Origin of the sequence: Agathobaculum butyriciproducens, assembly GCA_003096535.1 — a bacterium.
Lineage (GTDB): Bacteria > Bacillota > Clostridia > Oscillospirales > Butyricicoccaceae > Agathobaculum > Agathobaculum butyriciproducens.
Genome location: QEKJ01000001.1, coordinates 173,014 through 288,356, shown reverse-complemented (window position 1 = coordinate 288,356; position 115,343 = coordinate 173,014). Strand labels below are relative to the sequence as shown.

The window sequence follows — 115,343 nt, the reverse complement described above, 5'->3', positions numbered from 1 at the left end:
GGTCAGGACGGCGCAAAGCTGCTCGGCATCACGGGTGCGCCGACCACTGAGCATTACCGTAACAAGGCGCAGTATCCGGTCGGACGGGACAAAGAAGGCAGCATCGTTACCGGCTTTTACCGTCCGCGCAGCCACGACATTGTGCCGGTGGAGAAATGCCTCATCCAGTCGGAGACGGCGGACAAGATTGCCGCCGTGGTGCGTGAATGGATGACGGAATTTTCGGTCATGCCGTACGATTATGAGAAAAAACGCGGTACGATTCGGCATATTTACGTTCGTGTGGGCGAAAAAAGCGGCGAAAGCCAGCTGACGCTTATTTCCGCGACGAAGAAAATGCCCAAACTAGATGTGCTGGTCGAGCGTCTGCGCGCGGCAGCGCCGTCGCTGACGGGTATTCTGCTCAACCACAACCAGCGCGACGACAACGTGATTCTGGGTAACCGGACGGATGTTCTCTGGGGTGAGCCGATGCTGGAGGACCGCCTGTGCGGGCACACGTTTTTGCTCTCGCCCGAGGCGTTTTATCAGGTCAATCACGCGCAGGCCGAGCGTCTGTATGCGTGTGCGGTGGACTACGCCGGTCTGACCGGCGAGGAGACCGTGCTTGACCTCTACTGCGGTGCGGGTACGATCACGCTGGCGCTGGCCGAGCACGCAAAGACTGCCATTGGCGTGGAAATCGTGCCGGAGGCCATCGAAAACGCCAAGCGCAACGCGCTCCGCAACGGCATGGAAAACACAGAGTTCTTCTGTGCGGATGCGGGTCAGGCAGCGCAGCGGCTGGCCAAGCGCGGTATTGATGTGCTGGTGGTCGATCCGCCGCGCAAGGGTCTGGACGCGACTGCACGCGACGCGATTCTTAAAATGCAGCCGCCTAAGGTCGTGTACGTTTCGTGTGACCCGGCAACGCTTGCGCGCGATGTGGCGGAGCTGTGCGGCGCAGGCTACACACTCGAGAAGGCACAGGCGTTCGATCTGTTCCCGAGAACTTTTCATGTGGAGACGGTTGTCTTGCTTTCCAAGGGAGAGGTCGACTCGAAAAAGATTCGGGTTGAGTTCTCTTTGGAAGATATGGATATGTCCGAATTTCAGGATGGGGCAACCTATCCGCAGATCAAGGAGTATGTGTTGGAGCATACCGGGTTAAAGGTGTCCAACCTCTATATCTCACAGATTAAACGAAAATGTGGGATTGGGGTTGGTAAGAACTATAATCTGCCGAAGTCCGAGAATTCCAGACAGCCCCAGTGTCCGCCGGAAAAAGAGAAAGCAATCCGAGAAGCATTCAAATATTTTGGGATGATCTAACATCCAGCAAAGTGGAGGTTTCTTATGGATAGGTTGATTTCTTGTGAGTTCAACATGGATAATGCCTGTGTGGAACTGAAATTCTTAGATGGCAGTATGATTGCTATTGATACAATAGCCGTGGAGAATGAGGTTGCTGACAATATGTATCAGCGGTCAGAGCTGGACTATCTAATCTACAATGACCCGATTGGATATGCAGACCTTGTTTTGAACGGAAACCCCGAAATTTATCTAAAAACTGTAACTGAATGTAAACCCTTAGATTAAAACTCAGCCCTCTGCCTTTTTCATTGGCAGAGGGCCGTTTTTTGCCTAACAGTTATTGAGCATCCCTTAATTGCTCTACAACACTGCATTTCGCTGCGTTGTCATACATCATGCAAGGAATCAGCCACCCCAGCAGAAGAAATACCGGAATTGTCAGCAGGACAGGCAGAATGGTGAATCGATACTCAAAGAACCAGAACATACTGCCCAGCATTTTTCCCGCAAGAGGTCCCACCGCCAGCGACAGAATAAAGGCCGCCGCTACAGAAGACATTGCGTAAAACAACCCCTCGTAGATCAGCATGGTTTTGAGTTGCCGGTTCGTCATTCCTACAGCCTGAAGCACAGCAAATTCACGGCGGCGGGAAAGAATACCGGTCATCATGGCGTTGAAGAAATTTAAGAGTCCCACCAGCCCGATGATAGCACAGAGGATACCACCTATCAGAAGAAACATCTGCCGGAACTGAGCAAATTCAGAGCGAGCCGTGGCCTTGCTTTCATACATCAAGGGCGAAAACTCACCGGCAGTGAGCTTCGATAGATACTGCTCTGCTTCGGCCTCGTCAACTTCGTCCGCTGTGTCGAACAGGTAGAGCATCGGAATGGCCGCACCACCGCTGTCCCGCTGTGCGGTATCCACAGACAAAACTGCATCATAGCCAACGCCGCTATAACGATAACTCATGGAATTCGGAAGATTTACCAAGGCGCAGACCGTGTACTCTACATCTCTGGCTCCATACAATTTTTTCATGTACCCCTCCGGTGTATCTTCGGTGCGGAGTTCTCCGGTGCGGCTGTCGATATATTTCACATCATCCGCATAGGTAGCGGTGATCGTGTCTCCCACCTTGGGGTAGTATTCAGGATTGAGCAGATTACCGTAGTCATCTAAGGAAACCGCAATGGCAATAGCGTTATTGTCCGGCTCCAGCATAGGAGAAATATCTCCGTCGAGCACTTGCAGCTTGTCAAACAGACTGTTATCCAGAGCCTCGATTCTGGTATCTCCCATCACCATATTGCCCCGGTGCTCCATGCGGCTCATATGGCTGTCCAACTGCTCGGCACTTTCGTACCTTGCATAGTCCTGTCGCAAAGCATCCTCCGTCATCCACAGGTAGGCGGGTTTTCGCACAGCATATCCCGTGCCGGAAAGACTGGCCTTTGTGTTTGCTGCGATCTCTTCGATTTGTTCTGGCGTGATGAATTCATCTGTCGGATTGTAACGGAAATAGTCGGGCGTGCTGACGATAAAATCGGCGCAGGTCATGGAGGATACATACTTCTCCATGCTGAAGCCGCCCACAAAGGCACACAGCGCATTGAACAGTGTCACCGACAGTGCCAGAGACAACACCACCAGTACCGTCTTTTTCTTGTTTCGTCCCAGATTGGCAAAGGCCATCTGATGGAGCTTTGCTCCTCGGATGCTGCGCCGTTTTTTCTTGGTCTGCATCACATCCGTATATTTGGTAGCCTCCACCGGAGAAACCTTGGCTGCCATTTTTCCGGGCTTGGAGCAGGACAAGAGCACTGTCAGCAGAGCAAACAGCACGGAGCCAACAAAGATCACAGGCGAGGTGCTGATGGTAGTGATGCCCACCTCCAACTGGGTGGAGCGCAAGACAACAGGTACCAGAACAGCGCCGATGCCGTAGCCCAGCAGCAGCCCTGCCGGAATGCCGATCAGACAAAGCAGAAGTGCCTGCTGGCGAATGATACGTTTGAGCTGCCGGGGCGTTGTGCCAATGGTTTTCAGAAGTCCGTAAAACCGGATATCTCCCGCAACAGAGATCTGGAAAATGTTATAGATGATAAGATACCCAGTGAAAATCACCAGCAGCAAAAAAGCTGCTATGGCGACCATCAGCTCTGGATCGAGCTGTGACTCCAGCTGGGATGAGGTATATCCCCAATTGACGCCAATCCGGACGCTGTTGGGATCGGTATAGCTGTCCCATGTGTAACCAAGATCGGTATCCACCTGCTCCATCTGCCCTTGAATGTTTGTGCCGGAGGCCATCATGACATTCAGGTCAGTGCGGAAAGGCTGTAAACCTGTTTTCACTGCCTGCGCTTCGATGTCATCTGCGTAATCACGGCTGATGTTGATGTAATGAACAGGCATTAGTTCATCATAGTCCCAATAGCCCACCAGCGTAAAGGCATCTGTTACAGTAAAGGCGGTTTGATCCTTGTCCGTAATGGAATAGGAAACCGTGACCTCGGTGCCCAGTTCCGGCGTTACGCCAAGCAGTTGCAACGCTGCCGTATCCATGGCTACCTCTTTGCCGCTTTCGGGCATCCGTCCGGTAGTAGGGGTTGCATAGCTCCATTTAGTGCAGTTGGCATCCATGTAGCTGATCTCTGCCGGGGTTTTGGCAAAGACCCCCTCCGCAGTGATACCGATTACCTTCCGTGCCCCCGCAGCCTTCACCTTTGGGTGAGCAGCGATACGTTCCGCCTGCTCGGGGGAAACATCCTTAAAGGTGCCATGCGCATAGCCGCCTACCTGCCGAAACTGGTAGGTTTCATAACTGGCGTTCAACGACAAGACAATGGTGAACATGGACGTAAATAGCAGCGTTGTCAGCGCAATGGCAAAAATAGCGATCAGATTGCGGCGACGGTTCGCATAAAGAGATTTTAAGCTGAGCTTTCGAATACATTTTCTGTTTTTGACATTCATCGTAACCACCTCCCGTTAGTTCTGGGAGACGATCCGACCATCTTCGATACGGATAATGCGGTCTGCCATCTGCGCAATTTCTTCGTTGTGAGTGATCATCACGATGGTCTGGGCAAATTTTTGACTGCTCACCTTCAGCAGACTCAGAACATCCTGGCTGGTTTTGGAATCCAGATTGCCGGTGGGTTCATCTGCCAGAATGATAGCGGGTGCTGCCGCCAGCGCACGGGCGATTGCCACACGCTGCTGCTGACCGCCGGAGAGCTGATTGGGCAGGGCATCCAGACGCTCATCCAGCCCAAGGGTCTGCACGATCTGCTGTACGAAATCCTTATTGACCTTGCCACCGTCCAGCTCAATGGGTAGAACGATATTTTCATACACATTCAGCACCGGAACAAGATTATATGCTTGGAACACAAAGCCGATTTTCCTGCGGCGGAAGATGGTCAGGGCTTCCTCCTTCAGGGAGAAAATATCCTGTCCGTCCACCATAACCGTGCCGCTTGTAGGGCGATCCAGCCCGCCCAGCATGTGCAGCAGCGTGGATTTGCCGGAGCCGGATGTGCCGACAATTGCAACAAATTCGCCCTTCTTTACACTTAAATCAACTCCATCCAACGCATGAACTGCGTTATTGCCGGAGCCATAAATCTTTTTCAGGTTTTTTGCCTGTAAAACTTCCATAAATGAGTACCTCCATGAAAAAATCTGTATGTATGAAAGGAAATGATCCTTTGATACATACAGATTATCGCATAGGAATCTTTCCACATTCTTTCCGGCGAAAAATGAAATCTAACAGTTTTGATAGAATTGTTGTTATTTCGGCAGAAATATGGAAAACGTACTTCCTTTTCCCGGAACGGAAGCAACCTTGATATAACCGCCCTCGCCGGATATGATCTGTCGGGCAAGGTATAAGCCAATGCCGACCCCTTCTTGTTTCTGCACACTATTTGAGCGGTAAAAGCGAGCAAATATCTTCGCTTGCTCAGTTTCCGGTATGCCTAAACCGGTATCCGATATATCGATCCTTGCAAACATTTCATAGCTTACGGCAGAAATAGTAATGGTGCCATGCTCTGTATATTTGATGGCGTTGTCTACGATATTAGCCAGCGCTTCCGCTGTCCATTTGAAGTCGAATACAGCAAAAGCATCTGTATCCTGCATTTGCAAAGACAATCCTTTTTCAGAAGCCTTGGCGGCATATTGTTCTACTACGCTTTCAAGCAGCGGCTGCAGCGCTGCTTGCTGAGGGAAGAGTGAAATGATCCCGTTTTCCAGTCTGGAAAGCTTTACGAGAGAATCGATCAGAAATCGCAGCTTTTCCGATTGTTTGTACAGCGCCTCCACATTTGCCTTCGCCGATGCAGGCAGAGTTTCCTCCATCAAAAGCTCGCTGTATAACAGCAGGTTTGCAATCGGCGTTTTTGTCTGGTGGGAGATGTCCGCAATCAAGGTTTTGATTTTGTCTTTTTCCTGCGCTATGTTTTGAGAAGATGCTTCTGCGGCGGAAAGATAGTGCGCAAACTTCGTTTCCAATGCAGATAGCTGGCTTTCATCAAAATTGGTTTCAGAAAAGGAGCCGGTCATGGCAGCGTCCAGCATTCTTTCGATTTCTTCCATCGTTTTTCTGGCCTTTCTCCGCTCCCATAACACAACAGCTGCCGCCGCCAGAAAACACAGCAGTATGATCACAATGCCGGTTTTATTCATCTTTTGTCACCCAGCTATAACCGATTCCATAGACGGTTTTAATGTATTTCTGTGCGCCAAGCTTATCCCTCAGACGCTTGATCGTAACAGACAAAGCATTTTCATCCACATATTCTGCGCCATCTGTCCAGACCCGGTCGACAAGGTCTCCACGGGTCATGGTTCGGCCTCGGTTTTCAACAAGCAGGCGCAGTAATTTTTGTTCTGTTTTACTCAATTCCACTTTTGAATCTCCCACATAAAAGGTCATAGCCTCAAAGTCAAAGTGAAATAGATCCATATGGATCGGCGCATTTTTATGGCTTGACGCTTGCTTTCGCAGTTGGGTATTCACCCTTGCCCGCAAAACCGAAAGAGAAAAGGGCTTGGTAATGTAATCATCAGCACCTCTCTCCAGTCCGTCTACGATGTCCAGATCGGTGTCGTTGGCAGTCAGCAGAATAACAGGAACTCCGGGTATGTTTTCCTTGACCTCCCGGAGCAGCTCAAGCCCACTGCCATCCGGCAGATTGATATCCAACAGGATCAGGGATACACCGCCGCAAAGCAATTGCTCTCTTGCCGCTTTTAGATCATGGCAGGATATAATCTGGCGGTCATCTGCTTTCAGCGCTTTGCATAAGCCTTGATTCAAGCCGATATCATCTTCAACAATCAGTAATTGCTCCATATATCTCACTCCCTCGTTATTCAAATACCACCATTATTTCCTTGGGCAATTTTTCGTTCTCACAGTTCAGAAGATAGGCGATTGCTCTGCTTGCAAATTTGTTTGTTTTCACTGTATCCCAATCGGCAAGCAAAATGACCTCTGCCTTGCCGTTCTCAAAATCTAATGATATTTCGCCCCATTCGCCGTCGCAGTCTGCCTGATATTCGTAGATTGCGGCGGCGATTTTCTTTTTTCGCTTGATCTTGGATTTCTGTTTTAGCCGGACTGCATGGATTGCGCCCTCGGCAACCAACAATTCCGTCAACTTGTCCACTGCTTTTCGGTAGGCTCGTTCTGCACCGCTGGCTGTACTGCCCTCAAACATAACCGCCAGTTCTTCAAAGGTGGGGCGGTCTTTCCATGAGCTGACACGCCCACAGGTCATGCAAATTGCTAACCGTTTTTCAAGCAAGGTCTGTTCCCGGTAATTCAGTTTCTCAAATGCCCGCTGCACCTTTTCTGCCTGTATGCCGTTCCAGAGGATATCGGTATAGTTCCAGCTATCGTCAAGGGCTACATCCTCGCCTGTTTCCTCGCCGTTCTCGTCTGTCACATAGAATGGCTGCTGATTGCGGATTCCACGGACAACTTTCAGATATTCTTCCGCAAGGGCAAGATCGCAGTTGTATTTCTTGGAAAATTCGTTGACCGCATCCTTGGTATTGTGGTACAGCCAAGCCATTGACCGCACCATTTTGTAATTGGTCAGAGAGGACACCGACCATTTTTCTTCGCCCATGCGAAAACGGAGCATAGCATCCCGGATGAACGGGAAAATGTATGTAGCATACTCTGCACCCTTGGCAAGGTCATAGTCCATCAGCTTTTGGAGCATTTGCTCCCGGCAGGAGAGCTTTATATCTATAAATCGGTCTGTGTCATACAGATCGCCGCCATCCACACCGAGAAAGTCTTTGATGCGCTTGTTAAGCTGCGGCTCGTAGTGGTGTAGGAAGAATGAGAAATATATCAAATTCTTTTCCTGCAAGGCAGACAGGATATATTCGTTCAGATTGCCCACCGCTGGAGGCTCCGGTTCCAGTTGGAAGATGCGCTCTGCCGCATAAGGAATGATGCCGTCACCGTGCGGATTGACAGCGTGTTTTGGTATGTATCCGGTCATGTCCCATGAAAAATCACTCAGTATAGCGCACCTCCTTTCGGTTCTTTCTCTATCAATATCGACAGTAATTATGCATCGAACTTTTTGTTAGTAGTATTATTTTCGTCGTCCATCATATCACTTAGCACGGCAAAAGCTTGGCTCAGCGGCACAGCCTTAGAAGTCCAGTTTTTCAAACTAAACAAGTTGGAAGATTCATCAAACACATCAAATTCGTCTGTCCCATCAGTGATTTTCTTCAAGTACAACATTTCTATCAAATACAAAGCTCCCAAGATATTTAGTACATTCTCCTGCTTTGCTTGCTTCAACTGCTCATAGCGGTTGTGCTTGACATCTGTAAATGCTCCCCACCATTGCAACGACTGTGCGGGCTGGGTAATATCCCAATTCATAAACGGTTGTATTTCGATATCGTATTCCTGTACACTGATTTTTTGATTTTTTATATCCGGTGTGTTGGTCAAAATATACTGTGCATAGTCTGCAACCGTTTTTCGATCCGTTGTATTGAAACCGCAAAACTCTTTGAATACAGTATCCAACTCTGCCCCTATGGCTTGAATTAAGAGGGCATATCCGTTAGAAAATGCATCAAAATTGTCCTCATGTAGTTCTACAAACTCTATTGATTCAACAAAACGCTTTTCGAGCATTAAGTAGTATTTCCAATGATTCTGACTAAGTTCTTTTCTATTCATGTTTGTCCCTTTCTTTGTATATTTTTGCACTTGCTTCCTTTTTCAAAGCCGCCTGGTCCATTTCTTTTTCATAAGCTCCCTTGGCATAGGCTACATTGCTCAATGCCCGGAGCATCTTATCTTTTGCCAGCTTTTTCATAACCTCTGCAAGATCAGCGTCCAGAGTACCACGCTTCACATAGCGGTTTATGGTGTTCAGCCGTTTCTCATAAATCTGTTTCACCGGATGATCGTCCGCAAGCTCCCGTTGTTCTCTGCCTTTCAGGTTGCCGATCTGCCGACAGGTGCGGTGCAGCTTGTCCCCCGGTGCATAGCCGCCACAGTATTTGGTGTGCCGTGCGTTGGTGGTCAGAAACCACTTGCCGCAGATTTTGCATTTCTTTGGTGCATGACCAACACACAGGCCCTCAAAGAGATCAGACCGGAACATCCCTACAAAGGATACATAGTGCATCCGCTTGACCAGCTTCGCAACTTTTTCGCCGGGACGGATGACGGATACATACTGAACGGAATTGTTCAGGGTAGACATCCAGGTATTGCCTTCCGTGATGGAAAACTCCGGCGGGAAATAGCTGCCGAACATTTTTGCAAAACCCTCTGCGGTGCGGTCTGCTTCGTTGCCGTCTGTTTTTTCTGCAAAATCAAGCATGGCCGTTTGGTATTCCCCAAGGGAGTATGCCAGATGCCCGAAAACTGCGGTATAGCGTTGGAGCATCATCGCATCGGTAAAGTTCTGGATTTCTTCAAATTGCAAAGAATTGGTTGCGGCTTTTATGGCAAACTCCACATATTTCAGCGCATTGTCCACAGTAAAGACTTTTTCAATCCGTTCTCTGTGCTTTGAGATATTCATATAGGAGAACGGCGGTGTTTGACTGAGAATATCGAGCATCGTCAGAGCAGCTTCCTTTGCAATAGGACAGAGTGCAGAAGCATCCTGTCCGGCGTTTAATATTCCAAGCAGCAGATTGATTTTCTCGCATTGCTCGTTTATTTTTGCAATGGTATTCACAGGAACATTCAGTGCATCACAGGCAAGCGTACCGACAGGAAATGTTTTGCTCTCATATATGACCGTATCCTGCCAGAAATCCAATGTCATCAATTCTTGATTCATGCTTGCCCTCCTGTCCTGTTTTTTCATTTTTCTAATTATATCATGTAAATGTGAAGAAATCTACGTCCTCAGATAAGTTGTCCTGTTTTTTGAAACAGGATTGTCCTGTCATTAGCCTGTTTTTTGAAAAATCCGTCATAACCATAATAGAAGGAGCGAAGCACCTGCCAATCACGGCGGGTGCTTCGTGCTTTCCAGAATATTATGAACGGAGGGTTTTCTATGACAATCTATGAAACCATCAAGGCGGCAATCAGCGTCAAGCAAGCCGCCGAACACTACGGGCTGAAAGTGAGCCACAACGGCATGGCTTGCTGCCCGTTCCACAACGACAGGCATCCGAGCTTGAAGCTGAATGAGGACTATTTTTTCTGCTTCGGCTGCGGAGCCAAAGGGGATGTGATCGACCTTGTGGCAAGGCTGTTCAATCTGAGCAGTTATGAAGCAGCGCAAAAGCTGGCTTTGGACTTCGGGCTTGACCCGAAACCGCCCACTGCCGCAGCTATGGTCAAGCCGAAGCGTCCCTATATCCGTCAGTTCCGGGAGGATGAAATGCTGTGCTTCCGGGTGCTGACGGATTATTTGCATCTGTTGGAAGATTGGAAAGTGCGCTATGCTCCCAAGACACCGGAAGATGCTCTGGATGACCGTTTTGTGGAAGCCTGCCAGATGCACTGCCATATCGAATATATGGCAGATGTGCTGACGGTGGGTGATCTGGAAGAACGGGTGGCATTGGTGGACAAGCTGATGCAGGACGGCAAAATTGCTTTTCTGCAAGAGTATACCGCACAAAAGAAAAAGGAGGTGGCGCACCATGGCGAAGAACCGGAAAACGCCTGATATGAACTTGCCCATGTGGTTTGACGGGCAGAACATCAACGAAGCTCTGTTTTGTGAAGAATTTCTGCAAGAGCGCAGGATCATCTTCGCAAACGGAGCTTTTTTCACGCCCGATGGTCGAGTGACGGACGATCTTCCTCTGCGTGGGGAGATTTACGACAAGCTGAAATTCTGTGCCGTAAACAATATCCCCCGGAAGATCACCAACATTCTGGAAGTGCTGAAACTGGAAGCGCAAGTGCCGGACTTTCCACCGGAGCAGGATCGGATTCATTTGTCCAACGGTACGCTGCTATTGAACGGCACATTTACCGAGGGCAGACCGGCTATCGTGCGGAGCCGTTTGCCGGTTGCTTACAATCCCGATGCTACTGCGCCGGTGATCTGGCTGAACTTTCTGGATAGTTTGCTTTACGCCGAGGACATTCCAACTTTGCAGGAGTTTATCGGCTATTGCCTGATTCCCTCCAACAAGGGGCAGCGCATGATGGTGATTAAAGGCAACGGCGGCGAGGGTAAATCTCAAATCGGTGCGGTACTGTCTACCATCTTCGGCACGAATATGAAAGACGGCAGCATCGGCAAGATTTCTGAAAACCGCTTCGCCCGTGCCGATTTGGAACACATTCTCCTGTGCGTGGATGATGATATGCGGATGGAAGCTCTGCGCCAGACCAACTATGTAAAATCCATCGTGACAGCACAAGGCAAGATGGATTTGGAACGTAAAGGCAAGCAGAGTTATCAGGGCTGGATGTTCGCCCGATTGCTGGCATTCAGCAACGGTGATCTGCAAGCCTTGTATGACCGCAGCGACGGATTTTATCGCAGACAGCTTGTGCTGACCACCAAGGAAAAGCAGGTGGACAGAGCTGATGATCCTGATCTTGCAGAGAAGATGAAAGCTGAAGCCGAGGGTATCTTCCTGTGGGCATTTGAAGGCTTGCAGCGGCTTGTTGCCAACAACTTTAAGTTTACGGAGAGTGACCGCATCCGTGAAAATCGGGAAGCGGTCAAGCGTGACAACAACAATATCTTTGATTTCATGGAATCAGAGGGATATATCCGGCGCAAAGCGGATGCGTCCATCAGCTCCAAGGATTTCTATGAAATCTACCGGATGTGGTGCGAGGAAAACTCCCTTGCACCGCTGAAAGCCCGCAGCTTCAGCGACGCCATGATTGCCAATGCCAGAAAATTCAATCTGGAGCATTGCAACAACATCACCAACTCTGCTGGACGGCGGGTTTGGGGATTCATGGGAGTGGAAGCCATTGCACGACCTCATATAAATGGGTTTTACGGAGATTCGCCGTGTACGTACGTACCGGAGGACATTCCGGAGGAATGGCGGCAGGTCGAGTAAATCCCATTGCTGGTACGTATGTACGCAGCAAAAGAGCGTGAAACGCTTGTTATAGAAACAGCACACATCCTCTCGTTCGGGCTGTTTCTATGTCCACAGGCTTTTGAAAAAGTGTCTGTGGACACCGGCTGCAAGAGGAAGTTGACACAGAACAGCTTCATGCAGACGGGCTGACCATGGGAAAAGGCGCAGACATTTTCGCCTTGGTCAGCAGAGGTCACCGCAGTGACCGCATTCCCCCTCGGGAGAGCCCTCGGAGAGCCCACGGCACTTTGCAGCCAGTATGGATGAAAGTGTCATAGTGGGTTATTACACTTTGAAAAAGTGCCGTTCTCCAGCCTTCCGCTGTTGCAAATCTCAAAGAAAGGAAAAATCCAATGGCAAGAAATGATGGAATAGACCGTACCGTAGCCAGAAATCAGGACTTGGAAACACCGGCTGATGTGGCGAAGGTACAGGAACACAATGAGCGTGAAAAGGACAGCTACAGCAATCAGGACATCGTGCCGGAACGCACTTCTCTGAACGTCCATTTCAAAGCACCCACGGACGATTATGTAAAAATGTTTGAGCAGATGGAACAAGACGGCGTGATCTCCACCAGAGGTCTGAAACCGGATGCCGTCAAATACGGTGAGTTGGTATTTGATGTGAATTCCGCTTATTTCTACAATCATGGCGGCTATGAATTTGCGAAACAGTTTTATGCCGATGCCTACAAAGCTGCTGCGGAGATCGTAGGTGGTGAGCAGTATATCCTCTCTGCTGTGATGCACGCCGATGAGCGCAACCGAGCAATGTCCGAAGCTTTGGGCGAAGATGTGTACCACTACCACCTTCATGTGGTTTATATCCCGGTGGTGGAAAAGCAGATCCTTTGGTCGAAGCGATGCAAGGATGAAGCCCTCCGGGGAACCGTTAAGGAGGTCATCACACAGGTCAGCCGCAGTAAGAAATGGGAGTCCAAGCCGGTGCTTGGCGAGGACGGAAATCCCATGCTCAACGCAAAAGGGAAAAAGATTTTGAAGTCATCCTACAGTGTGTTGCAGGATGACTTTTTCAATTTCATGCGAAACGCCGGTTATACCGATGTGGAGCGTGGAGAACGTGGAAGCACCGAGGAACATCTGACTGTGACCCAGTTCAAGGTGCAGGCAGAACAGCAGCGGCTGGAAGCTGTGACCGGGCAGGTGGCACAGGCAGAACAGAATTTGGAGGATGCCAAAGCTGCCACAGCAAAACAGAAAAAGAAACTGGAATCTTTGCAAAAGGAAACCAAGGCGGCAAAGACCATTGCGCTGACAGTGCAGGACATTGAAGTAATGGGCAAAAAAGCCACATTCGGAAACAATATCACGCTGACACCGGATGAATGCGACACACTCAAACGCTATGCGGTCAATGGCATTATCGCCAATGCTGACAACAAGCGTCTGAAAGAAAAACTGGCTTCCGCAGAAAAGACGGTTTCCATCTGGAAGCAGCGGTATGAAGCGGTAAACGAAAAATATATGGAACTCAAACAGAAAGCCCAACCCTTTCTGGATGCACTGGAAATCGCATCCGAAAAGGTTCGGGCTTTTATCAATTCTATCCTCATCAGAGGAAAGCAAACACAGGAACACGAACACCCTGCCCGGAAGCGTGGACAGGATATGGAACTTTGATGGAGGAATCGCCTATTGAAGAAATATTATGAGGAAGCGAAATATAATGCGGCATTTGACCGCTGTGTGGATGTTATGAGCCAGATGCTCCAGAAATATGGACATCAGGTTTTGGATAAATTGGAACAGGACGCACCGCAGGGAGTGGAGCATTCCGAGGAAAGTAATCAAGCGCAGCTTCTGACGGATAAGGCTGCATAAAATTTGCAATTTACACGTTGCGTATTCGCTATGGCTATGCTATAATGATTACGCAACGTGTATTTTTTGCTTTTGTGGAGAAAAGACGGATGGATTGTAAAAACAGAATTATAAAGTTGCGTGAAAGCACAGGACTGAATCGGAAAGATTTTTGCAAGCTCGTCCATATTCCTTACCGGACTATGACTGAATGGGAATTGGACAACCGCCATGCACCGGATTATGTGCTGTGGCTTTTGGAGTATTATATCCGCAACGAGGGACTTATGGTAAAAGGAAGGAATGAGGGAGGTGGAGATTCTGAAAAAGAAACAACTTAAATGCTATCTTTATACAAGAGTGTCCACCTCGATGCAGGTTGACGGATACAGCTTGGATGCCCAGCGTGACAAGCTGCGGAAGTATGCGGCATACGAGGATATGATCGTTGCCGGGGAGTATTCTGACGAGGGCTTTTCCGGAAAGAACATTCAAGGGCGGCAGGAGTTTCAACGGATGCTGAATGACATCCAGGACGGCAAAGATGATGTTTCTTATGTGTTGGTCTTTAAGCTGTCCCGATTTGGCAGAAATGCAGCGGACGTTCTGAATTCTTTGCAACTCATGCAGGATTTCGGTGTCAATCTGATCTGCGTGGAGGATGGCATTGACAGCTCCAAGGATGCAGGAAAGCTGATGATCTCTGTGCTGTCTGCGGTGGCAGAGATTGAGCGAGAAAATATCCGCACACAGACAATGGCAGGACGTGAGCAAAAGGCTCGTGAGGGCAAATGGAACGGCGGTTTCGCTCCATATGGATACAAACTGGAAAATGGAAACCTTGTCATTGCAGAGGATGAAGTGGAAGTAATTCGTGTCATTTATGACCGCTACATTCACACTAATGAGGGTGTTGCAGGAGTTGCAAAATATCTGAACCGCAATGGTTATACTAAGAAACTAAGACAGAATAATACCATTCCGGGATTTTCAAGAGATTTTGTGAAAAATGTATTGTACAATCCTGTTTATATGGGAAAGATTGCTTACGGCAGACGAAGAACAGAAAAGAAACAGGGTACAAGAAACGAGATGCACGTGGTTGAGCAGTCGGAGTTCCCGGTTTATGAAGGACAACACGAAGCTATCATTTCCGAAGAGGATTGGTATCTGGCACAGGAAAAGCGCAAGATCAATTCTTTTAAGCGGGAAAAGGTTAACAATCCAGACCACGCACACATCCTGTCCGGTATCTTGAAATGCCCATGCTGCGGAAAGAGTATGTACGGCAATATCGCCAAGGCGCACAGCAAGGACAAGAAAACACGGTATTATTACTACTGCAAAAATACGGTAACACCTACCGGGCATGAGTGCAGTTTCCGTCTGAATATCGAGCAGACGGAAATCAACAAATTTGTGGCGAAGGTTATCTCCGCTATGGTCAACAATCCACGGTTTGTAGAAGCGATTCAGGCGAAAATCGGAACAGCAGTTGATACAGAAGATATGGAACGGCAGATTGCTGTCCTACAAGGGCGGCTAAAGCAAGCCTTTGGAACGAAAAGCCGCTTGGAGCGTCAGATGGATACCTTGGACATCAATGATGCCCACTATGACAGAAAGATTTTGGACTTGCAGCGCCGCTATGATGAGCAGTATGACACCATAGAGGAAATCGAAGTTCAGATTGGCGAATTGCAAAGTCAGATCCGCAGCATCCAGCAGGAGAAGATTTCCGGAGACAATATCTATCGCTTGTTGCTGGCATTTGATGAAGTCTACCATTCCGCAACGGAAGCGGAGCAGAAGGAGTTTATGAAGGCCTTTATCGAGCGAATTGAGATGTTCCCGGAGAAAAGGAAAGACGGAAGCTGGATAAAGAAGATCGTATTCAATTTTCCTGTGCCTGTTGATGGTGAGGAAGTGAAAGAACTTCCCTTGGAAACTGAAACAACTGTCGAGACGGTCTGCCTGCTGTCGAAGAAACCTTGAGTTTACGCGGGTTAACGGGCTTTTTTAGAGAATATGTACCTGGGTTCTGACAGAAAAATGCATATAAAATAAAGAAAGTTTTGATATCAATATATTCTGTAAGATTTCTAAGAAACGTCGGGATTTCGCGCAAGCGCCTTGGCAGCGTACCGGAATATCGTTTTTGCCCTGTTCGTTAAGCTCGCTCGTCTGGCGCTGCCGGTATTGCGGATACATGATTTGTCTTGTTTTCCGATGGCGGCGTTATGTTCCTCGTAATTCTCAATGTCATCCGTGCGCTGCGCGTGCACAATTGGCAGGATTGCTGTATAATAAGCATTGACAACTCCCGCTCATAGGAGAATAATAGTACACGAGTATAGAGCAAAACTGTCGACGGCATGAAGCCGCGAGGAGATATAGATATGACATTGGATAAACTGAAACCGCATGAAAGTGCGAAGATCACCGCAGTAGGCGGAAGCGGAGCCTTACGCCATCACCTGCTCGATATGGGACTGACGCCGCAGACCGAGGTTACGCTGCAGAAGGTCGCTCCGATGGGTGATCCGGTGCAGTTTGAGCTGCGCGGCTATGAATTGACCCTGCGCCTGGATGAAGCGCGGAAGATCGAAGTCGGCACGCCGTATCAGCGAACAAAAAAGCCTTCCGCCGGACAGGTACGCCACCGTCCTGCGGCGCACCCCGGCATGGGCGAGCTCAGGAAATCCAAGGACTACCACATTTATGAGCACGCCAAAGCCGCGGCTGCCGATAAAAAACTGACATTTGCGCTTGCCGGCAATCAGAACTGCGGCAAAACGACGCTGTTCAATCAGCTGACCGGTGCCAACCAGCATGTCGGCAATTTTCCCGGTGTTACGGTGGACCGCAAGGACGGCACGATCCGCAGCCATCCGGAGGCAACCGTTACCGACCTGCCCGGCATCTATTCGCTGTCGCCGTATTCCAGCGAGGAGATCGTAACCCGCAGCTTTCTGCTGGACAACAAGCCGGACGGTATCATCAATATTGTAGACGCGACCAACATTGAGCGAAACCTCTACCTGACCATGCAGATGATGGAGCTGGGCATTCCGATGGTGCTGGCGCTGAATATGATGGACGAGGTCCGTGCGAACGGCGGCACCGTCCATGTAAATGAGCTTGAGCAGGCGCTCGGCATTCCGGTAGTGCCGATTTCGGCCGCAAAGAACGAGGGCATTGATGAGCTGATCGACCACGCGATCCACATCGCCCGCTATCAGGAAACACCCAGAGGCATCGACTTCTGCCAGGACAGCAGCGACAAGAACGATCCGGTTGCCGCTGTTCACCGATGCATCCATGCAACCGCCCTGATGATCGAGCCGAATGCCAAACGAGCCGGTCTGCCGGTGCGATTTGCCGCCACCAAGCTGATCGAAAAGGACCCGCTCATCGAAAAGGCGCTCGCGCTGTCCGATGACAATCGCTCCGCTTTTGACCAGATCGTATCCGTAATGGAGAAGGATTCTGGTCTGGACCGCGAAGCGGCGCTGGCAAACATGCGGTTCAGCTTTCTGGAAAACCTGTGCAGCACAACAGTCGTCCGCCCGCACGAGAGCAAAGAGCATAAACGCAGTATGGCGATCGACCGCTTTTTGACCGGCAAATACACCGCTATCCCTTGCTTTGCCGGTATCATGGGTTTGATCTTCATCATGACCTTCAGCTGGATCGGCGCATGGCTGTCCGACGGCATGACCGTTCTGGTCGATGCCTGCATTTCGTGGATAGATGCCGGGTTATCCGCCCTGCAGATCAACCCCGTTGTTCACTCGCTCGTTGTAGACGGTATCGCAAACGGCGTTGGCAGCGTACTCAGCTTCCTGCCGACCATTGTAACGCTGTTCTTCTTCCTCTCGATTCTGGAGGACACCGGCTATATGGCGCGTGTGGCCTTTATCATGGACCGGCCGCTTCGCAAGCTGGGACTGTCCGGCCGCAGCTTTGTGCCGATGCTGGTCGGCTTCGGCTGCTCGGTTCCGGCCATCATGGCTACCCGCACACTGTCCAGTGAGCGTGACCGCCGCATGACGATTTTACTTACTCCGTTTATGAGCTGCTCGGCCAAGTTGCCCATCTACACCATGATGATCAGCGCCTTTTTCCCCAGGCGGTATCGTGCGCTTGCCATGATTGGCCTGTATCTGTTCGGCATTCTCTGCGGCATCCTGTATGCGATCATTTTGAAGGTCTCCTGCTTCAAGGGTGAACCGGTTCCGTTCGTTATGGAGCTGCCGAATTACCGTCTGCCCAGTGCCAAAAGTGTTGTGCACCTTATCTGGGAAAAGGCAAAGGGCTTTATCCAGAAGGCATTTACCATCATCTTTGCTGCTTCTATCGTAATCTGGTTCCTGCAGACCTTCGATGCACGCTTTAATGTGGTGTCTATGCCGGAAAGCAGCCTGCTGGCTGTGCTGGGCAGCATTTTTGCACCGCTGTTCGCACCGCTCGGCTTTGCGGACTGGCGCGTGTCCACCGCCCTGATTACCGGCTTTACCGCAAAGGAAAGCGTTGTATCCACGCTGACGCTGCTGCTCGGCGGCGAGGTATCCAGCATCAGCACCCTGTTTACGCCGTTTACCGCGGTCGTATTTCTGGTATTCGTGCTGCTCTACACCCCTTGTGTTGCGGCAATTGCCACCGTAAAGCGTGAGATGGGCAGCACACGGGCTGCCATCACGACTGCGCTGACCCAATGCGTGATTGCATGGCTCATTGCCTTTGCCGTCCGCTGTGTCGGTCTTGCATTTGGTCTGGCATAAGGAGGCACGGTATATGAATCTCCCTACTATTTTGATTCTGGCATTGATCGGCATCGCGCTGTTTGCCGCGCTCCGTTCGATGAAAAAGCATCCGTCCGGCTGTTCCGGACACTGCTCCGGCTGTCCCGTGCAATGCAAAAGTGAAAAACACAAATAAAACAGCAGCCTGTCCGTTCCAAGAGCGGACAGGCTGCTGTTTATCGGTTTCTGAAAAAAAGAGGGCAGGCATTTCTGCCTGCCCTCTGAATAGTCTCAATTACTTGTTGAAGTAACGCTTCAGCAGGCCCTCGAAAGCCTTGCCGTGGCGAGCCTCGTCGCGTGCCATCTCATGTACGGTGTCATGGATAGCATCGAGGTTCAGAGCCTTAGCGCGCTTTGCCAGATCAAACTTGCCGGCGGTTGCGCCGTTCTCAGCGTCTACACGCATCTGCAGGTTCTTCTCGGTGGAGTCGGTTACAACCTCGCCAAGCAGCTCTGCGAACTTAGCAGCGTGCTCTGCTTCCTCGAATGCAGCCTTCTCCCAGTACAGGCCGATTTCCGGATAGCCCTCGCGGTGTGCAACGCGAGCCATTGCCAGATACATACCAACCTCGGAGCACTCGCCCTCAAAGTTAGCACGCAGGTCAGCCATGATGTCCTCCGGAGCACCCTGTGCAACGCCTACAACGTGCTCAGCTGCCCAGGTCTTTTCACCGGCCTGCTCCTTAAACTTCTCTGCCGGTGCGTGGCAGATCGGGCACTCTGCCGGAGCTGCTTCGCCTTCATATACATAACCACATACGGAACAAACAAACTTTTTCATGATTTTTTCCTCCTGTATCGTTGAACAAATTTATTTTTGAGGGGGCAGGAAACGATCCATTGTTATCGAACAAAGCTGATCGCGCAGAGATCGATTGATCTCCGAGAACACGCGATGAAAATCACATTCCTTCTGGGTGCCCATGTGTGTGCACTGGAACTCATTTGCAAGGCAGTGATTGATAGCGATCGGACCATCAATGCATTCGATGATCGCGCCGAGACTGATCTCCGATGGGGAGTGGTTCAGCTCATAGCCGCCGGCAACGCCCTTGTAGGATTTTGTAATACCGGACTGCGTCAGCTTGCGGAGAATTTTAAGTGCAAACCGGAGTGTTACGCCGGTTACCTCGGAAATATCCTTCGCGCACTGCTTTTCGCCTGCAAGTGCCAGACAATAGGTCACACGAATTGCATAATCCGCTTCATGTGTGATTCTCAAATCGTTCCTTCCTTTCTCTCCTTGGAACAACTTTAGTATAACCGTGTTGTGCCAAAATGTCAATAGGTTTTTATAAAAATAAATAATATTTTTTATTTGATAATAGTTATCAATAAGCAACTTGATCTTCGACTCGAATTAAGGCAATACCGCCGCGGCAGCGCGACCGGAGCCTGCGCAAGGAGCCGCAGCTTTAATTGTGCGGTGTTGCCTTAACTATACCAGATAAGGACAGTATACCATGGCGGGAGACTTTTGTCTATCGGTTTAGGAATGGAGAGGTGAGGATGGAAAATGAACGTGGAGATTCAGCATTCGTCATTTATTCATTTGTATTGTGTGATACGGTGGGGAAATGTGTTTTGAATCTCTGTACCGATTTCGTTTTGTGCGCTTGTACTGTATAATAGGTAATGCAAAATGCAAGTACGAAAAATTTGCCTTTCACAAAACCATTTGCCGCACCGAACCGTCTAATAGATGAAAGCAGCAGACGGGAAGCGCTTTTTGCGAAACCTGTCTGCGCTGTCCGGACGCTTTCGGAAAGGAGAACCCGCTTATGATGGATAGAGAGCAATTTACCTCCGCGGTGCTGGCAGCCGAGCCTACGCTGTACCGGGTTGCGAAAACCATGCTCCGCAGTGAGCATGACTGTGCAGACGCGGCGCAGCAGGCAATCCTGCGGGCCTGGGAGCAGCTGGATTCGCTGCGCAGCACGCGGTATTTCAAAACGTGGCTGGTCCGCATACTCATCAACGAGTGCAGCACGATATTGCGCCGTCAGCAGCGGCTTGCGTCGTATGACGCGGCTGCTGCAGAGGCGATACCGGCGCCTGCGGCTGATGATTACAGCGACCTGTATGCCGCCATCACCGCACTGGAGGAAAAGCTGCGCCTGCCGGTGGAGCTGTACTACTTAGAGGGCTTTAAGACCCGTGAGATTGCCGGAATGCTCGGCATACCGGAAAACACAGTCAAGACCCGTCTCCGAGCGGCAAGAGAGCATTTGCGCAAGGACTTGAAAGGAGCGTGCTTCGCATGATGAACCATAATGATTTCCCGAAAATGACCGAAGAATTTGACCGCAGTGTCCGCAGAGCGCTGGACAGCCTGCCCGAGCGAGAAAGCAAGCCGGTACGCCGTTTCTCAGCGAAGAAAATCGTCTGCGCCGGACTGGCTGCCGCGCTGTGCATCGGCGGAACTGCATTTGCCGCGAATGCCCAGAGCTGGTTTCCGCTGCTGTTTCCGAATGGCGGAGACGCGAATCTCGAAGGGTATGTACAGACGGCGGACAACGCCAGGCTGACCGACGAGAACGAGCATTACCGTCTGTCGGTGGAGTCCGTGCTGTTTGACGAGAGTGCGGGTACGGGTGTGATCAGTCTGCACCTTGCAAACAAAAAGCAGGACGGTGTAAAGCCGTTCACGCTGGCGCACCTGCTCGACAGCTATCGGAACAAGCCCGACATCACATGGTCCACGCTGTCCTCGTGCTATGCCGAGGAGGGACAGCTTGATTTCGAGGTCATGTACGGCGACAGCGGCTTCTGCGGCAGTGAATTTTATCTCGATACCGTGCGTTCGACCGACAACGACTACTATTTCGAGGGCGCATTTGCGATTTCGAGCGATTACAGGCAGGGAGAGCCGCTCCGTCTGGAGGCGCTCGAGCCGGGTAAAACGACCGTGCGTGCGGACGGAGCGGGTACCGCAAAGACGGTTCTGGCGGTCGATCTGCCGGAATTTCAGCAGATGCCGTACCTGACGAGCGAAAACGGCGATGTAACGCTGTCGCAGATCGGCATCCGCATCCGCAATGCGGATATGCACTGCACGGTGGATGAGGTCGATAAGCTGAGCGTGCAGCTGAGGGACGGCTCGGAGTACGTTATTCTGGACGAAAACGCGGATGTTGACCGTACTCTGTATACCTACGGCTTCAATTCCACCGAGGACACCGACCGCATCGACACCGAGATTGCCGTGCTCGCGCGTGCGTTTGATCTGGATAATGTGCAGTCCGTTACCATCAACGGCGAGGTATATCCGCTCTCGTGATAAACGGCAGGATAGAGCAACAAAACAGACCGCAAATGCGGTCTGTTTTTGCGTTTATGCGGTGAAAAGCTGCGCCCAGTATGCGGTTCCGTTCACAACGGTACAGCCGACGCCGATCGAGGTGAAGCTGTTGCTGAGAATATTCGCGCGGTGGCCGGACGAGCTCATCCACGACTGGACAACAGCCTCCGGCGTGCTCTGACCATAGGCGATGTTTTCACCGGCACGCGCGTAGGAAACGCCGGCCTCGGTCAGCGCGGTAAAGCAGGATGCGCCGCTCGGACGTGTGTGCGAAAAGCTGGTTTGCAGTTCTCCGGCGCGGGTCTGCGCCGCCTGCTGCACCGTGGTGCTGACGGTCAGTGCGGGCAGTCCCTGCCTGGCACGCTCGGCGTTTACCAGCGAGACCACCTGCGCGGCGTAGCTGCTGTTCGCGGCGGTGCTTTGTGAGGGCTTGCTCGCAGAAGGACGGCTGACCGTCTGCGTGTAATTCGGGCGCACGACGAACGAGAAACGGTTCTGCTGCAGATATGCGGCTTCTGCAGCATTGGTGGATGCGATGGCAAGCGCAAGTGCCAGCGGCACGAGTCTCTTGAACTTCATAGGTAGATACCTCCTTGGATTTTGCGGGAAACTCCCATGCACCGTATGATAGCGGGTTTTGTAACCGTTTTGCAATGGAAATCCAAGGAGAAACTGCCGAAGCACGGAAAAAACCGACCGAAACAGGGAAAACTCGGTCGGTTTGGTGAATTTTATCCAAGCTTTTCGATGTCGTACAGGCTGTTCAGCACGAGCCACAGCTGCGGAAAATACCGCATAATATTCCAGATGCTGACGCCTGCCAGCTGATATTCTCCGGCAAGCGCCAGCTTGGCGCGGACAGAACGCGCGTCCTCGAACCAGACCTCGTGCTCGGCACGGTCACGCCAGTAGTTGTAGTGCGGAGACTGCGCCGTGGCATCATAGCGAATCGGCGCACCGACCTGAATCGCCTGCTCGACGGCCTGCACGTTGCCCAGACTGCGGGCGCGCGACTGTCCCTGCACATAGGGCAGCGTCCAGTCGTAGCCGTAGTTCGGGATGCCCATGAACAGCTTATCCGGCGGCACCTGCGACACGGCAAACCGCACGACCTGCTCTACCTTGTTAATCGGCGCGACCGCCATCGGAGCGGACAACGCGTAACCCCATTCATAGGTCATCAGCAGGGCACGGTCCGCCGCAGAGCCGAGCGCGGCATAGTCGTGCGCCTCATACAGAAGACCTTGCTGCGCGGCGGAGGTTTTAGGCGCGAGTGCCGCGAAGACCGTGTATCCGGCAGGCGAGAGCCGCTCGCGGACCGAGCGGACAAACGCGGCATATGCGTCCGCGTCCTCCGGCGGCACATACTCGAAATCAATGTCCACACCGGCGAAGCCCTGCATGGCCAGTACCTGTGCCAGATTTTCAATCAGCGCCGCGCGAGCCGTCGGGGTGTTCAGCAGCCGGTGGGCGCGTTCGCCGGAGAACTGCCCGTCCTCGCCGAGTGTTGTCAGCACGAGCAAAGGCTTCACCTGATACTGCCGCGCCATGCGCACGAGCAGCTCGGCAGAGAATGGTAAAATGCGTCCTGCGTTGTCAAAACCGACGGAAAATACGGATAAGTACGTCAGATAGGGCAGTGTGCGGCGCAGAACGCGCAGGTCGATGCTCGGATAGGCGTAGCCGTTCACCGCAAAGCGTCCCAGCTTGTTTCCATAGCTGAGTACAAGCATCTGACCCGGCTGAATGCGGTCGGTGCCGCCAAGCTGCGGATTGTTCTGCCACAGCCGCATCACGGTTGTGCCGTTCTGCGCGGCAATGCTGCCAAGCGTGTCGCCGCGGCGGACGATGTACGTCTTTTCCGGCTGCGGAACAACGATGGTCTGCCCGGGCGTAAGCCGGTACGGCTCGTGCAGCTCGTTCTGCTGGATGAGGAACGGCAGGGGAACACTGTGCAGCTGTGCAATGCGGTACAGCGAATCGCCCGGCTGAACAACATGGATCACCATAGAAAAACCACCTTTCTCCTGCATTTTATGCAGGGGAAAGGTGGTTTTGTGAATGGAGAATTAGGGTATCGCGCAAGGATAGCGACATTTTCCATTCTCCATTTTCAATTATAACAGAATTGCCGAGCCAATCGACACGATAAGTGCCGTCAGCAGACCGGCAACGCCGATTGCCAGACCGGAAATTGCGCCTTCGGTCTCACCCAGCTCAATGGCACGCGAGGTACCGACCGCATGGGAGGCCGTGCCGATGGACAGACCCATCTGCACCGGATTGCGTACGCCGATGCACTTGAGGAAGGTCGGCAGGATGATCGCGCCGATGATGCCGGTGATGACAACCGCAATCGCGGTGATGGAGGTTACGCCGCCGAGCATTTCGGCTACCGCGACCGCAATCGGAGTTGTTACCGATTTCGGCACGAGAGAAAGTGTCGTGCTTTCGCTCAGACCGAACAGATGGCTGAAGAGCAGCACGCTGCCGATGGATACCATCGAGCCGACGAACGCGCCGAGCAGGATGGGCAGCAGGTTTTTCAGCAGTACATCCAGCTTGCGGTAAATCGGGATCGCAAGCGCTACCGTTGCCGGTGTCAGAAAGAACGAGATCAGCTTGCCGGATTCCTCATAGGTCTGATAGGGGGTGCCGGTTGCGATCAGCAGCGCACCGACCAGAATCGAGGCAATCAGCAGCGGATTGCAGACCGCAGAACCGGTTTTCTTTTGAATCTCTACGCCAAGCGCATAAAAACCGATGGAAACCAGCAGCCAGAACTGCGAGGAGGAGAGAAGATCAGTCATGGTCGAACGCCTCCTCGGTTTCACGGTGCTGCAGACGGAACACGATATGTACGGTCAGTGCGGTAGCAGCGGCAGTACACAGCGTGGTCAGCAGGCAGACGGCAAGGATGGCGAGTGCTTCGCTTTTGATGTCGTTCCAGATTTCCAGCACGCCCAGCATGGCGGGCAGAAAGAAAAATGCCATGTTCTGCAGCAGAAAATCCGCTACGCTCTCTACATGGTGCAGACGAACCGCACCGAAGATGAGCAAGGCGAGCAGCAAGGTCAGACCGAGCACGTTGCCGGGCAGCAGACCGCGGAGTAAAAGGGAGAGCAGTGAGCCGCCGACACAGCAGGCAAGCAGCACACCGAGTTGCTTCATGTGTTTCAAGGTTTTTGCGCTTCTTTCTCGTTTGCGTAGTTTTTGGTCATTGCGGTGAGCAATGTTTGATAGACGGCCTCGGCGTTTTCCTTAAAGGTACGCTCGAGCATGGCAGCCTGTCCGTGACTGACGACGTTCATTTCCACCGCGAACACCTGCTCCATTTCCATGCGGACGGTCAGGTCGTTCGGACCGTGCTCGGTGACGGCGGTGTGGATGCCGGCGTCGCGCCGGATCTGGCGGACGACACGCAGCGCAGAGCGCTGTGCGGCTTCGCGGACCGGATAGGGAAGCTGCTTCTCGAAAATGCGGGTAGCCTCGCGTCCCTTTTCGGTGATGGCGTACAGGGTTTCTCCTTCGTCGGGTATCTCCTCGATGTGCCCGGTCGGGACCATCTCGTAGAAAGCCTCGCTCAGCTCGAAGTAGCCAAAGCCTTCGTCACACCAGGTCGTTAAGTCCACAATGGTGCTGAAGCTGACCGGAAATGGCAGCAGATCCATGGCGAACAGGACCAGAAACTTGATATCCTCTTTGGTATGGATAAAACCGTAGCGAACCATATGCGCGATGCCTCCTTCTCTTCCCCGGCAGGGCGAAACGCCGTTTTCGTCAGTGCTTTTCATAGTATACTACTCGGCAAGGCAAAATGCAATCGGCTGAAATGACAAAGAATATTATATAGAACGGCAAGAATTATACTGTAAAAAAATCAGCAGATACAAGGCGAACAAATGTGCGGTTTTTTGATAATCTCCTATTGAACATAAAAAATGAATGCGGTATACTTATATCGAGATTATGTCGAAACGAGGAAAAAATCATGCCGGAAGTTGTTCTGCGTCCTGCAGAGGAAGAAGATATTGCCGAGATGCTTGCGCTGTATGCGCCGTATGTTATTCAAACCACTGTGTCGAGCGAGTACGATGCTCCTTCGATAGAGGAGTTTACCCGCCGGTGGCGCACCTATACCCAAAAGCTGCCGTGGCTGGTCTGCCGCATTGACGGCGAGGTCGTCGGCTATGGCTATGCTGCGCCGCACCGTACCCGCGCTGCCTATCAGTGGTCGGTCGAAACGTCCATCTACGTTGCACAGGAGCAGCACCGCCACGGTATCGCCGGTGCGATTTACGCCGCGCTGTTTGAACTGCTGGCGATGCAGGGATACTATAATATCTACGTCGGCATCACTTCACCGAATGAGCGGTCGATGAAGTTCCATAAAGCCATGGGCTTTATCATCTCGGGCGCATATCAGGAGAGCATGTATAAATTCGGTCAGTGGCGCGATGTCCTCTGGATGGGAAAGAGCCTGCGTCCGCATGACGGCGCACCGCAGCCGACCGTTCCGTTCCCGGAGATTAAGGACAGTCCGCTGGTAACCAGAGCGCTCAATCAGGCGGTGGAGAAGATTCATTTTTAATGGAGAATTGAGAATGGATAATGGAGAATTCAGGCAACACCGCGAAGCGGCGTATTAAACAATCGCGCAGAGCGCGATACTGCTTTCAATCTTCAATTCTCCGATTCTCCATTCTCAATTTTGTACAGGGGGAGGAAATACAGATGCCGGATAACCCGCATATGGGTCATCGCCAGCGCATGCTGGACAAATTCCGCCGGTTCGGACTGGAGATCTTCAGCGACCACGAGGTGCTGGAGATGCTGCTGTATTTTGCGGTGCGGCAGGGCGACACCAACCCGACAGCACACCGGCTGATGCAGCGGTTTGGTTCACTGCATGCGGTGCTCGAGGCAACCGAGGACGAGCTACAGACGGTCGAAGGCGTCGGTCCGCGCTCGGCGGAGCTGCTGCACCTGTGCTTTGCCCTGTTTCACCGTTATCAGGCGGATGTGGCGAAAATGGAGCAGTTTACCGATAAACTGAACACCTATGACCGCATCGGCGCATATTTCGTGCCGCAGCTGTGCGCCGAGCGGGAGGAAGTGCTGCTGGCCGCCTATGTGGATGGCGCGGGGCGTGTGCTCAAGTGCGAGGAGATCGCACGCGGCGGACATGCGCGGGTGCAGGTGGACAGCTACAAGATTGCCCGCGGTGCCTTGATGGCCGGTGCGGCAGGCGTTGCGCTGGCGCATAATCATCCGAACGGCACGCCGACACCTTCGCAGGAGGATTTTGATATGACTGACCGTCTGCAGCGCACGCTCTCCGAACTGGGGTTGGAGCTGGTCGATCACTGCGTTGTGGCACGCAGCAATTTCACATCTATCGGTCGATTAAGAAGCGGCAGCCTAAGAAAACGGTACTGATTTGTAAACGGTCGAAGTAATAGAAAATTGAGAATGGAGAATTGAGAATTAAGGAACCGTGCATAGCACGGAATTTGATACGCCGCTGTGCGGCGCACATTCATTCTCCATTTTCCATTCTCCATTCTCAATTACTGCACACGCTAAAAGCAAAGAGGGAGGTCTATTTCCTTGCCTGATTTCAAGATACACAGCCCCTACCAAATGGCAGGCGATCAGCCGGAGGCGGTAGCCAAACTGGTGGAGGGCATCAACAACGGTCTGACCGAGCAGACGCTGATGGGCGTTACCGGCTCGGGCAAGACGTTCACCATGGCGAACATCATCGAGCAGACCCAGCGCCCGACGCTGGTGCTCGCGCACAATAAAACGCTGGCCGCACAGCTCTGCACCGAGCTGCGCGAATTTTTTCCCGAGAATGCGGTAGAATATTTCGTATCCTACTACGATTATTACCAGCCGGAGGCGTATATCGCCTCGACCGACACCTATATTGAGAAGGATTCCGCCATCAATGATGAAATCGACCGCCTGCGCCACTCGGCGACCTCGGCGCTGAGCGAGAGACGCGATGTGATCATTGTGTCGTCCGTGTCGTGCATTTACTCACTCGGCGACCCGATCGACTACAAAAGCATGGTCATTTCCATCCGTCCGGGCATGGAGATGAGCCGCGAGGAGCTCATCCGTCGACTGATAGACATTCAGTATGAGCGCAACGACATTGCGTTCGAGCGCAACCGCTTCCGCGTGCGCGGTGACACGGTGGAAATCTGGCCGGTATACTCGGATGAGGATGTTGTCCGTATCGAGTTTTTCGGTGATGAGGTGGACCGCATCAGCCGTATTAACCCGCTGACCGGCGTTTCTCTCGGTGAACTGGGGCATATTGCTGTTTTTCCGGCGAGCCACTATGTCACGCCCAAGGAAAAGCTGGAGGAAGCCATCAAGGATTTGGAGGAAGAACTGGAACAGCGCGTAAAATACTTCGAGGAAAACGGCAAGCTGATCGAGGCACAGCGCATCGCGCAGCGCACCCGCTACGACATTGAAATGCTGCAGGAGATCGGTTTCTGCTCGGGCGTCGAGAACTATTCGCGCGTGCTGTCGCGGCGTGCGCCGGGAAGTGCGCCGTACACGCTCATCGACTATTTCCCGAAGGATTTTCTGCTTATCGTGGACGAGAGCCACGTCACGCTCCCGCAGGTACGCGCCATGTATCACGGCGACCGCGCCCGCAAGGAAAGTCTGGTCGAGAACGGCTTCCGCCTGCCGAGTGCCTATGACAACCGTCCGCTCAATTTTGACGAGTTCAACGACCGCCTGAACCAGATTGTGTATGTTTCCGCAACACCTGCCGAGTACGAGCTGTCGCGCTCGGGTCAGGTGGTCGAACAGGTCATCCGCCCGACCGGTCTGCTTGATCCGGAGGTCGTTGTCCGTCCGGTTGATGGGCAGATCGACGATCTCATTGGAGAAATCAACGCCCGCACAGCCAAGGGAGAACGGGTTCTGGTCACCACGCTCACCAAGAAAATGGCCGAGGATTTGACCGATTACCTTGAGACCGCAGGCATCAAGGTGCGCTACATGCACCACGATGTTAAGACCATCGAGCGGCAGGAGCTGGTGCGCGATCTGCGTCTCGGCGTGTACGATGTGCTGGTTGGCATCAACCTGCTGCGTGAGGGCCTCGACATTCCCGAGGTGTCGCTCGTTGCTATTCTCGATGCGGACAAGGAGGGATTTCTCCGGTCGGAGACCTCGCTCATCCAGACCATCGGCCGCGCCGCACGAAATGAGCACGGCATGGTCGTGCTGTACGCGGACAGCATCACGCCCTCGATGAAGCGCGCGATGGACGAGACCGAGCGCCGTCGTGCGCTGCAGGATGCGTTTAATAAGGCACACGGAATTATCCCCAGGTCTGTGCATAAAAAGGTGCAGGATGTTATCGAGATCACCTCGAATGTGCCCTCGAGCAGCAAGAAAAAGCTGCGCAGCAAGGGCGAAAAACAGCAGGAGATCGCCCGCCTGACTCGCCAGATGAAGGAGGCTGCGAAGATGCTCGAGTTTGAGATCGCAGCACAGCTCCGTGATCAGATTAAGGCGCTTGAAAATGGATAATGGAGAATTGAAAATGGAAAATGTCGCTATTCTTGCGCGAGTTCCGTCCGCGCTGCGACGAGGTGCGCCGCTTTGCGGCGATAATTCTCAATTCTCAATTCTCAATTACTCAACCCGTTATGCGTAACAATAAAGGAAAATAAAAATGCAGGAATACATTCACGTTAAAGGTGCGCGAGAGCACAACCTGAAAAACATCGACATCAAGATTCCGCGCGACAAGCTGGTGGTGTTCACCGGTCTGTCCGGCTCGGGCAAATCGTCGCTGGCGTTCGACACCATCTACGCCGAGGGTCAGCGCCGCTACGTTGAATCGCTGTCCAGCTACGCGCGGCAGTTCCTCGGCCAGATGGACAAGCCGGATGTGGACTATATTGACGGTCTGTCGCCCGCCATCTCCATCGACCAGAAGACCACCTCACAGAACCCGCGTTCAACAGTCGGCACGGTCACCGAGATCTACGACTATATGCGCCTGCTGTGGGCGCGCATCGGCACGCCGCACTGTCCGAAATGCGGCAAGGAGATTCACCAGCAGACCATCGACCAGATCATCGACCGGCTGATGGCGCTCGAGGAAAAAACGCGCGTGCAGCTGCTCGCGCCGGTCATCCGCGGCAAAAAGGGCGAGCACGTTAAGGTGTTCGAGAACGCCCGCAAGCAGGGCTATGTCCGCGTGCGCGTGGACGGCGAGATTCACGACCTGTCCGAAGAATTTAAGCTGGCAAAGACGAAAAAGCACAACATCGAGATCGTTGTTGACCGTGTTGTCATCCGTCCGGATGCCCGCGGGCGCATCACGGATTCGGTGGAGACCGCCTCGGCGCTGTCCGGCGGCCTTGTCATCGCGGATGTTATCGGCGGTGAACCGCTCACGTTCTCGCAGAACTATGCCTGCGACGACTGCGGCATTTCCATCGAAGAGCTTACCCCGAGAATGTTCTCATTCAACAACCCGTATGGCGCGTGCCCGGTGTGCACCGGTCTGGGCATCCAGAAGCGCGTTGACCCGGACCGCGTCATTCCGAACCGCCACCTTTCCATCAAGCAGGGCGCTATCCGCGCGCCCGGCTGGGGGAGTGCCGACACGGGCAGCATCGCGGCGATGTACTACAACGCACTCGGCAAAAAGCACGGCTTTACGCTGGAAACGCCCATCGAGGAGTTCTCCGAGCAGGCACTCGACGAGCTGCTGTACGGCACCGGAGATGAGCCGCTCGAGCTGTCGGTCAGCCGCATTTCGGGCGGCGTGATGCGCCAGCCGTTCGAGGGCATCATCCCGAACCTTGAACGCCGCTACCGCGAGACCAACAGCGAGTGGTCGCGCGGCGAGATTGAAGAAGTGATGAGCGAAAGTCCGTGTCCGGCGTGCCACGGCCGCCGTCTGCGCCCGGAGGTGCTGGCGGTCACGCTCGGCGGACTGAATATTGCGGAGTTTGCGGAAAAGTCGGTCGTCAAGGCGGTGGAGTTCCTCCACACGCTCAAGCTGACCGAAATGCAGCACAAGATCGGTGACAGAGTAATCAAGGAGATTATGGACCGTCTCGGCTTTTTGCAGTCGGTCGGATTGGAATATCTGACGCTCTCGCGTTCGTCCGGTACACTGTCCGGCGGCGAGAGCCAGCGCATCCGGCTGGCAACGCAGATTGGCTCATCGCTGATGGGCGTGCTGTATATCCTCGACGAGCCGTCCATCGGTCTGCACCAGCGCGACAACGACAAGCTGCTTGCGACCCTGGGGCGGCTGCGTGACCTCGGCAACACGCTCATCGTGGTCGAGCACGACGAGGACACCATGTTTGCAGCTGACCACATTGTGGATATCGGTCCGGGCGCGGGACGCAACGGCGGCGAGGTCGTGTTCGAGGGCACGATAGACGAGCTGCTCAAAAGCGACAAATCCATCACCGGACAGTACCTTTCGGGCAAAAAATTCATTCCGGTGCCCGAAATCCGGCGCAAAGGCAACGGCAAGAGCATCACGGTCAAGGGCTGTGCGGTGAACAACCTCAAGCACACGGACTTTACTATCCCGCTCGGCACGCTGACCTGTGTCACGGGTGTTTCTGGTTCGGGCAAGTCCTCGTTCGTCAACGAAATCCTGTACAAAAAGCTGGCAGCGGAGCTGAACGGCGCGAAGACTCGTGCCGGTGCGCACGACGAATTCATCGGCATCGAGAATCTGGATAAGGTCATCGACATTGACCAGTCGCCCATCGGGCGCACACCGCGCTCCAACCCGGCAACCTACACGGGGGTGTTCAACGACATCCGCGATCTGTTCGCCAAAACGGCGGATGCCAAGGCGCGCGGCTACGGCCCGAGCCGTTTCTCGTTCAATGTCAAGGGCGGCCGCTGCGAGGCGTGTGCGGGTGACGGCCTGCTCAAGATCGAGATGCACTTCCTGCCGGATGTCTATGTGCCGTGCGACGTGTGCAAGGGCCGCCGCTACAACAAGGAAACGCTCGAGGTGCGCTACAAGGGCAAGAATATCTATGAAGTGCTGGATATGACAGTAGATGAAGCATGTGAGTTCTTCGCCAACGTGCCCAAGATCGCACGCCGATTGGAGACTATGCGCGAGGTCGGTCTCGGCTATGTTAAGCTGGGTCAGTCCTCCACGACGCTGTCCGGCGGTGAGGCGCAGCGCGCCAAGCTGGCTACCGAGCTGTCCAAACGCTCGACCGGCAAGACCATCTATATTCTCGATGAGCCGACCACCGGTCTGCATGTCGCAGATGTCCACAGGCTTGTGGATGTTCTGCAGAAGCTGGTGGACGCAGGCAACACGGTCGTTGTCATCGAGCATAATCTGGACGTTATCAAGACCGCTGACTATATCCTCGACCTTGGCCCGGAGGGCGGCGATGGCGGCGGCCGACTGGTCGTCTGCGGCACGCCGGAGGAGGTTGCACAGTGCAAGGGTTCGTATACCGGACAGTATCTCGGACCGATCCTCGCACGCAAAAACGGCGGAAAACGGGATAAATAAAGTCGAAATGTGTAATAAAACAGGTGTTTCTTAGCGAGACACCTGTTTTTTCCGTATTTGATAAAAATGTTGTGATTTTGGGCGTGTTTTGGTATAATAGTGATAATATAAAATCGGAGTTACCATACGCAGGCGCCGGAAGGCGTGCTGCTGCCGTGACTCAGGAAGGGATCGTTCAATATGAGAGCAAAGCGATGGGTGATCGCCTCGCCGGACACCGAGCGGGTGCGGGTGCTGTCGCGGGAGACCGGCTATACACCGCTGACGGCGGCGGTGCTGTCGGCGCGCGGCATCGACACACCACAGGCTGCGGCGGATTACCTGAGCTGCGATGTGCGCGGACTGCATGATCCGTTCGGTCTGACCGATATGGATAAGGCAGTCGAGGTCGTCCGCGAGGTAATAGATCGCGGAGAGAAAATGGTGGTCTACGGTGATTACGACGTAGACGGCATCACGGCAACGTGCACACTGGTGGATTATCTGCGCAGCAAGGGCGCAAAATGTGAATATTACATTCCCAACCGTCTGACGGACGGCTACGGTCTGACTCGTCCGGCGATGGAGCAGCTGTATGAGCAGGGCACGCGCCTGCTCATCACGGTGGACTCGGGCATTACAGCCAACGAGGAGATTGCCGTCGCACGCGAGCTCGGCATGCAGGTCGTCATTACCGATCACCACGAGTGCCACGAAAACCTGCCGGACGCGCAGGCGGTCGTGGACTGCAAGCGGACGGACGATACCTATCCGTTTTCCAGCCTGGCGGGTGTCGGTGTGGCATTCAAGCTGATCTGCGCGCTCGAGGGCGACACGCTTTCCATGCTCGACCGGTACGCCGACCTTGTAGCGCTCGGCACGGTGGCCGATGTTATGCCGATTGTCGGTGAAAACCGCATTATTGTGGCGGAAGGGCTGAAAAAGCTGTCCGTGACGGCGAATATCGGTCTGGAAATGCTGCTGCGGGAGGCCGGTATGAAGAACCGGCGCCTGACCTCCTCGACCATCAGCTATGTGCTTGCGCCGCGCATCAACGCGGCGGGCCGCATGGGCAAGGCCGAGCTGGCAGCAGAGCTGTTCCTGACGAAGGATCCGGTACGGGCACAGGCGCTTGCCGCTGAGCTTTGCGAGCAAAACAAGCTGCGCCAGAACGAGGAGAACAAGATACTCGAGCAGACGCTCACGCGTTTGCGCCGGGAATACAACCCGCTTGAGGATAAGATCATCGTGCTGGCCGGAGAGGGCTGGCATCAGGGCGTTATCGGCATCGTGTGCTCGCGGCTGTGCGACCGCTACGGCTGTCCGGTCGTGCTCATCTCGGTGGACGAGGACGGCGTAGGTAAGGGCTCCGGCCGCTCGATCGGCAGCTTCAATCTGTTTGAGGCGCTCACCTCGTGCGAGGATTTGTTCGAGCGCTACGGCGGTCATGCGCTTGCCGCAGGACTGACCGTGCAGGCGGACAGGATCGAAGAACTCCGCACGCGCCTGCGCAAGTACGCGGAAACGCATGTCACCATGGCGGAGCTCGTTCCGCAGCTGCACATCGACTGCATGGTGCAGTCGGAGTGGCTGACGCAGGAGAACATCGAATCCCTGAGCGTACTCGAGCCATACGGCATGAAAAATGCGGAGCCTGTGTTCTGCATGAAGAACATGACCGTTGAGGAGATTACGCCGCTGTCCAGCGACCGGCATGTTCGTCTGTCGCTCATCAAGGACGGCAAGCGGTTTTCCGCGATCTGGTTCGGCATCGGTGCGGGCGGTCTCGGCTTTGTTGAGGGCAACACCGTGGATGCCGCCTTTCATCTGGAGATCAACGAATTTCGAGGCCGCCGCTCGGTGCAGCTGACCATCTGCGATGTGCAGCTGAGTGACTGTGAGCATCTGGCGGATCAGAAGATTCTCAATCTGTATAATACACTCATGCAGGACGGCCCGCTCACCGCAAGGGAAGCGCGTCTGCTCCTGCCCGACCGCAAGGATCTGGTCGCTGTCTGGCGGCATGTGACCTGCCGCGCGGAGGACGGACGGCTTTCCGTACCGGACGGGGCGCTTTCCCGCCGGGTTGCGTGGGAAAGCCGACGCGACATTAACATCGGCAAGCTGTTTGTCTGTCTGGACGTTTTTCAGGAGTCCGGACTCATCAGCTATCATTTCAAGGAAGGCATGCTCAACATTTTGCTCAAACCCTACGAGGGCAAGGCCGATATTTCCGGATCGGTTGTCCTTGCCACATTGCAAAGCATGGCGGGGTGACACGAATGGGGGAAGGATCTATGCAAACGAAACTGGATTTTTTGATCGAACGCGTACAAAAACAAAACCCGCAGGCGAATATCAAGAAGATTCGCGCGGCATACGAATGTGCGGCCAAGGCACATGAGGGACAGAAGCGCCGCAACGGTGAGCCGTATATCATTCATCCGGTCGCTGTCGCCGAGATCGTTGTGGAGATGGGGCTGGATACGGATTCCATCTGTGCAGCTCTGCTGCATGACTGCATTGAGGACACCGAGTTCGGCTACAAGGAGATCGAAAACAAATTCGGCACGCCGGTCGCGGAGCTGGTGGACGGCGTAACCCGACTAGGCATGCTGCGCTACTCCAAGGAGCAGGAGCAGTTCGAGGACCTGCGCAAGATGTTCCTCGCCATGGCGAAGGATATCCGCGTTATCCTGATCAAGCTGGCCGACCGACTGCACAATGCCCGTACCTTCCAGTTCCTGCCCGAGCGCAAGCAGCGCGACAAGGCGCTGGAAACCATGGAGATTTACGCGCCGATCGCGCACCGTCTCGGCATGAGCCGCATCAAGTGGGAGCTTGAGGATCTGTCGCTGAAGGTTCTCGACCCCATCGGCTACAACGAGATTGTGGAAGGCTTAAAGGCCCAGAGTGAGCAGCACGAGGAATTCCTGCAGGGCATTCAGGACCGCATCAGCACCAAGCTGAAGGAAGCGAACATCCACAACGCGATTTCGGCCCGCGTTAAGCATATTTACTCGATCTACCGCAAAATGTATGCCCAGCACAAGACCATCAACGAGATCTATGATATCTGCGCCGTGCGCGTTATTGTCGATACCGTGGCGGACTGCTACAACGTGCTCGGCTACGTCCACGACCTGTACAAGCCGATTCCGGGCCGCTTCAAGGACTATATCTCCACACCGAAGCCGAACGGCTATCAGTCGCTGCATACGACGGTCATCGGCCGAGCGGGCATCCCGTTTGAGGTGCAGATTCGTACCGTAGAGATGCATAAAATGGCGGAATACGGTGTAGCGGCGCACTGGAAGTACAAGCAGGGTCTGGATAAGAAGGGCAACGAGGAAGCGTTCGCGTGGATTCGCCAGCTGCTTGAAGCCCAGCAGGACACCGAGGCCGAGGACTTTATCAAAAACATCAAGGTTGACCTGTTCGCGGACGAGGTATTTGTCTTTACGCCCAAGGGCGATGTGGTCAATATGCCGGCAGGTGCAACGCCGATCGACCTTGCGTATGCGATTCACTCGGCAGTCGGCAACCGCATGACCGGCTGCAAGCTGAACGGCCGTATCGCACCGATCGACAGCCAGCTGAAAAACGGCGATATCGTTGAGATCCTGACCTCCAAGGAGGCACACGGTCCGAGCCGTGACTGGGTGAAGATCGTCAAGACCACCGAGGCGCGCAATAAGATCAAGCAGTGGTTCAAGAAGGAATGCCGCGAGGAAAATATCGTCAACGGCAAGGAGGATCTCGACCGCGAGCTGCGTGCCAACCTACTGTATAACGGCTTCTATGAGAACGAAGAGGTGCAGAAGAACACGCTCAACAAGTTCTCGTTCAACACGGTCGATGAGCTGTACGCGGCCATCGGCTACGGCGGCATTATGCTGACCAAGGTCATCAATAAGGTTAAGGACGATGTCGGCAAGCTGCGCCGCCAGCGCGAGCAGGCCGAGCGTGCCGCACATCCGCAGAATGAGCAGCAGCAGCGTCGCCAGAATAAATCCAGCGACGGCGTTGTTGTCGAAGGCATTGATAACTGTCTGGTCAAGTTTGCCCGCTGCTGTACGCCGATTCCGGGCGATGAGATCGTCGGCTTTGTCACCCGCGGCTATGGTGTTTCCATCCATCGCCGCGACTGCGTGAATGTCCATATCGAGGAAGAACCCGACCGCTGGGTCCGTGCCTGGTGGGATGAGGATATGGCGGCCAATGCCGGTCATGTCAATAAGTTCTCCACCGGTCTGCAGATTTCCACGCGCAACCGTATCGGCGTGCTGAGTGACGTTACGCTGGCGTTTGCCTCGAGTAAGATCAACGTTCATGAGATTTCCGCACGCGATTTGAATGACGGCTACGGTGTTATCAACGCCATGGTTGACGTCACGAGTGTCCATCAGCTGGATAATATGATCAGCCGCCTGCGTTCCATCAAGGGCGTTGTCGATGTGACCAGAACGGTGGATACCAACTGAGAATAGGTAGGAGTGAGGAGGTAGGAGATAGGAGTTATTCGATAGGTGTAATTCGCAGGTGCCGTCCATGATAATGCGCAAACGAGTTGCGCGACACGGGTATGTCGCGCCTGCGTTGATGAAAACGCCTGTGTAGCAGTACGCTATCTGATGCTGCGAATATGTCGAGTAATGGGAGCACACTGTGCTCCCCTACGGAAGAAAAACTCCTCTGCCGTTCCTTTATAGTCTCAGTTCTCTAATTTTAGCCGTGCTTTCTTAGGAAAGGGAAGATTCACAAGAGGGTGGAAACCTTGGTGTCTACCCTCTTGTGCGCACCGCCGCGCAGGCGAGTTCGTTTCGCTTCTCAAGCGCGGATTTCACGAAATAGAACCATTTAACAAATCAAATTCATTACGAAATGAGGAAATAACTATGCGGGCGCTGGTACAGCGAGTCTCCCACGCGTCGGTGACGATCGACGGCAGGATTCACGGACAGATCGGACAGGGGTTCCTTGTCCTGCTCGGCATCACAGACGGTGATACCGTGGACGATGCAGTCTATCTGGCCGATAAAACGGTTAAAATGCGTGTATTCACGGACGAAAACGACAAAATGAACCGCTCGCTCGCGGATGTCGGCGGCGGCTTGCTCATCGTGTCGCAGTTCACGCTCTACGGTGACTGCCGCAAGGGCAACCGCCCGAGCTTCACGAACGCTGCTCGTCCGGAGACCGCCATCCCGCTGTATGAAGCATTCATTGCGCGCTGCCGCGAGAGCGGCCTGCCGGTCGAGACCGGCGAGTTCGGCGCGGATATGAAGGTCGATCTATTGAATGACGGCCCGGTAACGCTGTGGATGGACACCAAGGACATGCGGCATTGACAAGATAAACCTGTTCCGTAGGGCGGGGCACTCCAGAGTGGCTTCTCTTGCCTATCGGCAATTCACCTTCTGCCCTCACCCTGCGAAATAAAACAATTTACACTGACTTACCACGGCGGGCTGAGGGCAGCCCGCCCTACGAAGAAGGCTTAAATGCCGAAGAAAGGGTATAACTGATGAAGTTAATGCAGCTCTGTGTGGGCATGGTCCGCACGAATTGTTATATTGTATATGACGAAGCAACCCGCGAAGCCGCGGTGATCGATCCGGGCGACAATGCCAAGTCGATTTTGCACGCGGTAAACGAGGAACAGCTGAATGTCAGGTATGTGCTGCTGACGCACGCGCATTTTGACCACATTCTGGCGGCGCACGAGGTACTCGAAGCCACCGGCGCACAGTATGTTGTGCCGGAGAAGGACACCTGGCTGCTGAGCCGGGACAACATGGGTCAGTTCCGCGGACTGGCACGCAATTATGTGCAGGATACGCCGGATATTCTGGCGAATGAGGGCACCGAGGTGACGTTCGGCGGCATGACCGCGACCTACATGGCAACGCCCGGTCACACGCCCGGCTCGTCCGTCATCAGGATCGGTGACTGCCTGTTCACCGGCGATACGCTGTTCCGTCACGAGTGCGGCCGCTGCGACCTTGAGGGCGGCGATTTCTCTGCCATGCTGCGCTCTTTGAAGCGTCTGCATGACCTTGACGGCGATTACAAGGTATTCCCCGGTCACGAAGGCATTTCTACGCTGAACGAGGAACGCGCATACAATCCATATATGCTGCAGGCGATGGGAAAATGATCTATACACTGGAAAATCACGAACTGAAACACGCGGTAGAGGAAATGCTGTTTCATCTGCTGCCGACCGAAACGCTGAGCAGGGCGGACACCGCCGAGCAGCTCACCGAGCCGTACTGCCGCAGCATTTTGAGCGAGGAGAACGGCGAAGCTGCCGCACGTGCGATCGTCTGCATGGACGGCGCAGTGTATGAGGCGGAAAAGCGCGCGTCCGTTACCGGACTGGAAACGCTGGACTACAAGCGCACCATCACCGAACTGGTGAAAACGACCGTGTACGACGCGGTCGTGCCGTTCCTGCCGCAGGCTCCGGTCTGGGGCAGCCTGACCGGCGTGCGTCCGGCCAAGCTGGCGCGCGGCATGATCGAGCGCGGCATGACGCGCGGCGAGGCGGCGGTCGAGCTGCGCGAGCACTTTCACGTTTCGCCCGAGCGCACGGCGCTGACGATTCGTGCAGCCGCAACTGCGATGGAGATGGACAAGACCATCGGTGAAAACGATATTTCGCTGTACGTCGGTATTCCGTTCTGTCCGTCGAGGTGCTATTACTGCTCGTTCGTATCGGCAACCACGGCGCAGTCCGGTAAACTCATCGAGCCGTATCTGGACACGCTCTGCCGCGAGATCGAGGAGACAGCCGCGCTTGTCCGCGCAGCGGGCAAGCAGGTGCAGAGCGTCTACATTGGCGGCGGCACACCGACCACGCTGGACGAACATCAGCTGGCACGGCTGCTGTCGGCGCTCGAAAATCACTTTGATTTTTCGCATTTGCGCGAATATACTGTAGAAGCGGGCCGTCCGGATACCATCACACCGGAAAAGCTGCGCGTGCTCAAAAGCGCGGGCGTTGGCCGCGTGAGCATCAACCCGCAGAGCATGAATGACGCCGTTCTGGCCGCAATCGGCAGAAAACACGGCTCAGCAGACGTGCTCCGCGCGTTTGACGAGGCGCGGCAGGCGGGCTTTGACGAGATCAACATGGATCTCATTGCGGGTCTGACCGGAGACACTGCCGAGACTTTTGCACAGACTGTGGATACTTTGCTGAATCTTTCGCCGGAGAATATCACGGTGCATACGCTCGCCATCAAGCGCGGCGCTGATCTGACCGATAAGGCGGCTGCCGCCGCACAGCGCGAGACCGTTTCTCAAATGCTGGATGGAGCATCGCACGCGCTGCAGAACGCAGGCTACGGTCCGTATTATCTTTACCGGCAGAAATTTATGGCAGGCGGCTTTGAGAACGTCGGCTGGTGCAAGCCGGGCACCGAATGCTTCTACAACGTGAGCATGATGGAGGAGCTGCAGACCATTCTGTCGCTCGGTGCGGGCGGTGTTTCCAAGCGCGTCGTGCGCGAGACCGGCTGGATCGAGCGCGCGAACAATCCGAAATATCCGCTTGAGTACATTCAGGCGGCGGACAGACTGGCCAACGGCAAGAAAAAGCTGCTGTTCCCCAAGAAATGATCAGGATAGGGAAATGAGTGAGTAATTCCGTAAGAAGGGACTGGCTATGGCAGAATACACACTGAAATACATCAATCACCGCGCAGAACACGATGCGGAGGCCTTTGTGCATGACTGCGAGGAAGGCTATCATCGTCAGCTGCATCTGGTGGCTGACCAGATCGCCGCGAACTGCAAGCGCAAGCCGGTCGTGCTGCTCAACGGTCCGTCCTCATCGGGCAAGACCACCACGAACGACCGTCTGGGCCGCATTCTCGAGCTGGCGGGTATTCACGCGCACATGATCTCGATGGACGACTATTACCGTACCTCGGGCACCTACGACATTCCGTTTGACGAGGAAAACGGCGTCAACGACCTCGAAAGCCCGGAGTGCATGGATCTTGATCTGCTGCGCGACCACCTGACCCGTCTTGTGGCGGGCGAGGAGATCATGGTGCCGCGCTTCGACTTTGAAACGCGCACCTCGCATCGCAACGAGCGTGCGGTGCAGCTGCACAAGGACGAAATTGTGATGATCGAGGGCATTCACGCGTTTAATCCGGTCATCATGGGCGATCTGGAGAAGCATGCGACAAGCGTCTATCTTTCGGTGGCGAGCGTGCTGCTGACCGACCATAACATCCGCGTTGAGCCGCACATGCTGCGCTTCCTGCGCCGCGCCATGCGCGACAGCCTGTTCCGCAGCTCGCCGGTGGAGCACACCTTAAAGCAGTGGAACTCGGTGCGGAGAGGCGAGAGACTGTATATTTCGCCGTACCGCGGGCAGGCTGACCTTACGGTGGACACCTATCTGCCGTACGAGACCAACATCCTCATGCAGTACTTGAGCGAAAAGCTGCAGGGTGAGGAGCGCATGCTCGAGCAGGCTGACCTTGCACCGCTCAGCGCGATTCTGGATCGGGTTTCGCCGATCGACTACAAGCCGTATATGCCGGAGGATTCGGTTCTGCATGAGTTTATCGGCTGAAAAATGTCCGTATTCTTGCTTTTTGGCAGGGTATGAAGTATAATGGCAATACCACATAATTGAAACTGCGGCGTTTTGCGGAAATTTTCCCGCAAATCGCCCTTGTTCCATTACGCAATATTACCATGAGACCGGAAACGGAGACATTCCGTCGGAAGGAGCGACAAGCTATGGATATGAAAATGCAGGCTTTTCTGGATAAGGTAAAGGACATGGCGGATAAAACCGGCAAGGTCTCCCGTCATGCGGCAGGCGTAGCCGGCAAAAAGGCGAACGACCTTGCACTGGCGACCCGCATCAACCTGCAGATTTTCGATCTGAACACCGAGTGCGAAGCACTGTACAAGGAAATCGGCAAGCTGGTGTACGATCTGCACCGCGGCGCAGAGGTCACCAACGAGGAAATGGACGAAAAGATGGCGCAGGTCGATGCCAAGCAGGAAAAGCTGGCTGTGCTGCGCGACAAGCTGGCGGAAATGCGCTCGGTAACGGCATGCCCGCACTGCGGCAAACCGTGCGGCAAGGATGACGCATACTGCTCGTCCTGCGGCGCAGAGCTGTAACATAATACGGTTTGATGCATCATATTGTAATATCGGGCAAGGGCAGCTATGCCCATTCTGATCAAAGGAAGGGGCGTACGGCGTTTGCAGCGTAAAAAACAGAATTTCATTCAAGGTGCGTTCATTTTGATGCTGGCCAGTCTGCTTGTCAAGGTGATTGGCGCATTCTTCCAGATACCGCTGCTCAACATGATCGGCGGCAAGGATTCGCCGGCGTTCGGCATGTTCAGTGCGGCGTACCGCGTGTACACGGCGATGCTGATGATCTCGACCGTCGGTGTTCCGGCGGCGCTGGCGAAAATGGTCGCGGAGGCCACAGCCCGCGGCAGAGAGCATGAGGTGCGGCGTACCGTCCGTGTGGCGGGAAGCATTTTCATTCCGCTCGGTGCGATCTGCTCGGTCGTGCTGTTCCTCGGCGCGGGCACGTTTGCATCCTGGATCAAGAGCGCGGATTCCCGGCTGGCGGTTATGGCCATCGCACCGAGCGTGCTGATGGTTGCTGTTCTGGCGGTGTTCCGCGGCTACTATCAGGGCCGCTCGAACATGGTGCCGACGGCGGTTTCGCAGGTGATTGAGTCACTCGGCAAGCTGTTTATCGGTCTTGGACTGGCGTATTATGCAGTTCAGCATAACTTTTCCGATCAGGCAGTCGCGGCAATGACCGTCCTCGGCGTTACCATCGGCGAGGTGGCTGCCGCTGTTTACATGCTCATTCAGGGAGCGATCACGCATCGCAGCAGCTCGGCAGTGCACGCGCTGGACGACAGCGCGCGTCCGGCGGGCCAGCTGGCGAAAACGCTGCTCAGTCTGTCCATTCCGATCACGATCAGCTCAGCGGTTATGAGTCTGACCGACCTGATTGACGTGGCGCTGATCTCCACGCGTCTGCAAAGTCCGGCGGTCGGCATGACGGCAAGAGAAGCAATGTCCACCTACGGCATTTACACCGGTCAGGCCATCAACTTCTTCAACCTGCCGCAGACGCTCATCACCGCACTGGCGGTCAGCGTGCTGCCGACCATCGCAAGCGCACGCGCGGCGGGCAACCATGCCAAGGTCTCCAAAACACTGGGTACCACGCTGCGCATGACGGTTATCATCACCCTGCCGGCTGGCGCGGGCTTCATCATGCTCGCCGGACCGATTCTGCGCATGCTGTACTCGCAGGGAACGGAGCTTGGCGGTGTGCTGATGGGTCTGCTCGGCTTTGCCGTACCGGCGGCGGCACTTGTGGCTGTCACCAACTCGACGCTGCAGGCGTTCGGCCGCATTGACCTGCCGCTTGTCTCGATGTTTGCGGGCGCGGTTGTCAAAATGCTCGGCGACTATTTTCTCATCGGCAATCCGGCACTGAATATCATGGGTGCGCCCATCAGTACAGCGCTCTGCTACTGGCTGATCGCGGTCATCAACCTGTTCCACATCAGGCGCCTGACGGGTTCGCTGCCGCCGATCGGAAAAACGGTCTGCCGTCCGCTGGCGGCCACCATCGGCATGAGTGCGGCGATTTTCATTGTGCAGCGCGTGCTGAACGGTGCGTTGAGCGCAGCTCCCGGCACCATGCCTGACAAGCTGATCACGCTCGCGTGCATCGGTGTGGCGGTTGCCGTGTATGCCGTTCTGCTGCTCGCGCTCGGTGCAGTCGAGCGGGATGATGTTCTGCTGCTGCCCAAGGGCGAGAAAATCGCAGATATTTTACATCTAAAGTAATCAGGAAGTGCAAAAATGGTTGATTTTGAAATAAAGGATTGTTACAAGTTCGATGATCTGCTCCGCATTATGGAAATCCTGCGCGCGCCGGACGGCTGCATGTGGGACCGTGAGCAGGATCATCATTCTATCCGCCGCAACTTCATCGAGGAGACCTACGAGGTCTGCGAAGCCATCGACGACGAGGACACCGAGCATATGGAGGAAGAGCTTGGCGATGTTCTGCTGCAGGTGGTATTCCACACCCAGATGGAGAAGGAAAAGGGCACATTCGACATCGACGATGTGGCGGACGGCATCTGCAAAAAGCTGATCTTCCGTCACCCGCATATCTTCGGCAATGTCGAGGTCGCCTCGTCCGAGGAGGTCCTCAGGAACTGGGATGACCTCAAGCGCAAGGAGAAGCATCAGGAGACCGATACGCAGGCGCTCGAAAGCGTAGCAAAGAGCCTGCCGAGTCTGATTCGTGCAGAAAAGCTGCAGAAGAAGGCGGCAAAGGTCGGATTTGACTGGGATAACGTGAAGGATGCACTTGACAAGGTGCAGGAGGAGCTTGACGAGGTCCGCCGTGCCATCGACGGTGACGGCGATCCGGAGGAGGAGATTGGCGACCTGCTGTTCGCATCCGTCAACGTGGCGCGTCACCTGAAGATCGACCCGGAGGCTGCCGCCGAAAAGACCTGCAACAAGTTTGTCAGCCGCTTTGCGGAGATGGAGCGTCAGGCGACTGCCGCAGGCAAAAAGCTGGCTGACCTGTCCCTTTCCGAGCTGGACGCACTGTGGGACAGCGCAAAGCACGAGGAACACGCATAAGGAGCAAAACCATGAAGAAAAGCGAACTGGTGACGCTGGTCGCAGAAAAGACCGGCTTTTCCAAGAAGGACACCGAAAAGACGATCGACACCGTGTTTACCGCCATTGCGGATATCATGGCGGCCGGTGACAAGCTGCAGATCAGCGGCTTCGGTACGTTTGAGACCAAGGAGCGCGCAGCACGCACAGGACACAATCCGCGTACCGGCGAGGAGATCAATATTGCAGCGGCCACTATGCCGGTGTTCAAGCCGGGCAAAGTTTTGAAGGATAAGGTAGACGGAAACAAGTGAGATTAGACAAGTATTTGAAGGTATCCCGCCTGATCAAGCGCCGCACGGTGGCGAATGATGCATGCGATGCAGCGCGCATCACGGTCAACGGCAAGCCGGCCAAGGCTTCGTATCAGGTGAAGATCGGCGACGTGATCGAGATCGCATTCGGTCAGCGCACGATGAAGGTGGAAGTGCTGAATATCGCGGAGCATACGCTCAAGGCAGATGCGTCTGCGCTGTATAAGGAACTGTAAACCGAACATAACGTATCCCGCTCTCGCATATATTGCAGAGTGGGATACTTTTTTGCAGTCAGGAGGGGAGTTATATGGCGCAGGAGGAACGAAGCCGTGAAATGCCGCACAGTGTCATTCTGGAGGGGAGAGAGAAGCTGACCATTTCCGGTGTGACCGACGTGCACAGCTTTGATGAGGAACAGGTGCTGCTCGAAACCGTGCGCGGCATGCTGGTCGTGCGCGGTCAGGGACTGCATGTAGAGCGGCTGCAGCTCGAGGCCGGAGAGTTGATCATTCAGGGTGAGATCGGCCTGCTCGAGTACGACGACAGCGTGCAGCCGCGCGACAGCCTGTTTCGGCGGATATTCGGCGGGTGAGCGGCCATGCCGGTGTTTACGAACAGCCAGCAGGTCACGCTCGTGCTGCAAAGCCTGCTGCTCGGTGTCGGGATCGGGGCGGTGTATGACATGCTGCGGGCACTGCGTCTGCATTTCCGGTGCGGATGGGCAGGGGCGGCGCTGCTCGATACGATGTTCTGGGCGATCGTGCTGGCGGCCTTATTCGAGTTCGGGCTGATCGCGGCCGCCGGTCAGCCGCGCGGCTTTGTACTCTTAACAGCGGCAGGCGGCATGGGATTGTACTTTGCGGCGCTGAGCGAAACCGTGCTGGAAGTGCTTATGCGGCTCCTGCAGGTGCTTGCAAAGCTGAGACGCGCCGTATACGGCCTGCGGATGCACTGTCAAACGGTGGTAAAACAGCGGTGCAGTCCGGTAAAAATTCGGTTTTTGACGAAAAAATTTGAAAAAGACTCTTTTCTTTTTCGCAAAAAAGGTATAAAATAAAACCTGTATCAGTCTGACGCGCAAGCAAACGATATGAGGTGAGCAGATGACAAGGCGCACGCGGATGATCCTTATCAGGGCAGCGGTAGTGGTGTTTCTGCTTTACGCGGTCGTCAATGTGGTAAACCTGCGCACGCAGATCAAGAGCAAGCGGGATGAACTCGCGTCTCTGACCCTGCGGGTGGAGGAATATCAGAAGGCGAACGAGACGCTCCGGCAGGAAATGCAAAGCGGCATTTCCGAGGAGGATATCGGAGAGATGGCGCGGACAGAACTGGGCTATGCGGAACCGGGCGAGCGTATTTTTGTAGATACGTCCAGCCGGTAAAAGGGAAATAATAACGGAGGCAAAACAGCTTATATGGATTTGGCAGTGGGAGCAATCGTAGAGGGCAAGGTAACCGGCATCACCAAGTTTGGTGCATTTGTTGCGCTGCCCGAAGGCAAGTCGGGTATGGTGCACATTTCGGAGGTCGCTTCGACTTTTGTAAACGACATCAAGGATTTCCTGCAGGAGGGCCAGCAGGTCAAGGTAAAGATCATCAATATTGATCAGGCAGGCCGTATCAATCTTTCGATCAAGAAGGCGCAGCCGCAGGAGCCGCGTCAGCCGAGACAGGAGCGCCGTGAGGGCGGCTTTGCGCCGCGTCAGCCGCGTTTCCAGCGTTCGTCCGCACCGCGCGGACGTGTGCAGCAGGCACCGAAGGACCCGTCCACGATGAGCTTTGAGGATAAGCTGAAGGCGTTTATGTCGGACAGCGAAAGCCGTCAGGCCGATGTGCGCCACGCAACCGATCGCAAGAACGGTTCGCGCCGCCGCAGATAAAGAAGAAAACCGAGGGAAACCTCGGTTTTGCTTTTATATGCCGGTGCACGAAGCGTCGGCAGAGCTTTTCGGCACCGGGTGAGCGGTGCATACGAACTGCGTAAGCGTGTTCGCCCTGACGGGGCGGCTCCTTTTCTGCACCGACCCAGCGGGGTGCGCGAACTGCCGCAGGCGGGTTCGCCCTTTCCGGGCGGGAAGGTTTTCGCTGAACCTCAGCGGGGGATTCGCCGTCTGCGGACGGCGGGAGCGTCGCGGCGCCCGCCGCGGGGGCGACGCCGTACCCACGGCGGTGGGCAAAAAGGAAGGACAACCTGCGGTTTTCCTTCCTCTTTGAACTCCTACCTTTCCCTTGCTTCCTAATCCGGCGCAGATTTCCTATATGTGACCGCTTCGAAAATAGGGAACGGCAGTCGGGTTACTGCAGCGTGACTTTCTCCGCCTTTACGCAGTTCACAGACAGCGTACTGCTACACAGGTGGGTTCATCTAAGCAGGCGCGACATAACAGTGTCGCGCAACTCTTTAACGCGTTATACCGCATGGCACCTGCGAATTAGGCGTTTGGTACAATTTATCTTCGTAGGTGCTATCTATCATAACGCGCTTACGATTTGCGCGGCACTGTTATGCCGCGCTCTGCGCAGAGTAAATCGCCTGTGTAGCAGAACAGTATCCGGCATTGCGAACAGGTTGCGAAAGACACGGAAGAAAAAATCCTCTGCCGTTCCCCTTTTCGCAGCGGTCACATGTCGGTAATCTGCGTCAGACCCTCCAAGGGAAAGGGGTGATTCACAAGAGGGTGGAAACCGCAGGTGTCTACCCTCTTGTGCGCCCGCGCGGCGTCAGCGCAAATCCCCCGCCGCGGGGCGCGGCGAATCCCCGCGCTCCGCAGAGCGCAACTCCCAGCTGAGGTTCAGTGAAAAACCCACCGTTCGTTAGGGGCGAATCGCCTGCGCGGTTCGTGTGCACCAGACAATCGGTGCAGGAAAAGGTGCTGCCCGGACAGGGCGTATTGCTGCGCAACTCGCGTGCCCAGCATGCTTTGTGCTGAAAAAGAAGCGCAGCTCCTGCTTTTGCGCAAAAAAAGCGCGCTCTTCCTTGCGAAAGAGCGCCAAAAGTAGGATTGTGGGGATAAAGATATGAACGGTGCATGGCGGCTTTCCCAACCGCCATGATAAATATACCATAAATTACCATACTTGTCAACAGTTTTTGGAAGAGGTTTTCCATGAATCAAACACTGATCAAAGATATCAACATTTGGACGATGGATGAGCGTGATTCTCGCTTTTTCGGCTGGGTGCTGCTCGAAAACGGCAAAATCGCGTCCATGGGCGAAGGCGAACCGCCTGCAATGCCGGTTCAAATAGACGGCGATGTCGTGTACGGCGAGGGCGGCGTGCTGACACCCGGCCTGATCGACATCCACTCGCACATCGGTCTGTACGAGGACGGCCTTGGCTTTGAGGGTGCGGACGGCAACGAGGACACCGATCCGGCGACGCCGCACCTGCGTGCACTGGACGGCGTCAACCCGTTCGACCGCAGCTTCCGCGAGGCACTTGAGGCCGGTGTGACGGCTGCCGCAGTCAGCCCGGGCAGCGCAAACCCCATCGGCGGACAGATTGCGCTGCTCAAGACGGCAGGCCGCCGTGTGGACGATATGATTCTCAAGGCGCCGCTGGCGATCAAGTTCGCGTTGGGCGAGAACCCGAAGTCTGTCTACCACGACAAGGACGAAACGCCCGTCACCCGCATGGCAACGGCGGCCATCATCCGCGAGGAGCTGTACAAGGCCAAGGAATATTTCTCGCGAAAGGCGCGTGCGGAGGACGATCCGGAGCAGGACGAGCCGGATTTCGACATCAAGATGGAAGCGCTGCAGCCGCTTCTCTGGGGCAAGGCCGAGGCACATTTTCACGCGCACCGTGCGGACGATATCTTTACCGCACTGCGCATTGCGAAGGAGTTCGGTCTGCGGGCGGTTATCATTCACGGCACGGAGGCGCACCTTGTGGCCGACCTGCTGGCCGAGGAGCACGTTCCGGTGGTCAGCGGCCCGTACATGACCGACCGTTCCAAGCCGGAGATCCGCAACCTGTCGGATGCCGCGCCCGGACTGCTGTGCAAGGCCGGAATCGAAACCGCCATTACGGTCGATCACCCGGAAATTCCGCTGCGGCTGCTGCCGATGGCGCTTATGCTGGCGGTGCGCGCGGGTATGGATAAAACGGACGCGCTGCGCGCGGTCACATCGGTACCCGCGAAAATTGCGGGCATGCAGGACAGAATCGGCAGCCTGAAAACCGGTTTGGATGCAGACTGTGTGCTGTGGAGCGGCGATCCGCTGGATATTGCAACCCAGGTGCAGGCTGTTTTTGTAAACGGCACACCGGAATATAGGAGGACAAAATGAGGACGATTGAGGTTTCGGAAGTAACCAAGCTGGTGCGTCAGCTGTGCATTGACGCCAACTACTATCTGCCCGCAGATTTGCGGCAGGCGTTCGTGGATGGTCAGAACGCGGAGGAGTCTCCGCTCGGCAAGACCATCTTCGGTGAAATGATCGCCAACTGCGACCTTGCGCGCGAGAACAACGTGCCGGTCTGCCAGGATACGGGCATGGCGATCGTGTTCGCGGAGATCGGTCAGGACGTGCATCTGACCGGCGGCTCGTTCGAGGATGCAGTCACCGAGGGTGTTCGCCGCGGCTATATCGACGGTTATCTGCGCCTGTCGGTGGTCGGTGATCCGCTGCGCCGCGAAAACACCAACGACAACACGCCGTGTATCCTGTACACCTCGGTCGTTCCGGGCGACAAGGTGAAGATCACGGTTGCCCCCAAGGGCTTCGGCTCGGAGAATATGACCCAGATGAAGATGTTCACGCCTGCCGCTACCAAGGCGCAGATCGTGGATTTTATCGCGGATGCGTGCATCCATGCGGGTTCCAACCCGTGCCCGCCGATCGTTATCGGCGTCGGTCTGGGCGGCACGAGCGATAAGGCGGCATATCTCGCCAAGCGTGCGCTGCTGCGTCCGGTCGATCAGCACAACGCCGATCCGCTGTACGCCGAGATGGAGCAGCAGATTCTTGATAAGGTCAACGCATCCGGTGTCGGCCCGCAGGGACTCGGCGGTACGGTTACCGCTCTTGCGTGCGCGATTGAGCCGTTCGGCACGCATATCGCCGGTCTGCCGTGCGTGGTTAATATTTCCTGTCACGTTACCCGTCACGCAGAGGGCGAGCTGTAAGCAACCTGGACAAGAAATTGTAAAACCTCTTGGGAAATATGCTGAACAAATTGTGAACTTCTGAAAAATTGTTGGACAAGTTGCATAGGTTGTGCTATACTGAAGATAGCAAAAACCCAATACCGTTTCCGCCACACCACGGCGGCCGCGGATAAAGCCATCAAAGGCGGTTTACGCCTGTTAGGAGATGATTTTATGAAGTTCACTATCGTCGAAAGAAAAATCAAGATCGAGGACGAGCTGCGTCAGTACGCACTGCGTAAGGTAGAGAAGCTGGATCGCTACTTCCAGCAGGATTCGGATACCACGATTACATTCAGCGAGCTGCGCGGCAAGCAGACGGTCGAGATCACGGTGCGTCAGGTTGGTTTGGTTGTCCGCGCCGAGGAAACGACGACTGATATGTATGCTTCCGTAGACGGTGCCATCAGCAGTATCGAGCGCCAGATCCGCAAGCATAAGACCCGTCTGGAGAAGCGCCTGCGTGAGGGTGCATTCGACAAGATGGCAGAGCAGAAGGCCGCACTGACCGAGGAGGATTTCGATGTAGTACGCCGCAAGCGCTTCGACGTAAAGCCGATGAGCGTGGACGAGGCTATCCTGCAGATGAACCTGCTTGACCACCAGTTCTACTTCTTCCGCAACGCCGACAACGACAATATCCACGCCGTTGTTTACAAGCGTGCGGCAGGCGGTTATGGTCTGATCGAGGGCGAGGAGTAAAATTCGCGTCAAACAGTAAAAAAGTTGCATTACATAGGGACCGGCGGCGTTCTGCCGCCGGTTCTTTTCGGTTAAAAGGGGAAAACGAATGAATTTATGTGATATTGAGACAATCCGAGCGGTTCTGGGCCGTCACGGATTCCATTTTTCCAAATCGCTCGGACAAAACTTTCTGACGGACGAAAGCGTGCCGCGCCGCATTGCGGAGATGAGCGGCGCGGCCGAGTGCGGCAACGCGATTGAGGTCGGCCCGGGCATGGGCTGCCTGTCGGCGGAGCTGTGCCAGCGCGCGGATAAGGTCGTAGCGGTCGAGCTGGATCGTGCGCTCATGCCGGTTCTGGCAGAGACACTTGCGGATTACGATAACTTCGAGGTCGTGCACGGCGATGTGCTCGAAACCGACCTTGCCGCGCTCTGCAAGGAGAAATTCGGTGACGGAAAGGCGATCGCGTGCGCCAATCTGCCGTATTACATCACCACACCGGCGATTACGGCGCTGCTCGAGAGCGGCGCGTTCGAGCAGGTGACGGTCATGGTGCAGAAGGAGGTCGCGCAGCGCATCTGTGCAGAGCCGGGCACGGCGGCGTACTCGGCGTTCTCGATTTATGTGCAGTACCACGCCAAGGCGGAAATTTTGTTTGATGTTCCGGCGGACTGCTTTGTGCCCAGACCCAAGGTGGATTCGGCGGTGCTCAAGCTCGTGCCGCTCGACAAGCCGGCGGTTGAGACCAAGGACGAAAAGCTGTTCTTTTCCCTCGTGCGCGCAGCCTTCAATATGCGCCGTAAGACGCTCGTGAACGCGCTCGGTCCGGTGCTCGGCTCGTCGATGAGCAAGGAGGAGATCACCGCACTCGTAGAAGCAGCCGGTCTGGATGCCCGCGTTCGCGGTGAGCGGCTCAGCCTTGCAGAGTATGCGAAACTGGCAGATCTCGCGGCGGAAAAACTCAGTAATTGAGAATTGAGAATTAGAGTGAAGAGTTTGTAAGATAAAGCGTGTTTGCAAAGAAATATTCGCAGGTGCCGTGCATAACAACGCGCAAACGAGTTGCACAACATTGTTATCCCCCAGGGGACCCTCTCTTGCCCCTTCGGACAATTCACCTTGTGTTGCGCCTGCGGAGACTAAACCGCATGTGTAGCAGCAAGGAATCTGGCACTGCGAAGCGGTAGAGAAATGGGCGGCCACTGGCCGCTCCTACGGAAGAAAAAATCCTCTACCGTTCCAAAATTTCGGAGCGGTCACCGGTCTCTGGTTTGCGCCAGACGAACAAATAAAGGGAAACGGGAGTTAAGAGGGTAGAAACCGTAGGTGTCTACCCTCTTGCCCCCGCCGCGGATGCGGCGAACCTCCCCGCCAAAGGTTGGCGCTCATTCCCGCTGCTTTAGCAAACAGATAAATCAAAACTATCCCCACCCTGTGGACAAAAGAAAAAGCCTGCACACGCAGGCTTTTTCTCATACCACAATGGCTCTCGGCGGCACCGGCGAGGAAAACACGATCTGTGTTTCGGTCTTGCCGAATTTTTGCAGACGTCCGATAAAGCCGTCCAGCTCCTGCGTCGAGGCGAACGACACCTTGATCAGCATGGAGTAGTTGCCGGTCACGCAGTTGCACTCGAGCACATTCGAGCACGCAGCAATGAACGGATAAAATTCCTCTTTCTGGGTGGGCTGCATATCCAGATGAATGTACGCGAGAATGTGATGGCCAAGCTGCAGCGGGTCCAGATCGAGCGTATACGCACGAATAACACCCTGTTTTTCCAGCCGCTCAATACGCGCGGAAACCGCAGGGGAGGAAAGGCGAACCTCACCTGCAAGGGCCTTGATGGGGGTGCGGGCATTCTTCTGCAGCAGCCGCAAGAGCTTCAGATCAATTTCGTCCATGGGGCAAATAGCCCTCCTTATCCTAAAAATAAAAACAGGAGTCCGACCCGCCTTCGCGGGACGAACTCCTTTGTTCACTGTTTATTATAAAGCACGACCGGGTTGTTGTCAAATAAAATAAGGCTTCGAACAAAAGTTTTTATACATCCGAGTCGGTGATGACCTTGAATTCCATCCAGTCCGGCGTTGCGGAAACGTAAATGGTATCTTCGTCAATGAACACAAAATCCCGGTTATCGCTGAAATTGGACTGGTTGTTTTCGGTCGGAACATCGTTTCGGTTTGCCGTTTTCGAGGTGATCGAACCGTCAGGCGTTCCGCAGAACGGCTCGGAAGGCAGGTTTCCGGTCTCCTGATACAGCTTGCCATCCACCATGACCATCCGCGGTACGGTGGCATCCTGCTCGAACACGATCCACTGGTTATCAATCAGCACCTCGATATGGTCGTCTATGCGCTGATAGCCGTAGCCTGTGCCGAAGTTGGACTGGCCGTTCTCGGTGGGTGCGTCCGTGCCGTTTGCCGTCTGCGAGGTGATTTCGCCGTCCATGTTGCCGCAGCGGCCATCGACCGTGCTGACCTCACCGGTAGACTGATACAGCGTGTTATCCACCATCACCATCATGGGTGCATCTGCGACCGGTTTCTGCTCAGTCGTATCGGGCAGGGCAGCTGCGTCATCCGTGCTCTGGCTGCCGATTTCGGCTTCCGTGGTTTTCGGCTCGGCATTGCCGCAGCCGGTCAGCAGCAGCGCCAGAAGTGCAAGAAGCATTGCTAAAGTACGTTTTGTCATAAAAAAACACCGCCTTTCGTAACTCTGATAGTATAGACGAAAGACGGCGTAAAAAGTTCCGTATAAAATTATTTTTTCTTTTTCGGTTTTGCCCAGCCGGTTTTTTTACCCTGATTCGGCTTGCCCTGTGCCGGACGTGAAGCCGGTCGTTTGCCGTTCGGTGCACTGTGCTTGCCGTTATTAGGCGCAGAATGACGGCGGTCGTTATTCTGCTGTCTGCCGCCGTTGGACACGCCGTGGCGGCTGACGCTGTGCTGCTTGCTGCCCGGCATGCGCTGGTCGCTGCCTCTGCCCGGACGAATGAGACATTCCCTGCCAAAGCCGATGAGATCCTCACGGTGCGCCTTTTTGAGCGCGGCAATGACGATCGGGCGCTTGTCCGGTCGGCGCCACTGCAGCAGCGCACGCTGCATCGCCTTGTCCTCGGGCGTTTTCGCCACAAAGACCGGCTTCATGGTGCGTGGATCAATCTCGGTGTAGTACATCGCGGTGGACAGCGTACCCGGCGTGGGATAAAAATCCTGCACCTGCTCGGGCATGTAGCCGACGCGGTTGAGGTATTGCGCGAGCATGATGGCGTCATCAAGCGTTGCACCCGGATGCGAGCTCATCAGATAGGGCACAAGATACTGCTTGCGGCCCAGCTTTTCGTTGATGCGGGCATACCGCTCGCGGAACTGCTCGTACACCTTGAAGGACGGCTTGCCCATGTAGTACAGGGCGTTGTCGCTCATGTGCTCCGGCGCGACCTTCAGCTGACCGGAGATGTGGTGCTCGACCAGTTCGCGGAAGAACGCATCGTTCTTCTCGGCCATCATGTAGTCGTAGCGCAGACCGGAGCGCACGAACACCTTCTTCACGCCCTCGATGCGGCGCAGCTCGCGCAGCAGCTCAAGGTAGTCGGTATGGTCTGCTTCGATGTTCTGGCAGGTGGTGGGGAACAGGCAGCGCTTGTCCTTGCAGCAGCCGTATTTCTCCTGTTTTTTGCAGGCCGGAAAGCGGAAATTCGCGGTCGGGCCGCCGACATCGTGGATGTATCCCTTGAATCCGGGCATTTGGGTGATCTTTTTCGCTTCCTCGATCACGCTCTCGTGGCTGCGCACCTGAATGTACCGTCCCTGATGGAACGCCAGCGCGCAGAAGTTGCACGCGCCGAAGCAGCCGCGGTTGTGGATGATGGAGAACTGCACCTCCTGAATAGCGGGCACGCCGCCGAGCACTTCGTAGGACGGATGATAAGTTCGCATATACGGCAGCGCATAAACGTGATCCATCTCTTCGGTGGTCAGCGGCTTTGCGGGCGGGTTCTGCACAAGGATGCGCTTGCCGTGCCGCTGGAGAATCGCCTTGCCGCGCACGGCATCCTGTTCGTCGTACTGGATTTTGACCGAACGGGCGTAGTCCGGCTTGCTGGCGCAGACATCCTCGTACGAGGGACATTCGACCGCATCATACTCCAGATCGTCCGTATCATGCACCATATAGGCAGTGCCGCGGACTCCCTTGCACGCGTCTGCGCCCTTTTTGCCGTGCTTGAGGTTGTTTGCCAGCTCAACGACCGAGTGCTCGCTCATGCCGAACATCACGCCGTCCGCGCCGGTGGATTCCAGAATGGACGGCATAACGCGGTCAGCCCAGTAATCATAGTGTGCAAATCGGCGCAGACTGGCTTCAATGCCGCCGAGATAGACCGGCGTTTCCGGGAAGGCGCGCCGCGCAAGCATGGAATAGACGGTTACCGCACGGTCCGGGCGCTTGCCGCCCACACCGCCCGGCGTGTACGCATCGTCCGAACGGCGCTTTTTCGCCGAGGTGTAGTGCGCGACCATCGAGTCGATGTTGCCGCCGTTGATGAGCACCGCATAGCGCGGACGGCCCATTTCGAGAAAATCGTGCTCATCGCGGAAATCCGGCTGGCTGAGGATAGCGACCTTGTAGCCTGCATCCTCCAGCACGCGTGAAATGATCGCCGTGCCGAACGACGGATGATCGACGTACGCATCGCCGGTGACGATGAGAAAATCGCAGTAATACCATCCGCGATCGGTCATATCTTGTTTGGAAATAGGAAGAAAACCGTTCATATATACCTCTTTGGCTTTACAAGGTGAAAATTATAGGTTACAATAAAAAAACGGGTAATCCGGCAAAAGATTGAGAGACGGTTGGCCATACTCCCTGAAGGGAGGTGGTATTATGGATCAGATTTGGCAGATCATTATGTTACTTATTCTGCTCGAGTTTGTAAAAACCATAAAAAAATAACCGCCCTCGCCAAAGATGCGGTTATTTTTTTCGTGAATAACTAAACTTTGGTCAACCGTCTTTCGTCGGATTGCCCTTTTCTATCTATAAGTATAGCAAATCTGCGGTAAAAGTCAAGCCGCAGAGCACGGAAATGTTTTGCAGAATAAAAAATAACCGCCCTCGCCAAAGGTAACGGTTATTTTTCATAAATAAGGTATACGGTTATTCTGCAAAAACTCAGTTATCCAGATAGAACTGAACCAGCTCCTGCATGAGTTCGTCGCGGTCGATCTTGCAGATCAGGCTGCGGGCATTGTTGTGGTTGGTTATGTAAGTCGGGTCCTCAGAGAGAAGATAGCCGACGATCTGGTTGATCGGGTTGTAGCCTTTCTCCTTGAGCGCATCATACACAGTGGTAAGCGTGCGCTTCATCTCCTTGTTGGACTCGTCTACCAGACTGAATTTTCTCGTTCCGTCAAGCATATTTGGTTCTCCTTTCCGATCCTACCTGTCGGTGTTTATCGTTACTTACAGCATAATACAAAAAGCAGAAAAAGTAAAGCCTTATCCGCGCAAAACTCGCATGAAAACTTTTTCCGTCTGTGGCATACACTGTATGGTGAGGGAAAAGGAGACGGTGTTTTACGAGCTGTAATTTTCCAGCAGCCGCGCCAGCTCCTCTGCGTTATCGAGCGTAATGCCGTCCGCAAGTGCCTGCTGCTCGGCGGATGGCAGCGTGCGTGTGTCGATGCCTGTGCGCAGGACCGAGCCATCGCTCTGCCGGATGACAAGCCGGTCATTTTCGCTCTGCACCGTGTAGCTAATTGCTGCGCTCGCCGGAACGGCAGGCGCGGACAGCAGCGCGCGTCCGGCGAGCACAATGCTGATGAGCGCCGCGATACACGCCAGCGCGGCAAGCAGCGTGCGCCGCCGCGCCTGCTGCATGGCAAGCAGATAAAAACCCTGCATCATAGTCAAAACTCCTTCACTCAGTGGGACTTGCTTTGAGTATTCCCACAAAAATACGGTCTATTCTAAAAGCAGTGTAAAAAATGTTTGGAATTTGCAAAGTCCTGTGGTATAATGCTATCAGAGTGCCTATTACATCGGCAGTAAGCTGCCGGAAGAAAATCGGCACAGGCAGCTATTGTACAATTCATTTAGCCTTATAAGACGGTAATACCGATGAATTTTACGGTATTGCCAACAATACACGGTGCTTCAAAAAAACAAGACCGTGTGCGGGAACAAATAGGACGTGTTCCGCGTCTTACCCGACAGGACCCTGCGGTGCATATCGTGGGGCAAGGAGGAAAACAAATTGGCAACTGGCAATCAAAAAGGAACGGGGATCGGACATCTGCTCTCCCGCATACTGATTACACTGGTATTGATCGGCGTGCTGTGCGGCTGCTTCTGCGGCATTGCGTTTGCGATGTATGTGCACATCTATATCAATCCGTCCGCGCAGGAAACTGCAGTGGAGATCAGCAAGGGACTGGGTCTGAATCTGAATTCATTCATCTATGCAAAGGAATCGGATTCCGATGAATACACGCTGTACGAAACCATCAAGGGCAAGGAAAACCGTGAATGGGTGGACAGCGACAAGATTCCGGATACCCTCAAGAACGCAGTCGTTGCAATCGAGGACGAGCGCTTTTACAAGCACCACGGTGTAGACTGGGTGCGCACGATCGGTGCGGTCAAGGGCTGGCTGCTCGGCGGCACGCAGTACGGCGGCTCCACGATAACGCAGCAGCTGATCAAAAACATCACGGCTGACAACGATTACTCGGTAAAGCGCAAGGTAAACGAGATTTTCCGCGCGTTTGCACTCGAAAAAGAGATTGACGACAAGGACCGTATTCTGGTCATGTACCTGAACACGATCTATCTGGGCTACAACAGCTACGGCGTGCAGACTGCGGCGATGCAGTACTTTGACAAGGATGTATCGCAGCTGGATCTGGCAGAATCCGCCGTGCTGGCAGGTCTCACCAACAACCCGTCGATTTACGACGTTTATAACCATCCCGAAAAGGTAAAGGAGCGTCAGGAGACCATCCTTGCACAGATGCTCGATCAGAAGATGATCTCGCAGGAGGAGTACGAGGCTGCCGTAGCAGAGGAGCTTAACTACCGCCCCTACGAGGAGTATCAGCAGGAGATCAAGTCCACCTACAGCTACTTCACCGATGAAGTCATCAAGGACGTGATCAACGACCTGATGACCGAAAAGGGATATTCCCGTCTGGTTGCGGAGAACATGGTTTACTCCGGCGGTCTGAACATCTATGCGACCATCGACACCAAGGTGCAGAATGCACTCGATGAGGTCTGGGCTAACGCAGATAATTTCCCGAACACCGAAAAGTACGGCGAAATTCCGCAGAGCGCCATGGTCATCACGGACAAGCAGGGCGATATCGTTGGTATTGCCGGCGGTCGCGGTGAAAAGACCAGCAGCCGCGGCTTCTCTTACGCGTCTGACGCACGCCGTCAGCCGGGTTCCTCGATCAAGCCGCTGGCGACCTATGGTCCTGCGATGGATGCCGGTATTGCTACGCCGGACACCATGGTTTACGACCGTGCGCTCATACAGGATGAGGAAGGCAATCCGTGGCCGATGAACGACGGCAAATATCCGACCGGCCGTGCAATGACGGTCAAGGAAGGCATGACGCGTTCGCTCAATACCATTTCGGCACAGCTGCTCAAACAGCTGACTCCGCAGAAGTCCTACGAATTCATGACGCAGCAGCTTGGCTTTAAGCTGGTAGACAGCCGCACCAACGAGGACGGTACCGTGCAGTCGGATATCGACCTTGCACCGCTGGCGCTCGGCGCACTGACGGACGGCGTTACCGTTCGTGAGATGGCGGGCGGTTTCTCGACCTTCATCAATGACGGTGTTTACGGCGGTACCCGCACCTACACCAAGGTGACGGACAGCGAAGGCAACACCATAATGGAGAATACACCCAACACGGATAAGGGCTTTACCAATGTCCGCACGGCTTATTATATGCTCGATTGTCTGCAGAACGTTACCGCACACGGTACCGCCTACGGCATTCAGCTTGACGGTGTAGAAACCGGCGGCAAGACCGGTACCACCACCTCCAATACCGATATCTGGTTCTGCGGCATCACGCCGAAGTATTCCGGTGCGGTATGGGTAGGCTACGAGCATAACTACCGTCTGGATGGTCTATACGGCCGCAATGCGGCGGAAATCTGGCTGGCCGTTATGCAGAAGGTGCATGCGGGTGATTCCGGTCTGGTATTCGATTCGCATCCGCAGGATTTCGAAGAAGTCACCTACTGTATGGATACCGGTCTGCTGGCATCCGGTGCGTGCCGCGCTGCGGGACGTGCTGCAACCGGCCGATTCTGGAAGGACAAGGTTCCGACCGAGACCTGCAGTCATCAGAATATCGAAAACAAGTATGATTTCGAGAGCATGGGCGTAGATAATTATTACTACGACGATGAAGAAGATGACAGCGATTCGGACAGCAGCTCTTCGGATACCGACACCGGCAATGAGGATTCCGGTGACGGCGGATCGTATGACAGCGACGACAGCGGCGATTCCGGTGACGACAGCGGAGACGGCGGTGACAGCGGAGACGATTCGGGCGACAGCGGCGATTCCGGTGGCGACAGCGGAGACAGCGGAGACAGCTCGGAGGATCCGGAAGCATAAAGCCGAATTGTTCGGCACAAACTGAAAACTGAAAATCGTTCAGCGCCGCACAAGGCCGCACAAGTCGGGGCGTTAGCGGTGCCTTGAACCCGCAATCCGCTTCAGCGGGGACTATGCGGGTAACAAGGAGCACACATGCGGCGAGGCAGCCACTCACAGGGCGATGAGGAACCGGTACTGCGCAACGGAGGACTGTGAACCATGTCAGGCGGGGAACCGAGCAGCATTAAGCAGAAACCATCGTGTGCCGCAGATCTGCCGATTCTGAGCCCGAAATGCGGAAAGGCAGCCGGGTGTGTGTATTCGAATTACCTGTGTGCGGTCTTGTGGGGCGCTGAACGAAAGACCTTATAGGGGACTTCAAAAGTCCCCTATATACAAAATACGGTTCCAGAGAAACCGTATTTTGATACCCGAACGACGCCGCCCAAGGCGGCTGGGTCGGGGTAACAAATCACCCGGCAAAGCTGGGCGATTTGTTGCATCGCAGAGCGATGCGGATTGAATGCCGCGTCGCAGACGCGGACTGCTGCGGCAGGGCCAAAGGCTTGGTTTTCCATTCGGAAAACCTGCCTTGCAGTCAACCGCTGCATGCAGCGGTTGGTTGATTTAATGCGCGAACTTTGTTCGCGGAAGACGCTTTGAGGCGGGCTTACGCCCGCCTCTTTATTTTTGTTAGTCCGCGTGGATTGAAATGTTGCAATATAAGTAATTTTGTTTGTGATAATGTTAAATTGACACCGAAATTGCAACTTAATGGCTTGTTTTGTTGATTATAACTCTTGCAAGGGGCGTGGATTGAAATAGCAAGAAACGCGCCTTGCGTGATGAGCACGGCAGTCGCTCTCTTCACGGGAGCGTGGATTATCAACAGCAACACCTACATCACCTATCAACACGGAAGGAGGAACTTCGTAATGTATCAGGCTTTATACCGCAAATGGCGGCCGCAGACGTTTGCGGATGTGATTGGGCAGCAGCATATTACGGACACGCTGCGCGCGCAGCTGCAGTCCGGACGTTTGAGCCATGCATATCTGTTTACAGGCACGCGCGGCACCGGCAAGACCACCTGTGCGAAGATCCTCGCGCGCGCAGTCAACTGCGAGCATCCGGTGAACGGCGATCCGTGCAACGAGTGTGCGGCGTGCCGCGGCATTCTGGACGGCTCGGTGCTGGACGTGACCGAGATTGACGCGGCGTCCAACAACGGTGTGGATAACATCCGTGACCTGCGCGATGAGACGCGCTACACGCCTGCACAGGTCCGCAAGCGCGTGTTCATCATCGACGAGGTACACATGCTGTCCATCGGTGCGTTCAATGCGCTGCTCAAAACACTCGAGGAGCCGCCGGAGCACGTTCTGTTCATCCTCGCTACCACCGAGCTGCACAAGGTACCTGCGACCATTCTGTCGCGCTGTCAGCGGTTTGATTTCCGCCGCATCGGCGCGGAGGATATTTCCCGCCGGCTGCTGGATGTTGCGGCAGGTGAGGGCATTGCGCTGACCGAAGGTGCGGCACGCCTGATTGCCCGGCTGGCAGACGGCGCCATGCGAGATGCGCTTTCCATGCTCGACCGTGCGGCGGCAGCCGGTGCGGTGGACGAGAAAACGGTCACGGCGGCGCTCGGCGTGATGGGTCAGGACGATGGCATTCGCCTGGCCGAGCACCTGAAAACGGGTGATCTCGCGGCGGCAGTCGGCCTGCTGGACGAATATTACAATGCGGGCCGCGATCTGGCATCCGTGTACGACCAGATGCTTGGCCTGATCCGCGATGCACTGCTGGTCAAGACCAGCAAGACCGACGTTTCTGCGCTTATTTCTCCGGCGTACAGCGTAAAGACGCTGCAGGCGCTGTGTGACGGTCTGGCGTCGTCCACGCTCATCGCGTGGAGCCGCATTATCAGCGATTCGCTCGACCATATGCGCACGGCAGCCAACCGCCGCGTGGAGGCGGAGCTGTGCGCGGTGCGGCTGTGCAGTCTGGGGGCTGACAGCTATGACACGCTCGGCGGGCGTGTAGAAGCGCTCGAGGAAAAGCTGAAGAACGGCGTTCCGGTGCAGATGGTGCCCGCAGCAGCCGCGCAGCAGGCAGGCGATGTGCCGCTTCCGCCGAGTGACGATGATGCACCGCCGCTTCCGGGCGACGAGGATGCGCCTGACTGGGCGCGAGAGGAAGACGGGACCGCAGAAGACACGCCTAAGCAGGAAGTGACACTGTGGAGCCAGTGGCAGTCGCTGCTCGAAGCGCTGACCGGCAAGATCAACATCGGCGCACACACCAATATCAAGCTGAGCGCGAAAGGCGTGCTCGAGGACAACGCGCTCGTCATTCTCTGCGAGGATAAAATGACGGCCATTCTCGCGGCAAAGGAGCCGACCATTTCGGTCATCCGGGAGCAGGCGGCCAAGCTGAACGGTGCACCCATCAAGGTCAAGGTGCGCGAAGCGGGCGAGGAGCTTGTTGTGAAAAAAAATATCGCAGTCGATGAACTGATCGACCGCGCTAAATCAATGGATATTCAAGTGAAACAGCTTTAAGGAGGACATTTATTATGGCAAAGGGTAAGGGTTTCGGCGGCTTCGGCGGCGGCATGAATATGCAGGCGATGATGAAGCAGGCACAGAAGATGCAGGAGAGCATGCTCAAGGCGCAGGAGGAGATCGCGCAGATGGAATCCACCGGCACGGCAGGCGGCGGCATGGTTACCGCGACTGTAACCGGCACTTCCACGCTCAAGAGCATTGAGATCAAGCCGGACGTTGTTGATCCGGACGATATCGACATGCTGCAGGATCTGGTCGTTGCAGCGGTCAATGAGGCCCTCAAGGCGGCTTCCGATAAGTCGCAGAGCCAGATGTCCGCGATTACGGGCGGTATCGGCGGCGGTCTGGGCGGTCTGCTGTAATGGAGCTTTTTGCACCGCCGGTCGAACGGCTGATCGAGGAGTTTGCAAAGCTCCCGGGCATCGGCCAGAAGACCGCACAGCGGCTGGCGTTTCATGTGCTCGACCTGCCGAAAGAGGACGCCGAGCGGTTTGCGGATGCCATCCGTGAAGCAAAAGCCAAGACGTTCACCTGCAAGCGTTGTCAGAATCTGACGGACAGCGAGATCTGTCCGATCTGTTCGGACAAGACGCGCAACCAGAAGGTGATCTGCGTGGTGGCAGAGCCGCGCGACGTAATCGCGTTCGAGCGCACGAAGGAGTACAAGGGTCTGTATCATGTGCTGCACGGTACGCTGTCTCCGATGGGACACGTCGGACCGGACGACATCCGTATCCGTGAGCTGGTCAAGCGCGTGGCGGAGGAGGAGACCGAGGAGGTTATCCTCGCCACCAATCCGGACACCGAGGGCGAAGCCACGGCGATGTACATTTCGCGGCTGCTGCAGCCGTTCGGCATCAAGATTACGCGGCTGGCGTATGGTATTCCGGTTGGCGGGCATCTGGAGTTTGTTGATGAGGTGACGCTGACCCGTGCACTGGAGGGGCGAAAGGAGCTGTGATGGCTCCTTTGCATCCTTGTAAGGTTTGCGTTTGACGGAAATTGGTGCCGCAGTATGCGGCGGTTCTTGCCTACGCGGCAGGCGCACAAGAGGGTAGACACCAAGGTTTCCACCCTCTGATTTTCACCCCTTTTCCATTAGAGGGCACGGCGGCAATCAGAGAACTGAGACTATAAGGGAACGGCAGAGGATTTTTTCTACCGTAGGGGCGCACAGTGTGCGCCTATGTCTCTGCCTGTACGCAGTGTCAGATTCCTTGCTGCTACACAGGACAGAAAGTCAACGCAGAGGGCGGCACAAGGTGAATTGCCCAAAGGGCAAGAGAGGGTCCTCTGGAGGATGGCAGTGCCGCCCAATGATTTGGTTGGTTGCTGTGCTCGGCACCGTTGTTTATGACAAGATTGTACTTGTTAGCGTATAGATGGTGCTGAATAGAATTTACAACGTAAACTCTCATTTTACCTTTGAAAAAGGTAAAAAAACAGGAACAGCCGAACTTTCGTCCGGCTGCTCCCGCAATAAAAGGTAGGATAGAGAGTAGAAAGCAAGAACATGTGGGGGGATCTTACGCTTTCCACGTCATTTATAATACTGGTGAATTGTGAACATTCTGTGTACATTCTACAACAATATTAGATTTTTGATAGATCGGGAGGAAAAAGTCTGTGGCAGACCTGAAAAAAGAAATTGAAAATCGGCGCACATTTGCAATCATTTCGCATCCTGACGCCGGTAAAACCACCATTACGGAGAAGTTTTTGCTCTACGGCGGAGCCATTCAGGAGGCCGGCATGGTCAAGGGCAAGAAAAACAGCCGTCATGCGGTTTCCGACTGGATGGAGATCGAGAAGCAGCGCGGTATTTCGGTAACATCCTCGGTGCTGCAGTTCCGCTATGAGGGCAAGTGCATCAACATTCTGGATACCCCGGGTCATCAAGACTTCTCGGAGGATACCTACCGCACGCTGATGGCGGCTGACTCTGCGGTGATGGTCATTGACGCTTCCAAGGGCGTCGAGGCACAGACCCGCAAGCTGTTCAAGGTCTGCGCGATGCGCGGCGTGCCGATCTTCACCTTTATCAACAAGATGGACCGTGAGGCACGCGACCCGTACGAGCTGCTCGAGGACATCGAGAACGAGCTGGGCATCGGCACCTATGCGGTAAACTGGCCGATCGGTTCGGGCAAGCGCTTCAAGGGCGTGTACGACCGCATGGACGATGAGGTCATTGCCTTTGAGGGCGCGGATTTCCGTCACGAGGTCAAGGCGCAGCGCCTGTCGATCGACGATCCGATCCTCGAGGGTCTGCTGCCCGAGGACCAGTACCAGACGCTGATCGACGATGTGGAGCTGCTCTCCGGTGCAGGCGATGAGTTTGATCTCAAGGCTGTGCACGAGGGCAAGCTGTCGCCGGTGTTCTTCGGTTCCGCGCTGACCAACTTCGGTGTTGAGCCGTTCCTGAAGAAGTTCCTGCAGATGACGCCGCCGCCGACCGCGCGTACCGCTGACATCGGTGTGATCGACCCGTTCGACCCGCATTTCTCCGCGTTTGTGTTCAAGATTCAGGCGAACATGAACAAGGCGCACCGCGACCGTGTTGCGTTCATGCGTATTTGCTCGGGCAAGTTCGAGCGCGGTCAGGACGTGCTGCACGTTCAGTCCGGCAAGAAGATGGCGCTCGCCGCACCGCAGCAGCTGATGGCACAGGATCGTTCGGTCGTAGACGAAGCCTACGCGGGCGATATTATCGGTATTTTCGATCCGGGCGTGTTCTCCATCGGTGATACCGTGTGCGATCCCAAGCATAAGTGCGTGTTCTCCGGCATCCCGACGTTCGCACCCGAGCTGTTTGCCGTTGTCCGCCAGAAGGACACGCTCAAGCGCAAGCAGTTCGTCAAGGGTGTCGAGCAGATCGCACAGGAGGGCGCCATCCAGATCTTCCGCGAGCCGAATGCCGGTATGGAATCGGTTATCGTCGGCGTTGTCGGCGTGCTGCAGTTTGAGGTGCTCGAGTACCGTCTGAAGAACGAGTATAACGTTGAGATCATCCGCGAAAACCTGCCGTATGAGCACGTTCGCTGGGTTGAGAATGACGAGGATGACTTCGACATTAAGAAGCTCCAGCTCACGAGCGATACCAAAATCGTCGAGGATCTCAAGGGCAACAGCCTGCTGCTGTTCACCTCGCCGTGGAATATCACCTACGCAACCGACCATAACGAGAATCTGCGTCTTGCGGATTTCTCGGAAAACGCATAAAATGCCTGTCGCGAAACTACAGTTTCGCCGACAAGGGGGAACGGACCGTGGGCCGTTCCAAAGTCGTCCGAAAGTTCCTCCTGATGGTCGAAACTTTCTCCCTCCAGAAGTATAAAAACCGAGATACATGCTCCCGGTTTGCTCTCATTAAATCTTTTTAAGGATAGAGGCCTACGGGCTATGAATTTGCATAGCAAATTCTATTTGAAGCGCGCTGACGCGCGAAATACGGGACACAGGCGGCTGTGCCGCCGGGTCCCGCACCCGCGAACGCAGTTCGCGGCATAAAATACGCAGTATGCCCCGCAAACCACACCCACAGGACAGCCGCCTGTCGGCGGTGAGTCCTTCGCGGGCGACAGCGTTCACGCCAACCCATAAAATCCTCGACGGGGATTTCAGCACCCAGATAACCTATCACGCCACGGAGCGCATCAAATGGAGCGCTTTCAGCGCGACAAAAATGGCTCAGCTTTGCCGGGTCATTTTTAGCAAACAATAAAAGAGCACCGGAATCGAAATTCCGGTGCTCTTTTATTGCGGTAGCCCTTACAGGCAGCGCCTGTCAAGGGCGTCCCTCGATTGAAAGGGCTGCGCCCTTTCAATCGAAAATCAGCATACGCCCTGAGCCAGCATAGCGTCAGCGATCTTCTCGAAGCCGCCGATGTTAGCGCCCATAACAAGGTTGTCCTTGTGGCCGTACTTCTCAGCTGCAGTGATGCAGGTGTGGAAGATGTTAACCATGATGTCGTGCAGACGCTGGTCAACTTCCTCGAAGGTCCAGGACAGACGCAGGGAGTTCTGGCTCATTTCCAGACCGGAGGTAGCTACGCCGCCTGCGTTAGCAGCCTTTGCCGGGCCGAAGAATACGCCGGCTGCCTGGAATGCTGCAACAGCCTCCGGGGTGGACGGCATGTTAGCGCCCTCAGCTACAAACTTGCAGCCGTTGGCGATCAGAGCCTTTGCGTTCTCCTCATTCAGCTCGTTCTGGGTTGCACACGGCAGAGCGATGTCGCACTTGGTGCCCCACGGACGCTGACCCTCGGTGTAAACGCTGCCCGGTACGCGCTCAGCGTACTCCTTGATGCGGCCGCGCTTAACTTCCTTGATGTCCTTAACAATATCCAGGTTGATGCCGTTTGGATCGTAGATGAAGCCGTTGGAGTCGGACATGGTAACAACCTTAGCGCCCAGCTGGGTAGCCTTCTGGCAAGCGTAGATTGCAACGTTGCCGGAACCGGAGATTGCAACAGTCTTGCCCTCGAACGAAGTGCCCTTGTATGCGAGCATTTCCTTCATGTAGTAGCACAGGCCGTAGCCGGTAGCCTCGGTACGAGCCAGAGAACCGCCGTAGGACAGGCCCTTGCCGGTCAGAACGCCGGTGTACTCGTTGCGCAGACGCTTGTACTGGCCGAACAAAAAGCCGATCTCACGGCCGCCAACACCGATATCGCCGGCCGGTACGTCGGTGAACTGACCGATGTGCTTGCACAGCTCGGTCATGAAGGACTGGCAGAAACGCATGATTTCAGCATCGGACTTGCCCTTCGGATTGAAGTCGGAGCCGCCCTTGCCGCCGCCCATCGGGAGGGTGGTCAGGCTGTTCTTGAAGCACTGCTCAAAGCCGAGGAACTTGATAACGGATGCGTTAACAGAGGGGTGCAGACGCAGACCGCCCTTGTAGGGGCCGATCGCGGAGTTGAACTGTACACGGAAGCCGCGGTTTACCTGAACCTTGCCCTGATCGTCAACCCACGGTACACGGAACATGAACATGCGCTCCGGCTCTACGATGCGCTCCATGATGCCGTTCTTCTCGAGCTCCGGACGAGCTTCAACAACCGGCTGAAGGCTCTCGAGAACCTCGTATACAGCCTGCTGGAACTCCGGCTCATTCGGGTTGCGCTTCTGTACGGTTTCGTACACGCCCTGCAGATAAGAATTGGTAAGTGCCATTTTTATTGTCCTCCTTACATTCTATACCACTCGCTTAACTTTCGTAAGTAATCCGAGTGGAATGCTTTTATATTTGATGACGGTTCTATTATATAGCAATTTTTTTGCATATGCAATACTTTAGCACGATAAAATTATACAGTTTTTTAGGCCGAAAAACCTATGGATATTGGCAATCTGACTTGATATAATAAAGCCAGTACCGCATAATTAAAGCGGCGGTGCTTTGCGAAAATTTACTTTCTTGACTTCGGTGTGTTTTCTTGCAATCCGAAAGTATTGCTGCAAAACCATGCCTCGTCAAAAAAAGAAAATTTACTCGCAAATCACTCTTGTTTCATTATGTGGTATTGACTGGTAAAAAGAAAGGTGGATTAGCTATGGCAAACAGCTTTGAGCGAATATATGCAGTGGTGAAGAAAATTCCGCGCGGAACGGTGGCCAGCTACGGGCAGGTCGCGCTGCTCGCGGGCAATCCGAGATGGGCGCGCGTTGTTGGCTATGCGCTGCATGCCAATCCCGATCCGGAGGGGATTCCGTGCTACCGCGTGGTAACGAAAGACGGACGAACGTCACCGGCGTTTGCGTTCGGCGGCGCGGATATCCAGCGCGCACTGCTCGAAGCGGACGGCATCGAGTTCACCGAGGACGGCCGTGTGGATATGGCGAAATACGGCTGGACAGGATTAGGATAACACCGCACAATTAAACTGCGGCGCTTTACGGAAATTTTGTGCTCTGACGTCGTTGTGCTTTCACGGTAATACACAAAGTATTACCGCAAAATCACGCCTAGTCAGACCGCAAAATTTACTCGTAAATCGCTCTTGTTCAATTATGTGGTATTACCCTGACTTGACAAATCCGGTCGTGCGGTGCTATGCTTGCGCCAAAGGAGTGACACGCATGATCGACATCGAAAAGCTGACCGCGCTCGCCATCGCGTATGACGCAGGCGACGCAAAACGGATTCAGCACTTTATAAAGGTATACGCGTACAGCCGCCTGCTCGGGCGCAGGGAAGGTCTGGATGAGCAGAAGCAGAATATACTCGAAGCTGCAGCCGTTCTGCACGATATCGGCATCCACGAAGCCGAACGGAAGCACGGCTCGAGCGGCGGACACTGGCAGGAGATGGAAGGCCCGGCGGTCGCGGCTCCCATGCTGCAGCAGTGCGGCGCAGATGAGCGGGAGAGCGAGCGCGTGCAGTGGCTCATCGCGCATCACCATACCTATACCGCCGGAGAGGAAAAAGATTTCCGTATTCTGCTTGAAGCGGATTTCCTTGTCAACGCCTACGAGGACGGTATGACGGCAGAGCAGTGTAAAACCGCGAAAGACCGCGTGTTCCGAACCGAAACCGGCAAGCAGTATCTTGGAGAAATGTTTCTCAAACCGGCATATCAGGCGAAATAATGGAAAATTGAAAATGGAGACACCCACCGCAGTGGGCGTCCAGCGAGCAACCGCCCATAGGGCGGCTCTTAGCGAGTCGGAATGGAGAATGAACCCCGAGGTAGGGCATTCTCCATTTTTTCATTTTTATTGAGTGCCAGCCGGATAGCACGGTGCGCCGAGGTCGGCGCACCCTACGGTAAACATTCATTATCAAATTAAACTCGCAGGTGCCGTCTGTAGCCACCAGACCAATGAGTTGCGCGACACAGGTATCCCCCAGGGGACCCTCTCTTGCCCTTTGGGCAATTCACCTTGTGTTGCGCCTGCGGAGAGCAGGCCGCATGTGTAGTAGTACGTTATCTGTGAACTGCGAATATGTCGAGAAATGGGCGCACGCTGTGCGCCCCTACGGCAGAGTAATCCGACTGCCGTTCCCTTTTTCGAAGCGGTCGCCGGTCTCTGGTATGCGTCAGGTTAAGAAACAAAAGGAAGTGGGAGTTAAGAGGGTAGAAACCATTGGTGTCTACCCTCTTGCCCCCCGCCGTGGGTACGGCGCCCCCGCTGGGCGGGTGAGATTCCTCTCGCTTCGTAAGCGACCACTCCCCGAAATGTGAACATTTCGTGAAACCCGTTGACATTGCCGAGTGACGGTGTATAATATGTTAGCAAGCTAACAGTAAGGAGGCTAACAATGAATTGCTGTGACCATAATGAATGCTGCGGTCACTCGGACGACCGCATCGGTGCAGAAATCGGTATGCTGCATAATCTGCTTCGGCGGCAGATGGCGTGTATGACCGAAAAGACTGCGAATGCAGCGAATGTGACCGGCATGCAGGCGATGATCGTCCATCACCTGATCATACACGAAAAGCAGGGCGATATATTCCAGAAGGATCTGGAAAACGTGTTCCAGATGCGCCGCTCGACCGCAACGGGCATACTGCAGCTGATGGAGCAGCACGGCATTATCCGCCGTGAGCCGGTGGAGCATGACGGCCGCCTGAAACGTCTGGTGCTGACCGAGCAGGCGCGTGCAATGGATGAATACATTACTGAGCGCATGCAGCAGATGGAGCAGCTTCTGCGGCAGGGCATCACAGAGGACGAGCTGAAGGGCTGGTTTGCGGTCTGTGAAAAAATCCGCTCCAATCTGGAGCAGTACCAATGCAATATGTGCAGGGAGGGACAGAAATAATGATAAAACGACTGCTGAAAAGTGTGCGTGAGTTCAAAAAGGACGCACTGCTCACGCCGTTTTTCGTTGTGCTCGAGGTCGTGATGGAGGTCATCATTCCGCTGGTTATGGCGCTGCTGATCGACAAGGGCATTGACGGGCAGGATATGGCCGCCATTTGGAAATACGGCATCATCCTTGTGCTGTGCGCCATGCTCGCGCTGATGTTCGGCGCGGCGGCCGGCACCTTTGCGGCGAGAGCCTCAACCGGCTTTGCCCGCAATCTGCGTCACGATATGTACTACAATGTGCAGAATTTCTCGTTTTCCAACATTGATAAGTTCTCCACCGGTTCGATCGTCACCCGTCTGACCACCGATGTTACCAACGTACAGAACGCCTTTCAGATGTGCACGCGCATCGCGGTGCGCTGCCCGGTCATGCTGGTCTTTGCGCTGTTCATGGCGATGAGGATCAACAGCAGGATGGCGCTCGTATTCCTCGCGGTGCTGCCGATTCTGGCAATCGGCATGGGCATCCTGATGAAGGTTGTCGGTCCGGTCTTTGAGCGCGCATTCAAGATCTACGACCGTATGAACACGGTCGTACAGGAAAATGTGCGCGGCATCCGCGTTGTTAAGACCTATGTGCGTGAGGACCACGAGACTGAAAAGTTCGAGGGCGTTTCCGGCATGCTGTACCGCACGTTCTCCAAGGCGCAGAAGACCATGGCAGGCGTTATGCCGCTGATGCAGTTCTGTATGTACGCGTGCATGCTGCTCATTTCGTGGTTCGGCGCGCGTCTGATCGTCGGCGGCTCGATGACCACCGGCGAGCTGACCAGCATGTTCTCCTACGCGATGCAGATCCTGATGAGCCTGATGATGGTAGCGATGGTTTTCGTTATGATCACCATGGCCAAGGCGAGCGCAGAGCGTGTTGCCGAAATCCTCGATGAGCAGTCCGACCTGCACAATCCTGCAAACCCGATTCACGAGGTCAAGGACGGCGCGATCGAGTTCGATGACGTTTCCTTCAGCTACAAGGGCGATGAGCGCAAGCTGGCGCTTAAAAACGTCAACCTGCATATCAAGGCCGGTCAGACCGTCGGCATTCTCGGCGGCACCGGTTCCGCGAAGTCTACGCTCGTGCAGCTGATTCCGCGCCTGTACGATACCACGCACGGCACGGTCAAGGTCGGCGGCGTGGATGTTCGCGATTACGATATCGAGGCGCTGCGCGATCAGGTTGCCATGGTGCTCCAGAAGAACGTGCTGTTCTCCGGCACGATCAAGGAAAATCTTCGCTGGGGTGACGAAAACGCCTCGGACGAGGAGCTCGAGCGCGTATGCCGTCTGGCACAGGCGGATGAATTCATCCAGCAGATGCCGGATAAGTACGACACCCACATTGAGCAGGGCGGCTCGAATGTCTCCGGCGGTCAGAAGCAGCGCCTGTGCATTGCGCGTGCGCTGCTGAAAAAGCCGAAGATCCTCATTCTTGATGACTCGACCAGCGCGGTAGATACCAAGACGGATGCGCTTATCCGCAAGGCATTCGCGGAGGAAATCCCGGACACGACCAAGATTATCATTGCACAGCGTGTTTCCTCTGTGCAGGATGCGGATCAGATCGTCATTCTCGACGGCGGCACCGTGCAGGCTGTCGGCACGCACGATGAGCTGCTCGTCGCCAACACGATCTATCAGGAAATCTACAACCAGCAGAACAGAAAGGGCGGTGAGGAATAATGGCAAGACCTCAGATGCGCGGACCCGGCGGCCGCAGAGGCATGATGGGCGGCAAGCGCAGCAAAAATCCGAAAAAGACGCTCGGACGTCTTATGAAATATATTCAGAAGGGCTACGGCGTACAGTTTGTGGTCGTACTGATCTGCATTCTTCTGTCGGCTGTGGCAAACGTGGCAGGCTCCATGTTCCTCAAAAGCCTGATCGACGACTATATTTCTCCGCTGCTGCTGCAGGCATCTCCGGTGTTTACCGGTCTGCTGCATGCACTGATGAGTATGGCGGTGATCTATCTCATCGGCATTGCGACTACGTTCATCTACAACTGGCTGATGGTCGGCATTTCGCAGGGCGTGCTCAAAAAGGTGCGTGACGAGATGTTCGCGCACATGCAGAAGCTGCCGATTCGCTACTTCGATACGCATACCCACGGCGATCTGATGAGCCATTTCACCAACGATACCGATACGCTGCAGCAGATGCTCAGCCAGTCCGTGCCGCAGATGTTTTCCTCGGCGATGACCATTATCTCGGTGTTCATCGGCATGCTGGTGACGAATGTATGGCTGACGCTGTTCGTACTGCTCGGCGTGTGCGTCATGCTCAAGGTGGTAAAGAAGCTGGGCGGTCAGTCCGCGAAGTACTTCCTCGAGCAGCAGAAGTCGCTCGGCAGGGTCAACGGCTATATCGAGGAGATGATCAACGGTCAGAAGGTCATCAAGGTGTTCTGCCACGAGGAAAAGTGCAAGGAGCAGTTCGATGAGCTCAACGATGAGCTGCGTGAGAATGCTGCGAGTGCGAATACCTTCGCAAACATCCTCATGCCGATCATGATGAACATCGGCAACCTGCTGTACGTTCTGGTGGCGGTTGTCGGCGGTGCGCTGGCGCTGTCCGGCGTGGTCGGAAACAGCATCACCATCGGCGTTATCGCGTCCTTCCTGCAGCTGACTAAGTCGTTCACCCAGCCGGTAACGCAGATTTCGCAGCAGTTCAATTCCATCGTTATGGCGCTTGCCGGTGCCGAGCGTATCTTTGAGCTGATGGACGAGGAGCCTGAGGTAGACAACGGCTACGTTACTCTCGTTAACGCCAAGTACGACAAGAACGGCGAACTCGTTGAAACCCCGGAAAAGACCAACATCTGGGCGTGGAAGCACCCGCACGAGGACGGCACCACCACCTACACGCAGGTCCGCGGCGATGTCCGCTTCTTCGATGTGGATTTCGGTTATAACCCGGATAAGATCGTTCTGCACGACATCACGCTGTACGCCGAGCCCGGTCAGAAGGTCGCGTTCGTCGGTGCAACCGGCGCGGGCAAAACGACCATCACCAACCTGATCAACCGTTTCTACGACCTCGCGGACGGCAAGATCCGCTACGACGGCATCAATATCAATAAGATCAAAAAAGCCGATCTTCGCCGCTCGCTCGGCATCGTTCTGCAGGATACCAACCTGTTTACCGGCACCATCCGCGATAATATCCGCTACGGCCGTCTGGATGCGACCGACGAGGAAGTCGAGGCAGCGGCGCAGCTTGCCAATGCGGACGACTTCATCCGCCGACTGCCGGACGGCTACGATACCGTCATCGACGGCGACGGCGGCAGTCTGTCGCAGGGTCAGTGCCAGCTGCTTTCCATCGCGCGTGCGGCTGTTGCCGATCCGCCGGTTATGATCCTCGATGAGGCGACCAGCTCGATTGATACCCGCACGGAGTCCATCGTGCAGGCCGGCATGGACGGCCTCATGTACGGACGTACGGTGTTCGTTATCGCGCACCGCCTGTCCACGATTCAAAACGCAGACGTTATTATGGTGCTGCAGCTCGGTCATATCATCGAGCGCGGCAACCATGAGCAGCTGATCGCGGAACACGGCAAATATTATCAGCTCTATACCGGAGCGTTTGAGCTGGAGTAAGATCAAAGAACCCGAAACGAGAGTTTCGGGTTCTTTTTTGCGCCGAATTGAGAATTGAAAATGGAGAATGGAGAATTGACATGGTGGTTTTCCGTTGTGTGGGCGGTCAATGACCGCCCCTACGATTAAATGTGTGCAAATCGTTTGCTACGGTGCGCCGAGGTCGTCGCACCCTACGGTAAGGTTGGTTGATAAATGAAATTCGGAGGAACTGTCTGTAATAACGCGTAAAAGAGTTGCGCGGCACGGTCATCCTCCAGAGGACCCTCTCTTGCCCTTTGGGCAATTCACCTTGTGCCGCGCCTGCGTAGAGCAGCCGATATGTGTAGCAGTAAATTATTCGACACTGCGGATAGGTTAAGACATGGGCGCACACTGTGCGCCTCTACGGAAGAAAAAATCCTCTGCCGTTCTCCTTTTCGGAGCGGTCGCTGGTCTCTGGTCTGCGCCAGACTATCTAATAAAGGAAGATGGAGTCCCAAGAGGATAGTACTCATTTAATCCGCGCACGGCGCGGGAACAAGGTTTAGTGGCCTACGGGCAAACCTTGGTGTCTATCCTTTTGGCCCGCCGCACTAACGACAGCGCATATCCGCACATTCCAATACTTTATAAGCGCCGCTGTCTATCCTTTTGTTTCTGTGGCGAAACCGCCACTTTTTCGCGCTCGAAAGTTGGAATATGCGCTTAACTTTTTTCAAAACGCAATTCCCGATGTTATTTCCCGCCAAGCGGCACGTCTGTATTGGGATATACTGGGAAAACAGCAAGGGAGGCGTAACGAAATGGATAAACAAAGGGCAAGACGGTCCGCGTCGATACCGGTGCGGATCGGGCATGCAGCAGCATGGGCTGCCGGATTATGGAAACAGGAGCATTTGCGGACGCTCATCACAGGCGCACAGCGATTCGTGCTGTGTGCGGTGCTGGCACAGGGAACCATCCTTGGCGGGTACATGCCGTTCGGACTGGCGATGACGGCGGCCTTGATGGCTCGAGGAGCGGGTCTGTCCGCGCTCGGCGGTCTGGTGTGCGGCGTCATGCTGCGCGGCGACGGATTCCACGGCGGCATTTACGCCGCGGCAGCGCTGCTGGTGCTGTGCGTGATGAGCGTGTGCGCCGGTCTGCGCGTGATGTCCGAGCGGTGGTTTGCACCCGGTGTAGCAACGTTTGCAAGCGCGGCGTGTACATTCGTGTTTCTGCCGCTCGGCGCAGAGCTGACCGCACCGGCGGTGCTGACATTCCTGCTCGTGCAGGGCATCACGTTTGGCGTGTGCTGGATGTACGGCGCGGCCTTTGCACCGCCGCGCGACGAAAACGACTGGCGCAGACCGGTAACGCTTTTGGTGCTGACCGCAACCGTGCTGTTATCGCTTTCGGGTATCAATCTGTTCGGCGTGTTCGCTCCCGCGAGAGCGGGCGCGCTGCTGCTCGTGCTGGCGGCGGCGTATCTCGGCGGACCGGCGGCGGGCGCGGCAGCCGGTGTCGCGTTCGGCGCGGCAATGGATCTCAACATCGGCTACGGAGCCTTGTTCACCTGCTGCTATGGCCTGTGTGCGCTCGTTGCCGGACTGTTTCATGACAGCGGCCGCGGCTGGTTTTCGGTCTGTGCGCTCGGCGGCGGACTGTGCGCGGCTATGCTCGGCGTGGAGCATCCGCTGTTCATTCCGCTGATTGCAGAGCTGTTCTGCGCGGTCCTCATGTTCGCGGCGCTGCCGCCCTTCGTGTGGGAGGCCATCCGGCGCAGCCTGCTGCCAGATACCCTGATGGGCGAAGCCGCCAGTCAGCGTGTGCGCAGACTCGCGGGCACCTGTGCGACCGAGGCGGCGCAGGCGTTCTACGAACTGTACCTTGCTATGCTGCATGGCGTCAGCGAGGGCAAAGCCGCCGGAGACCGGAATATTCGGGCGGTATTCGACTACGCGAGCGATCATGTCTGCAAAAACTGCATGCTGTGTACGCAGTGCTGGCAGCGGGACTATGTGAGCACGCTGGCGGCGCTCAATGATGTGACCCAGCCGATGCTGCAGCGCGGGCGAGCGGAAATGAGCGATTTTCCCTATCATTTTGCGGCACGGTGTGCGCGTCTGCCCGAGCTGATGCGTGCCATCAACAGTGCACTGTTTGCGCTGCGCGAGCGCGAAAGCCTTCGGCGGCAGCAGGAGGAAAACCAGAGCCTGCTTGCCAGGCAATACGCAGGCATTACGGACATTCTTCGGCAGCTTGGCGCGGAGGTCACACAGGATGAAACGGCGCAGCCGCTGATGGAACGGCAGGTGCGTCGGTACGCAGCAGCGTTCGGATGGATCGACCGCGTGTGCGCGGTGCGGGATTCGCAGGGCAGGCTGACCGTTGAACTGTACGGCGAGGGCATCGACGACATCATGAAGCAGGGGGACGGCTTTTCAGCCGGCCTGTCGGCGCTGCTGGGCGTGACGCTGACCGCACCGGAGAAGAAAAAGGGCAGCCAGGGCATCCATGTTGAGATGCATGAACGGGCGCCGTACCGTGCGGTGGTCGGTATTGGCCGTCAGCAGAAGGAGGGCGCGTCGGTCTCGGGCGACAACGCGTGCTACTTTCTCACCGACACCGGAACGGCGTGCCTGCTCCTGTCGGACGGCATGGGTTCGGGTGCCGCCGCGTCGCGGGACAGCCGCATGCTCATCACCTCGCTCGAGCGGTTCCTGCGTGCAGGCATTTCGGTCGGAGACGCGCTGCACGCGGTCTCTCCGGCGCTGCGCCTGCGGTCAGACGGCATGCGCTTCACCACACTGGACGCATTCACGCTCGATCTGTTCAGCGGACGCGCGGAAAACCTCAAGTGCGGCGCCGCACCGACCTACATGCGGCTGAACGGCCGGTGGACCATTCTGCCGGGCACGGCGCTGCCCATCGGTCTGGCGGAGGAGGACGAACTTGGCGATGCCGTGCCGCTGCAGATGAACGACGGCGATATCGTGGTTATGCTCTCGGACGGCGTGACCGACGGCACGGACGATAAATGGGTGCGGCAGCTGCTCATCGCGCATGCAGGCGACAGCCCGAAGGAGATCGCGGCACAGCTTGTGAACGAGGCGAAAGGCCGCGGACACGATGACGATAGGACCGTAATGGTCATGAAAATTGAAAAGCTGGAATGAGACTGGTATAAAATCACGAAAGAGGGGAATGATGGAACAAAGGGAAAAGGAGGAATCTATATGGTACGAGGTGTCAGCCGCCGCGTCATTGTCGTCAAGCCGGAGCAGCCGGCGCTGTTCGAGCAGGCTATTTTCCTTGTGCGGGACTACAATGCGCCGCGCGGCGACATGGTGCGAGAGGCCTGCCGCATCGCCAACAGCTATCTGCCGCGCAGACGGCGGTCGAGAAGAAAGGCGGACGGTCTTTCTCTGCTTGCCGGATTCAGCGCAGGCGCACTGCTCATCGGCACCATTTGGGCGCTGACGGCGCTCGTTTTGTAAACAGATTATAAAATGAGCGGCCGTTCCCTTGTACCATCCGGTTTTGGTTGGTATACTATAGTACACAGACGAAAATTTCGGTTTTCGCTTACTATAGATCAAACGGAGGCGGCTATTATGACGGCCGAAACCTTTTTTCAGCTGTTCAACCAGTACGGACTGATCCTGGTCTGTGCCGTGGTTTTCTGCGAATATATGAACCTGCCCGGATTTCCGGCAGGCGTTATCATGCCGTGCGTCGGTGTGCTGATCGCCCGGAGCGAGCTGTCGCTGCCGCTGACGGTTTTTCTGAGCGTGGTCGCCGGTGTGCTCGGCAGTCTGGTCATCTACGCCGTGTGCTACTGGGGCGGCGAACCGGTGATGGAGAAACTGTTCGGCAGGAGCAAGAAATTCAAGTCTCTCGTGCGTAAATGCCATGAATTTATCGACGCACAGCATGGGCGCGGACTGGCGATCATCCGTGTGATCCCGTGTATCCGCACCATTGTTTCCATCCCGGCCGGACTGCTCCGGATGCCGGTCAAGTGGTTCGTCGGCTGGTCTGCGGCGGGCATCACGGTGTGGAATACCGCACTCATTTCGTTCGGGTATTTCTTCAGCGAGAAGATTCTCAGCATGGTAATGTAACCAAATATATCGACAGGGTAAATCCTCGGATTTGCCCTGTTTTTGCGTTTTTCGGTCGAAAAATGGGTGCATCCATTCTGTAAGTTGCATTTGCAGTCGCGTTATGGTAAAATATACACCGTTATATAATATGTATAAGACGGAGGAACGATATGCAGATCGGCAACGTAACAATCAACGGAAAACTGGCGCTTGCACCGATGGCAGGCGTGACCGATCTTGCATTCCGCCATATCTGCCGGGAGCACGGCGCGGCGCTGACCGTGACCGAAATGGTCTCCGCAAAGGCGCTGTGCTATAAGGATAAGAAAACGCCGCGTCTGCTCGAGCTGGGGGCGGACGAGCATCCGGCGGCTGCCCAGATTTTCGGGCACGAGCCGGACACGATGGCCGAAGGCGCGAAACTGGCGCTGGAGAAATCCGGCTGTGATATCATCGATATCAACATGGGCTGTCCGGCGCCGAAGATCGTAAACAACGGTGACGGCTCCGCGCTGATGAAGGACCCGGAGCTTGCGTCCAAGGTGATTACAGCGGTCGTAAACGCGGTCGATGTGCCGGTAACGGTCAAGTTTCGCAAGGGCTGGGATGAAAAAAGCGTCAACTGCGTGGAATTTGCAAAAATGGCTGAGCAGTCCGGCGCGGCAGCGATCACGCTGCACGGACGCACGCGCTCGCAGCAGTACAGCGGCACCGCCGACTGGGATGTGATTCGTGAAGTCAAGCAGGCGGTTTGCATTCCGGTGTTCGCCAACGGAGATGTGGCCGAGCCCGAGGACGCGGTCCGCATTTTCGCGCACACCGGCGCGGACGGCGTGATGATCGGGCGAGGTTCGCTCGGTGATCCGTGGCTGTTCGAGCGGGCGAATGCACTGCTCGAGACCGGCATCTGTCCGGCGCTGCCGCCGTTCGCGGAGCGCATTGACACAGCCGTGCGGCAGATCGAGCTTGCCGCCGAGCAGAAGGGCGAGCATATCGCCATGCTCGAGGCACGCCGACACGTTAACTGCTATCTCAAGCGGGAAAGCGGTGTCAAGGCGTTCAAGAACCGCATTTGCGCACTCACCAAGCTGAGTGATCTGTATGAAATTGCAGACGAACTGAAAGCCTTCGTTTCGGCGAAGGAGAACATATAATAAATAAGGTAAGAGAAAGAGAGGGGAGACGCAGTGGACGACAAGCATATTGTGGCGCAGGCGCGGCGCGGCGAGCTTTCCGCCTTTGAGCAACTGGTGACGCGCTACGAAAAGCGCGTGTATGCGATCGCGCTGCGCTCGTCCGGCTCGCCGGAGGATGCCGCAGATATCACGCAGGAGGTTTTCCTTCGGGCATGGCGCTCGATGAAGGACTTCCGCGGGGACAGCGGCTTTGCGACCTGGCTGTTCCGCATCACGATGAACCAGTGCGTCGATTACGCGCGGCATAAGCAGAGCCAGCCGCCGACGCAGCCGCTCGTGCAGGGCGAGGATGACGAGGAACGCGAACTGCCGCTTCCGGATACGGCTCCATCTCCCGAGGAGCACCTGGAGAACAGCGAGCTGGGACGTGAGCTTGCCGCCGCGCTCGATGAGGTGAGCGACGAGCACCGCAGAATCGTCCTGCTGCGGGACGTTTCCGGCATGAGCTACACCGAGATCGCTGAGATACTCGAGGTCAGCGAAGGCACGGTAAAGTCGCGGCTGTCACGCGCACGCATCGCTTTACGCAAAATTTTACTCAAACGAGGGAACCTTTTTCATTTGCCTTCGTCTAAAGATATGGAAGGAGGCGAGGAGCATGAATGAGGAGGAATATTTTGAACAGCTTTGCTCGAACAGTGTGGACGGAACCCTGACCGATTCCGAAAAGCAAAAGCTGGAGGAGCATCTGGCAGAGTGCCCATCGTGCGCCGCGCTGAAAGAGGATCTGGAGCAGATGCACAGTATGCTGGCGGTGGACGAAACCGAGCCGCCGGCCGGACTGCATGACAGCATAATGGAACGTCTGCGGCAGGAGGAAACCGTTCGGGTGGTCGCGCCGCAAAAGCCGATGCGCCGTCTGCCGGTGTTTACGATGGTAGCCGCTGCGGCGGTTGTCGTGCTGGTTGTGCTCGGCGGCGGACTGATGCCCGCGTTCAGTACGGTGGGCAGCGGCAGCACGGCGGCAGCGGATTCCGCTTCGGCGGACGCAGGAGACGGCACGGCGGACGGCGGTATGCAGGATGAGATCGAGCAGTCTGTGCGGGAGAACGCCGATGCATCGAGCGGCGGAGCATCGAATTCGAGCGTGCAGCAGAGCGGCACGGCTTCGCAGAGCATGAACGGCAGCGCATACAGCGGGCAGAATGACACCGGCGGGGACTCTGCGGCGAATACGCAGAGCGATGCGGGCATCGATGCCGAGCAGTATGCAGACAGCGATCGGTCGATCGCAGCTCCCGAGCCGGTCACGGAGGAGCCGGTACCGGCGCAGGTGCAGACTCGTCCGGTGCTCACGCTGCCGCAAAGCCTGCACGGCGCGCACACCGCGTACTGCTATGTGGCCATCGGCGGCAGCAGCCTGCCGGATATCGATGGTGAGCTGCTCGCGCAGGAGAACGGCGTTTCGTGGTTCCGGCTGGACAACAGTATGGAAACGCTCGAAAAGACGCTGCAGACAGTAGAACAGGCAGGCTGCACGGTGACTGCCTATGATAAGGTCGATCTGACGATCGACAGCCATGCAGATTCGTGGATCTTAGCGGTTGTTACCGGTTGAGATTGGGCAAAACAGACCTGAAACGATGGTTTTCGGGTCTGTTTTTGTGCATAACGCGAAAAATTCCGTTTCCCACAAAAAATCGCTGAAAATTTTGTGCAAACACTTGACTTTCCTATGAAAGTATTGTATTATGTATAAGCACTTGCGAGAGCAAGTTAAAACGCGATGATACCGGAGATTGCTGCTGTGAGCAGGTAACTTCGGTGGAGTAGGTCCGACAATCGGGCGGTTGAGATAACTGCTATCAGCTGAATTCAGATATTCAGCAAAAACGCAATGTTCATGCGTAAATTCGGGACTCGCGGCGCGTGCGCCGTCAAGCCGATGGTTTGAACCACTTACGTTTCTTATCGTGACCGGATTGTTGCGCTGCGGAGTCAGTGCGCCCGGTTATTTTCATGCCCGTTGCGTGATACGCACGGCGGAGTTGCAGTTTCTCTCCGTAGCGAGTCAAAACATTATTTAATGTATGGCACACATACGAGGAGGAAATTCCACAATGGCAAACGCACAGAAGATTCGCATTCGCCTGAAGGCGTATGATCACGAGCTGATCGACCAGTCCGCAGAGAAGATCATCGAGACCGCTAAGCGCAACGGCGCTAAGGTTTCCGGCCCGATCCCGCTGCCGACCGAGAAGCAGATCGTTACCATCCTGCGTGCTGTTCACAAGTACAAGGATTCTCGTGAGCAGTTCGAGCGCCGCACCCACAAGCGCCTGATCGACATCATCAACCCGAATCAGGCTACCATCGAGGCTCTGACCACTCTCGACCTGTCGGCTGGCGTCGAGTTCGAGGTTAAGCTCTAATTTAAGTTAACAAGCTGACCGGATTAACCCACCGGCGGTTTGAAGCCCTGCCGCGACACGCGCGGCGAGGTCATGTTGGCGGTCAAATGCCGTCAACCAATAACCTTTAAGGAGGAAAAACAAATGCTGAACAAAGCAATCATCGGCAAGAAGGTCGGTATGACCCAGATCTTCAATGCTGACGGCAAGGTTATTCCCTGCACCGTAATCGAAGCAGGTCCTTGCGTTGTAACTCAGCTCAAGACCGAAGAGAAGGACGGCTACAATGCTGTACAGTTCGGTTTTGAGGATGTTAAGGAAGCTCGCCTGAACAAGCCCCAGAAGGGTCACCTGAAGAAGGCTGGCGACTCCCTGAAGAAGTACCTGAAGGAGTTCCGTTTTGAGGACTGCACTCCGTTCCAGCTCGGCGATGTTGTTAAGGCTGACATGTTCGTTACCGGCGATTATGTTGACGTTACCGGCACTTCCAAGGGCAAGGGCTACGCTGGCGTAATCAAGCGCTTCAACGCATCCCGCCTGAAGGAAAGCCACGGTACCGGCCCTGTACACCGCCATGCGGGTTCTATGGGCGCTTGCTCTGATCCGTCCAAGATCATGAAGGGCAAGATGATGCCGGGTCACATGGGCGCTGAGCAGGTTACTGTTCAGAACCTGGACGTTGTAAAGGTTGACGCTGAGCTTAACCTGATCGCCGTTTGCGGCGCAGTTCCGGGCCCGAAGGGCGGCATCGTAGTGCTGAAGAACACCGTTAAGAACAACAAGGTTGCCAAGGGCGAGGCTGGCATCAGCAAGAACCCGCAGAAGGCTTCCGCAAGAAAGTAAGGGAAGGAGGAGCAAATCATGCCTACAGTAGCAGTTTTTGATATGACCGGTAAGAAGACCGGCGAGATGGAGCTGAACGCGGCTGTTTTCGGTATCGAGCCGAACATGACCGTTGTACACGCTGCAGTAAAGAATTATCTGGCTAACCAGCGTCAGGGCACTCAGTCCACGCTGACCCGCGCCGAGGTTCGTGGCGGCGGCATCAAGCCGTGGCGTCAGAAGGGCACCGGCCGTGCTCGTCAGGGTTCTATCCGCTCTCCGCAGTGGACCCATGGTGGTATTGCCCTCGGCCCGAAGCCCCGTTCCTACAACTACAGCCTGACCAAGAAGACCAAGCGTCTGGCTATGCTGTCCGCTCTGTCTGCAAAGGCAGCAGCAGGCGAGATCATCGTAATCGATGGCCTGGATATGGGCGAGATCAAGACCAAGTCCTTCGTTGGTTTCCTGAACGCAGTTGAGGCAACCGGCAAGAGCCTGGTAGTTACTCCGGAAGTTCGCACCAACGTAGTTAAGTCTGCGGCAAACATCCCGGGCGTACGCACCACGATCGCGTCTACCCTCAATGTATACGACATCCTCAATGCTGACAAGTTCATCATCGACAAGGCAGCAGTTGAGAAGCTGCAGGAGGTATACGCATAATGAAGTACGCATACGACATTATCAAGAAGCCGATCATCACCGAGCGTTCCATGATGGGCGCACAGGACAACAAGTACACCTTCGAAGTTGCAATCGATGCCGGCAAGGTAGAGATCAAGAAGGCTGTAGAGGAGATCTTCGGCGTTAAGGTTGCCAAGGTTAACACCATCAAGCTGCCGGGCAAGTGGAAGCGCATGGGCGTTCACGTTGGCAAGCGTTCCGACATCAAGAAGGCGATCGTAACCCTGACCGCTGACTCCAAGAAGATCGAGATCTTCGAGAACATGATGTAAATATTCTAAGGGGGAATCCTTCCCCCTTAGATACCGAAAAAGTTCCCTTCGGAAACTTTTTCGGATAACCCCCTCTCGAATGAATACATTCGAGAACGCGCCTCTAAGGCGCGGGCAGTGGTGTAAAAGTACGGCGCAGCCGCACTTTTACGAACACCCCTGCGGGGTGATTAACAACTCGTTCAAAACTGTAGTTTTGAATGAAGCATTTGTATGGGGAAGCCACCCCGATAATAACGTATCAAGGAGTTGAAATTCCAAATGGCTATCAAGACTTTCAACCCGACGACGCCCTCGCGCAGAAATATGACTGTGCTTTCCTACAAGGGTCTGTCTAAGGTGAAGCCCGAGAAGAGCCTTCTCGAAAAGGTCAAGAAGACCGCTGGCCGCAACAGCTACGGCCGCATCACCGTTCGCCACATCGGCGGCGGCAACAAGAAGAAGTACCGTATCATTGACTTCAAGCGTCAGAAGCTCGACGTTTATGCCGAGGTTAAGACCCTGGAGTATGATCCGAACCGTTCCGCTAACATCGCTCTCGTTCAGTACGAGGACGGCGAGAAGGCATATATCCTCGCTCCCGAGGGCCTGAAGATCGGCGACAAGGTCGTTTCTTCCAAGGATGCCGACATCAAGCCCGGCAACTGCCTGCCGGTTGAGAACATTCCGGTTGGTACCATGATCCACAACATCGAGCTGTACCCGGGCAAGGGCGCACAGCTGGTTCGTTCCGCAGGCGTCGGCGCTCAGCTGATGGCTAAGGAAGGCGGCAAGGCAATGGTTCGTCTGCCCTCCGGTGAGCTGCGTTACGTCCGTCTGGACTGCAAGGCTACCATCGGCGTTGTTGGTAACTCTGATCATTCTAACGTACAGCTGGGTAAGGCTGGCCGTACCCGTCATCTGGGTATCCGCCCGACCGTTCGTGGTTCTGTAATGAACCCGTGTGATCACCCGCACGGCGGCGGCGAAGGCAAGAGCCCGATCGGTCGTCCGTCTCCGGTTACCCCGTGGGGCAAGCCGGCTATGGGTTACAAGACCCGCAAGAAGAACCACCGCACCGACAAGCAGATCGCTCGTCGTCGCAACGGCAAGTAAGAAAGGAGTTATCTTAATATGGGCAGAAGTGTTAAGAAAGGCCCTTTTGTGGCTCCTGAGCTTATCAAAAGAGTCGTTGAAATGAACGAAAAGGGCGAGAAGAAGGTCCTCAAGACCTGGTCCCGCGCTTCCACGATCTTCCCTGAGTTCGTCGGTCATACTATCGCAGTACACGACGGCCGCAAGCACGTTCCGGTATACGTTACCGAGGACATGGTTGGTCACAAGCTGGGCGAGTTTGCTCCCACCCGTACCTACAAGGGTCACGCGGGCAGCAAGACCTCCAATAACGGCAAGTAAGGAGGAGTTAAAGTAACATGGAAGCAAGAGCTATTGTACGCAACGTACGCATGACCCCGCGAAAGATCAAGCTGATCTGCGATCTGATCCGCGGCAAGGATGCGGGCGAAGCTATGGCCATCATCATGAATACCCCCAAGGCAGCATGCGAGCCGATGGAGAAGCTCCTCAAGAGCGCAGTTGCCAATGCCGAGAACAATCACGGCATGAACACCGACAAGCTTTACGTTAAGGAAGTTCACGTCGGTCCCGGTCCGATCATGAAGCGCGTTATGCCGCGTGCACAGGGCCGTGCATTCAGAATCCTCAAGAGAACCTCGCACGTAACGCTGGTTCTTGGCGAGAAAGAATAAGGGAGGGTAATCAATGGGCCAGAAAGTAAATCCGAACGGTCTCCGTGTCGGCGTTATCAAGAATTGGGATTCCCGTTGGTTCGCTAAGGACAATGTGTTCGGCGACCTCCTCGTGGAAGACTACGAGATCCGTAAGGATCTGAAGAAGCGTCTGTACGACGCAGGCGTTCCGGCGATCGAGATCGAGCGCAAGAACGACGAAATCAAGATCATGATCCAGTGCGCACGTCCCGGCATGGTTGTCGGCCGCGGCGGCGAGGACATCAAGAAGCTCGAAGAAGAGCTGACCAAGAAGTACGGCAAGAAGGTTCGCTGCTCCATCATCGAGATCAAGAACCCGGACACCAACGCTACCCTGGTTGCTGAGAACATTGCAGCTCAGCTCGAGAAGCGCATCGGTTTCCGCCGTGCAATGAAGCAGTCCATGGGCCGTGCAATGCGCATGGGCGCCAAGGGCATCAAGGTTTCCTGCGGCGGCCGTCTGGGCGGCGCGGAAATCGCACGCACCGAGCATTACCACGAGGGCACCATTCCGCTGCAGACCCTGCGTGCGGACATCGACTATGGTTTTGCTGAAGCTGCGACCACCTACGGCCGCATCGGTGTTAAGGTATGGATCTACAAGGGTGAGGTTCTCCACGGCGGTCCGCGTCTGGGTCGCTCCATTGAAGCTCCGAAGCCGGCATTCGAGCGCCGCGATCGTCGCGGTGACCGTCGCGGCCGTCGTGACTTCAACCGTGGCGAGCGTCGTGCTCCCCGTCAGGAAGGAGGCAACCGTTAATGCTGCTCCCTAAGAGAGTTAAGTATCGTCGCGTTCATCGCGGCCGTATGACCGGCAAGGCTACCCGCGGTAACTTCGTATCGAACGGTGAGTTCGGTATCCAGGCTACCGAGCCGTGCTGGATTACCTCGAATCAGATCGAGGCAGCCCGTATCGCTATGACCCGTTACACCAAGCGTGGCGGTCAGGTATGGATCAAGATTTTCCCCGACAAGCCGGTTACCAAGCATCCGGCTGGTGCTCGAATGGGTTCCGGTAAGGGCGCACCCGAGTACTGGGTTGCAGTAGTTAAGCCGGGCCGTGTACTGTTTGAGATCGCAGGCGTTTCCGAGGAAGTTGCTCGTGAGGCACTGCGTCTGGCAAGCCACAAGCTGCCCTGCAAGACCAAGTTCGTTGCCCGTGAGAAGAATGGCGGTGAAGCATGATGAAGGCATCTGAGATCAGAGAACTGACGGCTGAGGAGCTGTCTGCAAAGCTCGGTGAGCTGAAGAAGGACCTCTTCAACCTCCGTCTGCAGCTCGCTACCAATCAGCTCGACAACACCAACAAGATCAATGAAGTCAAGCACGACATTGCTCGTATCAATACCGTTATCCGCGAGAAGCAGATCGCGGAGAAGGCATAAGGGAGGGAAACGAATATTATGAGCGAAAGAGCATTACGCAAAACGCGAGTAGGCAAGGTCGTTTCCGATAAGATGGATAAGACCATTGTCGTAGCAATTGAGGATCGTGTAGCACATCCTCTGTACAAGAAGGTTATTCCGCACACCTATAAGCTGAAGGCACACGACGAGAACAACGAGTGTGGCATCGGTGATAAGGTTAAGGTGATGGAGACCCGTCCGCTGTCCAAGGACAAGCGCTGGCGCCTGGTCGAGATCATCGAGAAGGCAAAGTAAGGAGGAGAGCACATGGTTCAGCAGGAAAGCTTTCTGCGTGCAGCTGACAACAGCGGCGCAAAGGAACTGAAGGTAATCCGTGTTCTCGGCGGCTCCGCACGCAAGTACGGCAACATCGGTGACGTAGTTGTTTGCTCGGTGCGCAAGTGCACCCCGGGCGGCGGCGTAAAGAAGGGCGATGTCGTTAAGGCAGTTATCGTCCGCACCGTTAAGGGCCTGCGCCGCGCTGACGGCAGCTATATCCGCTTTGACGAGAACGCTGGCGTTATCATTCGTGATGACAAAAACCCCCGCGGCACCCGTATCTTTGGGCCTGTCGCTCGTGAGCTGCGTGACAAGGATTACATGAAGATCCTGTCGCTTGCTCCGGAAGTACTGTAAGGAGGTCGCCAACAAATGAACAATTTGCACGTTAAGACGGGCGACACCGCAGTCGTTCTTTCCGGCAAGGAAAAGGGCAAGCGCGGCAAGATCCTGTCCGTAAACCCGAAGAAGGGTATGGTAGTAATCGAAGGTGTGAACATGATCAAGTGCCACACCAAGCCCCGCCGTCAGGGTGAAACCGGCGGCATCATCGAGCGCGAGGGTGCGCTGCGTGCCTGCAAGGTAATGCGCGTATGCCCGAAGTGCGACAAGCCGACTCGTGTTGCTCACAAGATCACCGAGAACGGCACTAAGCTGACGGTGTGCAAGCACTGCGGCGAAACGCTTTAAGAAGAGGAGGTTGCAATAAATGGTTCCGAATATGAAAGCAAAGTATACTGCGGAAGTTGCGCCTGCTCTGATGAAGAAGTTTCAGTACGAGAGCGCAATGCAGATTCCGAAGCTCGACAAGATCGTAATCAACGTCGGCTGCGGTAAGGAAGCAAACGGTAACTCCAAGGTTATCGAGGCTATTGTCCGTGATATCACCCTGATCTCCGGCCAGAAGCCGATCATCACCCACGCTAAGAAGTCCATCGCAAACTTCAAGCTGCGTGACGGCATGCCGGTAGGCGTTAAGGTAACCCTGCGCCGTGACCGCATGTGGGAGTTCCTGGATCGTCTGTTCAACGTAGCTCTGCCGCGTGTACGCGACTTCCGCGGCATCAACGGCAACGCATTTGACGGCCGTGGCAACTACGCTCTGGGTCTGAGCGAGCAGCTGATCTTCCCGGAAATTTCCTATGATCAGATCGACAAGATCCGCGGCATGAACATCGTTATCTGCACCACTGCAAATACCGATGAAGAAGCAAAGGAGCTGCTTACTCTGATGGGCGCTCCGTTTGAGAAGTAAGGAGGAGAAGTTAAATGGCTAAGAAGTCGATGGTTCTCAAGCAGCAGGCTAAGCCGAAGTTCTCCAGCCGAGCTTACAACCGCTGCAAGATCTGCGGCCGTCCGCACGCTTACCTGCGTGATTTCGGTATCTGCCGTATCTGCTTCCGCGAGCTGGCTTACAAGGGCCAGATCCCGGGTGTCCGCAAGGCATCCTGGTAAGGAAGAGCGATTTCAAAAAGGAACCCGTAAGGGTTCCTTTTTTTATGTCTTCAGGCAGAAAGTAAGCGGTGCACACGAGTTGCGTAGCAATACGTTGTTGCTGGGCGGCGTTTACACGCTATCAATGATGTTTAAGAATTGAATTGTGGTGAATATCTAACATGTTAAATTATTTTGTGTGTGAAACAAATTTGTGATATAATTCGATAGCTATGGACGGCACCTGCGGGTTATATTTGATGTAAGGCTTTACCGTAGGGTGCGCCGACTCGGCGCACCGCTTGTAAACCATCTGCATATCGCTTAATCAGAGCGGACACACTGGTCCGCCCCTACGATGAATTTTTGATGCGATTGATTTGGAAATCCGTTGTTTTCTGATGCAAAAATTCATATATTTTAGGTAAATTTCGCGTTTTCCTCTTGCATTTTCCCGCAAAATGTGTTTTAATTATTCTGTTATAAATATTTCAATGCGATGAGCAGGAAAAGTAACGCTGTGATCCTCTTTCTCAGAGAGAACGGTCCCATGGCTGTAAGCCGTTTATCGAGGTATGGCGCGAAGTTCCCCTGTGAGCACCGGTGCTGAATAGATGCAGTAGGCGCCGGCGAAGTAACGCTCCGTTACCGGCGTTCAATGAGTGCCCGATTTTTTCGGGAATCAGGGTGGTACCACGGAAGTTTTACGCCTTTCGTCCCTATTTTACGGGGACGGAAGGCGTTTTTTATTACCACTGTAATGGATGATACCCGTAGGGCGCGACGACTCGGCGCGCCGCATCGAACGGCAGCTGATGATTTCAGACGGCGTGCCGAGGTCGTCACGCCCTACGAACTATCCGCCCTCACTCTATCACAAAATCACATTCCAAAGGAGAATTGGTATGAAAGAAAAGCTGCAAGGCATTTTGCAGACCGCGAAGGAGCAGCTCGCTGCCGCGAAGGATTCGCGCGCGCTGGACGAGGCCCGCGTTAAGTTCCTCGGCAAAAAGGGTGAGCTGACCGCGCTGCTCAAGGGAATGAAGGACGTTGCCGCAGAGGAGCGTCCGGTTGTTGGTCAGCTGATCAACGACGTTCGTGCGGAGATCGAAACCATCATTGACAAGCAGAAGAAGCTGATCGAGCAGGCTGCGCTCGAAAAGAAGCTGGAGGCGGAGACCATCGACGTTACCCTGCCGGGTGAGGACGTTGTCATCGGCAAGAAGCATCCGCTGAACATCGTGCTCGACGAGTTCAAGGAAATTTTCCTCGGTCTGGGCTTCTCCATCGCAGAGGGCCCGGAGGTCGAGCTCGACCACTACAACTTCGAGGCGCTGAACATCCCGAAGGACCATCCGGCACGCGACACGCAGGATACCTTCTATATTTCGGATAATGTTGTGCTCCGCACGCAGACCTCTCCGATGCAGGTCCGCACGATGGAAAAGCGCAAGCCGCCGATCCGCATTATCGCGCCGGGCCGTGTTTACCGTTCGGACGCCGTTGACGCAACCCACTCTCCGCTGTTCCATCAGATCGAGGGTCTGGTTGTCGATAAGGGCATCCGCATGAGCGACCTGAAGGGCATTCTCGAGCTGTTCGCAAAGAAGCTGTACGGCGAGGACACGGTTGTTCGTTTCCGTCCGCATCACTTCCCGTTCACCGAGCCGTCTGCGGAGATGGATATCCAGTGTTACCGCTGCCACGGTGAAGGCTGCCCGCTCTGCAAGGGCGAGGGCTGGATCGAGATCCTCGGCTGCGGCATGGTTCACCCCAAGGTGCTTGAGATGAGCGGCATCGACCCGAATGAATACTCCGGCTACGCCTTCGGCATCGGTCTGGAGCGTATGGTTATGGGCCGCTTCAAGATCGACGATATCCGTCTGTTCTATGAGAACGACGTTCGATTCCTGCACCAGTTCTAAACCTGCACCCGTAGGGCGGGATGACCTCATCCCGCCGCACTCTCCCGCATGTTACAAGCGATACGTATTATCGTAGGGCGCGACGACCCCGGCGCGCCGCTCGTAAGTATATGCAGGCGGCAAATACGGCGCGCCGAGTCGTCGCGCCCTACGGACAACAATAACACCAAAAGGAGTGTTCCTATCAATGAAACTGCCATTATCCTGGCTTTCGGATTATACCGATATGAACGGCATCACCCCGAAGGAGTATGATGCTAAGCTGACTATGTCCGGCTCCAAGGTCGAGGAGGTTTACTACCTCGGCGCGGAGATCGACAACGTTGTGACCGGCAAGATCCTCGAGGTTGTCGATCACCCGGATTCCGACCATCTGAAGATCTGCCAGCTCGATGTCGGCAAGGAGGAGCCGGTGCAGATCGTCACCGGCGCACCCAATGTAACGCCTGCGTCCGTTGGCGAGATCTGCCCGGTCTGCCTGCACAAGTCCACCCTGCCGGGCGGCGTGAAGATCACCAAGGGCAAGCTGCGCGGCGTGCCGTCCAACGGCATGATGTGCTCGTTCCAGGAGCTGGGTCTGTCCCACGGCTGCGTACCGTATGCGTGCGAGAACGGCATCCTGTTCCTGCCGGCCGGCACCCCGGTTGGCGAGGACATCAAGAAGGTACTCGGTCTGGACGACTGGGTTTCCGATTTTGAGATTACGTCCAACCGCCCGGACTGCCTGAGCGTGATCGGTCTGGCCCGCGAGACTGCGGCTACCTTCGACCGTCCGTTCAGCGTCAAGACCCCGGAGGTAAAGGGCGTGGGCGACGACATCAACAAGTATATGTCCGTCGAGGTCAAGGACACCGACCTGTGCCCGCGCTACACCGCCCGCATTGTCAAGAATATCAAGATCGAGCCGTCTCCGGCGTGGATGCGCGAGCGTCTGCACGCCTGCGGCGTTCGTCCGATCAACAACATCGTTGATATTACCAACTATGTTATGCTCGAGTACGGCCAGCCGATGCATGCGTTCGACTACAAGTGCCTGTCCGACGGCCGCATCGTTGTCCGCCGTGCCCGCAACGGCGAGTCCATCCAGACTCTGGACGGCGTGGATCACGACCTGAGCGACAAGATGCTCGCCATCTGCGACAACGACAAGCCGGTTGCTGTTGCAGGCGTTATGGGCGGCGCAAACTCCGAGATTATGGACGACACCAAGACCGTCGTTTTCGAGTCTGCAAACTTCCACGGCGCTACCGTTCGTATCACCGCAAAGGCGCTCGGCATGCGTACCGAGGCCTCCGGCCGCTTTGAGAAGGGCCTTGATCCGCGCATGACCCTCGATGCGGTCAACCGTGCGTGCGAGCTGGTGGAGCAGCTGGGCGCAGGCGAGGTCATCGACGGCATTATCGACGTTGACAACTCCGACCCGAACCACAAGCGTCTGCCGTTCGAGCCGGACAAGATGAACGCCCTGCTCGGTCTGGAGCTGCCCGCTGAGGAGCAGCAGAAGCTGCTCGAGAAGCTGGACTTCAAGATCGAGAATAACGAGGTCGTTGTGCCGTTCTTCCGCACCGACATCAACCGCATGTGCGATGTGGCCGAGGAGGTTGCCCGCATGTACGGCTACGACAAGATCCCGACCACGCTGTACGCAGGCGAGATGGTACAGGGTGAGTTCACGCCGTCTCAGCAGGCGGAGCGCGCTGCCGCTCTGGTTTGCCGCGAGGCAGGCTTTGACGAGTCCATGAGCCATTCGTTCATCTCCCCGAAGTTCTACGACATGATCGGCTGGGACGAGAACGACCCGCGCCGTATCTCCACCACCATACTCAACCCGCTTGGTGAGGATTTCAGCGTGATGCGCACCACCGTGCTGCCGTCCATGCTGGATAATCTGGCGCACAACCACGCACACCGCAACCCGACCGCTTCGCTGTACGAGCTGGGCACCATCTACACCCCGACCGTCAAGGATGGCAAGGCTGACCCGGACGTTCTGCCGCACGAGGAGAAGATCCTGACCCTCGGCAGCTACGGCCGCCTGTCGTTCTTCCAGTTCAAGGGCGCCATCGAGGCGCTGCTGCGTGAGCTGAATATCAAGGGCGCGTCCTTCGCTCCTGAGAAGTCCAATCCGTCCTATCACCCGGGCCGCTGCGCCAAGGTGCTGATCGACGGCAAGGAGATCGGCGTATTCGGCACCATTCATCCGACCGTTGCCGCACGCTACGGTCTGTCCGGCGAGGTGCTCGCTGCCGAGCTGCAGATGGACGCACTTCTGGCTGCCATCGACCCGGAGAAGCTCTATCATCCGCTGCCCAAGTTCCCGGCTTCCACCCGCGATATCGCGGTTCTGGTTGACGATGCCGTTCCGGCAGCCTCCATGCAGGCCACTGTTGAGAAGGCAGCAGGCAAGCTGCTCGAGTCGGTCAAGCTGTTCGACGTTTACAAGGGCAAGGGCATCCCGGAGGGCAAGAAGTCCGTGGCGTATTCGCTGTCCCTGCGCGCGCCCGACCGTACCCTCACCGACGAGGAGTGCGACAAGGCAATGCGTGCCGCTATCTCGGCGCTTGAGACCGAGTTCGGCGCTCAGCTGCGCGGTTAAGTTTCCGAAAAAGTACAAAAAAGAGCAGATACGAAAGTATCTGCTCTTTTGCTTATTCGGATCATGTCATTCCCAGTCGTCGTACTCCCAGTCATCGTAATAATCATTCTATGTCCATTCGACGATTTTGTCGCCTGCAGGCGGCGCGTTCTTCGGCTCGACACTGGATTCGGTCGTGGTCAGCGTGATATCGAGCGACAAAATGCCGGTGTTCTTGGTGTGGTAGGTCACGCTCAATTTGCAGTTCTGCACACTGCCGGAGAACGTCAGCACGGTTTTGGTGGTGTTCCAGCTATCGGAGCGGCTTTCGAGTGTGCCCGAGAACGAGCCGTCCGCCGTGTTCAGCGTGTAGCTGCCGGTCAGGTTGTCATACGAATCGTTGCTCAGACCGTTGATTTTTGCGGTGTAACGCGAGCCGCTTGCGGTGAATTGTTCATCGCCCAACAGGTTGTTCAGGCGGTTTACGTCATTCTTTATGTTGAGATAAAAATCCTCCCAGCCAAGCTCATATGCGGTCATGTTGGATTCGTTCGCGGCAACGATGCTTTCGCCCACCGAGGTAAAGGTATTGTTCTTCGGAATCTTCAGATTTTCGCTGAACAGAGTGCCGAATGTGCTGTCCGCCCAGTTGATGTGCAGCCACGCGCCGTTCGACAGCGCCTTGAGATCGGCGTCGTCCGTTTCGTCCATCGCCAGAATCTTTGCCACGGCAGGGCACTTCAAATACAGGTCGCCGCTGTCCGCGCTGCATAGGAGCTCGAGCTTGACGTTGCTCAGCGCACTGCGCAGGAGGGCTGCCTGTGCGGCGGTGAGTACGTCATCCGCCTGCGAATCGCCGAGGAAATAAGACGCCAGCACGCGCAGATCGACCGTCACGGTCGCCTCAATGGCTTGTCCGTTCGCCAGAATTTCGGTTTTGACATCAACCTTGTAATCCTTGTTGCCGTCGATGGTGTCGAAGGCGGTGTACACCGCGCCGATCGTCGCCACCGTGCGCAGCGCCTTGGCGTTTTCGGTGGATGGCTGTGCCTTGATCCACTTGTTGAGCACGGTAAACTTGCTGTCAATGTCGCTTACAAGCGCCGCGCGGTCATACAGCACGGCGGTCTGCATATCCTGATCCCACTGCACGGTAAGGCCGAACGCTTCGGCAAAAAAGCGCACCGGAACATAGGTGCGTCCGCCTTTTTTGTACGGCGCGGTATCAAGCTGCACGGTTTTGACGGTTTTGCCCGCGCTGTCCGTGACGGTAAGCTGCTTGCCGCCGAGCGCGAACGACAGCGTTTCGCCGCCCTTTTTCGCGGTGATTGCTCCGGCGTCATATGTGACCTCGGCGCCGAGCACCTCGGCAATGGCGCGGAAGGGAACCATCACGCGCCCGTTTACCTTTTCCGGCTGTGCGTCCGCAAAGTGGACATACGCGCCGTTGAGCTGCACGGAAAGCTGACAGCGGAGTTTGTATTCATCGCCCTCTGTCATGGCACGCGCTGTATCACGATAGCATTCCTCTAAATCACCGTCCCAGCCGAAGGACAGCCCCTCCAGATCGTCATACCCCCAGTATTCAACCGCCAGCGTGGGATTGCTGCGCACGGCGTCCAAGTGCTGCCGATAATGGTCACTGAGCGTATCATAATCGAAAACGCCGTAGGATGATTCCTGTTCCATGTACTCCTCCGCACTGTCATACCCAAACTGCTGATACATCGGCGGTGTGGCATCCAGTGCGAGCGCGCTCGGCGCGGAGCCGGCGAGCAGCAGCGCTGCGAGTGCGGCAGCGGTAAAACGGTTTCTCTTTTTCATATTGTGCCCCCTCACATAGGTGTTACTGCCATTATACAGGAAAACGGTGGGATTTGTCTATCCGCAGTTTGGCGCAAATTGGCGGGCAAAAACCGTCATACTGTCCATGCGGGCGCATAGGGTAGAGCAAGGGAGGGCACTGCTATGTTTATCACGATCACACGCACGGGTCTGCACCGAATTGGTGTGGGACTTAGCGTTTTTGCGGTTCTGACCGCAGTTTTCATCCTGTTTCCGCGTGAAAATGCTGAGCCGACAGCCGCCGAACAGGCGGTTTCCGCGTCTGTCAGCGACTGGGGATTGTCGTTCCAAACCGAGGGTCAGCCGCCGGTCGGCAATGTCTCCGCCGAGGAACTGCGGCAGTACAACGCGTTTTACGTCGGTGACACGAGCCGAAAGACCATCTACCTGACGTTTGACGCGGGCTACGAGAACGGCTGCACGCCTGCTATTCTGGATGCGCTCAAAAAGCATAACGCGCCTGCCTGCTTTTTCGTGGTGGGCAACTTTATTGATACCGCACCGGAACTCGTAAAGCGCATGGCAGCGGAGGGGCATATCGTGGGCAACCATACGCTGCACCATCCGGATATGTCCGGCATTGCGGATAAGAGTGCGTTTGCGGCGGAGCTGAACGGTCTCGAGGAGAAATACACCGCGCTGACCGGTCAGCCGATGCAGAAATTTTATCGTCCGCCGCAGGGCAAGTTCAGCGAGGAGAATCTCCGGCAGGCGCAGGAGCTGGGGTATACTACGGTTTTCTGGTCGCTCGCGTATGTGGACTGGTATACGGATAACCAGCCGACCGATGAGCAGGCATTCTCCAAGCTGCTGCCGAGGATTCATAACGGGGCGATCGTGCTGCTGCATTCCACCAGTGAGACCAATGCGAGGATTCTCGATGAATTGCTGACGAAGTGGGAGAGTGCGGGTTATCAATTTGGTTCACTGGCTGAATTGTCGGTCAATAGCTAAAACGTAGGGTGCGACGACTCGGCGCACCGTATCTAACGATTGGTACACGTTATCTCGTAGGGGAGCACAGTGTGCTCCCACGCAACGTAAAATCAAACGGTTCTTGGCCGTTCCTTGCGCAGGCTCCGGTCGCGCTGCGGGCGCACACTGTGCGCCCCTACGGTTATGCGTGTGCAGATGGTTTACAACGGTGCGCCGAGGTCGTCGCACCCTACGGGAAAACAATATATAAAATAAAAACCTCTCCGAAAACCGGAGAGGTTTCTGTTTGCTTTTACGGCATCATCACGCGGCCTTCAAACTCGGCGCGGCGCTTGATGTCCTTCATGACGGTATCGAACTGGTTGAGGTCGAGCGACTGTGCACCGTCGCAGAGGGCGTGTGCGGGATCGTTATGCGCCTCGATGATCAGGCCGTCGGCACCGGCAGCGATGGCTGCGCGGGACAGCGGCTGCACCATATCACGGCGGCCTGCTGCATGGGACGGGTCGATGATGATCGGCAGGTGGCTGAACATCTTAACCAGCGGAACAGCGGAGATATCCAGATTATTGCGGATCAGCTTCTCAAAGGTACGGATGCCGCGCTCGCACAGGATAACATTGGTATTGCCGCCTGCGAAAATGTACTCGGCAGCCATGAGGAACTCCTCCATGGTGGCGGACAGACCGCGCTTGAGGAGGATCGGCTTGTTCGAGCGGCCCAGCTCCTTGAGCAGCATGAAGTTCTGCATGTTGCGGGCGCCAAGCTGGATGATATCAACATCCGCGAACAGATCGAGATGCTTTTCGCTCATGATCTCGGTGACGATCGGCAGACCGGTCTGACGCTTTGCCTCGAGCAGCAGCTTGAGGCCCTCGGCCTCCAGACCCTGGAACGAGTACGGGGAGGTACGCGGCTTGAATGCACCGCCGCGCAGGAAGGATGCACCGGCAGCCTTAACGCGCTCGGCACACTCGATGATCTGCGCCTCGTTCTCGACCGAGCACGGACCTGCCATAACATTGAAGTAGCCGGCGCCGATCTTGCGGCCCGCAACCTCGATGATCGTGTCCTCGGGGTGGAATTTGCGGTTGACGGCCTTGAACGGCTCGGTCACGCGCTGTACACGCTCGACCACGTCATACGCCATAATGTCCCCTTCATCGAGCCGGGTCGTGTCGCCCATCAGGCCGAGGATAAGTGTATCCGCACCCTGGGAATAGTTGATCCGCAGCCCCATATCCGTGAAATGCTGCATCAGTTTTTCGACATGTTCCTTGTCGCTGTTTCGTTTGAGTACAACGATCATTTCAGTTCACTCCTTCACAATGTGATAAATTTTAAGTAGGATTTACGGTACGCTTAAATTTTTTCAGTTTTTTTTACAGCGTACGATTTGAAGTATACCATATCAGAGGATAAAAAGAAAGAGCGATTTACGACAAATCGCCCTTTGATTTTCCACGGTTTTTGCACATGGTTGCATGCTGCTAACCGGATACTTATGATGCTTTTGCCGCTTCGTCGGCCTTCAGCTCCTTGTATTTTGCGGTTACCGCGCTGCAGAACTCGTCCCAGCGGCCGCTGTTGATGAGGGTGGACGGACAGATTTTGCCCGAAAAGTCCTGATGCTTTTTCAGTGCCTTGGACGGGTTCAGATCGTACTCGATCAGCAGCCGCGCACACAGCTTTTCGGTGTTGATGAGCGTCTGTTCGTAGTTGCCGTCCGAGTTGACGCACATTTCAATGCCGATGCCGTTCATGTTGCCGCCGTTCTTCTCCATGCCGTCGCCTGCGTGATAGGCAGTCTCATCATCCGGCAGATGATGGTAGATCTCGTGATCGTCCACCGTGTAGTGCCACGAAACAATGCCCTCCTCGGCGTTGGCGTTCTGGTGGATGAACGAGTTGTGCGCGGCCGCATTTGCGCCGGTGCCGGTGTTGTCGGTCTCGTGGATGACGAGATACCTGATCTCGCGCTTCTGTCCCGGACGGGCGCGTGTGCCCTCGGGAAGAAAGTCAGTCATTACCGGAATATCCTCAATGTAGGTCAGACCAGCGTCGGTCTGCGGCTCGCGGAACACGATCTTCTGTGTCAGCATGCCCGCCGCAAACGACACGATCATCAGTCCGACCGTCAGCATCAGGCTGACCCGAAGTCCCTTGCTTTTCTTTTTGCGTGCCATGATTCACCTTGTCTTTTCAGAATTACATCGTCTTGCTTTTTCCATTGTACTACGTTTTACGCGATTTTTCAAAACAAAGACTGTAAACTTTCTATGTACAAGGGCAACATCATACAATCAGGACTGTGGCGCTATCAGTGCATAAAATTTGCTCGTAAATCGCGCTTGTCTAATTATATGATGCTGCCCGGGAAAATTTCGGCACAACATCTGTAAAATCCGCAATAAAATCTTGCATTTGTATCCATGCTCGGGTATAATAAAAGTTACTCGGAGAGGCGAAGCCTTTCAGCAGAATTTCTTTGACCGCCCGGTTTCTGCGCGAAAACGGTGCTAAGGCCATACGGACAGCCGGGTCAAATGCCGAAACTGGCAACTTTGTTGCCTTATTGAATTTTATAAGTTGGCTGACTAAAAGCCGTGTGCCGCGGGCGCATCACACTTGTGAAACGATCAATAAGAGTACAAAGGCAACACCGCACAATTAAGACTGCGGCGCTTTGCGGAAATTTTGCCCCCTGATTTCGTTGTGATTTTTTGCAATACAGCAAGTATTGACGCAAAACCACGCCTTATCAGAGCACAAAATTTACTCGCAAATCGCTCTTGCTTCATTATGCGGTATTGCCTAAAAGTAACGATTCTTGCTATATAGACTCTTTCCTCTTCCATAAAACCTACGGAATGTGCAGAAGCATCTGCAAAAAGAGAATGATCATCCCCAAGTGAAAGCGTACCGTGTGTACCCCTTTCGCCTGGGGATTTTTTGGTATTGTGAGGATATGAAATGCAGAACAAGCTCAAACTTTACGGGTTTAACAACCTGACCAAGGCGCTGTCCTTCAACATTTATGATGTCTGCTATGCAAAGACCGAGCGCGAACAGCGTGACTACATCAAATATATCGACCAGCAGTACAACTCCGAACGACTGACCGGCATTCTCGAGCGGGTGACCGAGATGATCGGTGCGCATGTGCTGCACATTTCCAAGCAGGATTACGACCCGCAGGGCGCCTCCGTAACCTTTCTCATCGCGGAGGAGCACATGAAGCCCGCGCTCGAGCCGGATACCATTGTCGCGCACCTCGACAAGAGCCATGTTACCGTGCATACCTATCCGGAATACCATCCGGATACCTGCCTTGCCACCTTCCGCGTGGATATTGATGTTGCCACCTGCGGTGAGATCACGCCGCTGTCTACGCTCGATTACCTCATCGGCTCGTTCGATTCGGATATCATCACCATGGACTACCGCGTGCGCGGCTTTACCCGCGATATCGAGGGCAAAAAGCTGTTCATGGATCACCATATGACGTCCATTCAGGACTTTATCGACCCGAAAACGCTCGAGCGGTACGACGCATACGACATTAACGTGTACCAGTCCAACCTGTTCCACACGAGAATGCTGCTCAAGGAGGTCGATCTGCAGAACTACCTGTTCAACACCGACATCTATGAGCTGCCGCCCAAGACCAGACTCAAGATTCACTCCGACCTCAGACGAGAGATGATTGAGATATTTTCGGGCAAGAACATCTACTGATTTCGATTGAAAATACATTTTCAATCGAGAAAGACAAACCGAACGATGTTCGGATTTGTCTCACAATAAAATTTGCGCGTCGCTTCGCGCGAAAGCGCAGCATATCATTCTCTGCCGAAAGAAGGCATTTTTATGGATCAATCCCGTGCGCCAATCATGGAGGCGCTCGAAAACTTCAAAGACATGCGCATTGTGCCGTTCGATGTACCCGGCCACAAGCGCGGACGCGGCTCACCGGAATTAACGAAATTCCTCGGTCAGCAGTGCATGACGGTGGACGTCAACTCGATGAAGCCGCTCGACAATCTGTGCCACCCGACCAGCGTTATCCGCGAGGCCGAGGAGCTGGCCGCGGATGCGTTCGGTGCGGCGCACGCCTTCCTGATGGTGGGCGGCACGACGAGCAGCGTACAGGCGATGATTCTGTCCGTGGTCAAACGCGGCGACGAGATCATTCTGCCGCGCAACGTACACCGCAGCGTCATCAACGCACTCGTGCTGACCGGTGCGATTCCGGTTTACGTCAACCCGCAGATGAATGACCGGCTGGGCATTTCGCTCGGCATGTCAGTCGCGGACGTGAAGGCCGCTATTGAGAAGCACCCGTCCGCAAAGGCGGTGCTCGTCAACAACCCGACCTACTACGGCATCTGCTCGAACATTCGGGAAATCGTAAGGCTCGCGCACGCGGCAGGCATGAAGGTGCTGGCCGATGAGGCGCACGGCACGCATTTCTACTTCGGTGAAAATATGCCGGTCTCCGCGATGGCGGCAGGCGCGGATTTAGCATCCGTTTCCATGCACAAGTCGGGCGGCTCGCTCACGCAGTCCAGCTTTCTGCTGTGCGGCCCGTCCATGAACGCGGAGCACGTTCGCCAGATCATCAACCTGACGCAGACGACCTCCGGTTCGTACCTGCTGATGGTCAGCCTGGATATTTCGCGCAAGAACCTTGCACTGCACGGCAAGGAGATTTTCCGAAAAGTCGTTGACCTGACAACCTACGCCCGCGAGGAGATCAACGCGCTCGGCGATTACTACGCCTACGGCAGTGAGCTGATCAACGGCGACACGGTATACGACTTCGACACAACCAAGCTGGCGGTAAACACGCTGGATGTTGGTCTGGCGGGTATCGAGGTGTACGACATTCTGCGCGACTTTTACGATATTCAGACCGAGTTCGGCGATCTTGGCAATCTGCTCGCCTATGTTTCGGTGGGCGACCGTGAGCGCGACCTCGAACGTCTGGTAGCCGCTCTCGCGGACATTCGCCGCCGCTACAAGCGCGACAAGGCGACGCTCATGCGGCAGGAGTACATCTCGCCGCAGGTGGTTGCCGGCCCGCAGGAGGCGTTCTACGCGGACAAGAAGGCCATGCCGCTCGAGGAGTCGGTCGGACGCATCTGCGCGGAGTTTGTCATGTGCTATCCGCCCGGCATCCCGATTCTCGCGCCCGGTGAGCGTATTACCCGCGATATTCTTGATTATATTCGCTACGCCAAGGAAAAGAACTGCATGCTGCTCGGCACCGAGGACCCCGAGGTGAACAACCTGCAGGTCATCCGCGGCGTTGTCAGCCCGGAATAAAAGGAGCGTTTCACTCATGCAACTTACCTTTACTGAAATGCATACGCCGACGGTTGGGCTGCAGATACAGGTAGACCGTCAGCTTTACACCGAACAGAGCGATTTTCAGCGCATCGACGTGTTTGAATGCGAGGAGTTCGGTCGGTTTCTCACGCTTGACGGCTACATGATGCTGACCGAGCGGGACGAGTTCATCTATCACGAAATGATGGTGCATGTGCCGATGGCCGTGCTCGGCGAGAAGATTAAAAAGGTGCTTGTCATCGGCGGCGGTGACGGCGGCTGCGTCCGCGAGCTGTGCCGCTATCAGCACATCGAGCATATCGACCTTGTGGAGATCGACGAGCGCGTTGTCGCGGTCTGCAAAGAGTACCTGCCCGGTGTGGCGTGCTCGCTCGACGACCCGCGCGTGCACATTCTCTATCAGGACGGATTAAAGTATATCCGCCGGATTGAGGACGAGTACGACCTTATCATCATCGACTCGACCGACCCGTTCGGCCCGGGCGAGGGCCTGTTCACGATGGAATTTTACGGCAACTGCTACAAGGCGCTCAAGGAGCACGGCGTGCTCGTCAATCAGCACGAAAGCCCGTTCTACAAGGGCGATGCGCTGGCGTGCCAGAGAGCGCACCGCAATATCGTGCACTCGTTTGAGCTGAGCCGTCTGTTTCAGGCGCATATCCCGACCTACCCGTCCGGACACTGGCTGTTCGGCTTTTCGTCGCGCGGCGTGCATCCGGTGCGCGATCTGAATCCGGACTGGTGGAACAGTCTGGGACTGGAAACCAAATATTACAATACCAATCTGCACAAGGGCGCGTTCTATCTGCCGAATTATGTGCAGAAGCTGCTGGAAAAGGTAGAGTAACGTAAGCGTTGGACAACCGCTTTCTCTGCACCGACTGAGCGGGGCACACGAACTGCCGCAGGCGGGTTCGCCCTATCCGGGCGGCAGCCTTTTTCTCTGCACCGGCTGAGCGGGGGACGCGAACTGCCGCAGGCGGGTTCGCCCCTGACGGGCGGAGAGTTTTTCGCTGAACCTCAGCGGGGAGTGCGCCTACCCGGCGGGGGCACAAGAGGGTAGACACCTACGGTTTCCACCCTCTTGTGAATCACCCCTTTCCCTTGGATAGTCTGGCGCAGATTGCCTACATGTGACCGCTGCGAAATAGGGGAACGACAGAGGATTTTTTCTTCCGTGTCTTTCTCAACCTGTTCGCAGTGTCGGATACATTACTGCTACACAGGTCGGCTACTTCCAGCAGGCGCAACATACCCGTGTTGCGCAATTCGTTAGTCCGGAGGTTACGGACAGCACCTACGCAGGATAAATTATACCAAACGCTTACTCCACAGGTGCCTTCCGGTATAACACGTTAAAGAGTTGCGCGGCACTGCTATGCCGCGCCTTGCGTTGAGTAACCCGCATGTGTAGCAGTACGCTGTCTGTGAACTGCGAATATTTTGCGAAAATCACGCAAGAGTAACCCGACTGCCGTTCCCCTTTTCCTGCTTACGCAGTCTACCGTCTGCACCCAAGCTATCCCAACAAGGGAAACGGGTGTTCAAAGAGGGTAGAAACCGTAGGTGTCTACCCTTTTTGCCCCCGCCGCGGGTGCGGCGCAGTTCCGTTCGCTTCTCAAGCGGCAGTTTAACAAATAAAGACCATTCAATAAATCTAAATTATATATACAGTTAAAAATGAGGAGGAATTAACAATGGGAAGAGCATTGATCATCGGCTGCGGCGGTGTTGCCGGCGTAGTTATCCACAAGTGCTGCCAGAACAGCGACGTTTTCGAGGAAATTATGATTGCGTCCCGCACCAAGAGCAAGTGCGACGCGATTAAGGAGAAGCTGGACGGTACGACCGCAACCAAGATCCGCACCGCCAAGGTGGATGCGGACAACGTGGACGAGCTGTGCGCGCTCATCGACGAGTACAAGCCGGACATCGTGATGAACATTGCGCTGCCGTATCAGGACCTGACCATCATGGATGCGTGCCTCAAGTGCGGCGTAAACTACATGGATACGGCAAACTACGAGCCGGAGGACACCGACGATCCGGAGTGGCGCGCCATTTACGAGAAGCGCTGCAAGGACGAGGGCTTTACCGCGTACTTTGACTACTCCTGGCAGTGGGCGTACAAGAAGAAGTTTGAGGAGGCCGGTCTGACCGCTCTGCTCGGCTCCGGCTTTGACCCGGGTGTAACGCAGGCGTACTGCGCTTACGCACAGAAGCACCTGTTCGATGAAATCGACACCATCGACATTCTGGACTGCAACGGCGGCGACCACGGCTATCCGTTTGCGACCAACTTCAACCCGGAGATCAATCTGCGTGAGGTATCCGCACCGGGTTCGTACTGGGAGGACGGTCACTGGGTTGAAATTCCGGCGATGAGCATCAAGCGCGAGTACGACTTCGATCAGGTCGGTCACAAGGACATGTACCTGCTCCACCACGAGGAGATTGAGTCCCTGGCGAAGAATATTCCGGGCGTGCAGCGCATCCGCTTCTTCATGACCTTCGGTCAGTCCTACCTGACCCACATGAACTGCCTGGAGAACGTCGGCATGCTGTCCACCACCCCGATCGAGTTTGAGGGCCACCAGATCGTGCCGATCCAGTTCCTCAAGGCGCTGCTGCCCGATCCGGCAACGCTCGGTCCGCGCACCAAGGGCAAGACCAACATCGGCTGCATCTTCACCGGCAAGAAGGACGGCAAGGAAAAGACCGCCTACATTTACAACGTCTGCGACCACGAGGAGTGCTACCGCGAGGTCGGCTCGCAGGCCATCAGCTACACCACCGGCGTTCCGGCGATGATCGGCGCGGCGATGCTGCTGACCGGCAAGTGGAACAAGCCGGGCGTGTACACGGTCGAGGAGTTTGATCCCGATCCGTACATGGAGGCGCTGAACAAGTGGGGTCTGCCGTGGCAGATCAACGACAAGCCGGTACTGGTGGACTGATATGAAATTTACTGAGCTTCCTACGCCCTGCTACCTGCTCGATGAAAACCGTCTGGTGCAGAATCTGGCCGTCCTGCGGGACGTTGCCAGACGCACCGGCGCGAAGATCCTGCTGGCGCAGAAGGCGTTCTCGATGTTTTCCGTGTACCCGCTGATTCGGGAGTATCTGGCGGGCACAACGGCCTCCGGTCTGTACGAGGCACGGCTCGGTCATGAGGAATTCGGCGGCGAGACCCATGTTTACGCACCGGCCTACGCGGAGGGTGAGTTCCGCGAGATTCTGGAGTACGCCGACCACATTGTGTTCAACTCGTTCACGCAGTGGAAGGCCTACGGCAGCCTTGCCCGTGCAGCAGGGAAGAGCTGCGGCCTGCGGCTCAATCCGGAGTGCTCCACGCAGCCGAGCGACCACGCGATGTACGACCCGTGCGGTCCGGATTCGCGCCTTGGCATTACGATAGAGAATTTTCAGCCGGAGCTGCTCGACGGCATTGAGGGCTTCCATTTCCACACGCTCTGCGAGCAGAATTCGGACGATCTGGTGCGGACTGTCGCTGCATTTGAGCAGAATTTCGGTCAGTATATGGACGGCCTGAAATGGATCAACCTCGGCGGCGGCCACCACATCACCCGCGCGGATTACGATGTGGAAACACTGGTGCACTGCATTGATTATCTGCAGAAAAAGTACAAGGTGCAGGTTTATCTGGAGCCGGGCGAGGCCGTTGTGCTGAATGCGGGCTATCTGGTCGCCACCGTGCTTGAGGTGATGCACAACCACAAGGACATTGCGATTCTGGATACCTCGGCGGCGTGCCATATGCCGGACGTGCTCGAGGTGCCGTACCGTCCGCCGGTGTACCGCGGCGGCGAGCCGGGGAAGAAGGCGTTCACCTATCTGCTGACCGGCCGCTCCTGCCTCGCAGGCGACGTCATCGGTGAGTATTCGTTCGATGTGGCGCTCGGCGCCGGTGAGCAGGTCGTGTTCGAGGACATGGCGCTCTACACCATGGTCAAGACCAATACGTTTAACGGCATGCCGCTGCCGCTGATCGCCATCCGGCGCGCCGACGGCACGGATGAGGTCGTGCGGATGTTCGGGTATGAGGAGTTCAAGCGGAGACTTTCCTGATGGAGACGAGGAGATCGGCTCGGCTGCCAAAGTATGATTACGGAAAGCAGGGCGTCTATTTTGTGACGCTCTGCACCTATCAACGGCAATGCACGCTGTCAACCGTAGGGCGCGACGACCTCGGCGCGCCGTCCCTGCGGTTATCGGTCATCGGTAAAATTGTTGAACATTATATCCGAACGATTCCTGGGGCATATCCATATGTGTCGATTGATTCCTATGTTATCATGCCAAACCATGTTCATATGTTGATTTCGGTTTTGCGTGATGATGGCGCGCCGAGGTCGTCGCGCCCTACGGAATTGGTGCCACGCATAATTGCGGCATTGAAACGGTTTTCCAATCAGGATGCCGGACGCAATTTGTGGCAGCGGTCGTTTTATGACCATATTATTCGGGATGATACGGATTACGCCGTGAAATACAATTATATTTTGGATAATCCACGCAGATGGGCAGAGGACGAATATTACAGCAACAGGTAATAAGTTGTAAATCGCCTGACCGTAGGGTGCGCCGACCTCGGCGCACCGCATTCCAGCGAATATCACCGGATTATAGTCCGTGGCATACGCTGTCGTTAATGTATTCCGTTGCTGTGAAATTTGCCCTGCGGTTTACAAACGGTGCGCCGAGTCGGCGCACCCTACGGGATAGCGTGAGCTTGTATTTATCTGTTAGTATATTCGCTGGCATGTATCGTATAGGCAAGTTGCTGTCAACTGCGTCATATCCCTTGACAAACCCGAATTTAACAGCTATACTATTAAAGTTAATACACAAATGCAGTGAAAAAGAGGAGTATTTTTCCTTTGCGCGTTTAGAGAGGGTGCGGCCGGTGCAAGCACCTCGGCGGGGAAGAAGAAGGTCGCTTTGGAGCAGAACAGCCGAATGTTCGTTAAGCTGTTCCGTCTAACCCGCGTTACGGGGCAACGAGTGCGCGTCTTTACGCGAATTCAGGTGGTACCACGGAGCATACTTCGTCCTGTTGTCGGGAGGAGTATGCTCTTTTTTGTTTGCACAGAGGTATCCCGCATGTATATCGTAAATCAAATTGAAGGAGATAGATCAATGAGCGAACTGCCTAAGACCTACGACCCGAAATCGGTCGAGGACAAGCTGTACAAGTTCTGGGTCGATTCCGGCTTCTTCCACGCCGAGGTCAATCCGGACAAGAAACCGTACACCATCGTTATCCCGCCTCCGAATGTTACCGGCCAGCTGCACATGGGCCACGCATTCGACGAGACCCTGCAGGATATCCTCATCCGCACCAAGCGCATGCAGGGCTACGAGGCACTGTGGATGCCGGGCACCGACCACGCCGGCATTGCAACCCAGATCAAAGTAGAGGAGAACCTCCGCAAGGAGGAGGGCCTGACCCGTTACGACCTCGGCCGCGAGGAATTCCTTAAGCGCGTATGGGCGTGGAAGGACAAGTTCGGCAGCCGCATCATCAGCCAGCTCAAGAAGCTCGGCACCTCCTGCGACTGGGACCGCGAGCGCTTCACCATGGACGAGGGCTGCTCCAAGGCTGTCCGCGAGGTATTCGTAAACCTGTACAACAAGGGCCTGATCTACAAGGGCCACCGCATCATCAACTGGTGCCCGCACTGCGCGACCGCCCTGTCCGACGCTGAGGTTGAGTACGAAACCCAGCCGGGCAAGCTGTGGCACATCCGCTATCCGCTGGCGGACGGCTCGGGCGACCTCGTTGTTGCGACCACCCGTCCGGAGACCTTCATGGGCGATACCGGCGTTGCGGTCAACCCGAACGACGAGCGCTACAAGCACCTGATCGGCAAGACCTGCATCCTCCCGATCATGAACCGCGAGATTCCGATCTTCGGTGACGAGTACGTTGACATGGAGTTCGGCACCGGCTGCGTCAAGGTTACGCCGTGCCACGACCCGAACGACTTCGAGATGGGTCAGCGCCACAACCTCGAGCAGATTCTCGTGTTCAACGAGGACGCGACCGTCAACGCAAACGGCGGCAAGTACGAGGGTATGGACCGCTACGAGTGCCGCAAGGCGGTTGTTAAGGACCTCGAGGAAGGCGGCTGGCTGGTCAAGATTGAGGACCACGAGCACAATGTCGGCACCTGCTACCGCTGCGGTACGACCGTTGAGCCGATGACCTCGGCACAGTGGTTCGTCAAGATGGCGCCGCTCGCCAAGCCCGCTATGGACGTAGTCAACGAGGGCAAGACCAAGTTCGTGCCCGACCGTTTCTCCAAGACCTACCTGCGCTGGATGGAAAACGTACACGACTGGTGTATCTCCCGTCAGCTGTGGTGGGGTCACCGCATTCCGGCGTTCTACTGTGAGGACTGCGGCGAAATGACCGTCTCCAAGACCGATGTATGCACCTGCCCGAAGTGCGGCAGCAAGAACATCCGTCAGGAAGAGGACGTTCTCGATACCTGGTTCTCCTCTGCGCTGTGGCCGTTCTCCACGCTCGGCTGGCCGGATAAGACCAAGGAGCTTGACTATTTCTATCCGACCTCTACGCTCGTTACCGGCTATGATATTATCTTCTTCTGGGTTGCCCGCATGATCTTCTCCGGTGTGGAGCACATGGGCGAAACCCCGTTCAAGACGGTTTATATCCACGGTCTGGTGCGCGACGCGCAGGGCCGCAAGATGTCCAAGTCGCTCGGCAACGGCATCGACCCGCTCGAGGTTATCGACCAGTACGGCGCGGACGCGCTGCGCTTCACCCTTGCAACGGGCAACAGCCCCGGAAACGATATGCGTTTCTCGGATGAGCGTGTACAGGCGTCCCGTAACTTCTGCAACAAGATCTGGAACGCATCCCGCTTTATCCAGATGAACCTGACCATCGACAAGGACAAGGCAGTCGAGCTGCCGAGCGACCTTGCCATCGAGGACAAGTGGATCATCAGCAAGTTCAACACGCTGGTTGCCGACGTTACCCGCAACATCGACCAGTACGAGCTGGGTCTGGCAGCTGCCAAGCTGAACGACTTCATCTGGGAGAACTTCTGCGACTGGTATATCGAAATTGCAAAGACCCGTCTGCAGACCGGCGACGAGAACGTACAGAAGGTGCTGTGCTATGTGCTGAGCGGCGCAATGCAGCTGCTGCACCCGTTCATGCCGTTCATCACCGAGACCATCTGGCAGGCGCTGCCGCATGAGGGTCCGTCCGTTATGGTATCCGCATGGCCGGAGTACAAGGACGAGCTGCACTTTGCCGCTGAGGAGGCACAGATGGAGAGCCTGATGGACGCTGTCCGCGCTATCCGCAACCGCCGTGCCGAGATGAACGTACCGCCCTCCAAGAAGGCCAAGGTGCTCATCCTGACCGAGAAGAAGGACACCTTCTCCGCAGGCGCAGGCTTCTTCCCGAAGCTGGCTTACGCTTCCGAGATTGAACTCATCGACGCGGTTCCGGCGGACGCTGCCAAGATGGCATCCGTAGTCACCGGCGACGCACAGATCTATATGCCGATGGGCGACCTCATCGACTTCGAGGCCGAGCGGGCCCGTCTCGGCAAGGAGAAGAGCAAGGTCGAGGCCGACATCGACTTCGTTATGAAGAAGCTGAACAACCCGAAGTTTGTCGATAAGGCACCCGAGAAGGTTGTTGCAGCCGAGCGCGAAAAGGCCGAAAAGCTGCGCGAGCACCTCGCAAAGCTGGAGGAGTCCATTGCAGCGCTGAATTAAATGATGAAAAAGAGTGGAGTTTCTCCACTCTTTTTTCTTAACATTTTCCCCGAAAACACTTGACTGTAAACCTACTTTATCCCTTATAATGTAATCAATAGAAGGGAAGGTGATCGCATGAACATAGCGGAAGCAGAGCGCAGGACGGGACTGACCCGGGCGAACATCCGGTTTTACGAAAAGGAGGGGCTGCTCACGCCGACACGCGGCGAGAACGGCTACCGCGACTACACCGAGGACGATGTGCAGACGCTGCGGAAGATCATGCTGCTGCGGCGGCTGCGGCTGAGCGTGCCCGACATCCGCGCCATCGAGAGCGGCGAGAAAGCGCTGCCCGAGGCGGCAGCAGGCCAGCTCGACGTATTGCAGGGGGACATCCGCGAGAGCGAACAGGCGTATGCGATGTGCCGCGCCATCTGCGAGGACAGAGCGGAGTGGAACGGGCTGGATGTAGACCGGTACCAGTCCATCGTGCTGCCCGCAGACGACCCGCGCGAGAAAGACCGCATCCCGCCGGCAGGCTGCCCGTGGCGGCGCTTCCTTGCCCGCAATGTGGATGCCGGACTGTATGGGCTGCTGTGGTTGATGCTGTCGCAGTGGGTGTTCCGCATCAATCCGGAGAATTTTATCCAGATCACGGCGAGTCTGGCGTGGTCGGCCGCGTGCGCTTATGTCGGCTGGCTGCTGACGTTCGTGTTCGAGCCGGTGCTGCTGCATTACTGGGGCACAACGCCCGGCAAGTGGATCTTCGGGCTGTCCGTCCGCGATGAGGACGGGAACAAGCTGTCCATCCGCACCGCATATGCCCGTTTGTGGGGCGTGTTCGGCTACGGCAACTGCTATGCGCTGCCGTTCTTCGACTGGTACTACAATTACAAGTGCTACCGCGCGTGCAAAGAAGAGGAGCTCTCGTGGGATTTGGAGAACGGGTGCAGCATCGTTGTCCGCGAGCGGGAGGTGCGCTGGTATCGCGTGGCGCTGTACCTGCTGGTGATCGGGCTGCGAACAGCCGCAGGTTACGGCATTGACCTGTACGCCAAGCTGCCGCCCAATCGCGGCGAGCTGACTCTTGCGGAGTATGTGGAGAACTGCAACGACTGCCTGAAATATAATCAGGGCTTGGCGCCGTATGTCCGGCCGGACGGCAGCTGGAATAGCGACGTGGGAATGGGCGGCTCGTACACCGGATTCTCGCTGGGCGATTCTGTATCCGATGTGACGGTCGAAACCGATGCGGACGGCTATGTGCAGTCGGTGACGGTGGTTTCGGATTCGCAGAACGGCTCGTGCGGCTATCAGGAGCGCATGACGGTGTATTACGCCTTTGCGGCCGCGTATGCCAAATGGAGCTGGCTGTATGCCGACCACATGAGGGATGACATCATTGACGACGGCTGGGAATACGATGTACCGGATACGAAAAACGTCAAGGAGGCGCATCTCGACGGACTGGATTTCCGGTACGAATATGAATACAGCAATACAGATACCGTAAACGTGTATCTCAATCAGCCGATGCCGTATCATTCGGTGCTGACGATTGAGAAAGAGTGAATGAGTTATCGTAGGGCGGGGTGAGGGTGCCCCGCCCTGCGGACATTTATCAACTAAATCCGTGGAATCGAATATTACACAGGAGGTAAGCCATTACGGGCGCAGCGCGACCGGAGCCTGCGCAAGGATAGTGCCATTCTCCATTCTCAATTTTCAATTTTCCATTACTCCTGCCTCCTGACTTCTGCCTTTACAAAAGGCTTTCTTATTTGCCCAAAGTGTGCTATACTAATCTCACAAAAACATATAGATAGAGGAATAGCCAATGAAAGGAATCATTCTTGCCGCCGGTAAGGGCTCGCGCCTGTACCCGATGACACGTCCGGTATGCAAACCGCTGCTGCCGGTATACGATAAACCGATGATCTACTATCCGCTGGCTGCGCTCCTGCAGGCCGGTATCCGCGATATTCTCATCATCATCCCGCCCGGAGAGGAAGGCCCGTTCTACCGTCTGCTCGGTTCCGGCGGCCGCTTCGGCGTCAACATCACCTACGAGGTGCAGGAGGTTGCACGCGGCATCGCGGACGCGCTGCTCATCGGCTCCCAGTTCATCGGGGATGACTCGGTTTGCCTTGTTCTGGGCGATAATATCTTCTATTCCCCCAATTTCCAGGACTGTCTGGACCGTGCTGTGCAGCAGAAATCCGGCGCCTGCGTATTCGGCTACTATGTCGATGACCCGCGTGCGTTCGGCGTTGTGGAGTTTGATGATCAGGGCCGTGCTATTTCCATCGAGGAGAAGCCGCGCTATCCGAAGTCTAACTATATCATTCCGGGTCTGTATTTCTACGATAACTCGGTTATGGAGATCGCCCGCGGGCTCAAGCCCTCGGCAAGAGGCGAGCTGGAGATTACGGATGTCAATATCGAGTACATGAAACGCGGTCAGCTGCACGTTGAAAAGCTCGACCGGGATTTCGTCTGGCTGGATGCCGGTACCGCCGACAACCTGCTCGAATCCGCACAGGTTGTCCGCCGCGTGCAGGATGAGACCGGACGCTACATCGCATGTCCGGAGGAGATTGCGTACGCGCGCGGCTATATCAGCCGTCAGACGCTGCTCCGTCATGCGGAAGAGCTGAATAAGACCCTGTATGGCCGTTATCTCGAGTGCCTGTAAAGGAGAATCGCAAATGCCTGTTTATACCGAAACCAAAACCTACCACACCAAGGCCCACATGGGCATGATCGACGTTACTGACGACTTCCGCGCAGCGGTGCAGAACGCCTGCCGCAAGACCGGCATGAAGTCCGGCACGATCACCGGCTTTACCACCGGCGGTGTTGCCGGCCTGACCACGCTGGAGTTTGAGCCGGGCATGGTCTACCATGACCTCAAGGCGGCGATGGACGTCTTTTCGCCCTACCGCGATGAGCAGGGAAACGTCATTTACTATCACCACCACGATACCTGGCACGATGATAACGGCTCGTCGCATATCAAGGCGGCGCTGCTCAGCCCGTTTATCGTTATCCCGTTCGTGAATGGCGAGATCACCATCGGCCCGTGGCAGAATCTGACCCTTGTGGAGTGCGATACCCGCAACCGCGTGCGGGATATTGTCTTTCAGGTGATGGGAGAATAATACAGATTGAGAATGGAAAGTGGAGAATGGGAAATGCGTTCCGTTCTCCATTTTTTTGTGCAAAAAAATAAAAAAACGCCTGTAAAGGCGGTTGATTGACAGATTTTCTGCAGGATATGCTTATACTATAAGCGGATTCTGTATAAAAGCACGATGACCGCTCGGAGTAGGGCCCGAACGGTCATCTTAGTTTAACTATGATACGGAAGGGTCTGATTGCTTAGCAACATCCCTTGGGTATATTATACCCGCAGAACCTCGGTCTAGTCAAGCCACAGGGCCGGGGTTTTGTTGCGTCACGGCTCTCAAACGCTCCGCGCAGTCAGAAAGATTAGCGTCCGCTAACTAAATAACTTTTCTTTTTTCTATAAATGTGGTATAATATAAGCGTTCGAAAAATTTGAGTACGGTTCGGGAATCCCTGTGCCGTGCATAGAAATGGAGCGACAAAGCATGACTAAAATTGATATTATTTCCGGTTTTCTGGGTGCCGGCAAGACGACCCTCATCAAGCGTCTGCTGGCCGATGCGCTCAAGGGTGAGCAGGTTGTTCTGATCGAGAACGAGTTCGGTGAGATCGGCATTGACGGCGGCTTTCTCAAGGATGCCGGCATTGTTGTAAACGAGATGAACGCAGGCTGTATCTGCTGCTCGCTGGTTGGCGACTTCGGCAAGGCGCTGCACGATGTTGTGGACCAGTACCATCCGGACCGCATCCTGATCGAGCCGTCCGGCGTCGGCAAGCTGTCGGACGTTATCGCTGCGGTACAGAACGCGCACCTCGAGGTTCAGCTGAACAGCTTTGTAACCGTTGTTGACGCGCTCAAGGCAAAAATGTACCTCAAGAACTTCGGTGAGTTTTTCGAGAATCAGGTGGCGCATGCCGGTGCCATCCTGCTGTCCCGCACGGCTGAGTGCCCGGAGAAGCGCCTCGACGAGACCGTTGCCATGCTGCGCGGCCTGAATGAGCACGCCCGCATCGTCACCACCCCGTGGAAGGACCTGACCGGCGAGCAGCTGCTCTCCACCATGGAAGGCAGCCGCGACCTCGTTGCGGAGGTTCTCGAGGAGATCGCGCACGAGCCGCACCACGAGCATCATCATCACCACCATGACCACGAGCATGATGAGCACGAGCATGAGCACGAGCATGACCACGACCATGAGGAGCACGAGCATCATCACGAGCACGATGAGCACTGCACCTGCGGCTGCCACGATCACGATCATGAGCATGAGCATCACCACGATCATGATCACGAGCACCATCATCACGACCACGACGGTCACTGCTGCTGCGGTCACGACCACGATCACGATGCTGACGAGGTATTCACCTCCTGGGGTAAGGAAACGACTCACAAGTACACCGAGGCTGAGCTTAACGCGGCTCTTACCGCGCTCGGCGATGTTACGCTCGGCACCGTACTGCGTGCAAAAGGCATCGTTCCGTGTGCAGACGGCGGCGAGTGGCTGCACTTTGACTATGTTCCGGGCGCACCCGAAATCCGCCGCGGCGCTGCCGATTACACCGGCCGTCTGTGCGTCATCGGCTCCGAGCTGGATGAGGAGCGCATCGCTGCTCTGTTCGGCGTAAACGAAAAGTGAGGTAACCAGATATGGCTAACGAACCCATTCCGGTATACGTCTTTACCGGCTTTCTGGAGAGTGGCAAGACCAAGTTCATTCAGGACATTCTCGCGGACCCGAACTTTACCGAGAACGAGCGCACGGTGCTGCTGCTGTGCGAAGAAGGCATCGAGGAATACGACGAGAAGTGGCTGCTGCACTACGGCACTGCGCTTGTGCCGATCGAGTCCGAGGACCGTCTGACGCCGAATATCCTCAAGCGCGTGGAGCAGAAATACCAGCCGGACCGCATTCTTGTTGAGTACAACGGCATGTGGAAGCTGGAAAAGCTGATGCAGGCATTTCCTGCCCGCTGGGAGCTGTACCAGATCGTCACCACGGTCGATGCGACCACGTTTGAGCTGTATTCCAACAACATCGGCCCGATGATGTTCGAGCATATCACCACGGCGGATCTGGTTGTGTTCAACCGCTGCACGGATGAGCTGAAGGACATGCTGTACAAGAAGAACATCAAGGCGATGAATCCGCGTGCGGCAATCTATCTGGATGACGTGAACGGCAATTCCGAGGACTACGCCCGCAATATGCCGCTGCCGTTTGACGTGGATGCGGATATCATCGACATCCAGCCGGAGGACTACGGTCTCTGGTACATCGACGCCACCGGCGACCCGATGAAGTATGACGGCAAGACCGTCCGCTTTCTTGCCCAGGCCTACGTCGGCAAGGATGTGCCCGCCGGCAGCTTCGTGCCCGGCCGCTTCGGCATGGTCTGCTGCGCGGATGACGTCACCTTCCTCGGCTTCCTCTGCCGCTATCCCGACCGCGATCAGCTGCATAACCGTGACTGGGTCAAGGTAACGGCGTCCATCACCGTCGAGGAGCTGCCGCAGTACCGCGGTCCCGGTCCGGTGCTGCATGCTATCACGGTAGAACCCGCCGAAAAGGCGAAGGAAGATATCGTTTACTTTAACTGAATCTTCTCCATGCAAAATAAAAAGAGACGAGCCTGCCTGGCTCGTCTCTTTTCTGTATAAAAGCGCACTGACCGCTCGATTAGGCCCGAACGGTCAGTGACTAAAAATCCTGATTGAATAAGGTCTGACTGCCTGAACAGCATCCCTTGGGTATATTATACCCGAGCAGCCCCGGTTTTGTCAAGTGCGGCAAAGCCGGGGTTTTGCTTTGCAATTGAGCAGAGAAGTGGTTTACCCGTTCGTGGGCGAGCACTGCTCGCCCCTACGGTGAGGCTAATGGCAAACCGTAGGGGAGGCCAGTGGCCTCCCAAAAACAGCTAAACCATCACACGATCTTCACTCTCCAAACTCCACTCTTTTGTAAAGCAGTGTCCCCCGTCACACAGCAGTGACGGGGGACAGGGACAAAAGGGGGGATACAGACGATTCATAAACTCCATGAACGTCTTTTGAAAGACCGGTGACGGCTTGAGGGATTAGCCGATGCCACCGTACATAACGCCGAGGATCAGTGCGAGAACTGCACAGATAACGTATACCCACTTGCCGAGCGGGAAGAACCAGCTGCCGATCGGCTTCTTAGCGCCTTCGTTAACAGCAGCAAGTGCCTTTTCCTTGCCCAGTACCCAGAAGAACATAACGCCGGCCAGAGCAGCGCCGAGCGGGCAGATGTAAATGGAAACAACGTCCATCCACTGAGAGGTCCACGGCTGGATTGCGATGGAAACGACCAGACCAATCACACCGATGGTGCCAACGGCTGCTGCACGCTTGAACTTGAACTGCTCCTGCAGGAAGGCGATCGGTGCCTCGTACAGGTTTACGATGGAGGATACGCCTGCGAACAGTACGCAGATGTAGAAGATCGCGCCGATGATACGGCCGGCAGGCATTGCGTTGAATACGTTTACGAGGTAAACGAACATCAGGCCGGGGCCGCCCTTTACGTCGTTGATGCCTTCGCCCAGAACAACTGCCATTGCCGGAATGATAACGACTGCTGCCAGCAGAGCTGCGATGGTATCAAATACTGCAACGTTGCGTGCGGAGGACGGGATATCCTCGCTCTTGGACAGATAGGAACCGTAGATTACAGAACCGTTGCCTGCAACGGACAGGGAGAAGAACGCCTGACCGAATGCAAATACCCACAGGTCGGGCTTAGCCAGACCAGCCGGATTCAGGGTCAGAATGTACTTATAGCCTGCGGATGCGCCGGGCAGAGTGCCGATGTAGATTGCCAGTACGAGGAACAGACCGAACAGAACCGGCATCATGACCTTGTTTGCCTTCTCAATGCCGCCTGCAACGCCCATTACCATGATGGCAAGGGAAACTACCAGTGCAACGATCTGCCATACGCCGTTGCCGATGCCGAAGAAGCCGGCCGACGCCATTGCCTTGAGGGCTTCGGGAAGGGTCTCAGCCTCCGGTGCGGTCATGCCGAACGTGCCGCCGATAGCGCCCATATCCGTGCCGAGGCTGAACAGGCTGCCGGAGAGGGACATGAAGGTGTACTTGAAGATCCAGCCGAGAACGACCGTGTAGCCGATTGCCAGCATCAATGCACCGATGATCGGGATTGCACCGATCGCCTTACCGGATTTCTCGCTGCCGGTGCGCTCCTTGGTACACATGCCGAACGCACCAACCGGACCTGCAGCTGCACGGCGGCCGAGAGCGAACTCCTCAATAACGCCGGTACTGCCGATCAAAATTACAAAGATGAAATAGGGAAGCAGGAAGGTCATGCCGCCGTACTTCTGCACCATGATCGGGAAACGCCAGATGTTGCCCATACCAACCGCAGAACCGATACATGCCAGAATGAATCCCCACTTACTCTGGAAACCATCTCTCTGTTCTAAGTTTTTAGGCTCTTTACTCATTATCTTACACCCCTTTAATGTGTAAATGGATAGAAAAAGGGCGTTCTCTTTGCCGCAGAAAATGTTTAGTTTTCTGGGAAAAAGAACGCCTTTGTTCTTTGCTTTCCTGTGCACTTTCCACGCGACACAGGTTACGCCCTGATTATAAAGTTATAAAAAGGTCAGGAGAAATTCCTGTTATGCAATGCCGCAGCGCCTTTGCTGCAGCATTGGCGGGAATACCGCACAATTT

Annotated in this window: 107 protein-coding genes, 1 other RNA gene and 2 other annotated features (1 of these 110 running past the window's edge); of the genes, 83 read left to right on the top strand and 25 right to left on the bottom strand. The window is 55.4% G+C overall.

The features are described 5' to 3' along the window. Together rlmD and C7386_RS01340 are read left to right on the top strand one after the other, a co-directional pair. Positions 1-1,311: the 3' portion of a 23S rRNA (uracil(1939)-C(5))-methyltransferase RlmD gene (rlmD, locus tag C7386_RS01345; RefSeq protein WP_116704695.1), read on the top strand. Its footprint begins 324 nt before the window's first position; the window shows 1,311 of its 1,635 coding nt (coding positions 325-1,635); its start codon lies off the left edge, out of view; its stop codon occupies positions 1,309-1,311. A 24-nt stretch (positions 1,312-1,335) separates the two neighbouring features. Next, positions 1,336-1,581, top strand: coding sequence for a DUF6061 family protein (locus tag C7386_RS01340; RefSeq protein ID WP_006858255.1), 246 nt, complete (start codon positions 1,336-1,338; stop codon positions 1,579-1,581). Positions 1,582-1,633: 52 nt separating this feature from the next. On the opposite strand, the gene C7386_RS01335 is transcribed toward C7386_RS01340, so the two are convergent. The 7 genes from C7386_RS01335 to C7386_RS01305 all read right to left on the bottom strand — a co-directional run bounded on the left by C7386_RS01335 (position 1,634) and on the right by C7386_RS01305 (position 9,681). Further along, on the bottom strand, positions 1,634-4,276 hold the full coding sequence (locus tag C7386_RS01335; RefSeq protein ID WP_116704694.1) for an ABC transporter permease: 2,643 nt from the start codon (positions 4,274-4,276) through the stop codon (positions 1,634-1,636). A gap of 15 nt (positions 4,277-4,291) precedes the next feature. Next, on the bottom strand, positions 4,292-4,963 hold the full coding sequence (locus C7386_RS01330; protein WP_116704693.1) for an ABC transporter ATP-binding protein: 672 nt from the start codon (positions 4,961-4,963) through the stop codon (positions 4,292-4,294). Between the two features lie 135 nt (positions 4,964-5,098). Next, positions 5,099-5,998, bottom strand: a complete 900-nt coding sequence (locus tag C7386_RS01325; RefSeq protein WP_116704692.1) for a sensor histidine kinase — start codon at positions 5,996-5,998, stop codon at positions 5,099-5,101. Continuing rightward, on the bottom strand, positions 5,991-6,668 hold the full coding sequence (locus C7386_RS01320; protein ID WP_055269994.1) for a response regulator transcription factor: 678 nt from the start codon (positions 6,666-6,668) through the stop codon (positions 5,991-5,993). The genes C7386_RS01325 and C7386_RS01320 overlap by 8 nt, the downstream gene beginning before the upstream one ends. A gap of 16 nt (positions 6,669-6,684) precedes the next feature. After that, positions 6,685-7,833 carry a sigma-70 family RNA polymerase sigma factor gene (locus tag C7386_RS01315; RefSeq protein ID WP_252207706.1) on the bottom strand — a complete coding sequence of 383 codons (1,149 nt, stop codon included), beginning with the start codon at positions 7,831-7,833 and terminating at the stop codon, positions 6,685-6,687. A 68-nt stretch (positions 7,834-7,901) separates the two neighbouring features. Then, positions 7,902-8,534 (bottom strand): hypothetical protein, encoded by a 633-nt coding sequence (locus C7386_RS01310; protein WP_021683574.1) that lies wholly within the window; start codon positions 8,532-8,534, stop codon positions 7,902-7,904. Beyond that, complete coding sequence (locus tag C7386_RS01305; protein WP_496196134.1) at positions 8,527-9,681, bottom strand: DUF6076 domain-containing protein; 1,155 nt, start codon at positions 9,679-9,681, stop codon at positions 8,527-8,529. The genes C7386_RS01310 and C7386_RS01305 overlap by 8 nt, the downstream gene beginning before the upstream one ends. A 195-nt stretch (positions 9,682-9,876) precedes the next feature. Between C7386_RS01305 and C7386_RS01300 the strand changes: the two genes are divergently transcribed. The 8 genes from C7386_RS01300 (at position 9,877) to C7386_RS01265 (ending at position 18,651) form a co-directional block, all read left to right on the top strand. Then, entirely contained in the window at positions 9,877-10,497 is a 621-nt protein-coding gene (locus C7386_RS01300; protein ID WP_055269999.1) for a CHC2 zinc finger domain-containing protein, read from the top strand. Beyond that, on the top strand, positions 10,472-11,863 hold the full coding sequence (locus C7386_RS01295) for a DNA primase family protein (RefSeq protein ID WP_055270001.1): 1,392 nt from the start codon (positions 10,472-10,474) through the stop codon (positions 11,861-11,863). Before C7386_RS01300 ends, C7386_RS01295 begins: the two co-directional genes overlap by 26 nt. A gap of 377 nt (positions 11,864-12,240) precedes the next feature. Next, complete coding sequence (locus C7386_RS01290; RefSeq protein WP_021683580.1) at positions 12,241-13,530, top strand: plasmid recombination protein; 1,290 nt, start codon at positions 12,241-12,243, stop codon at positions 13,528-13,530. Between the two features lie 15 nt (positions 13,531-13,545). Continuing rightward, the gene (locus tag C7386_RS01285; protein ID WP_021683581.1) at positions 13,546-13,731 is read left to right on the top strand and encodes a hypothetical protein; all 186 of its coding nucleotides are present in this window, start codon (positions 13,546-13,548) and stop codon (positions 13,729-13,731) included. Between the two features lie 17 nt (positions 13,732-13,748). Next, positions 13,749-14,051 (top strand): helix-turn-helix domain-containing protein, encoded by a 303-nt coding sequence (locus C7386_RS01280; RefSeq protein WP_437124087.1) that lies wholly within the window; start codon positions 13,749-13,751, stop codon positions 14,049-14,051. Further along, a complete protein-coding gene (locus tag C7386_RS01275) occupies positions 14,023-15,705 on the top strand; it encodes a recombinase family protein (RefSeq protein ID WP_437124086.1) in 1,683 nt (560 codons plus the stop codon). Before C7386_RS01280 ends, C7386_RS01275 begins: the two co-directional genes overlap by 29 nt. A gap of 404 nt (positions 15,706-16,109) precedes the next feature. After that, positions 16,110-18,494, top strand: a complete 2,385-nt coding sequence (feoB, locus tag C7386_RS01270) for a ferrous iron transport protein B (protein WP_116704690.1) — start codon at positions 16,110-16,112, stop codon at positions 18,492-18,494. A gap of 13 nt (positions 18,495-18,507) precedes the next feature. Continuing rightward, positions 18,508-18,651 carry a FeoB-associated Cys-rich membrane protein gene (locus tag C7386_RS01265; protein WP_116704689.1) on the top strand — a complete coding sequence of 48 codons (144 nt, stop codon included), beginning with the start codon at positions 18,508-18,510 and terminating at the stop codon, positions 18,649-18,651. A gap of 99 nt (positions 18,652-18,750) precedes the next feature. Here C7386_RS01265 and C7386_RS01260 read toward each other — a convergent pair whose 3' ends face one another. Further along, positions 18,751-19,296: an NADH peroxidase gene (locus tag C7386_RS01260; RefSeq protein WP_110435265.1), complete on the bottom strand. Its 546-nt coding sequence runs from the start codon at positions 19,294-19,296 to the stop codon at positions 18,751-18,753. Positions 19,297-19,326: 30 nt separating this feature from the next. Further along, entirely contained in the window at positions 19,327-19,737 is a 411-nt protein-coding gene (locus C7386_RS01255) for an RrF2 family transcriptional regulator (RefSeq protein ID WP_110435264.1), read from the bottom strand. A 559-nt stretch (positions 19,738-20,296) separates the two neighbouring features. Between C7386_RS01255 and C7386_RS01250 the strand changes: the two genes are divergently transcribed. Further along, on the top strand, positions 20,297-20,779 hold the full coding sequence (locus C7386_RS01250; RefSeq protein WP_227600892.1) for an RNA polymerase sigma factor: 483 nt from the start codon (positions 20,297-20,299) through the stop codon (positions 20,777-20,779). Continuing rightward, positions 20,776-21,795 carry a DUF4179 domain-containing protein gene (locus C7386_RS01245; RefSeq protein ID WP_116704688.1) on the top strand — a complete coding sequence of 340 codons (1,020 nt, stop codon included), beginning with the start codon at positions 20,776-20,778 and terminating at the stop codon, positions 21,793-21,795. The genes C7386_RS01250 and C7386_RS01245 overlap by 4 nt, the downstream gene beginning before the upstream one ends. Before the next feature lie 54 nt (positions 21,796-21,849). Here the strand turns inward: C7386_RS01245 and C7386_RS01240 are convergent, their stop codons facing one another. The 5 genes from C7386_RS01240 to C7386_RS01220 form a co-directional block, all read right to left on the bottom strand. Beyond that, positions 21,850-22,395 carry a CAP domain-containing protein gene (locus tag C7386_RS01240; protein WP_116704687.1) on the bottom strand — a complete coding sequence of 182 codons (546 nt, stop codon included), beginning with the start codon at positions 22,393-22,395 and terminating at the stop codon, positions 21,850-21,852. Positions 22,396-22,547: 152 nt separating this feature from the next. Continuing rightward, positions 22,548-23,825 carry a glycosyl hydrolase family 18 protein gene (locus C7386_RS01235; RefSeq protein ID WP_116704686.1) on the bottom strand — a complete coding sequence of 426 codons (1,278 nt, stop codon included), beginning with the start codon at positions 23,823-23,825 and terminating at the stop codon, positions 22,548-22,550. A gap of 108 nt (positions 23,826-23,933) precedes the next feature. Then, complete coding sequence (locus C7386_RS01230; protein ID WP_110435260.1) at positions 23,934-24,626, bottom strand: LrgB family protein; 693 nt, start codon at positions 24,624-24,626, stop codon at positions 23,934-23,936. Beyond that, the gene (locus C7386_RS01225; RefSeq protein ID WP_147357269.1) at positions 24,619-24,987 is read right to left on the bottom strand and encodes a CidA/LrgA family protein; all 369 of its coding nucleotides are present in this window, start codon (positions 24,985-24,987) and stop codon (positions 24,619-24,621) included. Before C7386_RS01225 ends, C7386_RS01230 begins: the two co-directional genes overlap by 8 nt. A 5-nt stretch (positions 24,988-24,992) precedes the next feature. Continuing rightward, positions 24,993-25,547 carry a DUF4364 family protein gene (locus C7386_RS01220; protein WP_158557284.1) on the bottom strand — a complete coding sequence of 185 codons (555 nt, stop codon included), beginning with the start codon at positions 25,545-25,547 and terminating at the stop codon, positions 24,993-24,995. A gap of 260 nt (positions 25,548-25,807) precedes the next feature. Between C7386_RS01220 and C7386_RS01215 the strand changes: the two genes are divergently transcribed. After that, positions 25,808-26,407, top strand: coding sequence for a GNAT family N-acetyltransferase (locus C7386_RS01215; RefSeq protein ID WP_110435257.1), 600 nt, complete (start codon positions 25,808-25,810; stop codon positions 26,405-26,407). 114 nt (positions 26,408-26,521) lie between these two features. On the opposite strand, the gene C7386_RS13950 is transcribed toward C7386_RS01215, so the two are convergent. Beyond that, positions 26,522-26,599 (bottom strand): hypothetical protein, encoded by a 78-nt coding sequence (locus C7386_RS13950; protein ID WP_418127334.1) that lies wholly within the window; start codon positions 26,597-26,599, stop codon positions 26,522-26,524. Between C7386_RS13950 and C7386_RS01210 the strand changes: the two genes are divergently transcribed. The 22 genes from C7386_RS01210 to rsmA all read left to right on the top strand — a co-directional run bounded on the left by C7386_RS01210 (position 26,569) and on the right by rsmA (position 51,146). Next, positions 26,569-27,255, top strand: a complete 687-nt coding sequence (locus C7386_RS01210) for a JAB domain-containing protein (protein ID WP_437124090.1) — start codon at positions 26,569-26,571, stop codon at positions 27,253-27,255. The genes C7386_RS13950 and C7386_RS01210 overlap by 31 nt on opposite strands. A gap of 204 nt (positions 27,256-27,459) precedes the next feature. Further along, entirely contained in the window at positions 27,460-29,382 is a 1,923-nt protein-coding gene (gene uvrB, locus C7386_RS01205; protein ID WP_242994852.1) for an excinuclease ABC subunit UvrB, read from the top strand. Positions 29,383-29,527: 145 nt separating this feature from the next. Further along, positions 29,528-32,374: an excinuclease ABC subunit UvrA gene (gene uvrA / locus C7386_RS01200; protein ID WP_116704685.1), complete on the top strand. Its 2,847-nt coding sequence runs from the start codon at positions 29,528-29,530 to the stop codon at positions 32,372-32,374. Between the two features lie 180 nt (positions 32,375-32,554). Continuing rightward, positions 32,555-34,630 (top strand): single-stranded-DNA-specific exonuclease RecJ, encoded by a 2,076-nt coding sequence (gene recJ / locus C7386_RS01195; RefSeq protein WP_116704684.1) that lies wholly within the window; start codon positions 32,555-32,557, stop codon positions 34,628-34,630. 20 nt (positions 34,631-34,650) lie between these two features. Then, positions 34,651-36,837, top strand: a complete 2,187-nt coding sequence (locus tag C7386_RS01190; protein WP_110435252.1) for a RelA/SpoT family protein — start codon at positions 34,651-34,653, stop codon at positions 36,835-36,837. A gap of 414 nt (positions 36,838-37,251) precedes the next feature. Next, positions 37,252-37,704 (top strand): D-aminoacyl-tRNA deacylase, encoded by a 453-nt coding sequence (dtd, locus tag C7386_RS01185; RefSeq protein ID WP_110435251.1) that lies wholly within the window; start codon positions 37,252-37,254, stop codon positions 37,702-37,704. Between the two features lie 176 nt (positions 37,705-37,880). Beyond that, a complete protein-coding gene (locus C7386_RS01180) occupies positions 37,881-38,513 on the top strand; it encodes an MBL fold metallo-hydrolase (RefSeq protein ID WP_110435250.1) in 633 nt (210 codons plus the stop codon). Next, complete coding sequence (gene hemZ / locus C7386_RS01175) at positions 38,510-39,979, top strand: coproporphyrinogen dehydrogenase HemZ (RefSeq protein ID WP_116704683.1); 1,470 nt, start codon at positions 38,510-38,512, stop codon at positions 39,977-39,979. Before C7386_RS01180 ends, hemZ begins: the two co-directional genes overlap by 4 nt. 46 nt (positions 39,980-40,025) lie before the next feature. Continuing rightward, a complete protein-coding gene (locus C7386_RS01170; protein ID WP_116704682.1) occupies positions 40,026-40,949 on the top strand; it encodes a uridine kinase family protein in 924 nt (307 codons plus the stop codon). A 170-nt stretch (positions 40,950-41,119) separates the two neighbouring features. Beyond that, positions 41,120-41,512, top strand: coding sequence for a zinc ribbon domain-containing protein (locus C7386_RS01165; RefSeq protein WP_116704681.1), 393 nt, complete (start codon positions 41,120-41,122; stop codon positions 41,510-41,512). 84 nt (positions 41,513-41,596) lie between these two features. After that, on the top strand, positions 41,597-43,222 hold the full coding sequence (locus C7386_RS01160) for a putative polysaccharide biosynthesis protein (protein WP_165815422.1): 1,626 nt from the start codon (positions 41,597-41,599) through the stop codon (positions 43,220-43,222). A 15-nt stretch (positions 43,223-43,237) separates the two neighbouring features. Continuing rightward, positions 43,238-44,035 carry a nucleoside triphosphate pyrophosphohydrolase gene (gene mazG, locus C7386_RS01155; RefSeq protein ID WP_116704679.1) on the top strand — a complete coding sequence of 266 codons (798 nt, stop codon included), beginning with the start codon at positions 43,238-43,240 and terminating at the stop codon, positions 44,033-44,035. Between the two features lie 11 nt (positions 44,036-44,046). Beyond that, a complete protein-coding gene (locus C7386_RS01150; protein ID WP_110435244.1) occupies positions 44,047-44,328 on the top strand; it encodes an HU family DNA-binding protein in 282 nt (93 codons plus the stop codon). Further along, a complete protein-coding gene (locus C7386_RS01145) occupies positions 44,325-44,564 on the top strand; it encodes an RNA-binding S4 domain-containing protein (RefSeq protein WP_116704678.1) in 240 nt (79 codons plus the stop codon). The genes C7386_RS01150 and C7386_RS01145 overlap by 4 nt, the downstream gene beginning before the upstream one ends. Positions 44,565-44,638: 74 nt before the next feature. After that, on the top strand, positions 44,639-44,923 hold the full coding sequence (gene yabP, locus C7386_RS01140) for a sporulation protein YabP (RefSeq protein ID WP_110435242.1): 285 nt from the start codon (positions 44,639-44,641) through the stop codon (positions 44,921-44,923). A gap of 6 nt (positions 44,924-44,929) precedes the next feature. Further along, the gene (gene yabQ, locus C7386_RS01135; protein WP_116704677.1) at positions 44,930-45,388 is read left to right on the top strand and encodes a spore cortex biosynthesis protein YabQ; all 459 of its coding nucleotides are present in this window, start codon (positions 44,930-44,932) and stop codon (positions 45,386-45,388) included. A gap of 64 nt (positions 45,389-45,452) precedes the next feature. Continuing rightward, positions 45,453-45,716 carry a septum formation initiator family protein gene (locus C7386_RS01130; RefSeq protein ID WP_158575592.1) on the top strand — a complete coding sequence of 88 codons (264 nt, stop codon included), beginning with the start codon at positions 45,453-45,455 and terminating at the stop codon, positions 45,714-45,716. Positions 45,717-45,749: 33 nt separating this feature from the next. Beyond that, positions 45,750-46,214 (top strand): S1 RNA-binding domain-containing protein, encoded by a 465-nt coding sequence (locus C7386_RS01125; RefSeq protein WP_110435239.1) that lies wholly within the window; start codon positions 45,750-45,752, stop codon positions 46,212-46,214. 1,227 nt (positions 46,215-47,441) lie between these two features. Beyond that, positions 47,442-48,629, top strand: coding sequence for an amidohydrolase (locus C7386_RS01120; RefSeq protein WP_110435237.1), 1,188 nt, complete (start codon positions 47,442-47,444; stop codon positions 48,627-48,629). Beyond that, the gene (locus C7386_RS01115) at positions 48,626-49,468 is read left to right on the top strand and encodes a fumarate hydratase (RefSeq protein ID WP_110435236.1); all 843 of its coding nucleotides are present in this window, start codon (positions 48,626-48,628) and stop codon (positions 49,466-49,468) included. The genes C7386_RS01120 and C7386_RS01115 overlap by 4 nt, the downstream gene beginning before the upstream one ends. A 195-nt stretch (positions 49,469-49,663) precedes the next feature. After that, positions 49,664-50,191: a ribosome hibernation-promoting factor, HPF/YfiA family gene (gene hpf / locus C7386_RS01110; RefSeq protein WP_110435235.1), complete on the top strand. Its 528-nt coding sequence runs from the start codon at positions 49,664-49,666 to the stop codon at positions 50,189-50,191. A gap of 88 nt (positions 50,192-50,279) precedes the next feature. Beyond that, entirely contained in the window at positions 50,280-51,146 is an 867-nt protein-coding gene (gene rsmA, locus C7386_RS01105) for a 16S rRNA (adenine(1518)-N(6)/adenine(1519)-N(6))-dimethyltransferase RsmA (RefSeq protein ID WP_116704676.1), read from the top strand. A gap of 500 nt (positions 51,147-51,646) precedes the next feature. On the opposite strand, the gene C7386_RS01100 is transcribed toward rsmA, so the two are convergent. The 5 genes from C7386_RS01100 to C7386_RS01080 form a co-directional block, all read right to left on the bottom strand. Beyond that, entirely contained in the window at positions 51,647-52,078 is a 432-nt protein-coding gene (locus C7386_RS01100) for an Lrp/AsnC family transcriptional regulator (protein ID WP_116704675.1), read from the bottom strand. A 139-nt stretch (positions 52,079-52,217) separates the two neighbouring features. Continuing rightward, complete coding sequence (locus C7386_RS01095; protein ID WP_118646066.1) at positions 52,218-52,871, bottom strand: hypothetical protein; 654 nt, start codon at positions 52,869-52,871, stop codon at positions 52,218-52,220. A 68-nt stretch (positions 52,872-52,939) separates the two neighbouring features. Further along, entirely contained in the window at positions 52,940-54,955 is a 2,016-nt protein-coding gene (locus C7386_RS01090) for a YgiQ family radical SAM protein (RefSeq protein WP_116704673.1), read from the bottom strand. Positions 54,956-55,355: 400 nt separating this feature from the next. Continuing rightward, a complete protein-coding gene (locus C7386_RS01085) occupies positions 55,356-55,601 on the bottom strand; it encodes an IreB family regulatory phosphoprotein (protein WP_110435230.1) in 246 nt (81 codons plus the stop codon). A gap of 159 nt (positions 55,602-55,760) precedes the next feature. Continuing rightward, positions 55,761-56,090, bottom strand: a complete 330-nt coding sequence (locus C7386_RS01080) for a BofC C-terminal domain-containing protein (RefSeq protein WP_110435229.1) — start codon at positions 56,088-56,090, stop codon at positions 55,761-55,763. 349 nt (positions 56,091-56,439) lie between these two features. Between C7386_RS01080 and C7386_RS01075 the strand changes: the two genes are divergently transcribed. The 7 genes from C7386_RS01075 to C7386_RS13345 all read left to right on the top strand — a co-directional run bounded on the left by C7386_RS01075 (position 56,440) and on the right by C7386_RS13345 (position 65,106). Then, positions 56,440-58,830, top strand: a complete 2,391-nt coding sequence (locus C7386_RS01075; RefSeq protein ID WP_110435228.1) for a transglycosylase domain-containing protein — start codon at positions 56,440-56,442, stop codon at positions 58,828-58,830. Positions 58,831-58,885: 55 nt separating this feature from the next. After that, positions 58,886-59,152, top strand: an RNA gene (gene ffs / locus C7386_RS01070) — signal recognition particle sRNA large type. 595 nt (positions 59,153-59,747) lie between these two features. Continuing rightward, positions 59,748-61,376, top strand: coding sequence for a DNA polymerase III subunit gamma/tau (gene dnaX / locus C7386_RS01065; protein WP_116704672.1), 1,629 nt, complete (start codon positions 59,748-59,750; stop codon positions 61,374-61,376). A 14-nt stretch (positions 61,377-61,390) separates the two neighbouring features. Then, positions 61,391-61,744 (top strand): YbaB/EbfC family nucleoid-associated protein, encoded by a 354-nt coding sequence (locus C7386_RS01060; protein WP_110435226.1) that lies wholly within the window; start codon positions 61,391-61,393, stop codon positions 61,742-61,744. Further along, on the top strand, positions 61,744-62,343 hold the full coding sequence (gene recR / locus C7386_RS01055; RefSeq protein ID WP_110435225.1) for a recombination mediator RecR: 600 nt from the start codon (positions 61,744-61,746) through the stop codon (positions 62,341-62,343). Before C7386_RS01060 ends, recR begins: the two co-directional genes overlap by 1 nt. A gap of 665 nt (positions 62,344-63,008) precedes the next feature. Next, a complete protein-coding gene (locus C7386_RS01050) occupies positions 63,009-64,604 on the top strand; it encodes a peptide chain release factor 3 (RefSeq protein ID WP_110435224.1) in 1,596 nt (531 codons plus the stop codon). Between the two features lie 298 nt (positions 64,605-64,902). Continuing rightward, positions 64,903-65,106, top strand: a complete 204-nt coding sequence (locus C7386_RS13345; RefSeq protein WP_165815421.1) for a hypothetical protein — start codon at positions 64,903-64,905, stop codon at positions 65,104-65,106. A gap of 110 nt (positions 65,107-65,216) precedes the next feature. Here C7386_RS13345 and gdhA read toward each other — a convergent pair whose 3' ends face one another. After that, complete coding sequence (gene gdhA, locus C7386_RS01045; protein WP_110435223.1) at positions 65,217-66,560, bottom strand: NADP-specific glutamate dehydrogenase; 1,344 nt, start codon at positions 66,558-66,560, stop codon at positions 65,217-65,219. A 380-nt stretch (positions 66,561-66,940) separates the two neighbouring features. Here gdhA and C7386_RS01040 point away from each other — a divergent pair, with 380 nt between their 5' ends. The 28 genes from C7386_RS01040 to pheT all read left to right on the top strand — a co-directional run bounded on the left by C7386_RS01040 (position 66,941) and on the right by pheT (position 91,615). Next, on the top strand, positions 66,941-67,255 hold the full coding sequence (locus C7386_RS01040; RefSeq protein ID WP_110435222.1) for an MGMT family protein: 315 nt from the start codon (positions 66,941-66,943) through the stop codon (positions 67,253-67,255). Positions 67,256-67,466: 211 nt separating this feature from the next. Beyond that, entirely contained in the window at positions 67,467-67,976 is a 510-nt protein-coding gene (locus tag C7386_RS01035) for an HD domain-containing protein (protein ID WP_110435221.1), read from the top strand. 673 nt (positions 67,977-68,649) lie between these two features. Continuing rightward, positions 68,650-69,156, top strand: coding sequence for a MarR family winged helix-turn-helix transcriptional regulator (locus C7386_RS01030; protein WP_110435220.1), 507 nt, complete (start codon positions 68,650-68,652; stop codon positions 69,154-69,156). Beyond that, the gene (locus tag C7386_RS01025; RefSeq protein WP_116704671.1) at positions 69,156-70,886 is read left to right on the top strand and encodes an ABC transporter ATP-binding protein; all 1,731 of its coding nucleotides are present in this window, start codon (positions 69,156-69,158) and stop codon (positions 70,884-70,886) included. The genes C7386_RS01030 and C7386_RS01025 overlap by 1 nt, the downstream gene beginning before the upstream one ends. Beyond that, entirely contained in the window at positions 70,886-72,811 is a 1,926-nt protein-coding gene (locus tag C7386_RS01020; protein ID WP_382730357.1) for an ABC transporter ATP-binding protein, read from the top strand. The genes C7386_RS01025 and C7386_RS01020 overlap by 1 nt, the downstream gene beginning before the upstream one ends. 785 nt (positions 72,812-73,596) lie before the next feature. Further along, positions 73,597-75,951: a SpoIIE family protein phosphatase gene (locus C7386_RS01015; RefSeq protein WP_116704670.1), complete on the top strand. Its 2,355-nt coding sequence runs from the start codon at positions 73,597-73,599 to the stop codon at positions 75,949-75,951. Positions 75,952-76,011: 60 nt separating this feature from the next. Next, positions 76,012-76,272, top strand: a complete 261-nt coding sequence (locus C7386_RS01010; RefSeq protein ID WP_110435217.1) for a translation initiation factor 2 — start codon at positions 76,012-76,014, stop codon at positions 76,270-76,272. Positions 76,273-76,389: 117 nt separating this feature from the next. Beyond that, a complete protein-coding gene (locus C7386_RS01005; RefSeq protein WP_110435216.1) occupies positions 76,390-76,899 on the top strand; it encodes a DedA family protein in 510 nt (169 codons plus the stop codon). Between the two features lie 152 nt (positions 76,900-77,051). Then, the gene (gene dusB / locus C7386_RS01000) at positions 77,052-78,035 is read left to right on the top strand and encodes a tRNA dihydrouridine synthase DusB (RefSeq protein WP_116704668.1); all 984 of its coding nucleotides are present in this window, start codon (positions 77,052-77,054) and stop codon (positions 78,033-78,035) included. A gap of 33 nt (positions 78,036-78,068) precedes the next feature. Next, entirely contained in the window at positions 78,069-78,683 is a 615-nt protein-coding gene (locus C7386_RS00995; RefSeq protein ID WP_116704667.1) for an RNA polymerase sigma factor, read from the top strand. Then, complete coding sequence (locus tag C7386_RS00990) at positions 78,676-79,635, top strand: anti-sigma factor family protein (RefSeq protein ID WP_116704666.1); 960 nt, start codon at positions 78,676-78,678, stop codon at positions 79,633-79,635. Before C7386_RS00995 ends, C7386_RS00990 begins: the two co-directional genes overlap by 8 nt. Positions 79,636-80,137: 502 nt before the next feature. Beyond that, positions 80,138-80,449, top strand: coding sequence for a 30S ribosomal protein S10 (gene rpsJ, locus C7386_RS00985; RefSeq protein WP_116704665.1), 312 nt, complete (start codon positions 80,138-80,140; stop codon positions 80,447-80,449). Positions 80,450-80,575: 126 nt separating this feature from the next. Continuing rightward, the gene (gene rplC, locus C7386_RS00980) at positions 80,576-81,271 is read left to right on the top strand and encodes a 50S ribosomal protein L3 (RefSeq protein WP_110437137.1); all 696 of its coding nucleotides are present in this window, start codon (positions 80,576-80,578) and stop codon (positions 81,269-81,271) included. Between the two features lie 18 nt (positions 81,272-81,289). Then, on the top strand, positions 81,290-81,913 hold the full coding sequence (gene rplD, locus C7386_RS00975; RefSeq protein ID WP_110435212.1) for a 50S ribosomal protein L4: 624 nt from the start codon (positions 81,290-81,292) through the stop codon (positions 81,911-81,913). Further along, positions 81,913-82,206, top strand: coding sequence for a 50S ribosomal protein L23 (rplW, locus tag C7386_RS00970; protein ID WP_110435211.1), 294 nt, complete (start codon positions 81,913-81,915; stop codon positions 82,204-82,206). The genes rplD and rplW overlap by 1 nt, the downstream gene beginning before the upstream one ends. Positions 82,207-82,467: 261 nt before the next feature. Further along, a complete protein-coding gene (gene rplB / locus C7386_RS00965; protein ID WP_116704664.1) occupies positions 82,468-83,301 on the top strand; it encodes a 50S ribosomal protein L2 in 834 nt (277 codons plus the stop codon). A gap of 18 nt (positions 83,302-83,319) precedes the next feature. Continuing rightward, positions 83,320-83,601, top strand: coding sequence for a 30S ribosomal protein S19 (rpsS, locus tag C7386_RS00960; RefSeq protein WP_110435209.1), 282 nt, complete (start codon positions 83,320-83,322; stop codon positions 83,599-83,601). A gap of 17 nt (positions 83,602-83,618) precedes the next feature. Beyond that, entirely contained in the window at positions 83,619-83,954 is a 336-nt protein-coding gene (gene rplV / locus C7386_RS00955; protein ID WP_110435208.1) for a 50S ribosomal protein L22, read from the top strand. A 13-nt stretch (positions 83,955-83,967) separates the two neighbouring features. Next, a complete protein-coding gene (gene rpsC, locus C7386_RS00950; RefSeq protein ID WP_116704663.1) occupies positions 83,968-84,735 on the top strand; it encodes a 30S ribosomal protein S3 in 768 nt (255 codons plus the stop codon). Further along, positions 84,735-85,160 carry a 50S ribosomal protein L16 gene (rplP, locus tag C7386_RS00945; RefSeq protein WP_110435206.1) on the top strand — a complete coding sequence of 142 codons (426 nt, stop codon included), beginning with the start codon at positions 84,735-84,737 and terminating at the stop codon, positions 85,158-85,160. The genes rpsC and rplP overlap by 1 nt, the downstream gene beginning before the upstream one ends. Continuing rightward, on the top strand, positions 85,160-85,360 hold the full coding sequence (rpmC, locus tag C7386_RS00940; RefSeq protein ID WP_110435205.1) for a 50S ribosomal protein L29: 201 nt from the start codon (positions 85,160-85,162) through the stop codon (positions 85,358-85,360). Before rplP ends, rpmC begins: the two co-directional genes overlap by 1 nt. Before the next feature lie 18 nt (positions 85,361-85,378). Next, positions 85,379-85,636 (top strand): 30S ribosomal protein S17, encoded by a 258-nt coding sequence (gene rpsQ, locus C7386_RS00935; RefSeq protein WP_054326963.1) that lies wholly within the window; start codon positions 85,379-85,381, stop codon positions 85,634-85,636. Positions 85,637-85,648: 12 nt separating this feature from the next. Then, positions 85,649-86,017, top strand: coding sequence for a 50S ribosomal protein L14 (gene rplN / locus C7386_RS00930; protein WP_116704662.1), 369 nt, complete (start codon positions 85,649-85,651; stop codon positions 86,015-86,017). A gap of 15 nt (positions 86,018-86,032) precedes the next feature. After that, positions 86,033-86,350 carry a 50S ribosomal protein L24 gene (rplX, locus tag C7386_RS00925; RefSeq protein WP_116704661.1) on the top strand — a complete coding sequence of 106 codons (318 nt, stop codon included), beginning with the start codon at positions 86,033-86,035 and terminating at the stop codon, positions 86,348-86,350. A 19-nt stretch (positions 86,351-86,369) separates the two neighbouring features. Next, on the top strand, positions 86,370-86,915 hold the full coding sequence (rplE, locus tag C7386_RS00920) for a 50S ribosomal protein L5 (RefSeq protein WP_110435202.1): 546 nt from the start codon (positions 86,370-86,372) through the stop codon (positions 86,913-86,915). 14 nt (positions 86,916-86,929) lie between these two features. After that, the gene (locus C7386_RS00915; RefSeq protein WP_110435201.1) at positions 86,930-87,115 is read left to right on the top strand and encodes a type Z 30S ribosomal protein S14; all 186 of its coding nucleotides are present in this window, start codon (positions 86,930-86,932) and stop codon (positions 87,113-87,115) included. 469 nt (positions 87,116-87,584) lie between these two features. Further along, positions 87,585-87,818: a binding site (T-box leader), on the top strand. Between the two features lie 181 nt (positions 87,819-87,999). Next, a complete protein-coding gene (pheS, locus tag C7386_RS00910; protein WP_110435200.1) occupies positions 88,000-89,019 on the top strand; it encodes a phenylalanine--tRNA ligase subunit alpha in 1,020 nt (339 codons plus the stop codon). A 187-nt stretch (positions 89,020-89,206) separates the two neighbouring features. Further along, positions 89,207-91,615: a phenylalanine--tRNA ligase subunit beta gene (gene pheT, locus C7386_RS00905; RefSeq protein ID WP_110435199.1), complete on the top strand. Its 2,409-nt coding sequence runs from the start codon at positions 89,207-89,209 to the stop codon at positions 91,613-91,615. Positions 91,616-91,723: 108 nt separating this feature from the next. On the opposite strand, the gene C7386_RS00900 is transcribed toward pheT, so the two are convergent. Further along, positions 91,724-93,418 (bottom strand): copper amine oxidase N-terminal domain-containing protein, encoded by a 1,695-nt coding sequence (locus tag C7386_RS00900; RefSeq protein WP_110435198.1) that lies wholly within the window; start codon positions 93,416-93,418, stop codon positions 91,724-91,726. Positions 93,419-93,562: 144 nt separating this feature from the next. Here C7386_RS00900 and C7386_RS00895 point away from each other — a divergent pair, with 144 nt between their 5' ends. After that, a complete protein-coding gene (locus C7386_RS00895; protein WP_110435197.1) occupies positions 93,563-94,393 on the top strand; it encodes a polysaccharide deacetylase family protein in 831 nt (276 codons plus the stop codon). 274 nt (positions 94,394-94,667) lie between these two features. Here C7386_RS00895 and aroF read toward each other — a convergent pair whose 3' ends face one another. Both aroF and C7386_RS00885 read right to left on the bottom strand, forming a co-directional pair. Continuing rightward, positions 94,668-95,684 carry a 3-deoxy-7-phosphoheptulonate synthase gene (gene aroF / locus C7386_RS00890; RefSeq protein WP_110435196.1) on the bottom strand — a complete coding sequence of 339 codons (1,017 nt, stop codon included), beginning with the start codon at positions 95,682-95,684 and terminating at the stop codon, positions 94,668-94,670. Positions 95,685-95,877: 193 nt separating this feature from the next. Then, the gene (locus C7386_RS00885; protein WP_110435195.1) at positions 95,878-96,561 is read right to left on the bottom strand and encodes a peptidoglycan recognition protein family protein; all 684 of its coding nucleotides are present in this window, start codon (positions 96,559-96,561) and stop codon (positions 95,878-95,880) included. Positions 96,562-97,348: 787 nt separating this feature from the next. On the opposite strand from C7386_RS00885, the gene speD reads away from it, so the two are divergent. The 12 genes from speD (at position 97,349) to C7386_RS00825 (ending at position 113,222) form a co-directional block, all read left to right on the top strand. Continuing rightward, positions 97,349-98,113, top strand: coding sequence for an adenosylmethionine decarboxylase (gene speD, locus C7386_RS00880; protein WP_110435194.1), 765 nt, complete (start codon positions 97,349-97,351; stop codon positions 98,111-98,113). Between the two features lie 132 nt (positions 98,114-98,245). Continuing rightward, positions 98,246-99,703 (top strand): aminotransferase class I/II-fold pyridoxal phosphate-dependent enzyme, encoded by a 1,458-nt coding sequence (locus C7386_RS00875; protein ID WP_110435193.1) that lies wholly within the window; start codon positions 98,246-98,248, stop codon positions 99,701-99,703. A 16-nt stretch (positions 99,704-99,719) separates the two neighbouring features. Continuing rightward, positions 99,720-100,574, top strand: coding sequence for a polyamine aminopropyltransferase (gene speE / locus C7386_RS00870; RefSeq protein ID WP_116704660.1), 855 nt, complete (start codon positions 99,720-99,722; stop codon positions 100,572-100,574). A gap of 850 nt (positions 100,575-101,424) precedes the next feature. Then, positions 101,425-102,684, top strand: a complete 1,260-nt coding sequence (locus tag C7386_RS00865) for a saccharopine dehydrogenase family protein (protein ID WP_116704659.1) — start codon at positions 101,425-101,427, stop codon at positions 102,682-102,684. A gap of 1 nt (position 102,685) precedes the next feature. Next, positions 102,686-103,816 (top strand): carboxynorspermidine decarboxylase, encoded by a 1,131-nt coding sequence (gene nspC / locus C7386_RS00860; RefSeq protein WP_116704658.1) that lies wholly within the window; start codon positions 102,686-102,688, stop codon positions 103,814-103,816. Further along, on the top strand, positions 103,816-104,301 hold the full coding sequence (locus C7386_RS00855; RefSeq protein WP_110435189.1) for a transposase: 486 nt from the start codon (positions 103,816-103,818) through the stop codon (positions 104,299-104,301). The genes nspC and C7386_RS00855 overlap by 1 nt, the downstream gene beginning before the upstream one ends. Positions 104,302-104,595: 294 nt before the next feature. Continuing rightward, positions 104,596-104,807 (top strand) — a binding site (T-box leader). 80 nt (positions 104,808-104,887) lie between these two features. Continuing rightward, positions 104,888-107,509, top strand: a complete 2,622-nt coding sequence (locus C7386_RS00850) for a valine--tRNA ligase (RefSeq protein ID WP_110435188.1) — start codon at positions 104,888-104,890, stop codon at positions 107,507-107,509. A 117-nt stretch (positions 107,510-107,626) separates the two neighbouring features. Next, the gene (locus C7386_RS00845) at positions 107,627-109,063 is read left to right on the top strand and encodes a MerR family transcriptional regulator (protein ID WP_116704657.1); all 1,437 of its coding nucleotides are present in this window, start codon (positions 107,627-107,629) and stop codon (positions 109,061-109,063) included. Between the two features lie 265 nt (positions 109,064-109,328). Then, positions 109,329-110,186 (top strand): glucose-1-phosphate thymidylyltransferase RfbA, encoded by an 858-nt coding sequence (rfbA, locus tag C7386_RS00840; RefSeq protein WP_110435186.1) that lies wholly within the window; start codon positions 109,329-109,331, stop codon positions 110,184-110,186. A 13-nt stretch (positions 110,187-110,199) separates the two neighbouring features. Then, positions 110,200-110,652, top strand: coding sequence for a YjbQ family protein (locus tag C7386_RS00835; protein WP_116704656.1), 453 nt, complete (start codon positions 110,200-110,202; stop codon positions 110,650-110,652). A gap of 453 nt (positions 110,653-111,105) precedes the next feature. Continuing rightward, entirely contained in the window at positions 111,106-112,260 is a 1,155-nt protein-coding gene (locus tag C7386_RS00830; RefSeq protein WP_110435184.1) for a CobW family GTP-binding protein, read from the top strand. 11 nt (positions 112,261-112,271) lie between these two features. Beyond that, positions 112,272-113,222 (top strand): TIGR03943 family putative permease subunit, encoded by a 951-nt coding sequence (locus C7386_RS00825; RefSeq protein ID WP_116704655.1) that lies wholly within the window; start codon positions 112,272-112,274, stop codon positions 113,220-113,222. A gap of 476 nt (positions 113,223-113,698) precedes the next feature. On the opposite strand, the gene C7386_RS00820 is transcribed toward C7386_RS00825, so the two are convergent. After that, entirely contained in the window at positions 113,699-115,111 is a 1,413-nt protein-coding gene (locus C7386_RS00820; protein ID WP_116704654.1) for a sodium-dependent transporter, read from the bottom strand. Positions 115,112-115,343 lie beyond the last annotated feature (232 nt).

Bases quoted from the DNA above. Each gene is read 5' to 3' on its own strand.
- C7386_RS01320 (WP_055269994.1), bottom strand. From the start codon at position 6,668: ATGGAGCAATTACTGATTGTTGAAGATGATATCGGCTTGAATCAAGGC.
- feoB (WP_116704690.1), top strand. From the start codon at position 16,110: ATGACATTGGATAAACTGAAACCGCATGAAAGTGCGAAGATCACCGCA.
- C7386_RS01325 (WP_116704692.1), bottom strand. From the start codon at position 5,998: ATGAATAAAACCGGCATTGTGATCATACTGCTGTGTTTTCTGGCGGCG.
- C7386_RS01120 (WP_110435237.1), top strand. From the start codon at position 47,442: ATGAATCAAACACTGATCAAAGATATCAACATTTGGACGATGGATGAG.
- C7386_RS01100 (WP_116704675.1), bottom strand. From the start codon at position 52,078: ATGGACGAAATTGATCTGAAGCTCTTGCGGCTGCTGCAGAAGAATGCC.
- rplN (WP_116704662.1), top strand. From the start codon at position 85,649: ATGGTTCAGCAGGAAAGCTTTCTGCGTGCAGCTGACAACAGCGGCGCA.
- C7386_RS01250 (WP_227600892.1), top strand. From the start codon at position 20,297: ATGATGGATAGAGAGCAATTTACCTCCGCGGTGCTGGCAGCCGAGCCT.
- mazG (WP_116704679.1), top strand. From the start codon at position 43,238: ATGGTTGATTTTGAAATAAAGGATTGTTACAAGTTCGATGATCTGCTC.
- C7386_RS00835 (WP_116704656.1), top strand. From the start codon at position 110,200: ATGCCTGTTTATACCGAAACCAAAACCTACCACACCAAGGCCCACATG.
- rplP (WP_110435206.1), top strand. From the start codon at position 84,735: ATGCTGCTCCCTAAGAGAGTTAAGTATCGTCGCGTTCATCGCGGCCGT.
- rpsJ (WP_116704665.1), top strand. From the start codon at position 80,138: ATGGCAAACGCACAGAAGATTCGCATTCGCCTGAAGGCGTATGATCAC.
- uvrB (WP_242994852.1), top strand. From the start codon at position 27,460: ATGGCAGGCGATCAGCCGGAGGCGGTAGCCAAACTGGTGGAGGGCATC.
- speE (WP_116704660.1), top strand. From the start codon at position 99,720: ATGCAACTTACCTTTACTGAAATGCATACGCCGACGGTTGGGCTGCAG.
- C7386_RS00850 (WP_110435188.1), top strand. From the start codon at position 104,888: ATGAGCGAACTGCCTAAGACCTACGACCCGAAATCGGTCGAGGACAAG.
- C7386_RS00900 (WP_110435198.1), bottom strand. From the start codon at position 93,418: ATGAAAAAGAGAAACCGTTTTACCGCTGCCGCACTCGCAGCGCTGCTG.
- speD (WP_110435194.1), top strand. From the start codon at position 97,349: ATGCAGAACAAGCTCAAACTTTACGGGTTTAACAACCTGACCAAGGCG.
- C7386_RS01180 (WP_110435250.1), top strand. From the start codon at position 37,881: ATGAAGTTAATGCAGCTCTGTGTGGGCATGGTCCGCACGAATTGTTAT.
- C7386_RS01210 (WP_437124090.1), top strand. From the start codon at position 26,569: ATGGGTCATCGCCAGCGCATGCTGGACAAATTCCGCCGGTTCGGACTG.
- rplW (WP_110435211.1), top strand. From the start codon at position 81,913: ATGAAGTACGCATACGACATTATCAAGAAGCCGATCATCACCGAGCGT.
- C7386_RS01025 (WP_116704671.1), top strand. From the start codon at position 69,156: ATGATAAAACGACTGCTGAAAAGTGTGCGTGAGTTCAAAAAGGACGCA.
- C7386_RS01230 (WP_110435260.1), bottom strand. From the start codon at position 24,626: ATGACTGATCTTCTCTCCTCCTCGCAGTTCTGGCTGCTGGTTTCCATC.
- C7386_RS00855 (WP_110435189.1), top strand. From the start codon at position 103,816: ATGGAGACGAGGAGATCGGCTCGGCTGCCAAAGTATGATTACGGAAAG.
- C7386_RS01095 (WP_118646066.1), bottom strand. From the start codon at position 52,871: ATGACAAAACGTACTTTAGCAATGCTTCTTGCACTTCTGGCGCTGCTG.
- C7386_RS01060 (WP_110435226.1), top strand. From the start codon at position 61,391: ATGGCAAAGGGTAAGGGTTTCGGCGGCTTCGGCGGCGGCATGAATATG.
- C7386_RS01035 (WP_110435221.1), top strand. From the start codon at position 67,467: ATGATCGACATCGAAAAGCTGACCGCGCTCGCCATCGCGTATGACGCA.
- C7386_RS01225 (WP_147357269.1), bottom strand. From the start codon at position 24,987: ATGAAGCAACTCGGTGTGCTGCTTGCCTGCTGTGTCGGCGGCTCACTG.
- rpsS (WP_110435209.1), top strand. From the start codon at position 83,320: ATGGGCAGAAGTGTTAAGAAAGGCCCTTTTGTGGCTCCTGAGCTTATC.
- C7386_RS00990 (WP_116704666.1), top strand. From the start codon at position 78,676: ATGAATGAGGAGGAATATTTTGAACAGCTTTGCTCGAACAGTGTGGAC.
- C7386_RS00825 (WP_116704655.1), top strand. From the start codon at position 112,272: ATGGCTAACGAACCCATTCCGGTATACGTCTTTACCGGCTTTCTGGAG.
- rplV (WP_110435208.1), top strand. From the start codon at position 83,619: ATGGAAGCAAGAGCTATTGTACGCAACGTACGCATGACCCCGCGAAAG.
- rpmC (WP_110435205.1), top strand. From the start codon at position 85,160: ATGAAGGCATCTGAGATCAGAGAACTGACGGCTGAGGAGCTGTCTGCA.
- C7386_RS00820 (WP_116704654.1), bottom strand. From the start codon at position 115,111: ATGAGTAAAGAGCCTAAAAACTTAGAACAGAGAGATGGTTTCCAGAGT.
- C7386_RS01315 (WP_252207706.1), bottom strand. From the start codon at position 7,833: ATGACCGGATACATACCAAAACACGCTGTCAATCCGCACGGTGACGGC.
- recJ (WP_116704684.1), top strand. From the start codon at position 32,555: ATGAGAGCAAAGCGATGGGTGATCGCCTCGCCGGACACCGAGCGGGTG.
- hemZ (WP_116704683.1), top strand. From the start codon at position 38,510: ATGATCTATACACTGGAAAATCACGAACTGAAACACGCGGTAGAGGAA.
- C7386_RS00915 (WP_110435201.1), top strand. From the start codon at position 86,930: ATGGCTAAGAAGTCGATGGTTCTCAAGCAGCAGGCTAAGCCGAAGTTC.
- dusB (WP_116704668.1), top strand. From the start codon at position 77,052: ATGCAGATCGGCAACGTAACAATCAACGGAAAACTGGCGCTTGCACCG.
- C7386_RS00865 (WP_116704659.1), top strand. From the start codon at position 101,425: ATGGGAAGAGCATTGATCATCGGCTGCGGCGGTGTTGCCGGCGTAGTT.
- C7386_RS01040 (WP_110435222.1), top strand. From the start codon at position 66,941: ATGGCAAACAGCTTTGAGCGAATATATGCAGTGGTGAAGAAAATTCCG.
- rplD (WP_110435212.1), top strand. From the start codon at position 81,290: ATGCCTACAGTAGCAGTTTTTGATATGACCGGTAAGAAGACCGGCGAG.
- C7386_RS01085 (WP_110435230.1), bottom strand. From the start codon at position 55,601: ATGCTTGACGGAACGAGAAAATTCAGTCTGGTAGACGAGTCCAACAAG.
- C7386_RS01090 (WP_116704673.1), bottom strand. From the start codon at position 54,955: ATGAACGGTTTTCTTCCTATTTCCAAACAAGATATGACCGATCGCGGA.
- recR (WP_110435225.1), top strand. From the start codon at position 61,744: ATGGAGCTTTTTGCACCGCCGGTCGAACGGCTGATCGAGGAGTTTGCA.
- pheS (WP_110435200.1), top strand. From the start codon at position 88,000: ATGAAAGAAAAGCTGCAAGGCATTTTGCAGACCGCGAAGGAGCAGCTC.
- C7386_RS01190 (WP_110435252.1), top strand. From the start codon at position 34,651: ATGCAAACGAAACTGGATTTTTTGATCGAACGCGTACAAAAACAAAAC.
- C7386_RS01295 (WP_055270001.1), top strand. From the start codon at position 10,472: ATGGCGAAGAACCGGAAAACGCCTGATATGAACTTGCCCATGTGGTTT.
- C7386_RS00845 (WP_116704657.1), top strand. From the start codon at position 107,627: ATGAACATAGCGGAAGCAGAGCGCAGGACGGGACTGACCCGGGCGAAC.
- gdhA (WP_110435223.1), bottom strand. From the start codon at position 66,560: ATGGCACTTACCAATTCTTATCTGCAGGGCGTGTACGAAACCGTACAG.
- C7386_RS01170 (WP_116704682.1), top strand. From the start codon at position 40,026: ATGGCAGAATACACACTGAAATACATCAATCACCGCGCAGAACACGAT.
- C7386_RS01015 (WP_116704670.1), top strand. From the start codon at position 73,597: ATGGATAAACAAAGGGCAAGACGGTCCGCGTCGATACCGGTGCGGATC.
- rpsQ (WP_054326963.1), top strand. From the start codon at position 85,379: ATGAGCGAAAGAGCATTACGCAAAACGCGAGTAGGCAAGGTCGTTTCC.
- C7386_RS01335 (WP_116704694.1), bottom strand. From the start codon at position 4,276: ATGAATGTCAAAAACAGAAAATGTATTCGAAAGCTCAGCTTAAAATCT.
- rplX (WP_116704661.1), top strand. From the start codon at position 86,033: ATGAACAATTTGCACGTTAAGACGGGCGACACCGCAGTCGTTCTTTCC.
- rplE (WP_110435202.1), top strand. From the start codon at position 86,370: ATGGTTCCGAATATGAAAGCAAAGTATACTGCGGAAGTTGCGCCTGCT.
- C7386_RS00885 (WP_110435195.1), bottom strand. From the start codon at position 96,561: ATGGCACGCAAAAAGAAAAGCAAGGGACTTCGGGTCAGCCTGATGCTG.
- C7386_RS01290 (WP_021683580.1), top strand. From the start codon at position 12,241: ATGGCAAGAAATGATGGAATAGACCGTACCGTAGCCAGAAATCAGGAC.
- C7386_RS01305 (WP_496196134.1), bottom strand. From the start codon at position 9,681: ATGAAAAAACAGGACAGGAGGGCAAGCATGAATCAAGAATTGATGACA.
- yabQ (WP_116704677.1), top strand. From the start codon at position 44,930: ATGCCGGTGTTTACGAACAGCCAGCAGGTCACGCTCGTGCTGCAAAGC.
- C7386_RS00830 (WP_110435184.1), top strand. From the start codon at position 111,106: ATGACTAAAATTGATATTATTTCCGGTTTTCTGGGTGCCGGCAAGACG.
- C7386_RS01020 (WP_382730357.1), top strand. From the start codon at position 70,886: ATGGCAAGACCTCAGATGCGCGGACCCGGCGGCCGCAGAGGCATGATG.
- C7386_RS01005 (WP_110435216.1), top strand. From the start codon at position 76,390: ATGACGGCCGAAACCTTTTTTCAGCTGTTCAACCAGTACGGACTGATC.
- C7386_RS01260 (WP_110435265.1), bottom strand. From the start codon at position 19,296: ATGAAAAAGTTTGTTTGTTCCGTATGTGGTTATGTATATGAAGGCGAA.
- C7386_RS01235 (WP_116704686.1), bottom strand. From the start codon at position 23,825: ATGGTGATCCATGTTGTTCAGCCGGGCGATTCGCTGTACCGCATTGCA.
- nspC (WP_116704658.1), top strand. From the start codon at position 102,686: ATGAAATTTACTGAGCTTCCTACGCCCTGCTACCTGCTCGATGAAAAC.
- dnaX (WP_116704672.1), top strand. From the start codon at position 59,748: ATGTATCAGGCTTTATACCGCAAATGGCGGCCGCAGACGTTTGCGGAT.
- C7386_RS01300 (WP_055269999.1), top strand. From the start codon at position 9,877: ATGACAATCTATGAAACCATCAAGGCGGCAATCAGCGTCAAGCAAGCC.
- rfbA (WP_110435186.1), top strand. From the start codon at position 109,329: ATGAAAGGAATCATTCTTGCCGCCGGTAAGGGCTCGCGCCTGTACCCG.
- C7386_RS01125 (WP_110435239.1), top strand. From the start codon at position 45,750: ATGGATTTGGCAGTGGGAGCAATCGTAGAGGGCAAGGTAACCGGCATC.
- C7386_RS01340 (WP_006858255.1), top strand. From the start codon at position 1,336: ATGGATAGGTTGATTTCTTGTGAGTTCAACATGGATAATGCCTGTGTG.
- rsmA (WP_116704676.1), top strand. From the start codon at position 50,280: ATGAATTTATGTGATATTGAGACAATCCGAGCGGTTCTGGGCCGTCAC.
- C7386_RS01265 (WP_116704689.1), top strand. From the start codon at position 18,508: ATGAATCTCCCTACTATTTTGATTCTGGCATTGATCGGCATCGCGCTG.
- C7386_RS01115 (WP_110435236.1), top strand. From the start codon at position 48,626: ATGAGGACGATTGAGGTTTCGGAAGTAACCAAGCTGGTGCGTCAGCTG.
- rplB (WP_116704664.1), top strand. From the start codon at position 82,468: ATGGCTATCAAGACTTTCAACCCGACGACGCCCTCGCGCAGAAATATG.
- C7386_RS01310 (WP_021683574.1), bottom strand. From the start codon at position 8,534: ATGAATAGAAAAGAACTTAGTCAGAATCATTGGAAATACTACTTAATG.
- C7386_RS13345 (WP_165815421.1), top strand. From the start codon at position 64,903: ATGCCCCGCAAACCACACCCACAGGACAGCCGCCTGTCGGCGGTGAGT.
- hpf (WP_110435235.1), top strand. From the start codon at position 49,664: ATGAAGTTCACTATCGTCGAAAGAAAAATCAAGATCGAGGACGAGCTG.
- C7386_RS01080 (WP_110435229.1), bottom strand. From the start codon at position 56,090: ATGATGCAGGGTTTTTATCTGCTTGCCATGCAGCAGGCGCGGCGGCGC.
- C7386_RS01030 (WP_110435220.1), top strand. From the start codon at position 68,650: ATGAATTGCTGTGACCATAATGAATGCTGCGGTCACTCGGACGACCGC.
- C7386_RS01010 (WP_110435217.1), top strand. From the start codon at position 76,012: ATGGTACGAGGTGTCAGCCGCCGCGTCATTGTCGTCAAGCCGGAGCAG.
- yabP (WP_110435242.1), top strand. From the start codon at position 44,639: ATGGCGCAGGAGGAACGAAGCCGTGAAATGCCGCACAGTGTCATTCTG.
- aroF (WP_110435196.1), bottom strand. From the start codon at position 95,684: ATGATCGTTGTACTCAAACGAAACAGCGACAAGGAACATGTCGAAAAA.
- C7386_RS01165 (WP_116704681.1), top strand. From the start codon at position 41,120: ATGGATATGAAAATGCAGGCTTTTCTGGATAAGGTAAAGGACATGGCG.
- uvrA (WP_116704685.1), top strand. From the start codon at position 29,528: ATGCAGGAATACATTCACGTTAAAGGTGCGCGAGAGCACAACCTGAAA.
- dtd (WP_110435251.1), top strand. From the start codon at position 37,252: ATGCGGGCGCTGGTACAGCGAGTCTCCCACGCGTCGGTGACGATCGAC.
- C7386_RS01330 (WP_116704693.1), bottom strand. From the start codon at position 4,963: ATGGAAGTTTTACAGGCAAAAAACCTGAAAAAGATTTATGGCTCCGGC.
- C7386_RS00895 (WP_110435197.1), top strand. From the start codon at position 93,563: ATGTTTATCACGATCACACGCACGGGTCTGCACCGAATTGGTGTGGGA.
- C7386_RS01130 (WP_158575592.1), top strand. From the start codon at position 45,453: ATGATCCTTATCAGGGCAGCGGTAGTGGTGTTTCTGCTTTACGCGGTC.
- C7386_RS00875 (WP_110435193.1), top strand. From the start codon at position 98,246: ATGGATCAATCCCGTGCGCCAATCATGGAGGCGCTCGAAAACTTCAAA.
- C7386_RS01240 (WP_116704687.1), bottom strand. From the start codon at position 22,395: ATGAAGTTCAAGAGACTCGTGCCGCTGGCACTTGCGCTTGCCATCGCA.
- pheT (WP_110435199.1), top strand. From the start codon at position 89,207: ATGAAACTGCCATTATCCTGGCTTTCGGATTATACCGATATGAACGGC.
- rpsC (WP_116704663.1), top strand. From the start codon at position 83,968: ATGGGCCAGAAAGTAAATCCGAACGGTCTCCGTGTCGGCGTTATCAAG.
- C7386_RS01150 (WP_110435244.1), top strand. From the start codon at position 44,047: ATGAAGAAAAGCGAACTGGTGACGCTGGTCGCAGAAAAGACCGGCTTT.
- C7386_RS01220 (WP_158557284.1), bottom strand. From the start codon at position 25,547: ATGGTTCGCTACGGTTTTATCCATACCAAAGAGGATATCAAGTTTCTG.
- C7386_RS01215 (WP_110435257.1), top strand. From the start codon at position 25,808: ATGCCGGAAGTTGTTCTGCGTCCTGCAGAGGAAGAAGATATTGCCGAG.
- C7386_RS01245 (WP_116704688.1), top strand. From the start codon at position 20,776: ATGATGAACCATAATGATTTCCCGAAAATGACCGAAGAATTTGACCGC.